General features: G+C 59.0%; 90 protein-coding genes, 1 tRNA gene and 2 pseudogenes. 43 read left to right on the top strand and 50 right to left on the bottom strand.

Annotated features, from left to right (window positions below; translation table 11 throughout):
- Window positions 1–1200, bottom strand: a 1200-nt coding sequence (locus tag QP922_RS09535; protein ID WP_284809162.1) for a hypothetical protein, incomplete at its 3' end; no start/stop codon positions are given.
- A 91-nt stretch (window positions 1201–1291) separates the two neighbouring features.
- On the opposite strand from QP922_RS09535, the gene QP922_RS09530 reads away from it, so the two are divergent.
- Entirely contained in the window at window positions 1292–3157 is a 1866-nt protein-coding gene (locus QP922_RS09530; protein WP_284809161.1) for an ABC-F family ATP-binding cassette domain-containing protein, read from the top strand.
- A gap of 23 nt (window positions 3158–3180) precedes the next feature.
- On the opposite strand, the gene QP922_RS09525 is transcribed toward QP922_RS09530, so the two are convergent.
- Window positions 3181–4095, bottom strand: coding sequence for an AEC family transporter (locus tag QP922_RS09525; protein WP_284809160.1), 915 nt, complete (start codon window positions 4093–4095; stop codon window positions 3181–3183).
- Window positions 4096–4234: 139 nt separating this feature from the next.
- Here QP922_RS09525 and QP922_RS09520 point away from each other — a divergent pair, with 139 nt between their 5' ends.
- Together QP922_RS09520 and QP922_RS09515 are read left to right on the top strand one after the other, a co-directional pair.
- The gene (locus QP922_RS09520; protein ID WP_284809158.1) at window positions 4235–4792 is read left to right on the top strand and encodes a hypothetical protein; all 558 of its coding nucleotides are present in this window, start codon (window positions 4235–4237) and stop codon (window positions 4790–4792) included.
- A gap of 105 nt (window positions 4793–4897) precedes the next feature.
- Window positions 4898–5221, top strand: coding sequence for a putative quinol monooxygenase (locus QP922_RS09515; RefSeq protein WP_284809155.1), 324 nt, complete (start codon window positions 4898–4900; stop codon window positions 5219–5221).
- A 115-nt stretch (window positions 5222–5336) separates the two neighbouring features.
- On the opposite strand, the gene QP922_RS09510 is transcribed toward QP922_RS09515, so the two are convergent.
- A complete protein-coding gene (locus QP922_RS09510) occupies window positions 5337–7610 on the bottom strand; it encodes an acyltransferase family protein (RefSeq protein WP_502869602.1) in 2274 nt (757 codons plus the stop codon).
- On the opposite strand from QP922_RS09510, the gene QP922_RS09505 reads away from it, so the two are divergent.
- Window positions 7591–7890, top strand: a complete 300-nt coding sequence (locus tag QP922_RS09505; RefSeq protein WP_284809152.1) for a hypothetical protein — start codon at window positions 7591–7593, stop codon at window positions 7888–7890. The genes QP922_RS09510 and QP922_RS09505 overlap by 20 nt on opposite strands.
- Before the next feature lie 77 nt (window positions 7891–7967).
- Here the strand turns inward: QP922_RS09505 and QP922_RS09500 are convergent, their stop codons facing one another.
- Window positions 7968–8756 carry an HAD family hydrolase gene (locus tag QP922_RS09500; protein WP_284809150.1) on the bottom strand — a complete coding sequence of 263 codons (789 nt, stop codon included), beginning with the start codon at window positions 8754–8756 and terminating at the stop codon, window positions 7968–7970.
- 93 nt (window positions 8757–8849) lie between these two features.
- On the opposite strand from QP922_RS09500, the gene QP922_RS09495 reads away from it, so the two are divergent.
- On the top strand, window positions 8850–9884 hold the full coding sequence (locus QP922_RS09495; protein ID WP_284809149.1) for an enoyl-CoA hydratase/isomerase family protein: 1035 nt from the start codon (window positions 8850–8852) through the stop codon (window positions 9882–9884).
- A 9-nt stretch (window positions 9885–9893) separates the two neighbouring features.
- Here QP922_RS09495 and QP922_RS09490 read toward each other — a convergent pair whose 3' ends face one another.
- The 3 genes from QP922_RS09490 to QP922_RS09480 are packed head-to-tail and all read right to left on the bottom strand — an operon-like array spanning window position 9894 to window position 13434.
- Complete coding sequence (locus QP922_RS09490; protein WP_284809147.1) at window positions 9894–11033, bottom strand: DUF6882 domain-containing protein; 1140 nt, start codon at window positions 11031–11033, stop codon at window positions 9894–9896.
- A 23-nt stretch (window positions 11034–11056) separates the two neighbouring features.
- Complete coding sequence (locus QP922_RS09485; RefSeq protein ID WP_284809146.1) at window positions 11057–12199, bottom strand: glycosyltransferase family 4 protein; 1143 nt, start codon at window positions 12197–12199, stop codon at window positions 11057–11059.
- An 11-nt stretch (window positions 12200–12210) separates the two neighbouring features.
- On the bottom strand, window positions 12211–13434 hold the full coding sequence (locus QP922_RS09480) for an NAD-dependent epimerase/dehydratase family protein (RefSeq protein WP_284809145.1): 1224 nt from the start codon (window positions 13432–13434) through the stop codon (window positions 12211–12213).
- 200 nt (window positions 13435–13634) lie between these two features.
- On the opposite strand from QP922_RS09480, the gene QP922_RS09475 reads away from it, so the two are divergent.
- Window positions 13635–14291, top strand: a complete 657-nt coding sequence (locus QP922_RS09475) for a sulfite exporter TauE/SafE family protein (RefSeq protein ID WP_284809144.1) — start codon at window positions 13635–13637, stop codon at window positions 14289–14291.
- Window positions 14292–14439: 148 nt separating this feature from the next.
- On the opposite strand, the gene QP922_RS09470 is transcribed toward QP922_RS09475, so the two are convergent.
- Window positions 14440–14985: a gamma carbonic anhydrase family protein gene (locus tag QP922_RS09470; protein WP_070671630.1), complete on the bottom strand. Its 546-nt coding sequence runs from the start codon at window positions 14983–14985 to the stop codon at window positions 14440–14442.
- Window positions 14986–14989: 4 nt separating this feature from the next.
- On the bottom strand, window positions 14990–15385 hold the full coding sequence (locus tag QP922_RS09465; RefSeq protein WP_070671631.1) for a hypothetical protein: 396 nt from the start codon (window positions 15383–15385) through the stop codon (window positions 14990–14992).
- Window positions 15386–15420: 35 nt separating this feature from the next.
- Here QP922_RS09465 and QP922_RS09460 point away from each other — a divergent pair, with 35 nt between their 5' ends.
- Window positions 15421–16290, top strand: a complete 870-nt coding sequence (locus QP922_RS09460; RefSeq protein WP_284809143.1) for a patatin-like phospholipase family protein — start codon at window positions 15421–15423, stop codon at window positions 16288–16290.
- A gap of 179 nt (window positions 16291–16469) precedes the next feature.
- Window positions 16470–18035, top strand: coding sequence for an aspartate-alanine antiporter-like transporter (locus QP922_RS09455; RefSeq protein WP_284809142.1), 1566 nt, complete (start codon window positions 16470–16472; stop codon window positions 18033–18035).
- A 32-nt stretch (window positions 18036–18067) separates the two neighbouring features.
- On the opposite strand, the gene QP922_RS09450 is transcribed toward QP922_RS09455, so the two are convergent.
- From QP922_RS09450 to pth (QP922_RS09440), 3 genes are read right to left on the bottom strand one after another with little or no spacing between them, the layout of a single operon-like run.
- Window positions 18068–19711: a peptide chain release factor 3 gene (locus QP922_RS09450; RefSeq protein WP_284809140.1), complete on the bottom strand. Its 1644-nt coding sequence runs from the start codon at window positions 19709–19711 to the stop codon at window positions 18068–18070.
- Between the two features lie 24 nt (window positions 19712–19735).
- Window positions 19736–20581 (bottom strand): SDR family NAD(P)-dependent oxidoreductase, encoded by an 846-nt coding sequence (locus QP922_RS09445; RefSeq protein WP_284809137.1) that lies wholly within the window; start codon window positions 20579–20581, stop codon window positions 19736–19738.
- Window positions 20582–20620: 39 nt separating this feature from the next.
- On the bottom strand, window positions 20621–21286 hold the full coding sequence (pth, locus tag QP922_RS09440; protein ID WP_284809136.1) for an aminoacyl-tRNA hydrolase: 666 nt from the start codon (window positions 21284–21286) through the stop codon (window positions 20621–20623).
- A 37-nt stretch (window positions 21287–21323) separates the two neighbouring features.
- Here pth (QP922_RS09440) and QP922_RS09435 point away from each other — a divergent pair, with 37 nt between their 5' ends.
- Window positions 21324–22307, top strand: coding sequence for a nitronate monooxygenase (locus tag QP922_RS09435; protein WP_284809135.1), 984 nt, complete (start codon window positions 21324–21326; stop codon window positions 22305–22307).
- Between the two features lie 65 nt (window positions 22308–22372).
- On the top strand, window positions 22373–23827 hold the full coding sequence (locus QP922_RS09430; protein WP_070671645.1) for a glyceraldehyde-3-phosphate dehydrogenase: 1455 nt from the start codon (window positions 22373–22375) through the stop codon (window positions 23825–23827).
- Window positions 23828–24007: 180 nt separating this feature from the next.
- On the opposite strand, the gene QP922_RS09425 is transcribed toward QP922_RS09430, so the two are convergent.
- The 12 genes from QP922_RS09425 to QP922_RS09370 form a co-directional block, all read right to left on the bottom strand.
- Window positions 24008–25522 (bottom strand): ABC-2 family transporter permease, encoded by a 1515-nt coding sequence (locus tag QP922_RS09425; RefSeq protein ID WP_284809133.1) that lies wholly within the window; start codon window positions 25520–25522, stop codon window positions 24008–24010.
- The gene (locus tag QP922_RS09420) at window positions 25515–26258 is read right to left on the bottom strand and encodes an ATP-binding cassette domain-containing protein (RefSeq protein WP_284809132.1); all 744 of its coding nucleotides are present in this window, start codon (window positions 26256–26258) and stop codon (window positions 25515–25517) included. The genes QP922_RS09425 and QP922_RS09420 overlap by 8 nt, the downstream gene beginning before the upstream one ends.
- Before the next feature lie 86 nt (window positions 26259–26344).
- Window positions 26345–27016 (bottom strand): response regulator, encoded by a 672-nt coding sequence (locus QP922_RS09415; protein WP_284809131.1) that lies wholly within the window; start codon window positions 27014–27016, stop codon window positions 26345–26347.
- On the bottom strand, window positions 26997–28202 hold the full coding sequence (locus QP922_RS09410) for a sensor histidine kinase (RefSeq protein WP_284809130.1): 1206 nt from the start codon (window positions 28200–28202) through the stop codon (window positions 26997–26999). The genes QP922_RS09415 and QP922_RS09410 overlap by 20 nt, the downstream gene beginning before the upstream one ends.
- Before the next feature lie 30 nt (window positions 28203–28232).
- Window positions 28233–29129 (bottom strand): polyphosphate kinase 2, encoded by an 897-nt coding sequence (ppk2, locus tag QP922_RS09405; RefSeq protein ID WP_284809129.1) that lies wholly within the window; start codon window positions 29127–29129, stop codon window positions 28233–28235.
- Window positions 29130–29177: 48 nt separating this feature from the next.
- Window positions 29178–29609 (bottom strand): PepSY domain-containing protein, encoded by a 432-nt coding sequence (locus QP922_RS09400; protein ID WP_284809128.1) that lies wholly within the window; start codon window positions 29607–29609, stop codon window positions 29178–29180.
- An 83-nt stretch (window positions 29610–29692) separates the two neighbouring features.
- Entirely contained in the window at window positions 29693–30568 is an 876-nt protein-coding gene (locus QP922_RS09395; protein WP_284809127.1) for a fumarylacetoacetate hydrolase family protein, read from the bottom strand.
- A 5-nt stretch (window positions 30569–30573) separates the two neighbouring features.
- The gene (pth, locus tag QP922_RS09390) at window positions 30574–31113 is read right to left on the bottom strand and encodes an aminoacyl-tRNA hydrolase (protein ID WP_502869601.1); all 540 of its coding nucleotides are present in this window, start codon (window positions 31111–31113) and stop codon (window positions 30574–30576) included.
- 106 nt (window positions 31114–31219) lie between these two features.
- Window positions 31220–31879: a 50S ribosomal protein L25/general stress protein Ctc gene (locus QP922_RS09385; protein WP_284809124.1), complete on the bottom strand. Its 660-nt coding sequence runs from the start codon at window positions 31877–31879 to the stop codon at window positions 31220–31222.
- Between the two features lie 209 nt (window positions 31880–32088).
- Window positions 32089–33063, bottom strand: coding sequence for a ribose-phosphate diphosphokinase (locus QP922_RS09380; RefSeq protein ID WP_070671664.1), 975 nt, complete (start codon window positions 33061–33063; stop codon window positions 32089–32091).
- Between the two features lie 24 nt (window positions 33064–33087).
- Complete coding sequence (glmU, locus tag QP922_RS09375) at window positions 33088–34551, bottom strand: bifunctional UDP-N-acetylglucosamine diphosphorylase/glucosamine-1-phosphate N-acetyltransferase GlmU (RefSeq protein WP_284809122.1); 1464 nt, start codon at window positions 34549–34551, stop codon at window positions 33088–33090.
- A 65-nt stretch (window positions 34552–34616) separates the two neighbouring features.
- Window positions 34617–35849: an MFS transporter gene (locus QP922_RS09370; protein WP_284809121.1), complete on the bottom strand. Its 1233-nt coding sequence runs from the start codon at window positions 35847–35849 to the stop codon at window positions 34617–34619.
- Window positions 35850–35919: 70 nt separating this feature from the next.
- On the opposite strand from QP922_RS09370, the gene QP922_RS09365 reads away from it, so the two are divergent.
- A complete protein-coding gene (locus QP922_RS09365; protein ID WP_284809120.1) occupies window positions 35920–37548 on the top strand; it encodes a multicopper oxidase family protein in 1629 nt (542 codons plus the stop codon).
- 74 nt (window positions 37549–37622) lie between these two features.
- Here the strand turns inward: QP922_RS09365 and QP922_RS09360 are convergent, their stop codons facing one another.
- Window positions 37623–38261: a DUF4352 domain-containing protein gene (locus QP922_RS09360; protein WP_284809119.1), complete on the bottom strand. Its 639-nt coding sequence runs from the start codon at window positions 38259–38261 to the stop codon at window positions 37623–37625.
- Between the two features lie 496 nt (window positions 38262–38757).
- Between QP922_RS09360 and QP922_RS09355 the strand changes: the two genes are divergently transcribed.
- The 4 genes from QP922_RS09355 to QP922_RS09340 all read left to right on the top strand — a co-directional run bounded on the left by QP922_RS09355 (window position 38758) and on the right by QP922_RS09340 (window position 44412).
- Window positions 38758–39507, top strand: coding sequence for a trimeric intracellular cation channel family protein (locus tag QP922_RS09355; RefSeq protein WP_246817068.1), 750 nt, complete (start codon window positions 38758–38760; stop codon window positions 39505–39507).
- Window positions 39508–39670: 163 nt separating this feature from the next.
- Entirely contained in the window at window positions 39671–40279 is a 609-nt protein-coding gene (locus tag QP922_RS09350; protein ID WP_070671674.1) for a TetR/AcrR family transcriptional regulator, read from the top strand.
- A gap of 12 nt (window positions 40280–40291) precedes the next feature.
- Entirely contained in the window at window positions 40292–43930 is a 3639-nt protein-coding gene (gene mfd / locus QP922_RS09345) for a transcription-repair coupling factor (protein WP_284809164.1), read from the top strand.
- Window positions 43930–44412 (top strand): hypothetical protein, encoded by a 483-nt coding sequence (locus QP922_RS09340; protein ID WP_284809116.1) that lies wholly within the window; start codon window positions 43930–43932, stop codon window positions 44410–44412. Before mfd ends, QP922_RS09340 begins: the two co-directional genes overlap by 1 nt.
- Here the strand turns inward: QP922_RS09340 and QP922_RS09335 are convergent.
- Entirely contained in the window at window positions 44409–45896 is a 1488-nt protein-coding gene (locus QP922_RS09335; RefSeq protein WP_284809115.1) for an amino acid permease, read from the bottom strand. The genes QP922_RS09340 and QP922_RS09335 overlap by 4 nt on opposite strands.
- An 81-nt stretch (window positions 45897–45977) precedes the next feature.
- Between QP922_RS09335 and QP922_RS09330 the strand changes: the two genes are divergently transcribed.
- Window positions 45978–46592, top strand: coding sequence for a MazG nucleotide pyrophosphohydrolase domain-containing protein (locus QP922_RS09330; RefSeq protein ID WP_284809114.1), 615 nt, complete (start codon window positions 45978–45980; stop codon window positions 46590–46592).
- Window positions 46593–46600: 8 nt separating this feature from the next.
- Here QP922_RS09330 and QP922_RS09325 read toward each other — a convergent pair whose 3' ends face one another.
- On the bottom strand, window positions 46601–47023 hold the full coding sequence (locus QP922_RS09325) for a hypothetical protein (RefSeq protein ID WP_070671682.1): 423 nt from the start codon (window positions 47021–47023) through the stop codon (window positions 46601–46603).
- 167 nt (window positions 47024–47190) lie between these two features.
- On the opposite strand from QP922_RS09325, the gene QP922_RS09320 reads away from it, so the two are divergent.
- From QP922_RS09320 to QP922_RS09280, 10 genes are all read left to right on the top strand, one after another.
- The gene (locus tag QP922_RS09320) at window positions 47191–47982 is read left to right on the top strand and encodes a lysozyme family protein (protein WP_284809112.1); all 792 of its coding nucleotides are present in this window, start codon (window positions 47191–47193) and stop codon (window positions 47980–47982) included.
- A gap of 131 nt (window positions 47983–48113) precedes the next feature.
- The gene (gene eno / locus QP922_RS09315; RefSeq protein ID WP_070671685.1) at window positions 48114–49391 is read left to right on the top strand and encodes a phosphopyruvate hydratase; all 1278 of its coding nucleotides are present in this window, start codon (window positions 48114–48116) and stop codon (window positions 49389–49391) included.
- A gap of 156 nt (window positions 49392–49547) precedes the next feature.
- Entirely contained in the window at window positions 49548–50054 is a 507-nt protein-coding gene (locus QP922_RS09310) for a septum formation initiator family protein (RefSeq protein ID WP_070671706.1), read from the top strand.
- Window positions 50055–50088: 34 nt separating this feature from the next.
- Complete coding sequence (locus QP922_RS09305) at window positions 50089–50637, top strand: DUF501 domain-containing protein (RefSeq protein WP_070671708.1); 549 nt, start codon at window positions 50089–50091, stop codon at window positions 50635–50637.
- Window positions 50638–50653: 16 nt separating this feature from the next.
- The gene (locus tag QP922_RS09300) at window positions 50654–51607 is read left to right on the top strand and encodes a Ppx/GppA phosphatase family protein (protein WP_284809108.1); all 954 of its coding nucleotides are present in this window, start codon (window positions 50654–50656) and stop codon (window positions 51605–51607) included.
- A 53-nt stretch (window positions 51608–51660) separates the two neighbouring features.
- A tRNA-Leu gene (locus tag QP922_RS09295) sits at window positions 51661–51737 on the top strand.
- Between the two features lie 331 nt (window positions 51738–52068).
- Entirely contained in the window at window positions 52069–52902 is an 834-nt protein-coding gene (locus QP922_RS09290) for a Bax inhibitor-1/YccA family protein (RefSeq protein ID WP_284809107.1), read from the top strand.
- A gap of 270 nt (window positions 52903–53172) precedes the next feature.
- Window positions 53173–54453 (top strand): HNH endonuclease signature motif containing protein, encoded by a 1281-nt coding sequence (locus tag QP922_RS09285; protein WP_284809105.1) that lies wholly within the window; start codon window positions 53173–53175, stop codon window positions 54451–54453.
- A gap of 834 nt (window positions 54454–55287) precedes the next feature.
- A complete protein-coding gene (locus QP922_RS12935; protein WP_350309354.1) occupies window positions 55288–55962 on the top strand; it encodes a DUF3558 family protein in 675 nt (224 codons plus the stop codon).
- 344 nt (window positions 55963–56306) lie between these two features.
- Window positions 56307–57794 carry a hypothetical protein gene (locus QP922_RS09280; protein WP_284809103.1) on the top strand — a complete coding sequence of 496 codons (1488 nt, stop codon included), beginning with the start codon at window positions 56307–56309 and terminating at the stop codon, window positions 57792–57794.
- Between the two features lie 63 nt (window positions 57795–57857).
- Here QP922_RS09280 and QP922_RS09275 read toward each other — a convergent pair whose 3' ends face one another.
- From QP922_RS09275 to QP922_RS09265, 3 genes are all read right to left on the bottom strand, one after another.
- Window positions 57858–58091, bottom strand: a complete 234-nt coding sequence (locus QP922_RS09275) for a hypothetical protein (RefSeq protein ID WP_284809102.1) — start codon at window positions 58089–58091, stop codon at window positions 57858–57860.
- Between the two features lie 47 nt (window positions 58092–58138).
- Window positions 58139–58660 carry a transcription elongation factor GreA gene (gene greA / locus QP922_RS09270; RefSeq protein ID WP_039674666.1) on the bottom strand — a complete coding sequence of 174 codons (522 nt, stop codon included), beginning with the start codon at window positions 58658–58660 and terminating at the stop codon, window positions 58139–58141.
- A gap of 103 nt (window positions 58661–58763) precedes the next feature.
- The gene (locus QP922_RS09265) at window positions 58764–59255 is read right to left on the bottom strand and encodes a DUF4307 domain-containing protein (RefSeq protein WP_284809100.1); all 492 of its coding nucleotides are present in this window, start codon (window positions 59253–59255) and stop codon (window positions 58764–58766) included.
- An 80-nt stretch (window positions 59256–59335) separates the two neighbouring features.
- On the opposite strand from QP922_RS09265, the gene mca reads away from it, so the two are divergent.
- The 3 genes from mca to QP922_RS09250 are packed head-to-tail and all read left to right on the top strand — an operon-like array spanning window position 59336 to window position 61323.
- A complete protein-coding gene (gene mca / locus QP922_RS09260; RefSeq protein ID WP_502869599.1) occupies window positions 59336–60238 on the top strand; it encodes a mycothiol conjugate amidase Mca in 903 nt (300 codons plus the stop codon).
- 4 nt (window positions 60239–60242) lie between these two features.
- Window positions 60243–60536, top strand: coding sequence for a hypothetical protein (locus tag QP922_RS09255; protein ID WP_039674700.1), 294 nt, complete (start codon window positions 60243–60245; stop codon window positions 60534–60536).
- A gap of 16 nt (window positions 60537–60552) precedes the next feature.
- On the top strand, window positions 60553–61323 hold the full coding sequence (locus QP922_RS09250; RefSeq protein ID WP_284809098.1) for an isoprenyl transferase: 771 nt from the start codon (window positions 60553–60555) through the stop codon (window positions 61321–61323).
- Window positions 61324–61332: 9 nt separating this feature from the next.
- On the opposite strand, the gene coaA is transcribed toward QP922_RS09250, so the two are convergent.
- On the bottom strand, window positions 61333–62259 hold the full coding sequence (coaA, locus tag QP922_RS09245) for a type I pantothenate kinase (RefSeq protein WP_284809096.1): 927 nt from the start codon (window positions 62257–62259) through the stop codon (window positions 61333–61335).
- A 146-nt stretch (window positions 62260–62405) separates the two neighbouring features.
- Between coaA and glyA the strand changes: the two genes are divergently transcribed.
- Window positions 62406–63707 carry a serine hydroxymethyltransferase gene (glyA, locus tag QP922_RS09240; protein ID WP_284809094.1) on the top strand — a complete coding sequence of 434 codons (1302 nt, stop codon included), beginning with the start codon at window positions 62406–62408 and terminating at the stop codon, window positions 63705–63707.
- An 11-nt stretch (window positions 63708–63718) separates the two neighbouring features.
- Here glyA and QP922_RS09235 read toward each other — a convergent pair whose 3' ends face one another.
- Window positions 63719–64036, bottom strand: a complete 318-nt coding sequence (locus QP922_RS09235; RefSeq protein ID WP_284809163.1) for a DUF5997 family protein — start codon at window positions 64034–64036, stop codon at window positions 63719–63721.
- A gap of 83 nt (window positions 64037–64119) precedes the next feature.
- Between QP922_RS09235 and QP922_RS09230 the strand changes: the two genes are divergently transcribed.
- From QP922_RS09230 to QP922_RS09210, 5 genes are all read left to right on the top strand, one after another.
- Window positions 64120–64809, top strand: a complete 690-nt coding sequence (locus QP922_RS09230; RefSeq protein WP_284809093.1) for a LysR family transcriptional regulator substrate-binding protein — start codon at window positions 64120–64122, stop codon at window positions 64807–64809.
- Between the two features lie 107 nt (window positions 64810–64916).
- The gene (locus QP922_RS09225; RefSeq protein WP_284809092.1) at window positions 64917–65588 is read left to right on the top strand and encodes an LGFP repeat-containing protein; all 672 of its coding nucleotides are present in this window, start codon (window positions 64917–64919) and stop codon (window positions 65586–65588) included.
- Between the two features lie 266 nt (window positions 65589–65854).
- Window positions 65855–67213 carry an RNA 5'-3' helicase PhoH2 gene (gene phoH2 / locus QP922_RS09220; protein WP_070671947.1) on the top strand — a complete coding sequence of 453 codons (1359 nt, stop codon included), beginning with the start codon at window positions 65855–65857 and terminating at the stop codon, window positions 67211–67213.
- Window positions 67214–67286: 73 nt separating this feature from the next.
- Window positions 67287–67862, top strand: a complete 576-nt coding sequence (locus QP922_RS09215) for a GNAT family N-acetyltransferase (protein ID WP_070671945.1) — start codon at window positions 67287–67289, stop codon at window positions 67860–67862.
- Between the two features lie 52 nt (window positions 67863–67914).
- Entirely contained in the window at window positions 67915–69042 is a 1128-nt protein-coding gene (locus tag QP922_RS09210) for a CAP domain-containing protein (protein ID WP_284809089.1), read from the top strand.
- A gap of 13 nt (window positions 69043–69055) precedes the next feature.
- Here QP922_RS09210 and QP922_RS09205 read toward each other — a convergent pair whose 3' ends face one another.
- The 4 genes from QP922_RS09205 to glpX form a co-directional block, all read right to left on the bottom strand.
- Window positions 69056–70630, bottom strand: coding sequence for an MDR family MFS transporter (locus QP922_RS09205; RefSeq protein ID WP_284809088.1), 1575 nt, complete (start codon window positions 70628–70630; stop codon window positions 69056–69058).
- The gene (locus tag QP922_RS09200) at window positions 70624–71235 is read right to left on the bottom strand and encodes a TetR family transcriptional regulator (protein ID WP_284809087.1); all 612 of its coding nucleotides are present in this window, start codon (window positions 71233–71235) and stop codon (window positions 70624–70626) included. The genes QP922_RS09205 and QP922_RS09200 overlap by 7 nt, the downstream gene beginning before the upstream one ends.
- 179 nt (window positions 71236–71414) lie before the next feature.
- On the bottom strand, window positions 71415–72815 hold the full coding sequence (locus QP922_RS09195) for a class II fumarate hydratase (RefSeq protein ID WP_284809086.1): 1401 nt from the start codon (window positions 72813–72815) through the stop codon (window positions 71415–71417).
- 100 nt (window positions 72816–72915) lie between these two features.
- On the bottom strand, window positions 72916–73935 hold the full coding sequence (gene glpX, locus QP922_RS09190) for a class II fructose-bisphosphatase (protein ID WP_284809084.1): 1020 nt from the start codon (window positions 73933–73935) through the stop codon (window positions 72916–72918).
- A 135-nt stretch (window positions 73936–74070) separates the two neighbouring features.
- Here glpX and QP922_RS09185 point away from each other — a divergent pair, with 135 nt between their 5' ends.
- A complete protein-coding gene (locus QP922_RS09185; RefSeq protein WP_284809083.1) occupies window positions 74071–74730 on the top strand; it encodes a DUF4245 domain-containing protein in 660 nt (219 codons plus the stop codon).
- Here QP922_RS09185 and QP922_RS09180 read toward each other — a convergent pair.
- From QP922_RS09180 to xseA, 3 genes are all read right to left on the bottom strand, one after another.
- Window positions 74717–75070: a hypothetical protein gene (locus tag QP922_RS09180; RefSeq protein ID WP_284809082.1), complete on the bottom strand. Its 354-nt coding sequence runs from the start codon at window positions 75068–75070 to the stop codon at window positions 74717–74719. The two genes, QP922_RS09185 and QP922_RS09180, sit on opposite strands and share 14 nt — an antisense overlap.
- Window positions 75071–75349: an exodeoxyribonuclease VII small subunit gene (locus QP922_RS09175; protein ID WP_284809080.1), complete on the bottom strand. Its 279-nt coding sequence runs from the start codon at window positions 75347–75349 to the stop codon at window positions 75071–75073.
- A gap of 64 nt (window positions 75350–75413) precedes the next feature.
- Window positions 75414–76655 carry an exodeoxyribonuclease VII large subunit gene (gene xseA / locus QP922_RS09170; RefSeq protein ID WP_284809079.1) on the bottom strand — a complete coding sequence of 414 codons (1242 nt, stop codon included), beginning with the start codon at window positions 76653–76655 and terminating at the stop codon, window positions 75414–75416.
- Window positions 76656–76783: 128 nt separating this feature from the next.
- Between xseA and QP922_RS09165 the strand changes: the two genes are divergently transcribed.
- Window positions 76784–77743, top strand: coding sequence for a 4-hydroxy-3-methylbut-2-enyl diphosphate reductase (locus tag QP922_RS09165; RefSeq protein WP_284809077.1), 960 nt, complete (start codon window positions 76784–76786; stop codon window positions 77741–77743).
- A 9-nt stretch (window positions 77744–77752) separates the two neighbouring features.
- Here the strand turns inward: QP922_RS09165 and QP922_RS09160 are convergent, their stop codons facing one another.
- From QP922_RS09160 to QP922_RS09150, 3 genes are read right to left on the bottom strand one after another with little or no spacing between them, the layout of a single operon-like run.
- Window positions 77753–78475: a DUF6542 domain-containing protein gene (locus tag QP922_RS09160; RefSeq protein WP_284809076.1), complete on the bottom strand. Its 723-nt coding sequence runs from the start codon at window positions 78473–78475 to the stop codon at window positions 77753–77755.
- A 35-nt stretch (window positions 78476–78510) separates the two neighbouring features.
- On the bottom strand, window positions 78511–79611 hold the full coding sequence (locus QP922_RS09155; RefSeq protein ID WP_284809075.1) for a DNA recombination protein RmuC: 1101 nt from the start codon (window positions 79609–79611) through the stop codon (window positions 78511–78513).
- Window positions 79612–79617: 6 nt separating this feature from the next.
- Window positions 79618–81099, bottom strand: a complete 1482-nt coding sequence (locus tag QP922_RS09150) for an AI-2E family transporter (RefSeq protein ID WP_284809072.1) — start codon at window positions 81097–81099, stop codon at window positions 79618–79620.
- 47 nt (window positions 81100–81146) lie between these two features.
- Between QP922_RS09150 and ychF the strand changes: the two genes are divergently transcribed.
- Entirely contained in the window at window positions 81147–82232 is a 1086-nt protein-coding gene (gene ychF / locus QP922_RS09145) for a redox-regulated ATPase YchF (RefSeq protein ID WP_284809070.1), read from the top strand.
- A gap of 86 nt (window positions 82233–82318) precedes the next feature.
- Here the strand turns inward: ychF and QP922_RS09140 are convergent, their stop codons facing one another.
- Genes QP922_RS09140 through QP922_RS09115 form a run of 6 tightly spaced genes read right to left on the bottom strand, consistent with a single transcriptional unit; the run spans window position 82319 to window position 87293 of the window.
- The gene (locus QP922_RS09140) at window positions 82319–83161 is read right to left on the bottom strand and encodes a MurR/RpiR family transcriptional regulator (RefSeq protein ID WP_070671919.1); all 843 of its coding nucleotides are present in this window, start codon (window positions 83159–83161) and stop codon (window positions 82319–82321) included.
- An 18-nt stretch (window positions 83162–83179) separates the two neighbouring features.
- Window positions 83180–83998, bottom strand: coding sequence for a phosphonate ABC transporter, permease protein PhnE (gene phnE, locus QP922_RS09135; RefSeq protein ID WP_284809067.1), 819 nt, complete (start codon window positions 83996–83998; stop codon window positions 83180–83182).
- On the bottom strand, window positions 83995–84789 hold the full coding sequence (phnE, locus tag QP922_RS09130; protein WP_284809066.1) for a phosphonate ABC transporter, permease protein PhnE: 795 nt from the start codon (window positions 84787–84789) through the stop codon (window positions 83995–83997). The genes phnE (QP922_RS09135) and phnE (QP922_RS09130) overlap by 4 nt, the downstream gene beginning before the upstream one ends.
- On the bottom strand, window positions 84786–85577 hold the full coding sequence (phnC, locus tag QP922_RS09125; protein WP_284809064.1) for a phosphonate ABC transporter ATP-binding protein: 792 nt from the start codon (window positions 85575–85577) through the stop codon (window positions 84786–84788). Before phnC ends, phnE (QP922_RS09130) begins: the two co-directional genes overlap by 4 nt.
- 45 nt (window positions 85578–85622) lie before the next feature.
- A complete protein-coding gene (locus tag QP922_RS09120; RefSeq protein WP_284809062.1) occupies window positions 85623–86615 on the bottom strand; it encodes a phosphate/phosphite/phosphonate ABC transporter substrate-binding protein in 993 nt (330 codons plus the stop codon).
- A gap of 21 nt (window positions 86616–86636) precedes the next feature.
- Window positions 86637–87293 (bottom strand): HAD family hydrolase, encoded by a 657-nt coding sequence (locus QP922_RS09115; protein ID WP_284809060.1) that lies wholly within the window; start codon window positions 87291–87293, stop codon window positions 86637–86639.
- A gap of 129 nt (window positions 87294–87422) precedes the next feature.
- On the opposite strand from QP922_RS09115, the gene QP922_RS09110 reads away from it, so the two are divergent.
- Window positions 87423–88331, top strand: coding sequence for a cation diffusion facilitator family transporter (locus tag QP922_RS09110; RefSeq protein WP_284809058.1), 909 nt, complete (start codon window positions 87423–87425; stop codon window positions 88329–88331).
- 9 nt (window positions 88332–88340) lie between these two features.
- On the opposite strand, the gene QP922_RS09105 is transcribed toward QP922_RS09110, so the two are convergent.
- Window positions 88341–89297, bottom strand: coding sequence for a DNA glycosylase AlkZ-like family protein (locus tag QP922_RS09105; RefSeq protein WP_284809056.1), 957 nt, complete (start codon window positions 89295–89297; stop codon window positions 88341–88343).
- Between the two features lie 10 nt (window positions 89298–89307).
- Window positions 89308–90855 carry a succinic semialdehyde dehydrogenase gene (locus QP922_RS09100; protein ID WP_284809054.1) on the bottom strand — a complete coding sequence of 516 codons (1548 nt, stop codon included), beginning with the start codon at window positions 90853–90855 and terminating at the stop codon, window positions 89308–89310.
- 90 nt (window positions 90856–90945) lie between these two features.
- Between QP922_RS09100 and QP922_RS09095 the strand changes: the two genes are divergently transcribed.
- The 4 genes and pseudogenes from QP922_RS09095 to QP922_RS09080 form a co-directional block, all read left to right on the top strand.
- A complete protein-coding gene (locus tag QP922_RS09095) occupies window positions 90946–92118 on the top strand; it encodes an alanine racemase (RefSeq protein ID WP_284809053.1) in 1173 nt (390 codons plus the stop codon).
- Window positions 92079–93401: pseudogene (locus QP922_RS09090) on the top strand (D-arabinono-1,4-lactone oxidase). The gene QP922_RS09095 and the pseudogene QP922_RS09090 overlap by 40 nt, the downstream one beginning before the upstream one ends.
- A 100-nt stretch (window positions 93402–93501) precedes the next feature.
- Complete coding sequence (locus QP922_RS09085) at window positions 93502–94692, top strand: MFS transporter (RefSeq protein ID WP_284809052.1); 1191 nt, start codon at window positions 93502–93504, stop codon at window positions 94690–94692.
- A gap of 213 nt (window positions 94693–94905) precedes the next feature.
- Window positions 94906–95365: pseudogene (locus QP922_RS09080) on the top strand (HNH endonuclease); the annotation flags it as partial.

Raw genomic sequence — 95365 nt, 5'->3', positions numbered from 1 at the left:
AGCGGCGTCCGTGATGTAGGCATAGCCATTGGCCGCCTTCAAGATAGGTCCTGGCAGCTGCCATTCCTCATTTTCCTTCCACGGAGCAATAGCATCGATCTTCTTTGTGATCTCACCGGAGTCAGGGTCGATGATATTGAGCTTGCCGTCGGTGGTGAGAACAAGGGCCTCCCCAAGCGGGCCGCGGGCTAAGGAGCGGAACCAATAGGATTCCCCGAGCTCGACTTTCTGGGCGGAGTAATCCTCAGTATTAATGAGCGTGACTGAGGTTGGGCGCTCGAATTCGGCGTCCTTTTCCGTCTTGTTGTCTGCCAAGATCACGGTGGATTCTTCGGAACCGGCGGCGTTGCCGGAGCGCTGGTAGCCGTCCTTGCCGGCATAGGAAGAGACATCTACTTTGTGGAAGTCCGTGCCGTCGAAGACAACCGGTCCGTTTTCACATCCGAAGAAGAGCGTGCCGTTCCCAGCGGCTGCTTCGCCGTGTACGCCGGGACATTCGGTAGTTTCCGCCAGGACTTTGCCGGACTTGTCCAGGTGCTGAATGGTGTGGCGTTCCTTTTCAGTGCCCTTGGTGATGACCACTGAGCCGTCCTTGAGCGGTACGGCCACGCCGTGATGAGCTGCACCAGTCTCAACGGTGTTGACCGGCTCGGCGTCCGCATTGCCTATCTCCTCCGTCGCGTAGATTTTCGCCACGCCGTCACCATCGGAGAAGAGCGCGGTAAAGCCGTCATGATGCACCACGTGACCTGCATGAGGGGCGTCCACGGAAACGTCGCCAAGCTTCGGCTCCGCCGTGTAATAGTGCTTGTGGTCGCCGTGTGGTTTGGTGATGCGCCCAGTATCGAAGGTGAGGAAGCTATCGCCCTTGGTCACCATGACATGGCGGTTATCGCCGGCATCGTTGAGGCGCAGGAAGGCCTTCATGTCTTCGCTGCCAATCACCTCGCCGCTCTCGCCATCGATAGTGGTGAGACCATCTTTGTGGGAAAGCACAATGCGTGTGGGCAGCTGCGCTACCTCGGTCTCGCCCTCAGCGGACTCGAATCCATCGTGGCTGTGGGCTGAGTCTGCAGAATCAGCAGCCGAGGGTTCAGTACTGCTTGGGGGAGTGCTGTCGTTATCAGGGGCGGAGCAAGACGTAATGGCGATGGCCGCTGTGGAAAGTGCAGCGCACAAGGCAAGCGTGTGGTTCTTCATACAGAACGACAGTATTGCAAGTGAAAATCACATTCAATAAGTTTTGTGGTGCGGGGGTAACCGCGGTCAGGCACTAAGATAGATCCTCGTTATGGCGAACCTCATCAACCTTGAAAACGTAACCAAATCTTTTGGTCTCAAGACCCTTCTCAACGGGGTCTCCCTTGGTGTCCAAACCGGCGACCGGATTGGCATCGTCGGTGTTAACGGTGGCGGCAAGACCACGCTACTGGAGGTCCTCACCGGCATCGAGCTGCCGGACTCGGGCCGCGTATCTCACAATTCGGATTTGCGTATGGCCGTGGTGACGCAGCGTTTTGAGGTCGACGAGTCTCTCACCATCTCCCAAGTCATTATCGAACCGCTGGGTTTGGAGACTTTCGAGTGGGCCTCCAACGCCAAAGTGCGCGATGTCTTGGGTGGTCTGGGCATTGTTGACCTCGGACTCGACACGAAGGTGGGCTCACTATCTGGTGGTGAGCGCCGCCGCGTCAACCTGGCCGCAGCGCTCGTGCAGGATCTCGACGCCGTGGTGCTCGATGAGCCCACCAACCACTTGGATGTGGAAGGTGTGCAGTGGCTGGCCAACCATCTGTTGTCCCGCAAACTGGCGGTTATCGTCGTGACGCACGACCGTTGGTTCCTCGACACCGTGGCGACCACGACCTGGGAAGTTCACGACGGTGTTGTTGATGCTTATGATGGCGGCTACAACGACTGGACCTTTGCCCGCGCTGAGCGTGCCCGTCAGGCCGATGCTATCGAGCAGCGCCGCCAGAACTTGGCCCGCAAGGAACTGGCGTGGTTGCGCCGCGGTGCACCGGCGCGCACGTCTAAGCCGCGCTACCGTATCGAGGCTGCCGAGGCGATTATTGCGGACGTCCCAGCACCGCGCGACAAGGTTGAGCTCATGGCCTTCTCCAAGCAGCGCCAGGGTCGCGTCGTTATTGAGCTCGAGGATGCACAGATCGCCACGCCGGATGGCCGCACGCTGGTGGATCACCTCACGTGGAGGCTGGCTCCAGGCGAGCGCATCGGCCTCGTCGGCGTCAACGGTTCTGGAAAGACCACGCTCCTGCGCGCCCTTGCCGGCGAGGTGGAACTGGCAGCCGGCAAACGCATTGAGGGAAAGACCGTGCGCCTGGGGTGGCTGCGCCAGGAACTTGATGATTTGGATCCGGAGCGCAGGCTTCTCGACGCCGTCGAGGACGTCGCAACCTATGTCCAGTTGGGCAAGAAGGAGCTGTCTGCCTCCCAGTTGGCCGAGCGTCTAGGCTTTTCGGCCAAGCGCCAGCGCACTCCGGTAGGCGATCTCTCTGGTGGTGAGCGCCGCCGACTGCAACTGACTCGTGTACTCATGGCAGAACCAAACGTGCTGCTTCTCGACGAGCCCACAAACGACCTCGATATCGACACCCTCCAGGAACTGGAGTCGCTTCTGGATTCCTGGCCGGGCACTATGGTGGTCATTTCGCACGACCGCTACCTCATTGAGCGCATTGCGGATAATACTTATGCCTTGTTTGGGGATGGCAAGCTCACCAACCTGCCGGGCGGAATCGAGGAGTACCTGCGCCGCCGCCAGCAGATGGAGGCGGCTGCTTCCCGTGGTGTTATTGACCTCGGCGAGAAGACTACTTCGACGGGCTCTGGCGAAGATAGCATCACGGGTGATGCGACCACGGCGGAAAACGCCGCACCGACGAAGCGCTTGAGCTCCCAAGAAGAGCGCGAGCTGACTAAGAAGATGAACGCGCTGGAGCGCAAAATAGCCAAGCTCGATGAGAAGACTTCACAGCTCAACGAGAAGATGGCCGTTGCGGCCGAGAAGATGGCCTCCGGCGACGGTGACTCCGCAGAGCTCTCCCGACTGGATTCTGAGCTTAAGGTTGTCGCCGCCGAGCGTGAAGAACTGGAAATGGAATGGCTCGAGCTAGGGGAGCAGCTCGAGGGATAGAGAAAGAAGCGGAAAAGCGGGCCTTAGCCGAAAAACGCGGCGATGCCCAGCATGGCAGGCAGAGAGAGGAACGTGGTGAGGAACACCGTATCGCGCGCTACGGTTTCTCCCACCTGGTAGGTGGCCGCGTAGTTGTAGACATTCTGCGCGGTGGGAAGCGCTGCCAAAATCAACGCCGCGTAGAGCTCATTACCGCTGAGCCCAAACGCTAAACCTGCGACGAGAGCGATGGCTGGCATACCAATGAGCTTGAGCGCCGTTGCCACAATGGTGGGCAGACGGTCGTTGTCCAGCAGCGAATCACCCTTGAGGGAGGCACCGAAGCTCATGAGAATCATGGGGATAGAGGCGCCACCCAGGATTTCCAACGGTGCCATGATGACGTCGGGCACGGTCCACCCGAAAGCCGAGACAGTGAATCCCAAGACCGCAGCGATGACTACGGGTGCGGTAACACCTGACATCACCGAACTCATGACTGAGCGCAGATTCGTTCCTTGTGCATTAAGCCCAGCGATAATAAAAGGTGAAAGCACCGCCATCTGCAGCACCAAGGCAGGCACGACGAAAGTGGCATCACCGATGACGTAGGTGGCGATGGGCAGACCAATGTTGACGGAATTGTAGTAGCTCGAGGCCGCCGCACCCGCCATGGTTTCCGCGCCGCTGCGGCGGAAGAAGAACATACTCAGCAGGCCGTATACACCCATTGTTGCCACCGACGCCACAGCGATAACTACCACAACGGGGGAGGCAAATGCTGAGGTATCGGACTGCGCCACGCTGGAGAAAATCAGTGCGGGTGTTGCCGCCCAGAAGGCGACCCGGTTGAACTGTAAACGGGCTTCACCTTTGCCGATGACACCTTTGTGTGCCAGTACGAAGCCCACAGCGATAACCACGAAGATAATCGCAAAGCCCGTAAGGACATCCAGCACTAGTGATCAACCTTTCGCACGCGTTTCAAGAAGCGTCGTAGAAAACAACGCCTTGGAGCATAACAATGCCATATCGAATTTCCTGTGAGTCTGCGAGGTTAGTTCACAGACGAAGCGATTGTATGGCACGGTAGAGGGCATGAATGCATTCCGTCGTGTTTCCCGCCTGTCCACCACCGCTGTACTGACCGCGGCGCTGGCTGTTTCCGGCGCATCCGCTGCGCAGGCGCAGGATATTAATCAGCTGTCCTCTCAGGCTACTGAGCAGATTAACTCCCTCCAGATCGAGCTGCCTGCCCAGGCTTATGACTTGGCTGAGCAGTACAACGTGAAGCTGCCACCATTCGTGAAGACGCCGACCCCGGCCGTAGCAAACGAGCTCGTCGGCGCTACCCACTCCCACCTGCTGAAGCAGGGCCACCATGCCGATGACAACGCGAAGAAGATCGCCCAGGAATGGGCTGACCAAGCAGCTGCTGGCAAGGTCACCTTCCACGACAACGCTGGTGACGGCCTCACCCACTTGGAGGAAGGCAGCGGCAACATTTACAAGCTCACCGAGTCTGAGGCTAAGGACCGCGTGAAGTGGCTCAACCGCGATGTCCCGGTTACCAAGGCCGATGGCACCGGCTTCGGCGTTGCCCAAGCCTTTGACGGAAAGTACGTCTACGTGGCGGAGTACTTCTTTAACAAGTAATCCACCACCAGCCTCATTAACGGGCCCTGCTTCACTATGGCGTGAATGAACTGCCATAGGCAGGGCCTTCTGCACGTTTTCATGGAGACGGTTACAGTGGGGCCCATGATTCTGATCAACGTACAGTTCCACGTCAAGCCCGAGTACGCCGAGACCTTCCTCGACGAGATCGACTGGTACACCAAGGCCTGCCAGGCTGAGCCCGGCTGCATTGACTTCAAGTGGTTCCGCGATCCGGAAGACAAGCAGCGCTTCTTCCTGCTCGAGTCCTACAAGGACGGCACCGACGTCGACCACGTCAACACCGAGCACTTCAAGCGTTCCTGCGAGGAGCTCCCGAAGTACCTGGTGGAGACCCCGGACATCATCAATACTCACATCAGTGGAAAAACTAAGTGGGACAAGATGGCTGAGTTCTCCGTCGACTAGGACGACGTCTCAGTCTCACTGAGGCCTAGCGCCGAAAAGCGCCGCTCGAAAGCGGCGCTTTTCGGCATTTCAAGGGGAGGAACAGGTAGGCAGGCTTAACTCCGTTGGGGTCGGATCAAGCTTCGCATGTTGTCGCGAGAGACTTGTCGCCATTGGCATACTGCTCAAGGGCCTGTTCAAAATCTTCGGCGTAAAGGTTCGCGCCTTCGGCCAACGGATGCACGCCGTCGTCGTACATCAGCGCGGGGTTCTCCTGGGCGGTGCCGCACCAATCCGCTAGGTACACGTTTTCGCGCTGCGATGCTGCCTGCACGATCTCCGCGCGTGCCTGGCCCATCCAATCACGGTCGCCATAGGGCACAGCGAAGACCACGGTGCGCTCAGGTCCCACAAGGTCGAGCAACTCATCCAGGCGTCCAGCATCTGCAGAGCCATTGGTTCCCAGCCCCAAGAAGATCGTTGAGCGCAGTTGCCCAGAATCCTTCAGGGCACGCAGCGAATCAATGGCTTCAGAGTATTGGCGGGAGACCGCAGCATCAATAAGGATGCCTGGAAAACGCTCCGTGAGGGCATCGGATGAAGCAAGCATGACGGAATCACCCAACGCAGTAATCTCTGCCCCGGGGGGCAAGGAGCGCTTTTCCTTCGGCTGTTCAGTAGGCTTTGCCGGCGCTGACGCTGCCGCCTGCTCATTGGCCTGCGCCATGCGCTCGAGTTCGCGCTCGAGCTCCGTCTTGTCCTCAGAAGTCGCCACACCATAGGCCACACCAATGGCAGAAAGCACGACGAGTGCTGGCACAACCGGCCACATGGCTTTGCCGAATCCGACCTTCATCTCATGCAGGGAGGGACGGGAAGCCCAGTAATCGTGCCATGTCTTGATGTAGCCCCCGCGGCGGAAGGGGTTCTCCACAAACTGGTACGTCACCTCTGCTAGAACGAAGGACAGTGGCAGAGCAAGAATGCCCAGTGCCCATGCTGGAGCGTCGGACACGGCTATAAGGATCATGATGATGGGCCAGTGCCACAAGTACAGCGAGAAGGAACGTTGTCCTAGCCACCGCATGACACGTGTACGGAACAGCCACGTCAAGGGACCGGTTTCGCGCACAACGGACCAGATCATCGCTGCACCCAGCACGCTGGTGAGGACGAGGCCGCCGCGATAGGTGAACTCACGGTCCGCGCCCATCCACACCAGCTGTGCAAGGTAGGCGAGCAAAGCAAGGACACCAACGGAACCGGCAAGGACGCCTTTGCTTGTCGACGCCCACGAGTCCGCCCCCGCCTCCTTCGACGTCGAGGTGAGCATGAAGGACAAGAGCGCGCCGATAAGTAGACCGAAAGCGTGGGTATCAGTCCCGTAATACACGCGGGTGGGATCCGCGCCCGGTGCGAAGAGAAAAGCCATGGCGAGGGCAGACGCCGTCGCAAGCACAAGTGCCACTGCGATGGGCAAACGCTTAGGCTTGCGGCGCGAAACAGCAAAGACTGCTGCCATGAGTAGCGGCCAGATGAGGTAGAACTGCTCCTCCACAGCGAGTGACCAATAATGAGCAAAGACCTGCACTTCATTGGGTGCGAAGTAGGTTTGACTAGTGGCGATCTGGGTCCAGTTATTGACGAAGAACAAGGTGCCCAGGAATTGCTCGCGGATGCCTACAGCTAGGTCGCCCCCAATGGCCGCAACAATTGCAGTGCACAGACATAGCACGACGAGTGCAGCAGGAAGTATTCGCCGAAAGCGCCTGATCCAAAAGTCTCTGAGGTTGATACGCCCAGTGATGTTGAACTCGCGAATCAGTAGGGACGTGATGAGGAATCCAGAGAGGACGAAGAACATGTCCACACCCAGGTAACCGCCTGGCAGTAGATCACCGAAAAAGTGGTAGATAACCACGGCGACAACTGCGAGGCCACGCAGGCCATCAAGTCCCGGAACTTGGCGTAAACGGGCACGGCGCTGCTGTTTAACGGTAGCGGATTCCTTTGGCACCGCCAGCACGTCAGTGCTACCTTCGGCAGCGTCCACACGGGCAGTAGCGCGGCGCTGCTCGCGAGTAGGTTTGGTGGGCTTGAGTTGCCTTTCGGTAGGCGTCCCGACGGGCTGCGAGCGTCGCGCTAGAGCACGTGAAATCTCCGCGTCGGGAGCTTCCTCAGCCGGTTTCGGTTCGGGGAGTTTTGTCGCTTCCTTCGCAGCTGATGCAGGCGTTGCTGTGTCTTTGTCTTTCGCTGCAGCGGGCTGAGCTTGAGCAGTGGGGTTGGCTTTGGCTGGGCGCTGGGGAGTGACAGAACGCTGTGGTGTGACCGCCCGTGGGATGGGGCGTCGTCGGCGCGGTTTACTGTCTTCAGCCTCCTCGCGGGCCTTAGTGAGCTGTGCCTTTCGCACGGCGGAGGCCTTCGGGAGGGATGCTGCGTTCAGTTCGAGCGAGGAATTCTCGCCGCGCTGTGGGCGCCTGCGTTTCGGCGCCGGTGCAGGCTCTGACGTGTGCTTTGCCTTCGGCGTCGGCTTTGCCTTTGGCACAGACACTGGTGTCGGCGCGGCTGGCGCAGGGGAGGCAGGGGAAGGAGCTGTGGGCTGTGAGGGACTTGAGGAAGACTTCTCGCGCTTCGTCGAGCCTGACAAGATCGACCGCAGAAAATTCTTCACGACAACACTCCGCTCGTAGGGGGTCAGAGGGCTAGGGAACCCGAGTAATCCTACTCCGAGGGAATGCGTGAGCCAGGCAGGTTTCCTGGGAGCGTGTTAGGAGCTCAGTAGCTTGCGCAACACCACGCTGACTCCGTTGTCTGTGTTGGCAGGTGCGATGATGTCTGCGACTTCCTTGAGCTGAGGATGAGCATTCTCCATGGCCACAGCTGTGCCCGCTGCCTGCAGCATCTCCAGGTCGTTGAGGTAGTCACCGAAGGCCGCGGTGGCGGTAATGGGCACCTCTGATAACTCTGCGAGCTTGGTCAACGCGGCACCTTTATCCACCCCGCGAGCCATGACATCGAGCCATACCTTGCCGGAGACTGCGACGTTATCGTCCGGGACGGCCTGACGAATCGGCTCGTAGACATGGGCTTCCGAGCCTGACTCGCAAAAGATAGCGATCTTGATGATGTCGGAATCAGGGACGGAGGAAAGCTCCGGCACCCACGTGACAGCTTTGTAGTACTTAGTCAACTCAACTCGTGCTGCGTCAGATACATCTTCGGCCACAAAAGCAGTCTCTGGCGTGCATAGCACCGTGGTGTGCGGTTCGGTGATGGAATCAGCCGCAGTGCGGGCAGCGCGTACAGTTTCCTCCGCAATGGGGAAGGTGGCGATGATTTCACCGCCGCGCATAACCACCGAGCCATTTTCCGCGATGAAGGTGTCGATGTGAGGGAACATGTCCTTGAGCGTGGCCAGCTGACGGCCTGACGCCGGTACCAGCTCGCAGTGGCGCTCAGCCGCTAGTTTCTGGAGCTCCGGGAAATCAGCGGGAAGCTGGCCGTGGGCATCAAGGAGCGTGCCATCCATGTCGAGGGCAACAAGCTGTGGGAGCACGAAAAGTTACACCGTTTCTATGGTCTCGTCTGAGGTTTCGGCGGTCTTGAAAATTGGTGGCCGAAAAACCTGTGATATGGAACACTGGTGCGTATGACTACGACTGATCCAGTACTCGTTTCCGTCCGCAACCATACCGGAGTCCTCGAGCTCAATCGCCCTAAGGCACTGAACTCGCTGAATCCGGACATGATTGACATCATTCGCCGCTCCCTCGAAGAATGGGCAGAGGACGACAACATCGAACAGGTTCTCATTCACTCTGCCAGTGAGAAAGCATTTTGTGCTGGCGGTGACGTCCGCCATGCTCGCGAAGGAATAGCGGAGGGCAAGCTCGAAGATGTCGATGCCTTCTTTGCCTCCGAGTACCTCACCAACGGTGATATCGCTGAGTTCCCGAAGCCCTATATTGCCGTAATTGATGGTGTCGTTATGGGCGGTGGCCTTGGTATTTCCCTCCATGGCTCGCACCGCGTTGTGACAGAACGTGCCTTTGCTTCGATGCCGGAGATGAACATCGGCTACGTCACGGATGTGGGAGTGGCCTACGCCGCACAGCGCATGGTCGGCACCCGTGGCGTAGCATCGCCTGGATTGGCTAAGTTCTGGGGCATTTCGGGCTACCGCATGTATGCCGCAGATATGCTGTGGACCGGCGTGGCGACCCACGTGGTCAAGGACGCCGCTGAGCTGATTGAGGCTGCCATCGATCGCGGTATTGACGCCGCCCTTGCGGATCTCGCCTTGCCGGCGCCGCAGGAGCCGGCGCCGCTGGAGCAGGTAGCCAAAGACTTGGAAGAGACCTTTGCACTCCCGACATGGGAAGAGATTTCCGCCGAGCTGGAGACGCGCCCGCAGATCGCTGGGGAAGTGAAGCGCCTCATGGCGGGTGCCTGCCCCGCAGCGATTATCGCGGCCAATGAGCTCTTTGAGGCTGAGGCCAAGGTCGATGATATCCGCGAGGCGCTCCTCCTGGAGCTCAAGCTCGGCATGCACATGTACCGTCGCCCGGATTTCTCCGAGGGAGTGCGCGCAGTCCTCGTGGATAAGACCCAGGACGCGAAGTTCGACCCCGCCACGACCCAGGAGGTTGATCCGGAGGAGTTCCGCGCGGTCCTCAACGCTTAAGGAAGAAAACTAGAAACCGCGCTGGCGCTGGTACGCGGCGCGGGCGCGCTGCTCGTCAACGCCCGGGGGAACCGCCACGTTGAGCGTGGCCTGCGTGGCGGCCGGGAATGGCGCAGGAAGGCGGAAGGCGGGGGCGTCGGAAAGCGCGAGGCCCAGTCGGCCGTCCGGAAGGTGTACCGGCAACAGGGTCCATAGGCCCAGGATGGGCATAGCTAGTTGCGGCAATCGTGCCTGACGGGCATCCGCAATAGGGACACATGCCCGAAGGAGCTCCGGCACGGCGCGGTCATAAGCGAAGCGCCGCAGGTTGCCTGCTGCCTGCGCAGACATGGAGGAGGCGAGCTCGTCCGCCCATGCCCACGTAAAAGTACCCGCAGCTTCATCCAGGGTGGCAATCAGGTGTGCTGGAACAGTCAATGAACCGTGTGCTGTGCTCACCAGCGTGCGGGAGGTCCCGGGATCGAGCTCGGCCCTCAGGTTGGGGAAGCGGGCATCGAGGAAAAAGTTGTGCTCGGTGGCAAGGAAGTGAGCATCCGCAAGAATATCCCGTGCCCGCAGTCCCGCCTGGCCATTGAGCTGGCGAAGGGCAACGATGCGGGAGCCCTCAAACTGGGCAAGTGCTTCCGGGTTATTGCCGGGCACATTCATATAGGAAGCGAGCTCAGTGGTGGCGATACGCTCGTCCACGCCGCCTTCGATATCCCCGCTCTTTTCCAGACCAGCGAACACGGCGCTGATGGGGTTCGGGTCAATCTCCGTGAAGTCCACCGCTACGAGTGCCTCAGCATCGCCCTGTGGAACGCGGACGACGGGGCGATCACCAACAAGACGGCGCGCCAGGCCCTTGAGCAGAGCCGTATCCGGCTGGGGGCCGTGGAACTCAGGCAGATCTGCCTGCTGCGCCAAACCTGTGGTCCAGTGGAACTGGCCATCCTGGATGGACGCCAAGCGCAGACCGTCAAAGTCATGAACGCCGCTGCTGGTGGTGAAACGCACCGTAGCGCGCTGGTCATGCTCAGGCTGGTCGGACTCGACGGGGACGAAGTTGACCTCCACGTCCGTGATGGGGCCGAGGCGACGGGCAAAGGCGGCGTCGATGCCGGCCTGAATAAACGCGCCGGCGGAGTACAGGTTTCTCACTGAATCCATGCGTGCTCCTTGACTAGTTCGGTTTAGTCCCTGCGGTAGGGGTGTTCAATGGCTTCCTCATAGGCCGTAAGAAGGGCTTGGGTGGATTCTACCCAGGAATATTTCTCCGCTTCGCGTCGGGCGGCTATGCCCATCTCGGATCGCCGGGAAGGATCACGGAGTAGATTCACTGCGGCGTCGGCCCACGCAGCGTCGTCGGCATCAGGGGCAATGAGATGACCTGTGACTCCTTCTTCAATGACGAAGGGGATTCCGCCGGCGCGGGTTCCGATGACAGGAACCCCCGAAGCGAAAGACTCCAGCGCCACAAGTCCCAGGGTTTCCGTGGCAGAAGGGAACAGGAAGACATCACCGACGGCAAAGGCGGCGGCAAGCTCGTCACCAGAGAGATAACCGGTAAAGACGGTGTAGGAGGGATCGAAGCCTTCCTTGAGCTCGTCCAGGAAGGGGCCGTCACCGACAATGGCGAGGCGGGCGGCGCCAAGCTCAGCGCGTACCAATTGCATGACGTGGTCGAGGCGCTCCAAGTCCTTTTCTTTGGAGACTCGGCCGATGTAGGTAAGCAGTGGCGCATCGGGGTTGCCTCCGGTGAGGCGCTCGCGCATCGACTCGGTGGCGCGGGAGGGCTGATAGGTGTCCGTGTCCACGGCCTTGGGCCACAGCTTGACGTTGCGAATGCCCATCTCACCAGCCTTGTCCACCATGGGACCGGACGTGCACAGGTTGACTGCTGCCTGGTTGTGTAGGTACTTCAGCGCGGCCTCTGTCAGCGGGCGAGTCCAGCCAATGCCCAAAGCATCGACGTACTCGGGCACATTGGTGTGGAAGCTGGCCACAAGCGGAACAGCGTCACGCTGCGCGGCAAAGACGCCGAGTGCTGCGGTCCAAATCGGGTTGACCGCATGGATGACATCGGGGTCAAAATTCCGAATCTCTTTAAAGAACTTCCACGAGGGCAAGCCGAATTTGATTTCCGGGTAGACCCAGAGCGAAAGGCTTGGAATGCGGGTGACCTCGAAACCTGCATACGTGGCTGGCGCCTTGCCCGTGGCGAAGATGCGGACCTCGTGGCCCATCGCCGCTAGCTGATCTAGCGTGCGGGTAATGCGGGTGACCACGCCGTCGATTTTGGGCAGGAAAACCTCAGTAACAATCGCGATGCGCATGGAAGAGACGCTTATGCCTGTGCGGTGTCGGCAGCGTTGTTTGCCACGGAGTCGGGAACACCCGCGTGCTGCTGCTTAGTCCACAGGGATTGCGCTGGAATTTTGTCGCGGTCCACGCGCTCGGCGTACTTGCGGGCCACCTCTTCAACCTCATGGAGCAGGCCTTCTGACAAGGTGGTCGGCTCTAGGCCGAGCTCGAGGAAGGTGTCATTGGTGACGTGAAGTTCATTTTCCGCGGATTCCTTGCGCGGGTTCGGCACGTAGGCCACCTCGGCACCGGAGATCTTCGCCAGCAGTTCGGCCAAGTCGCGCACGCGGTGCGTTTCGGTCATCTGGTTGATGATCTTGACGCGCTCGCCACGAGCGGGCGGATTATTCAGTGCCAGATCAATACAGCGCACCATGTCGCGGATATGGATAAAGGCGCGGGTCTGGCCACCAGTTCCGTGCACGGTCAGCGGGTAACCAATTCCTGCCTGGATGAGGAAGCGGTTAAGAACTGTGCCGTAGTCACCGTCGTAGTCAAAGCGGTTGATGAGGCGCTCATCCTTCTGGGTCTGCTCGGTGTGCGTGCCCCAGATGATGCCCTGGTGGAGGTCGGTAATACGCAGCTCATCATTCTTGGCATAGTAGGCAAAGAGGTGTTGGTCCAGTACCTTCGTCATGTGGTAGACCGAGCCGGGGTTGGAGGGGTAGAGGATTTGCTGCTTGACGACGCCCCCCTCGCCCGCATCCACCTGCACGTCCAAGTAGCCCTCTGGAATCTTCATGCCAGCGGTGCCGTAGCCGTATACGCCCATGGTGCCTAGGTGCGCGACGTGGATATCCTGTTCAGATTCCACGATGGCGGCGAGCAGGTTATGGGTAGCGTTGATGTTGTTATCCACCGTGTAGCGCTTGTTGCGCGAATTTTTCATGGAGTAAGGAGCAGCGCGCTGCTCGGCGAAGTGGACAACAGCATCTGGGCGCTCGGTCTGAAGAAACTCCAGCAGGCCGTCGTAGTCCTGAGCCACGTCGAGGTTGCGGAAGCCAATGGTCTTGCCAGAGACCTCAGTCCACGCAGCTAAGCGCTCTTCGATGGAGACGATAGGGGTGAGCGATTCTGCGCCGAGTTCCTTATCGATAGCGCGGCGAGAGAGGTTGTCCACGATGATGACCTCGTGGCCCTGGTCGGAGAGATAGAGAGAGGCTGGCCAGCCGCAGAAACCATCGCCGCCGAGAATCGCTACCTTCATGTTTTCTCTCCACATCATGATCGGGGGTATTACCTATGGTGCCGCCGTCGACGGAAAGTTCCGGCGCGGCGGCACACACTTTTATCTACCTTACCGTTGACAGTGCTTACACGAAGGGCGTGCTGGGTAAACAGTGAGTGAATGTTTCCTAAGGCAGCACGATGAAGTTGCATTGAGAAGACGCTAGTAAACTAGCCCGCATGCTTGAAGCCGTGCTCAATGCCTTCGCCGATTCCGTCAATGCTCTGCTCATCGGCATCCTCGTGGCCATTGGCATCATGCTTCCGCGTGGCAGCTACCGAAAGATTGCAGCACTAGTCATCGTGGGCGATTGGTGTGGCGTGCTCACCGCTGCCGCCGTGGTCATGTTTATTTTCGTGGGCATTCAGGACAAAGTGGCCGCCGCTTTGGAGTCACCGGCGATTGGCTGGGGCCTTATCGTCATTGGTGTGGGCCTCGGTGTCCTGGCGTGGCGCTCGAAAGGCGAGCCCAATGACATGGTGCACAAGCTTCTCGGTCCACTGCGCACGCCCTCGCCGAAGACCGTTGCGGTGGGCTACTTCATGGGAGTCATCCAGTCGCTGACCTCCGTGCCCTTCTTCTATGGTCTGATGCACCTGGCGGCTGGGGACTTTAGCAACACCGTCAAATACGGCGGTCTCTTCTTCTACGCCAGCTTCGCGCTCTCCCTTCCTACCGTGTGCGGGCTTTTCATTGCGCTCGTGCGTGCTAAACCTCATTCCTGGGCTGGCCGGGCTTTCGCGTGGGCACGTCAGAACTCCGCCGCCGTTGCGTTGTGGAGCGGCTATGGCGTGGCGGCCTTCCTCGTCATTATGGGTATCGTCGCGCTGCTCTAGCACTTTAGCCTTGAGAACGTTCGATTAGGGGGTTAGCTCGCGGCCTTAGCTTGCGGAGTGGAACTGCCCTAGTTGCCAAAGATTTGGTCAGATCCCGCGGCAGGCTCAAGAGTTTTGGCAACAACGGCAGTTGGAAACAGTCTTGGCGCTAGTCGTAGAGGACTTCGTCGAGGGGGAGGGCTTCGCCAAGCAGCGCCTGATTCTTAGCAATGTCGACGTAGCGCCCGGCGTGCGGGATGAAGGCGTCGGATTCCTCCGAGCTCAACTCACGGCGCACCTTGGCGGGTACCCCAGCAGCTAGGGTGCCGGCGGGAATATTCTGGCCCTCCAGCACCACCGCGCCGGCGGCGATGAGAGAGCCTGGGCCCACGGTGGAACCGGACAACAGTGATGCCTTCATACCCACTAGCGTGCCGGCACCTACCTGCGTTCCGTGCAGCATAGCCATGTGTCCAACCGTGACGTCGTCGTTCAATATGCACGGGTTTGTTGACTCCACGTGGATAACGCAATTGTCCTGGATATTAACGCGCGCACCGAGGCGGATAGTGCCCACATCACCGCGAAGCACACAGCCATAGAACACGGAGGAATCCGGGCCGATGGTCACATCACCGATGATGGTGGCATTCGGCGCAATCCAGGCGCTGCGGTGAATACGCGGGGTCTTGCCTTGGAAGGGGAGGATAAGCATGGTTTTAGACTCCTTCAATCGCTATGGCCAGGGCCGTTGAGATTTCATAATCTCCAGGCTCCGGGCTGAGGTTCTTAAGAAGAGCGAGTTCTTCAGGCGAGAGCGGGATAACCCAGCCCTTCTTCGGATCGTGCACTGCGCGTTCCTGTGCAGTCGTGGGGGACAGGTACACCGTGGTGTGTGCGCCAGTCCGGAGGCCGCGTAGCTGTGCAGCTTCACCAGAACGGGCCACTTCCGCCAGAACCTTAGCGCCGGAAGGGGACGTCTCCACGATGATGAGTCCGTCTGCCGTGTGCACGGCAAGGCGATCCAGCTCGACCTCAACGGCATGCGGATCGGGGGAGGCTAAACGCGCGCCGGGGGAGCCGACAAGATTCTTCAGTGCAGAAAAGAGACCCATGGCGCGATCCTAGCCTGCGGGTACCATCGGGCACTGTGATTGACGCGAAAGATACAGCACTCGTCATTGAAGGCGGCGGCATGCGCAATTCCTATACCGCGGCATGCATCGTCAAACTACTTCAGGAGGAGGTGGAATTTGGCTGGGTCGGTGGTGTTTCCGCAGGCTCGTCACACACCGTTAATTTCCTCTCGCGCGACGTGATTCGCTCCGAAGAATCTTTCGTCGACTTTGCCAAGAACCCCAGCTTTGGTGGCTTGGGTTCTCTACTGCGCGGCAATGGCTATTTCAACGCTGAATACATCTATGAGAAATCAGCCGACAAAGATATGCCCTTCGATTGGGAAGCCTTTGAAGCTAATCCAGCACAGATGTGTATCTCGGCTGCCCGGGCCGACACAGGGGAAAGTGTCTACTGGGGGCGTGAGGATATTGCGAGCCTGGATGACCTCATGGTGCGCGTGCGAGCGTCCTCGACGCTGCCACTCATCATGCCCATGCGTGTCATTGACGGCGCACCTTATGTGGATGGAGCCATGGGCGAATCCGGCGGAATCCTCATTGAACAAGCAGAAAAAGCTGGGTTTGAGAAGTTCCTTTTTCTCGGCTCCAAGCCACGCGGCTATGTACGCCCCAAAGTCAGCCGCCCCACGGCGCTGCGCCGCGTCTTCCGCAAGTACCCAGCCGTGGCTGAAGCCATGATTGCCCGCCCACCGAAGTACAACCACTCCAAAGACCGTCTCCTTGAATTGGAAAAGGAGGGGCGCGCCCAGCTTTTCTTCCCTGAGGACATGCAGGTGACGTCTACTGAACACGACGTGGCCAAGCTGCGCGCCAATTTTGAGGCGGGCCGCGCACAGACCTATGCGGAGTGGCCGGCATGGAGGGAATTTCTTACCGCTTAGCCGACTGGTAGCACCTGCCGGCGTTGATCACTGGGAGCCCACGAGTGTGAGACGTGCCTCTGTTGTAGTCGTAGCAACATTATGGATAAGGCTGTGCGCTGCATGGATGCGATTAAGGATGACTGCGGAAAACGCCTTTCACATGGCGTTTTCTGTGCAGTTTCCTAGAATGACAGACCGTGTTGGCACTTTTTGATGGAAATATTTGGCTGAGCATCTTCTTCATTGCACTGCTCGGCACACTGTTTGGCATGATTCCCTTCGGCCCGCTGCGCTTTGGCGCGGCGGGTACCTTGTTCGTCGGTTTGGCCTTCGGCGCCTTCATTGAGCTCGATGGCACAATCCTCAGTAGCTTGCAGGAGATGGGCCTTGGTCTCTTCATTTACATGCAGGGCTTGTCTGCCGGTGAGCGATTCTTCAAGGGATTTTCTGAACAGCTCAAGCACATGATTACTGCGGCCATCGCGGTGATTGCGGCCGCTGCCGTGGCGCTGCTCGCAGGCGGTTGGCTTGGATTGTCACCTTTGGCCTCTGTTGGTGTGTTCTCGGGTGCGACGACCTCGACTGCGTCACTGGCCGTTGCCCAGCAGCAGACAGGTGAAGAGCTGCCGGCCGTGGGTTATTCCCTGGGATATCCGGTCGGCGTTGCCGTCGCCATTCTGCTTGTGGCGGTACTGCTGAAACAGTCTTGGCCTGGGTCAAAGGACAAGGACACTTCTGCCGAGGAAATCTTCCGTTCCCGCACTATTCGCGTGACGAAGGACATCACCTACGACGAGCTCCTCGAGCGCTTTGAGGACCATTTCGTCATCGCCACGATTCGCCGCGGCAATACGAGGACTGTGGCCGGTGACCATCCGGAAATCCGCAAGGGCGATATCCTTCGCGTCCTCGTGACGAAGGCGAAGAAACATGAGCTTACGGCCGCCCTGGGTAAGCGTCAGCCGCAGGTTCCCTTCATCGATAAGCGTCTTGTCATTGAGAACGTCGTGGTGTCGAACTCAGACATTGCTGGACGCACCATCGAGGAACTTGACCTATTTAAACGCTATGGTGGCCGCATTATCCGCATTCACCGCGGTGATGAGGAGTTCCTCGCCAGCTTTGATACGCACCTCGATTCCGGCGACCGTGTCGACATCATTGTTGACCAGGACCATCTGGGCGATATCCGTAACTATTTTGGAAACTCGGTTCAGGGCTATTCGGAGCTGAACTGGATCGCCGTGGGCGGTGGCCTGTTCTTGGGCTATCTCTTGGCACTCGTCGTTGTTCCGATGCCGGGCGGTGCGTCCTTTGAACTGGGCTTTGCACTCGGCCCACTCATTACCGGTCTCATTCTTGGTGCACTGCACCGCACCCGTCGCGTGCCGTGGAAGGTTCCGGCCTCCATCAACACTGCCTTCCAGCAGTGGGGCCTCGTTATCTTCCTGGCCTCTGTGGGCCTTGCCTCCAGTGATGCTTTCCTCTCCACCGCCTTCTCGTGGATGGGTGTGAAGTGCATGCTGCTGGCCGCCATCATCACCCTGGTTGCCATCGCGAGTTTCGCCGTGGCGAACCGGTTCCTTGGCCAGTCGGAGACCCGCACCGCCGGTGGTATCTCGGGCATGTTCGGCCAGCCAGCCGTGGTCAACTACGCCACGGGAATGAGCTCTGACTCCCGCATCATGACCGGCTACGCAGCCACCATCGTGGTGGCGCAGATAGTCAAGATTGCGGTCATCCCCATCATGCTGACCGTGTAAAAGCGGCCGCTAGCCGCCAGGGCCCTGGCTGCCTAGTCCGCCACGAGCGTTTCGATGGTGAGCTCTGGGTGCTCCTTCTCAATGAAGGCCAGCTTCCACTTATCGCCAAAGAGGGCGATGAGCTCGCCGTCGGTGCGGGTGAAGATTTCTACGCCGCGCTGGCGGCCCAGCTCTGGTGCGGACTCAGCGTCGGTGCGGCGCGCCACGGAGTAGGGGATGGGCTCGGTGACGGTCTCCACGTTGTACTCGACCTCCATGCGGGCCTGCATGACTTCGAACTGCATGGGGCCCACGGCAGCCATGACGGGGGCGGCATCACCGCGGGTATCGTTGCGCAAGATTTGGACAACGCCCTCGGCCGCAAGCTGGTCCAGTCCCTTGCGGAAGGCTTTGTAATCACCCAAAGACTTTGCACGCAGAATCTGGAATGATTCAGGGGCGAACTGCGGCATGGGCTTGAATTGGACCTTCTTGCCCGTATAAATGGTGTCACCCGGTGCCAAGGAACCGGCGTTGACCAAGCCCACGATGTCACCCGGGAAGGCGGAGTCCACGGTATCGCGGGTACGGCCAAAGACCGTCAAGGCGTATTTCGTAGAGAAGCTGCGCCCAGACTGTGCATGGTTGACCTGCATGCCGCGCTCAAACTCACCGGAGACGACGCGCATGAAAGCCAGGTTATCGCGGTGCTTGCGGTCCATACCTGCCTGCACCTTGAAGATGACGCCGGAGAATTCATCAGTGACCTCACGGACCTCATCGATGGCAGCTGCACCACCGGAGCCGGCAGCTTCAATAGCCTGAGGATCCGACTCGCGCGAGCGCGGAGCCGGGGCAATGGCGCACAGCGTATCGAGGATTTGGTGCACGCCGAAGTTCAGCATGGCGGAGGCGAAAATGAGCGGGGAAGTCACGCACTGCTCAAAGAGCTCTTGGTCGTGCAGGGCGCCGTCGGCAGCCAGCAATTCGGCTTCCTCAACGGCCGTTTCCCAGGCGTCTTCTTCCTTCTCCGCGGCAGCGTCAGGAGCGTAATGTTCTTCCGGAGCAATGGTGGAGCCACCTGCGGTGCGCAGGAAGTGGATGTACTCGTCGGCCTCACCATCATCATTAATGTGGGCTAGACCGCGGAAGTCACCGGCAATGCCGACCGGCCAGTACAGCGGGGTGGGCTGCAGCTGGATTTCGTTGACGATTTCGTCGACAAGCTCCAGCGGTTCGCGGCCGACGCGGTCCCACTTGTTGATCACCGTAACAATCGGCAGGCCACGGGCCTTACACACGCGGAAAAGCTTGAGGGTCTGCGGCTCGAGGCCCTTGGCGGCGTCGATAAGCATCACAGCAGCATCCACTGCCGTGAGCACGCGGTACGTATCCTCTGAGAAGTCCGCGTGGCCCGGGGTATCGACGAGGTTGATCATGTAGGGCTCGCCTTCATGGCCCTCCGGGGCGTACTCAAACTGCAGGGCCGAAGATGCGACGGAAATACCGCGGTCCTTCTCCATCTCCATCCAGTCAGACACCGTGGACTTGCGGTTGCCTTTGCCGTGCACCGCGCCGGCCTCATTAATGACGTGGGCATGCAGCGCCAGCGCCTCCGTCAGCGTGGACTTACCAGCATCCGGGTGGGCGATGACGGCGAATGTGCGGCGGCGGGAAGCTTCGGAGGCAATACTCATGCGGGTTAGTTTAGCCGCTGGGTGCTACCACTCCACATCGAGCTGGCGGCCTAAATCATCAAAGATGCGCCGCGCCACCGAGAGCTTCTTTGCAATCGGGCGCCGCAGTCCTGGCTTGCGCTTGTTGTTGTAGTACTCACCGGACTCGAAATGGATGCCCGGGGTGCCGGTGAGGAAGAAAGCGAGGTTCTCGCCACCCTGATCCGCAGTGCCAAAGCGCTTGCCCAGGACGCTGGAATATAGCGCGTTTGTTGTGCTCGTCGAGGTCTTCGCAAAATTCGTCTTGAGCACGCCTGGGTGGAAAGCCACGGCGGTCAGACCATGGGAGTCGAAGTAGCGGGTAAGCAAAATATCGCCGAGCTTGGCATTGCCATAGGCGCGCTCCGCGGTGAACTTCTCAAAAGTGTTCGGGTCACCAGGATCAAAGGAAGACATGAGCATGTTTGCTACAGAGGAAGTCTGCACCACCGTCGCATCGCTATCCCGCAAGATATCGCGTAACAAAGACGTCAGCAGGAACGGGGCCACCACGTTGACCTGCCAGGTGCGCTCAAAGCCATCAGCAGTGGCAAAGGGGCCATCAAAAATTCCGCCGGCGTTGTTGCCCAAGGCATGGATGTGTTCGTACTGGCGTAGTTCTTCCGCCAGGCGACGCACCTGACCCAAAGATTCGAAGTCCGCCACGTGGTAGTGAGCATCGATTTCTTTAGCTACTGCCTGAGTCTTCTGCGGGTTGCGGCCAACGAGTACGAGCGTGTCTTGTGGGCGGCGCTTGTGCAGAATGCGGGCGGTGGAGGCCCCCACTCCGTCTGAGGCACCGGTAATGACGATGGTCCGTGGATCCTGGTTCGATGACAAGGCGTGGCTCATACTCCGCTAGTGTAGGGCGATCCACGCGGGCGCGCGGGTTTACTTCCCGCGCGAATGGATCTCGTTCTGTGCCTTGGGCATTCCTTCGGCCACGATGAGGCGCGCGGCTTCCGCAGCGGTGGCGATAGAGCTATCGAAGGCCGGGGAGGCGTCGACAGGCGCGAGTACCCAATCCGGAATCGAGCCACCTTTAGGCGGGCGGCCAATGCCTACGCGCACACGCAGATAATCACGGGTTCCTAGGCGCTCAGTCAGCGACTTCAAACCGTTGTGTCCATTCTCATTGCCGCCCTTCTTGATACGCACGCTGCCGGCGGGCAAATCGAGCTCATCGTGGATGACAATAATGCGCTCTGCCGGCACTCCGAGGTGTGCAGCCAGGGGTGCAATCGGGTCCCCGGAAAGATTCATGTACGTGTGCGAGCGCACGGCCAGAACCTGCGTGCCGTCCACGTCAACGGGCGCGGCGCTGAGCTTGTGTCCCGTGACCGGCTCAAGGACATCGCCTCCCTCAGCAAGGAGATCATCAACGGCCATGTAGCCCACATTGTGACGCGTTGCCGCATACTTTGCACCGGGATTGCCCAAGCCCACGATGAGCCATTCAGCGCTGAGCGCAGCGGGGTCCAGCCCAACAGCCGGTTGCGGTGACGGGGCATCGCTGCTGCCGAAAAGTCGGGCAAAGAAGTCACGGATGGAGGACACAACTACTCCCTTCTGGGAAGTTCTATATTCTGGGGCCATGAGTAAGCTTCTTGAGACTATCACTTGCCCGGTTCTACCTGCCCCGATGGCCGGTGGGCCCACCACGCCGGCTCTGGTCCGCGCGGCCGCAGCCGCCGGTTCTTTCAGTGCATTAGGGCTGGGCAGTGCGTCCGTTGAAGCTGCGCAGGAGGCTATTGATGCCTGCGCTGGCACGTGCTTTGGTGTCAACCTCTTTACCCCACAGCGTGAGCTCACCGCCACCGAACGGGCTGCGGCGGAATCTCTCGCGGCGGAAGAGAACGCTGTGCTTGGCGACGTCCCCCTGACCTTCGGCTGGCACGAGAAACTCACCGCCGCGCTGGACGGTGGGGCAGCGGTGCTGTGGTCCATGTTCGGTGTTTTTAGCGACGAGGAAGTTCAGCGCATCCACGCAGTCGGCGCGGAAGCGTGGACCACGGTGACCACTCCGGAGGAAGCACTTGTTGCCGCCAGCCGGGGCGTCGATGTGCTGTGCGTGCAGGGCCCGGAAGCAGGTGGGCACCGTGGTGTGTGGGACCCGGCTGCTCAACCAGATCAGCGCCCGCTGGCGGAACTTGTCGGTGCCATCCACCACGTCACCGACCTTCCGCTTATTGCTGCCGGAGGAGTGCGCACCGCTGAGGATGTTGCTGAAGCCCTTTCTTGGCCCGGCGTGGTTGCAGTCAGCTGTGGCTCGGCTTTCCTGCTGAGCGAGGAAGCAGGTACGAGCGAGCACAACCGCGCATTGCTTCGGCGCGGTGGGCCTACCGTATCCACGAGAGCCTTCTCCGGGCGCTATGCCCGGGGACTCGAAACGGAGTACACCCGGACCCACCCCGACCTGCCCTTGGTGTATCCGTATCTCAACGAGCTGTTGAAACCGCGTCGCGCCCGCCATGACGCGGAGGTTGGGTACTGTCTCGTCGGCACCGACGTGGAGAAATTGAGCGGGGGTAGTGTGGCACAGATCCTCACGCAACTATGCCCAAACGGACATCTTTAACAGTTAATATTTACGGTTGGACAGAGAAATACACCCCTCTTTGAGAAGTAAAGGATACATAGCACGTGACTGCAAACGCGCACATTGGGCACGAGGACTGGAACGAACGTCTGGAGCTGGCCCAGGAGATGATCCCGCTCATCCACCAGCTGCACCGCAACAACAACGTCGTGACCTCCATTTACGGCCGCATGCTTATCGGCATGACCGATATTGACATCATCAAGGCTCACCGTTACGCCCGCCGCATTGCTGAGCGTGAACTCTCCACCGCTGAGACTCTGCCCATCCTCAAGGAACTGTGCACGATGAACCTGGGCACCGCCTCCATTGACCTGGGCCGTCTGGTCATGGGCTTTGAGGAGTCTGGCTCCGATAATCTGCGTAACTACCTCGAGGAGACTCTGGTAGACCTCGTCGGTGCTGGTGTGGACAAGGAATCCACTGACGTTGTGCTCTACGGCTTTGGTCGCATTGGCCGCCTGCTGGCCCGCATCCTCATCGCTCGCGAAGCTGCCTACGGCGGCGTGCGCCTGCGTGCCATCGTGGTGCGCAAGAAGGGTGACATGGACATCTTCAAGCGCGCCTCTCTCTTGCGTCGCGATTCTGTCCACGGTGCCTTCAACGGCACTATCGCCGTGGATGAGGAGAATGAGGTCATCTGGGCCAACGGCACCAAGATTCAGATGATCTACGCCAACAACCCGGCGGAGATCGATTACACCCAGTACGGCATCGACAACGCTATCGTCGTCGACAACACCGGCGTCTGGCGCGACCGTGACGGTCTGTCCCAGCACCTGCAGTCCAAGGGTGTGGCCCGCGTGCTGCTGACTGCCCCGGGCAAGGGTGACCTCAAGAACATCGTGTACGGCATCAACCAGGGTGACATCGAGGAGTCTGACCAGATTCTCTCCGCCGCATCCTGCACCACCAACGGCATTACCCCGGTTCTCAAGGTCATCAACGATCGCTACGGTGTCGTTCACGGCCACGTGGAAACCGCGCACTCCTTTACCAATGACCAGAACCTCATCGACAACTTCCACAAGGGTGATCGCCGCGGCCGCGCAGCCGGCCTGAACATGGTCCTCACCGAGACTGGTGCGGCCAAGGCAGTGTCCAAGGCTCTGCCGGAGTTCGAGGGCAAGCTCACCGGCAACGCCATCCGCGTGCCTACCCCGGACGTGTCCATGGCTGTGCTCAACCTGGAGCTGGAGAAGGAAGTAGACCGCGACGAGGTCAACGACTTCCTGCGCAACGTTTCTCTGCACTCTGACTTGCGCCAGCAGATTTCCTACATTGCTTCCCCTGAGGTTGTGTCCTCCGACTTCGTCGGCTCTACCCACGCTGGTGTCGTGGATGGTCTGGCGACCATCGCCTCCGGCAAGCACCTCGTGCTCTACGTCTGGTACGACAACGAGTTCGGCTACTCCAACCAGGTCATCCGCATCGTAGAGGACATCGCCGGCGCTCGCCCGGTGGTGTACCCGAAGCGCGTTGACGTTTCTGAGCTCTAAACGCTAGAAATACGAACACCGCCCACGCCATGCAGCGCGGGCGGTGTTTCGCTGTTTTAGGGTCCTGCTCGGTCTGCGACCTAGCTTTGCCAGGATGCTTCAAACGCGCAACTGCCCGATCTGCCAAAAGTACGGGCCAAGATCGAAAAATCTAGACTGCTTTTGTCAGATTCGTCAGTTTTAGCGGGGAGACAGCGCACGCGTGTGGAGCAGACGCCGTGCGAGCAACGCGGCAACCACACAGAGCACCGCGGTCAGCGCCATGGCGATGGCGTAGCGCAGAGGCGAGTGCGCAACTAAGGGCCAAGCAGGGAAGGCAAGGAGCCAGAGGCTGGTTTCTGCCAAGATATCGCCGCCCAAGGTGACGGAGACGATCGTGCCTACGATGGTGAGGGCGATAGCGCTCACGGTGCCGAAGCGAATAACCAAAACGAGTGACACAGCCGCGATGACAAAGCCCACCCCAACTGCAAGGGGGAATGCCGAAAGCTGGGCAGCGACATTGCCACCTGCGAGCGCACTGGCCAGGTAAGCGGCAGCGCATACCGCCAGGATGACACACAGGAACCAGAGGAGAATCCCGGATGTGCCGAACCGTGTTTCCATATGGACCAACGGCCATGAATCAGCTACACGGGGCCAAACGAGGACCGGCAAGATACCTGCGCCGACCGGAAGCAGAAAGAAGTGAAAGAAACCTTCGACGTAGTTAGCGGGATGCAGAGCTACAAAACCGAGCGTGGAAACGCTGAGCAACAGGCAAGATAACACCGCTGGGCTAAAAGCCGCGTGGTGCAGCCCCAACAATGTGGACCACGGCGAGGACTGCGCTGCGGCACGGGAATGTTCCGTTGGTTTCCATGATTGGGCTTCTTCCACGGTGGCATTAGTCCGCGTCGCCGTAGACCGTGCGACGGTGAAACGCAGCGGGAACACTGGCCGGTATCGACGCGGCGTGAAGACCGCAGCTAATGACCCAAGCAGGGCAAGGATGACACACAAAACGAGAGCTGGAAACGGACTGCTGGTCAGTAGTGGGTCGTGTGGCTCAAGAGGCACCGAGTTCTGATGAATACGCAGTGCGGGCAAAAGAAGCCGTTGCGGCCATGCTGGTGGAAAGGCCCACCACCTGCCTGTTTCGACAGTGCTCGGAAGGACGCTGACTATTTGCCACAGGACCGCTGCCACGAGTGCTAATGCGAAGCCCAGTCGACGGGCACAGGCTGCGGAAAGCCCAGCAATGCCAAGCGCGCCAAGGAAGGAGTAGAGCCCAGCTACGAGGATAAGTTCATGATTCTCCCGCCCCTGGGCAGCGACAACGAACCAAGAAACACCAAAGTTCAGAATATGGAAGACCGCAAGGCTGACAATGACAACGATAAAGCGGGCAGCATTCTCGAGACGCGGGTTGAGGTTTCTCCATTGCGTTCCGCCGCTGCGAGTGATGGTCTCGCGGCGTTCTGGAATGGCAGCGAACAGCCCAGTAAGAGGGGAATACATGCCGGTAACAAACAAGGATTGCCAAGCCAAGACGCCCGTGGCATCAGTGCGTGCTGAGGCCATTAAGGAGAAAATGATTGTCATGATGACCAGCGGTAGCGCCAGCAAAGGCAACCACTGTAGGGCACTTCCGCGGCTGCGTAGTAGTTCTGCCGAAAGGTAACTCGGGCGAGGTGCTGTGGTGTGCTTAGGCACGTGATTCCCCTTCCAGAGAGGTAGGTGCTTGGGAGGCATGGCCCGGTGAGGTAAGCCGGAAGAATTCCTCTTCCAACTGGCCACGGGGTGCTAGCTCGTGCAGGGAACCGGAATATCGAATCCTGCCCTCGGCCAAGACCGTGATGTCATGTGCAAGATGCAAAACTTCACCAAGCTGGTGGGAGCTTACGATAACGGTGTGCCCAGCCGCGGCCAGTTGCTGTAGTAGCTCCCGCAACTCCATGATGCCTTGGGGATCGAGGCCATTCTGAGGCTCATCAAGGACAAGAACCTCTGGATCGCCGAGGAGAGCTTGCGCTAACGCTAGGCGGGCCTTCATACCAGTGGAAAAGGATTTCGCCTTCTTGGAGCCAACGCCGCTGAGCCCAGCGATGGAGAGAACCCGGTCAATCTCAGAGTCGGGAAGCCCCAGAAGTCGAGCGTGAACGCGAAGATTCGCCGCGGCAGACAGATGACCATAAAAGGCTGGCCCGTTCACTGAGGCACCAATGCGGCGAAGCACATTGCGGTTCCAAGGTTGGCCCGCCACGCTGATGGAGCCCGAGTCAGGAGGCAGGAGGCCTAAGAGGATGGAGAAGATTGTCGATTTTCCTGCCCCGTTGCGCCCGAGGAGCGCATGCACGCGGCCAGGGGAGATGTGGAAGGAAACATCATCGAGGACTCGTTGCCGACCGAAAGATTTCGAGATGTGCTCAAAAGAGATATCGCAATTCATAGAATGCAGTATCGCCGGGGCGCATCATAAAGGAATCCGCCTGCATGATGGTCTTCAGAGAGCAGACCTCCTACCGTGGTAGGAGCTTAGGCAACCCCAGCACGCTGCGCTAAGAGAACGAGGGCCACTCGGTCACGTGCGGCGAGTTTAGACATGAGCGCGGAGACGTGAGTTTTCACCGTGGTTTCTGCGATGACCATGTCGGCGGCTATCTCCGCATTTGTAGCACCACGCGCGATGAGTGAAAGCACTTCCATCTCGCGGCGCGTTACGAGGCTGAGTCCTTGGCGTTCCTGGGCGCTGAGGGTATCGCGTGTCAGCGCTGAGCGATAAGCCTCTAGCACTGGGCCGGTTACCTCGGCGGCCAGTACCGATTCTCCTTGCGCCACGTTGCGTACGGCGGTCACAAGAACCTCTGGGTCGGCATCCTTCAGCAGGAAACCGTGGGCGCCAGCGGAGATGGATCGCGCCACGAGCTCTTCATCATTGAATGTGGTGAGCATGATGATGCGGCACTCGGGCTTTCGCTCGAGTATGGCCTGAGCCGCTGCAATGCCGTCCATACCGGGCATGCGAATGTCGAGGATCGCCACAACAATGTGGTGGCTCAGCGCTGCTGTCACGGCGTCCGCCCCCGTGGCAGCGGTTGCCGCGACCTCGATGTCTTCTTGCGCAGTGAGGATGGTAGACAGTGCTGAGAGCAGCATTGCTTGATCATCGGCCAATAAGACGCGGATTCTAGAGCTGCTGGGTCGCATCCTTGGTCTCCTTCATCGGTATCTGTGCGTGCAAGGAAAAGGAATGAGCAGCGCCGGAATAGTCGAGGCGACCGCCGAGCGAACGGGCTCGTTCCGCCACTCCGACTAAGCCCACGCCGCTGCCCGCGACGTTGCTTGGTGTGGGATGAGGATTGGTGGAGGTGAGGGTGAGCGTGGCGGCGTCATCAAGTACAAGCTCAACGAAGACGCGCGTGCCGACGCCCTGATGGCGCAGAGCATTCGTCAATCCTTCCGTGATAATGCGTACCAAAGCCATCTGCACCAACGATGGAACGGCGTATTCAGGCGGGAGGTTGGCGTCCACCTTTAGCCCTGCAGCGCGGAAGCCTTCGAGGATCCCTTCGATGTGCTCAAGCTGTTGAGCAGGCTCAAGAGCCGTGGAACCGGGTGAGCGCAAGGCAGCGACGATTCCGCGAACCTCGCCCAGGGCGGTATCCGCATTATCGCGGATAGAAAGAAGTGCTTCTTCAGCCGCGCCGGAGTCCGCAGTCGCTGCAACGATGCCTGCATTAGCCTGAACCTTAATCAATGTGAGGGAATGGGCGAGGACATCGTGTAACTCCCGCGCAATGAGGAGGCGTTCTTCTTCTTGTGCCTGGTGGAAGCGCTCGCGGGCCAGTACTTCTCGTTGGCGATCACGGTCGAAATAGCGGGCAGCAATGAAATATGTGCTTCCTAGTACCGTCCAGTGAGCCACAACCATGGCAAGGAAGGGTGTGTCAACCTCATAGCGCAGAAGATAGGACTCAGCATCGATCCGCCACATGAAGGGGGAGATGAAGGTACCGAGCGCAGTGATGAGGAGGACCGCCCGAGGAAGTAGCCTGTGGTTTATGTACCGTGAGGTGGTGTACACGGCCATCGGGGCGGTTAATGCCCAAGGCGTCAAGCCGCTATTAGTAGGAAGCTGGCTCATCCATATGACAGCCCAGGCCAGGAGAAGAACTAAGAAGCCTGTTGCGCTCACGATTGGCCTCGAGCGCCACACTAAGAAAAGCGGTATGAACAGCAGCGACAAGAGAGCCTGGAGAATTTCCACCGTTCCGGCAGAGGAAAACGCCAAGGCACAATAAAAGGCCGCTACGAGCCCCGCGACTCCTGCGAGCAGCGCGTCACCCAAACGCACCGAGGACAGGAAGGCGCGCGCGGTGCGGGAAAAGCTCATAGACGGCCATGGTAGTACATACAGAAAGTACTACTTCTTCTTTTTGTCCTTCTTGGACTTCTTTTTCTTGCCCTGCTTCTTGCCGTCGCCGTTGACCTTGGCACGCTCCAAGTCAGCCGCGACATCCGGAACGTAGGCAAAGTCGTTGCGCGGCGGACGGACGTATTCAGCTTCGAGCTCGGGGCGGTTCGGGATCTCAGGTACGTCCTGCTCCACGTGCTGGTAGGGAACCGTCTTGAGGATGTGGTTGATGACGTTGATACGTGAGCGCTTTTTGTCCTCAGACTCCACGGTGTACCACGGTGCGGATGGGGTATCCGTGTGGACGAACATCTCATCTTTGGCCCGGGAGTAGTCCTCCCACCGAGTGATAGACTGCAAGTCCATGGGGGAGAGCTTCCAGCGGCGCAGCGGGTCATTGCGGCGAGACTTGAAACGAGCGATCTGCTCTTCATCGGACACCGAGAACCAGTACTTCAGCAGGATGATGCCATCCTCGATGAGCATGTGCTCAAGCTGCGGGGCCTGGTGGAGGAAGCGGACGTACTCCTGCTGGGTGCAAAAACCCATGACGCGTTCCACACCGGCACGGTTGTACCAGGAACGGTCAAAGATGACGATCTCACCGGCGGTGGGCAGCTTTTCAATGTAGCGCTGGAAGTACCACTGGCCGGCTTCGCGGTCGGTAGGCTTGGGCAGCGCTTCGATGCGGCAGGTACGCGGGTTGAGGTACTGCGTAATCCGCTTGATAGCGGAGCCCTTACCGGCGGCGTCGCGGCCTTCCATGATGATGACCACGCGGGCGCCGGTCTCAACCACCCATTGCTGCATTTCGACGAGCTCAGCCTGGAGGCGCTTTAGCTCGTCCTCATAAGCTTGTTTGTCGAGCTTCGGGGGTTTGGAGGGAGACTTCTTTGTTGAACTCATACCCCCAAATATACCCTTTAGCTGGGAAAATGCCTAAACGCGGGGAGTTTAGTCGACCTCATGCTCGAGCACCGCGCCAGTGGCAGCGTCGACATCGTACTCATACTCCTGGCCGTTGGATGTGAACTCAATTTCCCAGTGCGGGCCCTTGCCATCGTCACCGTCATCGAGTTCAACTTCCTTGTCCGTGACGGTGCTGGCGTCCACACCGGCATGGGCATAAGCGGCGGCCAAGGCATCGTCACTGGTGAGTGAGTCAGCGGCTTCTGCCTGCTGGTCATCACGGTCGTCGTCGTGGTCATCACGGTCATCGTCGTCCTGCTCGACCACCGTCGTTGCCGGCGTTTCAGTGACGGTCTCCATCGGGGGAGGAGTCGTTGCGGGGGCTGGGTCTGCCTCCTTGTCTGAAGAACAGGCGGCCAGTGCTGCAGACGTAGATAAAGCAATGCTGGCGGCGATGACACGGGAGAGAAGAGTCATAAAAGGCTCATCCTTTAAGGTTGGGGAAATGTGGTTCTCTACAGTATCGATGCCTCGAGTCGCGCGCAGAATTAATAAAAGGTCTAGCCCGAAGTGCAGGTGCATCCTTCACCGCAGCCGTTGGCGGGCGGTTCACCAAAACGCGTGGTGTTTTCAATCGAGCCGAGCCCCTCGATGCTGATACGGGTGACGGAACCGTCGCCAAGCATCGCGTCCGCACCGCGCGCAAACCCCACGCCTTCCGGAGTGCCGGTGGCAATGACATCACCGGGGTTGAGCGGGTACAAGGATGAACAGAAGGCGATGAGCTCGGCTACGGAGAAGATGAGGTCATCGGTGTTGTCGTCTTGGCGTACCTCGCCGTCAACTGTCGTGGTGAGCCGCGCGCCACGCCCCGGTGCCCATTCATCGGCAGTGGTGAGCCACGGCCCGAATCCGGCGGTGCGATAGAAGGACTTGCCGGCGTGAAATTGCGAGGTCGCGCGCTGATAGTCGCGCAACGTGTAGTCGTTCATGATGGCATAGCCCGCCACGTGGTTCAGAGCCTCCGCTACCGACACGCGGTGTGCGCGAGTCCCTATCACCACGGCGAGTTCGCCTTCGTAATCCAGCTTCTTCGTAGCAAAGTCGGGCACATACACGTCGTCGTAGGGGCCAGTGAGGGCTTCCGGAAACTTGATGAACAACGTGGGCTGGGTAGGAAGCTCGCGGCCCATTTCCCGCGCATGCTTGGCGTAATTCACGCCCACACAGATTATCTTTCCCGGGTTCGGAATGACGGGAGCAAGGTCGGCGGCGTCAAAAACGACGGGTTCTCCTGATAGCTGTGCCGCCTTGCGCCAGTCCGGGCTAGCGAGCAGCTTGCCGACGTCCTCATAGTCCAACTCCGTGCCCACATTCGGGCCGTCGATGCGGATGGCACAGGTGCCAAAACTGGTGCGGAGAGTAGCGAGCTTCATAGCCGCTAGTCTAACGCGCGGAGAATCTCATCCACCGCGTCGGCGCACATGATGGGAACCTCCTGAGCCTCCTGCTTGCTCCACGGCTTGAGCACGAAGGCGGCAGGATCCATGCGTCCAGGCGGGCGCCCAATACCCACGGAGAGACGCTGGTAGTCCTTCGTGCCCAACGATTTCGTCGTCGAACGCAGACCATTGTGGCCGTGGTCGCCGCCGCCGAGGCGCAACGTGATCTGGCCAAAGTCCAGCTCAAGTTCATCGTGGACCACAATGATGTGCGCGGGGGAGATGTTGAAGTATTGTGCGAGGGCCTTGATGGGCCCACCGGAGAGATTCATGAAGCTGCGTGGCTTCGCGACGATTACCTTGGTGTCCCCACGCCGTGCTTCGGCGATATCTGTGTTCGTCTTCTTGTGAACGGAAAAGGAAGCGAAGAGCTCGTGGGCTAGTTCATCAGCCACGTCAAAGCCGATGTTGTGGCGGGTACCGGCGTACTTTGGGCCGGGGTTGCCCAGCCCCACGACGAGGAAAGAAGAATGAGTCACGCTGACCATTCTAAACAGCGGGTGGGAGAAAACGGCGAACCGCGCCCGCCACCCAAAAAGCAGGGCAAGCAGGCGCGGTGCGTTAAGCGGAAGGAGCGAAGAGGAATTACTCCTCGTCGCCCTTCTCCTCGGAAGCCTCAGCGTCTTCTGCGGAGTCGGCGCCAGCCTCAGCGCCGCCGTCTTCAGCAGCCTCAGCGGCAGCCTCGAGGTCCTCATCAACCTCCGGCTCGGAGATGGAGACGATGACGGTGTCTTCCTCGGCCGCGAGGGTGGTGCCCTCCGGCAGGGTGATTTCGCCAGCGGTAACCACGGTGCCATCCTCGAGACCCTCGATGGACACGACGATCTCTTCCGGAATGTTGAGTACGTCGGACTCGACGAGGAGGACGTCTGCATCCTGGATGAACATGAGGCCCGGTGCCGGCTCGCCCTCGATGGTGAGCGGAACCTCAACCTCAACCTTCTCGCCACGCTTAATGGAGAGCAGGTCGATGTGGTCGATGTCGAAGGTCAGGACGTTCTGGTCGATGTGCTTGACCATGACCAGGTGCTGCTCGCCCTCGAGCTCCAGCTCGAACACGGCGTTGACGCCGTGGTTACGGACCAGTGCGGTCATTTCCAGGCGGTCAACGGCGAAGTGCAGAACGTCGACGGCGTGGCCGTAGACAACACCCGGGATCTTGCCTGCAGCGCGCAGACGGCGAGCAAAGCCCTTGCCAAACTCAGAGCGGACTTCACCTTTGAGTACGGGGCGCTCAGAAGCCATAAGTAAATCTCCTTAAAGTATCGTTGTGCGGCAAGGGCTCATGTAGGACCGTGTAGATACGACAAAAGCCTGCCGATGGACGTCTTGGACGAGTCATCGCAGGCTTAATTCTAGATTCACTGCTTAACTTGTGCTATCGCGTCGATAACGGATTTCTCCCTCGCCGAGACGCACAAGATTTTAACAGCAGCGCTGTCGCCAAACCAAATTTAGTGGGTTTCGAAGAGCGTGGTCACAGAACCGTTCTCGAAGATCTCATGAATGGTGCGCGCCAGCAGCGGGGCGATGGACAGCACAGTGAGGTTGTCCCAGCCCTCGGTGGACTGCGGCAGGGTATCAGTGGTGATGACTTCCTCAGCGCCGCACTGCGAGAGACGCTCGCGGGCCGGATCGGAGAAGACACCGTGGGTGCAGGCAATGATGACGGACTTAGCGCCAGCCTCCTTGAGGACGCGAACCGCGCCGGCGATGGTGCCGCCGGTGTCAATCATGTCGTCGAGAAGCACGCAGTCCTTGCCCTCCACGTCACCCACGACGCGGTTGGAGACGGTCTTGTTGGCCTCAGTGGTGGAACGGGTCTTGTGGACAAAGGACAACGGGGCATCACCCAGCTCGTGTGCCCACTTCTCTGCCACCTTGACGCGGCCGGCATCGGGGGAAACCACCGCGAGGTTATCCAGCGAGTAGTTCTTCTTGATGTGGTCCGTCAAGATCGGCATGGCGTGCATGTGATCAACTGGGCCGTCGAAGAAACCCTGAATCTGGTCAGTGTGCAGGTCCACGGACACGATGCGGTCAGCACCAGCAGCAGCGAGCAAGTCAGCAACGAGGCGTGCGGAAATGGGCTCGCGGCCAAGGTGCTTCTTGTCCTGGCGGGCATAAGGGTAGAACGGCAGGATAGCGGTGATGCGCTTGGCGGAACCGCGCTTGAGCGCATCAATCATGATGAGCTGCTCCACAAGCCACTTGTTGAGCGGCTGGGAGTGGGACTGCATCACGAAACAGTCGGCACCACGTACGGACTCCTCGAAGCGGATGAAGATTTCGCCGTTGGCGAAGTCGCGGGCGGTGGTCGGAACCAGTTCAGTCTTGAGCTCCTTGGCCACAGCTTCTGCCAACGCCGGGTGTGCACGCCCGGTGAAGAGCTTCATGTTCTTGCTGCTGCCGGTAACCTTGCCAGTCATCAGAAAATATCCCTTTACGTGTTGTTAGTTAGTGGTCTGGTCATCAGCCGGAGCGTCCTGAGCCTGTGCCGCGGCCTCAGCTGCTGGCGTGCCCGGGCGCTTCTTCTGAACCCAGCCCTCGATGTTGCGCTGCTTGCCGCCGGAGACGGCGAGTGCTCCTGGGGGAACGTCGTCCTTAATCACTGTACCCGCCCCAGAGTAGGCTCCGTCACCCACGGTGACCGGAGCGATAAACATGGTGTCGGAGCCCGTCCGTACGTGGCTGCCAATGGTGGTGTGGTGCTTATTGACGCCGTCATAGTTCACGAAGACAGAGGAGGCGCCGATGTTGGAGTAGTCACCGACGGTGGCATCACCGATGTAGGTCAGGTGCGGGACCTTGGTGCCACGGCCGATCTGTGCCTTCTTGGCCTCTACGAAGCCGCCCAGCTTGCCCTCCTGGCCCACGATGACACCGGGGCGGATGTAGGTGAAGGGACCGACCGTGGCGTCCGTGCCAATAACGGAGTCAAAGCCGTGCGTGCGCACGACGCTTGCGCCGGCACCAACCTGCATGTTCGTCAGGGTGGTATCGGGGCCCACTTCGGCGCCATCGGCGATGGTGGTCGCGCCCCACAGCTGGGTGTTGGGGTGGATGGTGACATCCTGGCCAATGGTGACGTTTACCCCAATCCAGGTGGTTTCCGGGTCAACGATGGTGGCGCCGCCACGCATGGCCTTTTCCACCATGCGGCGGTTGAGCAGGCGGCCAGCTGCAGCCAGCTGCACACGGTCGTTGACACCAGAAAGCTCATCGGGATCAGCGGCCACGTGAGCACCAACGCGGTGGCCGGACTCGCGGGCAATCTCCAGCACGTCGGTGATGTAGAGCTCGCCCTGGGCGTTGTCGGAGTTGAGCTTGGTGAGGGCGTCGCGAAGCACGGCGCCATCAAACGCGAACACTCCAGAGTTCACCTCGCGCACCGCGCGCTGCTCCTCGGAGGCATCCTTCTGTTCCACGATGGCGGTCACGGAGTCATCCTCAGCGCGCAGGACACGGCCGTATCCGGTCGGATCCTCCAGGGTCATGGACAGTACAGTCACGGCATTGCCTTGGCTGGTGTGGCTCTCATGCAGCTCGCGAAGAGTTTCCGGGCACAGGAGCGGAACATCACCGTTGGTGACGATAACGGTGCCGGTGAAATCCGGCAGGGCACTCAGACCACACTGCACAGCATGGCCGGTACCATTTTGTTCTTCCTGGACGGCCTGGGATACCTCACAGTCAAGCTCCTCCGCAATGGACTCGACGGCGGGGGAGACCTGGTCTCGCTGGTGGCCTACGACGACCACAAGGTGCTCCGGGTGTACCCCGGCTGCAGCATGGAGTGCATGGCCGAGCAGTGACCGCCCGCCAATCTCATGCAAAGTCTTCTGGGTTGAGGATTTCATGCGGGTGCCCGCGCCAGCCGCTAGAACGATGGCGGCGCAGTCGGTTGTTTCAGCCACGAGTGTGTGCGTCTCCTGTGTTTGGGGTGTCAGGACTTACTGCGATTCATCATAACGCGCCCGTGCTACTTTCCGTCAGAAACCTCCGGAAGTGCGCGCGCTCGCCACGCACCGAGCAGACCAACGATAGCGAGGAAGAGGATAGCCGCGGACGGTCCGGCCACCGCAATGACGGCTGAGATGCCACCGACGATGAGGAGGATGACGCCCATCATGGTGTTCGCAGCGCCGACGTAGCGGGTGCGCTTGTCCTCGCCAGCCATGTCCACAACATACGTCTTGCGGGCCACACGAATGCCGGCGTGTGCCAGGTTCACCAGGAAGAATCCGATGGGCAGAGCCCAGGCGCTTATCGACGCCGGCGCCCACGCCGCGCAGGCCACAATCGCCAGCAAGATGACCGCAGCACATCCCGCAGCCCAAGACATGACTAGGCGGGAAGACTTATCCGACAGAACACCAGATACGCGTCCACCCACCAGGCTGGCCAAACCGGAGGCGAGGACGAAGCCACCGAGTCCGCTCAGTGCTTGGGAGCCGACGCTTTGGGAGATCACAACAATAAAGGACGTCGACAGCGCTGAAACCAAGAGCAGCGCACGGACGTTGACGAAGCTGCGGAAGCGGGCGTCCTGGGTATAAAGCTGCCACGTGTCTTTCCACCAGCTGGTGTTCATGCCCTGCTGGCCGGTGTTGTCCGGCACGGGTTCATCAATGGTGCGAAACACCACTGCAGCGAGGAACCACGTGGCCGCTCCGATAGCCAAGAGAACCGCAAGCCCCCAGCGCGGTAGCTCGCCAAGGAAGGCCAGGATGCCACCTGTAACGAGCGTGACCGCACCACCTAACTGTGTTGCGCGGCCGGTGACCAGACCGCGGCTTCCCTTCGAGATTGTGCGTCCTTGCACGTCTTTGCCGGTGAGAGAACACAGTGCGCGCAGAAGCGCGAGCACAGCCAGGGCGAGGCAGACGACGAGGCCGAGAAGGGGGCCGTCGAGAAGCACTGCGGCTGCCGCAATGATCGCCGCGCACACGCCCTGGCCCACCGAGCCCAGCAGCCATAGGCGCTTGCGCGCTGGATGCGAGGTGACCCACGGAGTAAGCGCTGCCTGCGGAAGCATCGAGCCGGACTCCCGCAACGGCACGAGGAGGCCGGTAAAGAAACCGGGTACACCAGCAGCGCTAAAGAGCCAGGGCAGGACCGTCTTGCCAGACAAGAGCTGATCGCCCACGCCCTGGAGGCCGTTAGACCACACAAACTTCCGGGCATTGGCGGATTCTTTCGCGGAGAGAGACATGACTGTGATCTTAAGCCCGGCTAGGCCAATGCAAGGGCTAAGGTGTGTCTGACCACCTATCCTGGGATGCATGTCAGTCACCGCGTCTCGCTCTGTGTCTCGCAGAGTTTTCGTTCAGGGCACCGTACTCACCGTTGCCGGGGCCTCCGTGGCTGGGCTCAGTGCCTGCTCGACATCCCCTGACCAACCCGAGCCCCTCGGCTACGACGGTGAGCCTCGCGCCCTTCCCATCCCACCTGTGGAAGAGGGCACGATGGACGGTGACACCCGAGTCTTTAAGCTCACGGCCCAGGACGGCCACTCGGAGGTCCTCCCCGGCAAAGACCGCACACGGACGTGGGGCTTCAACGGGCCCTTCCTGGGGCCGACGCTGCGTGCCCGCCGTGGGGATACAATCCGTGCCGAAATCACCAATGACCTCATTGAAATGACCACGGTGCACTGGCATGGCATGCAGCTTCCGGCCTTCTCCGATGGCGGCCCGCATTCGCCGATTCAGGTCGGTGAAACCTGGAAGCCCGAGTGGGACATCATCCAGCCTGCCGCCACAGTGTGGTACCACCCGCACCCACACATGGCCACGGCGACGCATGCCTACCGCGGCTTGGCAGGGATGTTCATCATCGACGATGACGTCTCCGACAGCCTCGACCTGCCGCACGACTATGGCGTGGACGATATCCCCGTGGTCATCATGGACGCTAAGTTCACAGAGGATGATCAGTTCGATGAGAAAAGCGACAACACCCTGGGTCTTTTGGGCACCACGCCGGTGGTCAACGGCATCACCAATGCCCGCTTTGAGGCCACGACGCGCCGGGTACGTCTGCGCCTGCTCAACGGTGCCTCCATGCGCTTTTACACACTTGAGGTAGGGGAGAAGCCCTTCCACGTGATTGCGACGGACGCCGGGCTTCTCGACGCCCCCGTGGAAGTCGACTCCCTCCTCCTCGGTCCCGGCGAGCGTGCCGAGGTCATCGTGGACCTGGAGCCCGGCAAGGATATTAAGCTGCGCTCGGTTCCCCGCAAGGACAACTTCGGTGTGCCTACTGACGATAGCGCCGCTGACTTCGGCTTCCGGGATTCCTTTGATTTACTCACCATTGTTGGCCCCGAAGAGTCCGCTCCGGAACCCGCGGCGCTGCCGGCAACGCTCGATCCCGCAGCGGGGGAGACCCCGTCCACTGTTGGCCTTACTGAGCGCGAGTTCATCCTCAACACCTTCATGATCAATGGTGAACAGATGGACATGGCTCGCGTTGATACCGTCATCGACGAGGACGCACTGGAGCTGTGGACCGTCACCAACGAGAACTCCGACTGGCCGCACAACTTCCACATCCACAACGCCCGCTTCAAGGTCGTGGACTGGGACGGCGATGAGAAGATGAACGTCTTTAACTCCGGATGGAAGGACATTGTCAACCTCCCGCCGAAGGCTACCGCTCGACTGCTGGTGGAGTTTGGCCACTTCCCGGACAAGACCATTCCGTACATGTACCACTGCCACATGCTGCTGCATGAGGACCAAGGCATGATGGGGCAGTACGTCATTGTGGACAAAGGCGAGAAACCCGACGTGCGCGTGAAACCGGGCGCCCTCGTCTTTGACAAGGACGCTTCCGGCCATGCTGGGCACGCCAGCCAAGTCGTGGACTCTTCGCGTAGTCCGTATGCGTCGCCGGAAGCGACGGCCTAGGCACGAGGCAAATCAGGGTTTCAGCAGCTTGAGGATGTGCTTGTTAGCTGAGGCCGGTTTCGTCGCCATGTGTGCTAGTTGCGCACGTCGATGGAAACAATCCTGTTTCCAATTGTGTGGTCACTGCAGTCATCGTATGCGAAAGCTACGGGGGTGAAATCGCCAGGAACCTCAAATACCCAGGTGTATGGCGTGGAGAACCCTGGGCCGATGGAGTTACCCTGCACATCCCGATTGGCTTGAACCCGCCAGTGGTCATCGAGAGGGGTGTACATCCGTCCTTCTTGGTCAGCAATCCAGGCGAATAAGCTGAAGTCTGCGGTAAACGGAGTTTTCCCTTCATTAGAGACTGTTCCGGAAACGATGACGAATTGCGCGCCCTCGTTCCTAGGGCCTTCAATGAGCGTATCCGGTGCGCCGGGGACGAAGTCTTCGCGTCTAAGTTCCACTGAGGGAGCGAGGGTTACGGAATCGATGATGACCTTCTCGTTTCCGCTCACGGCCGGTTCGCCAAGCTTGGGGAGATCGTCGAGGGTTTGGCCCTCGGTGCTGCCATCTTGTGTGTTTGGGCTTTCGGCATTGCTCACCTCGCCTGATTGTGAGGATTCTGGTTCTGAAGGAGTTGCGGAAAGTTGCTCCGGTTCAGAGCCGATGAAGGCGAAGGTGGCACCTGCACCCACCGCTCCGCCGACTAAAGCGGCAACGGCAACCATCCACCACGCTGCTTTTGGAGGCTTGGGCCGATCTGACGTCTTAGAATCAACTGGCTGTGCTGCGTTAGAGAACGGGTTCGAACCTGGTGTTTGTTGAGGCTGTTGCTGCGCATCGTTAGGGAGCATGATTGACCTTAAGAGAGAAGAGTGAACGAATTCGTAACAGTGTAAACCCACAGCACTGTGTTTCCACTATCAGAGCATCAGTGTGTATCACAGCAATGGTTGGGCCCGGCTTCTACAAAAGTGCAGATCTACTGGTCGTCGCAAAGCAGTGCATTAGCGGTTGAAGCCGACCTCTTGCGCGATTGCATTTCCAGGGCGTCCAAGGGTTCTATCCCTGTGTGCTACCCTCCCTAGTGAGAGCGTCAACGTAGGTTGGCGCATTATCCCCCGCGGCCCCAAGCTTAGCGCTTGGGGTCGTTGCTTTCCTCAGATTTGCGACTCCCAATAGAGGCCTCGGAGCCTTATCCGTGCGCTAGGGTCAGTAAATGTGATTCAGGACATCGACCCGCTCATTCAATCCCTGTACCAAGTCTTTGACCTCATCGGAGTTGTACTCAACGGCATCATTGGCGGCACGATTGCGCGCCGCAGGGAATTCGACATCATTGGCTTTGTTTTCCTCGCGCTCTTTTCGGCGCTGGCGGGCGGCATGATCCGTGACATGCTGATTTCTAGTGGCCCAGCAGCAGCGATCTCCGACCCGCTGTATCTCACGCTCGCGTGCGTAGGCGCTCTCAGTGCGTTCTTGATTGACTTGAAGGGCAAGGCATGGGAGATCTTTCTTGAGCACGCGGATGCTGTCATTTTGGGCGTGTGGTGCACCACTGGCTGTGTGAAGGCACTGGCATATGGAATGCCGTTTATCGCCTGCGTTTTCTTAGGTGTCCTGACCGCAGTAGGCGGTGGCATGGTGCGCGATGTGGCCTCCGGAATGATTCCTTCAGTCTTTGGCGGAAGCCCGCTCTATGCGGTGCCGGCAGTGCTTACCGGAATCGTGATGGCGTCCTTCGCGCACTTCGACAAGTTCGCCCTCGGCATGATTATTTCGCCCATTGTTGGATGCGGCTTGGCCATCCTGGCCTACTGGCGTGGATGGGTACTTCCGCGAGCCGGGATAGCTCCTCTCAACTACACCGCCGCACAGGTGGCGTCGATTGCGAAGAAGGCGGAGCTGAAGGGCTTTCGCCGTGGAAGTAAAAAACACAAAAAGCTTCCCCACCAGGACTCGAACCTAGAATGACGGTACCAAAAACCGTAGTGTTGCCGATTACACCATGGGGAAACAGCGCACACGTTATGAGCGCTGGAGGACATGTTACCTGACGGGGGTCGAGAGTCCTAAACACGTGCCAGCTTTAGCCGGGAGTGCGGGTCATGTCCGGCGGGGGAGATAGAGTAGGGGCATGGTTCGACAAAGGATGACCGGCCGTGAGCGCCGTGAACAGTTGATTTCCATTGGCCGGGCGGCCTTCGCGGAGCTTGGCTTCGATGGCGCCAGCGTAGAGGAGATCGCCGCGCGCGCAGGTGTGTCCAAGCCGGTGGTGTACGAGCACTTCGGTGGCAAGGAGGGCCTCTACGCAGTGGTCATTGACCGTGAACTGGTGGCCTTGGAAAAGGTGGTCACTGAGTCCTTGCAGGAGGGCTCTTGGCGCGAGCGTATTGAGCGCGGCGTGGTGGCGCTGTTGACCTATGTGGAAGAGGAGACTGATGGCTTCCTCATCCTGGTGCGTGATTCCAAGCCGGGCGATGAGCGTAGTTTCTCCACGCTGCTCAATACCGCGGTGAACCAGATTGCCCACATTTTGGGAGAGGCCTTTGAACACCGTGGGCTCGACCCTGAGCTTGCTGTGCTCTACGGCCAGGCGTTGGTGGGCATGGTGGCTACCACGGCCCAATGGTGGCTGGATGAGCGCGAGCCTTCCCGCGAGACGGTTGCCGCGCACATCGTGAACTTGTGCTGGAATGGCCTGGCCGGAATGGAAGCTGCACCGAAGTTGAAGGGAGATGAGTAGGTGGCAACTCCGATGTTGGGAGGGCTGCTCAAGGTAGCTGCCTCCGATCCCAAACTGAAAGGCCTTGCCTCCCAGGTAGGTACGCAATCACTGCATATAACGGGCATCGACCAGGCCCGCCCCTGGGCTATTGGCACCCTGGCGCACCATGCGCCGGTTCTCGTTGTGGCAGCGTCGGGCCGCGAGGCCGAGGATCTCAGTGCGGAGCTCACCGCGTTGTTGGGAGATAAGGTTGCGTATTTCCCCGCATGGGAAACGCTGCCTCATGAGCGGCTCTCGCCGGCCCCGGATATCGTCGGCAAGCGCGCCCAAGTTCTCGACCTAGTTGGTGCGGGCAAGGCCCAGATCGTGGTGACCTCAGCGCGCGGATACTGCCAGCCCATCCTCAGCAAAGTGGAGGGCCGTGCGCCGATTTTCCTCAAGGAAGAGGAGGAACACGAGTTTTCTCATATCGTCTCTGAATTGGAGTTTCGCGCGTATAAACACGTCGATATGGTGGCGAAGCGCGGAGAGTACGCGACGCGCGGCGGCATCCTCGATATTTTTCCCACGACGTCCGATTACCCGGTGCGTGTGGAGTTTTGGGGCGATGAGATTACGGATATTCGCCAATTCTCCGTAGCGGACCAGCGAGCTATTCAGGAGATTGAGGTCGGGGAGGTCGCCATCTACCCTGCGCGCGAGCTTCCCATCACCAACGAGGTGGCCGCACGGGCTCGTGACCTAGCACAGAAGTTTGGCGGCAATGCGGCACTGGCTGAGCTGCTTACAAAGGTCGGTGAACACATCCCGGCCGAAGGTATGGAGGCGCTGCTCGCCGTGCTTGCCGATGCCCCCTTTGTCACCCTCCCCGAACTCCTCCCCACCGGAACGCACGTGCTCCTCGTGGCACCGGAGAAGATCCGCACCCGTATCGCAGACTTGGAATCCACTGACGCCGAGTTCTTGGCTGCTGGCTGGGAAGCCGCCGCCATGGGCGCAGATGGCCCGCTTGCGGCGGAAGGGCTCGATACGGAAGCCTCTAGTTACCGCTCCTATGAATCTTTGGAAGCGACGTGCGCGCAGATTGAGGCTCCCCTGTGGACTTTTGCGCCCCCAGGTATGTTTGCCGCTGCGGAATCGGAGACCCTGCCGCTCGACTACGAGCCTGGCCCCACACCGCGTGGCGATATTGAGCAGATTGACGCCATGATGGCGCAGCTGCTGGCTCACACCACCGCGGGTGGGCGGGCAGCTTTCATCGCTCCTGCCCAGGGCGCTATCAAGCGCATGGTGGAGCGTTTCGCGGAGAAGGGGATTCCCACCAAGGTGGCTACGCCTGGATGGGAGCCAAGCCCCGGTGAAGTCACGCTCTATCAAGCGCTGAGCCATGCTGGTCTGGTCTTCCCCAAGGTACGCAAGCTTAAGGACGCTGAAGCGCTTCCGCTTGTTGTGGTGACAGAAACGGACCTGACGGGTAACCGCGTGGGCGATATTGCGGGCGCTAAACGTCGCCCAGCAAAGCGCCGCAACCGCGTCGATCCGCTGGCACTTAAGCAGGGCGACTATGTGGTGCATGAAACACATGGCATCGGCAAATTCCTCAAGATGGCCGAGCGCACCATCCAGACCGGTGACGAGACCTCGCGCCGCGAGTACATCGTCCTCGAATACGCCGCGTCCAAGCGCGGTCAGCCCGCCGACCAGCTCTGGGTTCCCATGGATTCGCTGGACCTGCTGAGCAAGTACACCGGTGGTGAGGCACCAACGCTGTCCAAGATGGGTGGCTCGGATTGGAAGAACACGAAGAAGAAGGCGCGCGCTGCCGTACGCGAGATCGCTGGCGAGCTGGTAGAACTCTACGCCAAGCGCCAAGCCGCACCCGGTCATCAATTTGGGCCCGATACGCCGTGGCAGGCGGAGATGGAGGATAACTTCCCCTTCGTCGAAACCGAAGACCAGATGCTGGCTATCGATGCCGTCAAGGAAGACATGGAATCCTCCGTGCCGATGGATCGCGTCGTCGTCGGTGACGTGGGCTATGGCAAGACTGAGGTGGCGGTGCGCGCTGCCTTCAAGGCGGTCCAAGACGGCAAGCAGGTTGCAGTCCTCGTGCCCACCACGCTGCTGGCCCAGCAGCACGCCGATACATTCCGTGAGCGCATGCAAGGATTCCCCGTAGACATCGAGGTGCTCTCGCGCTTTACCTCCACCAAGGAGTCCAAGGAGATCCTGGCCGGCTTGGCGGATGGTTCTGTGGACATTGTCATCGGTACCCACCGCCTGCTGCAGACAGGCGTGCAGTGGAAGAACCTGGGCCTCATCGTGGTGGATGAGGAGCAGCGCTTCGGCGTGGAGCACAAGGAACACATCAAGGCGCTCAAGGCGAGTGTGGACGTACTCACCATGTCTGCAACTCCGATTCCCCGCACCTTGGAAATGTCCATGGCGGGCATCCGCGAGATGTCCACCATCTTGACTCCGCCGGAGGACCGTCATCCAGTCTTGACCTATGTGGGTGCCTACGAAGATAAGCAGGTCGCTGCTGCAATCCGCCGCGAGTTACTGCGTGACGGTCAGGTCTTCTTCATCCATAACAAGGTTGCCGACATTGAGAAGAAGGCCCGTGAACTGCGTGATCTCGTGCCAGAAGCCCGCATCGTGGTGGCCCACGGGCAGATGAACGAAGAGGTTCTCGAGCAGACCGTCCAGGGCTTCTGGGACCGCGAGTTCGACGTGCTGGTCTGTACCACCATCGTGGAAACAGGCCTGGACATCGCCAATGCGAATACCCTCATCGTGGAAAACGCCCACCACATGGGCCTATCCCAGCTGCACCAGCTGCGTGGGCGCGTGGGCCGCTCTCGCGAGCGAGGCTACGCCTACTTCCTCTACCCGAAGGGCGCTACGCTCACTGAAACCTCCTACGACCGCCTAGCCACCATTGCCCAGAACAACGACCTGGGCGCAGGTATGGCCGTGGCCATGAAGGACCTGGAGATGCGAGGGGCCGGCAACGTGCTCGGCGCTGAGCAATCCGGCCACATCGCTGGCGTGGGCTTTGATCTCTACGTCCGCCTTGTGGGCGAGGCTGTGGAGACCTTCAAGGCGCTTGCTAGGGGAGAAGCCCCGATCGTCACGGACGAAGGACCGAAGGAAATCCGTATCGACTTGCCTGTCGACGCCCACATTCCAGAGTCCTACATCAACTCCGAACGCCTGCGCCTTGAGGTCTACCGCAAGTTGGCGGCCTCCAAAGACAATGCGGACCTCCAGAACACCGTGGAGGAGATGGAGGACCGCTACGGTCCCGTCCCGGAGCCGGTGCAACGCCTTCTGGCTGTGGCTCGCTTGCGCCACCAGGCGCGCCGGGCTGGTGTCGCCGACATTACGGTGCAGGGAACCCGCATCAAGGTCCACCCGGTGGAGCTCGCGGATTCCAAGCAAGTGCGCCTCAAGCGCCTCTTCCCAGGCTCCAACTACCGTGCGGCCGCCAAGGCTATCCAGCTCAACTTCCCCAAGGCTGGACGCAACGTCACAGACCCCAAGCTGCGTGACGTTGAACTTCTCCAGTGGATGGCAGATTTCCTAGCATCGATGTTTGAACTCGAGCGAGTCGACGTCAGCGGTGCCAAGACGAAGAAGAGCGTCATTAGCGTAGGAGAAAAGTAATGGATGCCACCAACAGCCCTAGTGTGAAGCCGCGCTCTAACTCACGAATAGCTCTGTTGGTGGTGTGGATTGTCGCGGCGCTGGTGAGCATTCCTGCGGTGTTGGCGCTGAAGTTTGTGAGCGGGAATGCAGGCTGGTACGCCGTCATGCTCATGTTGGGTGGGGTGGTGCCCCTAGGAGTATGGATGCTCCTGGGTTTTATCCCGCTGTTTATTCTCAGGGACTATGACAGCAACCTGGTGTGGGCATGGGCGGGGCTGGCTATGGTCTTCATCGGATTTATCATCGGCGGCGCCAATCTTCCGGACTTTGGCGATACTGGCCCTGCCGGTGTCCCCGCATGGTGGTTCGGCAACGAGGACGCAGCCACGATTACCGGCATGCTGTTCCTCGGCATCAGTGCTGTTGGCCACGTGCTGTGGCTAGTGAGCTGCATTGTTTATGCGGTGAAATCTCACCGCCAACAGCCCCCGGTGCTTTAGAGAACGAGCTTGCCGGTGCTCAATCCCCATACAGCAGCAATGGCGCCAATAATCACGATCGCCACCACACACCACTCGAAGGTATTGAACACGCGCTCCTTCTTATACAGGCGAGTAGCCACGTACGGGATCATGCTCGGAACTACGGCAAGCGCGCCGAGGAGTACGTAGACCGGATCAGCGGCGTAAATGAGCCATACGGAATAGATGAAGGCGGCGAGGCCGATGAAGAAGTGGCGTCGATTGTCGCGGCGTCCTACCTCCGGGCCGGAAAGATCAAACTTCACACCTGCATGCGGGTGGGTAAGCCCCTTGCCGCGCACGGTAAGGAGAAGCAAGTACAGCGAGGAGAAAATGTAGGGCAGCAGGTACATGATGGTGGCCAACTGCACCATGGCGTTATAGGAGGTCTCGTTGAGGAAGAACACGATGACGAAGAGCTGAATCGCTAGGGTAGAAATGAGCTGCGCTACCCACGGTGCGCCCGCGACGTTGACGGTGCCGATCTTGCGAGGGATAAGGCCATCGACAGCCATGAGGACAATCGGCTCCGCGCACAGCATCTGCCAGGACACATACGCACCCAACACAGATAGGCACAGGCCCAGGGAGATGAGCGCCCCGCCCCATGGTCCTACCGCGGCGGTGAGGACGGATGCCATGGAGTTATCCGGCAGTGCCGCCAGCTCTTCCTGAGTAAGCACGCCGAAACTCAAGGTGGAGACGGACACCAGAAGTGCCAGAACGCTGACAAAGCCAATGACTGTCGCGCGGCCGACATCCTTACGGGTACGGGCTTGCTTGGAGTACACCGAAGCGCCCTCCACCCCGATAAAGACCCACACGGTAAAGAGCATGATGCCCTGGACCTGCTCAAAAAGGGATTTATCGGAACGCTCGCCCCAGAAATCCAGGGTGAACTTGTCCCAGCTAAAGCCGAGGAAAGCGATGAGCACGATGAAAGCCAGGATAGGCACGATCTTGGCCACGGAGGTCACCATGTTCATGATGGCTGCTTGTTTAATGCCGCGGGCCAGCACGGCGAAGATGCCCCACGACAACAGCGACACCGCAATGGCGGAGACCCACTGGTGGTCCGCATCAAAGGAGGGCACGTAGTGGCCAATGGTATTGAAGAACAAGGTGGCGTAGCCCACCTGCGCCATGACGGAGCCTAGCCAGTAGCCCCAGCCGGACGTAAAGCCAATGAAGTCGCCCAAGCCGGCGCGGACATAGGAGTACACGCCAGAGTCGAGGTGTGGCTTGCGGTGGGCAAGAATCTGAAAAACGAAAGCAACAGAAAGCATGCCGACGCCCGCAATGAGCCAACCCAGCAGCATGGCGCCGGGGCCAGCCACGGAGGCGATGTTTTGCGGCAGAGAGAAGATGCCGGCGCCCACCGTGGAACCGATGATGAGCGCAACGAGCGTCCACAGCGTCACGGAGTGCGTGCGCGGCGATTCGGTGAGTGATGAAGAGGTCATTGGTCAAAAGTACCCCTTATGGCGGACTTGTGCGTAACTGTTGTAATCGCTGGCTAGGGCAGAGCCCTATACTCGGTGCTTATGACTGTGCTGTTGCTCGATCCGCGCTGGCCCACGATGATCCCCATGGAAGCCTATGGAAAGCTGTTCGGACCTGCGGTTTTTACCGATGAAGTGCCGGTAAAAGTGCGCTGGAACTTCGACGAGCTACTGTGCGGTGAGGATCCTAAAGGTCAAGGTGTGCTGGTAAGCACGAATGCGTCCGACCCTCAGGTGCAGGCGCTTCTCGACGCCTCCCATGACCTCATCCTTGCCCCTTCTCTCGACGACCCCCTGTGGCAGGCGCGGGAGGTCATGTCGAAGGCTCGCAGTATCGGTGAGTGGGAACGCGATCAAACGCACGCGACGTTGTTGCCCTACCTTGCCGAAGAGTCTGCGGAGTTTGCTGACGCGGTGAAGAATGGCGCGTCTGACGCTGAGCTTCTTAAAGAGTTAGGAGACGTTTTTCTCCAAGTTCTTTTTCACGCAGAGATTGCCGCTCGACGAGGTGCTTTCACTTTGGATGATGTCGCAGGGTCCTTTGTGACAAAAATGCGCTCCCGCGCGCCCTACCTTTTTGACGGCACAGAGGACGTCGTCGGGGTAGAGGAGCAGGAGCGCTTGTGGGCTGAGGGGAAAGCCCGTGAGAACCGTTAGGTGAGCTTTTAGCTCTGCTTCAGAACGGAGGACAGCAGCGGGGCGTAGTCCGCAATCTTGGAGGACAGGCCGGTACCGCCGGTGGCGATGGTGTCTTCCTTGACGATCTTGCACTCGAGGGCGCGGTCAGCGGTCTGGCCGGCGTACTTCACAGCGACGAGCGCCAGCGGGCCGAGGTCCTCAGAACCACCGAGGGCAGTGAGGTTCTTGGACAGCTGGTTGCGGGTGGTGTTTTCGGTGAGCAGGTCGCCCTCGGTGGTCTGATCGATGAGGTTCAGGGTGTTGCGCAGGGTGTCGCAGTCAGCGGTCTGGATGCCCTGGGACAGAAAACCACCGAGCTCCTCGAAGGAAGCAGCGGATGCGGTGGCAGGAACAGCAGCACCGAGGGTGACAACAGTGGCAGCGGTGGCGGCAATACGGCGGATGGACATGGATCTCCTTGAATTATGAGTAGAGAACAGCACTTTTCCCGGCTCGGCGAGCCGTTCAATGGCGTAGTGTAGCGCACAATGTTACGCATGGGAACACTATGACATAATTTTTACCATTCTGTGTCGGTCCGGGCTGACCCTAAAGGTGGGCTGTAGTATCCCTGCCTATGACCAAGGGGCTGAGGAGAATCGGGGGCTGCGGCCTCGGTATTGTCTTGGCCATTATCCTCATTATTTCCCTCGTGGGCTGGAGTTTGTCCTTTTTGGGCAAACCTTCGCCGTTCCGTCAGCTCGAGCCTGTTCCCCAAGACCTACCGCCAGTTGGTGGGGCAGAGGTGCCCGCGATTGATGTCGAGGCCCCTGGGCGTACCTCCGATAAATTGACGTGGTGGTCGGATCAGTTAAAGGACTCCACGAGCATTCCCGAACAGGCCTTGCGCGCCTATGGCAACGCTGAACTAATTGCGAAGACGGCCTGGCCCAACTGCAACCTGCGCTGGAATACTCTTGCCGGCATTGGATGGGTAGAAACCCGCCACGGTACGTATAACGGAAAAATGTTCCACCGATCTTCTTTGAATGAGAATGGCTACCCTGACCCACCCATCGTGGGTATTCCTCTAGACGGGTCGAATAACACAACGCTGGTGCCAGACAGTGATGGCGGAGCGATTGATGGTGACGCTGAGTTTGATCGCGCAGTAGGTCCCATGCAGTTCATTGCTTCCTCGTGGGATCATTTGGGGCGCGATGCAAACGGCGATGGTGTGGCGGACCCCAATCAGATTGATGACGCTGCACTCGGTGCCGCCGCCCTGTTGTGCTTTGGCGATCGGGACCTGTCTACGCCGGAAGGGTGGCGCTCGGCGATTCTCAACTACAACCAATCCGAGGATTATTTGCGTAAAGTGGCGGGTGCTGCCAATTCTTACGCGATCGAGCAGCCGGCAACCTCCTAGATCTTTGTCACGTTGTCCGGTTATGCCCGACAAGTTCCGAACTTTTCTGGAACAATGGGCAGCAGGTGATTTGGGAGCCCTCCCGAAGCACAAAACCACACTCAATTTGGTTCTATAGGAGTGAAAGCAGCATGGCTGACATCATCCACGTAATGGCACGCGAAATTCTTGATTCCCGCGGTAACCCGACTGTTGAGGCTGAGGTTTTCCTCGATGACGGTGCGCGCGGCGTCGCCGGCGTTCCGTCTGGCGCTTCCACCGGTGTTCACGAGGCACACGAGCTGCGTGACGGCGGCGAGCGCTACTTGGGCAAGGGTGTGCTCAAGGCAGTTGAAAACGTCAACGAAGAAATCACCGACGAGATCGCTGGCTTCGAGGCTGATGATCAGCGTCTCATCGACGAAGCGCTCATCAAGCTTGACGGTACGGAGAACAAGTCCCGCCTCGGCGCTAACGCCATCCTCGGCGTTTCCATCGCTGTAGCCAAGGCTGCCGCTGAGTCCGCCGGCCTGCCGCTCTACCGCTACATTGGTGGACCGAACGCTCACGTCCTGCCTGTTCCGATGATGAACATTGTCAACGGTGGTGCACACGCTGACTCCGGCGTTGACGTTCAGGAGTTCATGATTGCCCCGATCGGTGCAGAGACCTTCAGCGAGGCCCTGCGCATGGGTGCTGAGGTGTACCACGCACTGAAGTCCGTTATCAAGTCCAAGGGCCTGTCCACCGGCTTGGGTGACGAAGGCGGTTTCGCTCCGGAGGCTGAGTCCACCAAGGCTGCACTCGACCTCATCATTGAGGCCATCAAGAAGGCTGGCTTTGAGCCGGGCAAGGACGTTGCCCTTGCACTGGACGTGGCTTCCTCCGAGTTTTACAAGGATGGCAAGTACCACTTCGAAGGCGGCGAGCACACCGCTGAGGAGATGGCAAAGGTTTACGAGGACCTCATTGCCAACTACCCGATCGTCTCCATTGAGGACCCGCTGCAGGAGGATGACTGGGAGGGCTACACCAAGCTCACCGAGACCATCGGTGACAAGGTCCAGATCGTTGGTGATGACTTCTTCGTCACCAACCCGGCACGTCTCCAGGAGGGCATCGACAAGAAGGCTGCTAACGCCCTGCTCGTGAAGGTTAACCAGATCGGTACCCTCACCGAGACCTTTGATGCCGTTGAGCTTGCTCACCGCAATGGCTACCGCACCATGATGTCCCACCGTTCCGGCGAGACCGAGGACACCACCATTGCTGACCTTGCAGTTGCCCTGAACTGTGGCCAGATCAAGACTGGTGCTCCGGCTCGTTCCGAGCGCGTTGCTAAGTACAACCAGCTTCTGCGCATCGAGCAGGAACTGGGCAGTGCCGCCGTCTACGCTGGCCGCTCTGCATTCCCGCGCTTCCAGGGTTAATCATCTCCCCGAAGCTTCATTGTGCCCCGTGATTGTGGGCCACGTTTAAAGGCGTCACAGGAAACTGTGGCGCCTTTGGCGTGACACCTGTTATTTTTGTGACTTCCACGCGCGCCGTCCCGAACCCTGACGGTTGGGGGCTAGACTAACTCTCCGATGGCACGCACTACCCCTACTCGCACGAAGCGCCGGAACACCGTTCCGGTCCACACGCGTGCCCGCGACGCCCACAAAACCACGAAGCGCCCGAAGAAGCCACAGGGCCTCGATATTCTCGGGGTAGGCGTCATCATTGCGGTGGTGCTCGTCGTCTTGCTCACCATCGCCGTGCCATTGCGCAACTATTATCACGGCCAGTCCGAAATCGCCCGCCTGGAAAGCTCCATCGCTGCCAAGCAAGAGCGCAAGGACAAGCTCCTCGCGGAAATCGATAAGTACCGTTCAGATGAGTACATCAAACAAGAGGCCCGTCGCCGCTTCGGCGTTATGGACGAAGGCGAAACCGCCTTCCGAATCATGGATCCTCGCATGGATTCTGGTGACACCGTGACCTCAGAGCACCGCGAGGACATCGATGAGCGCGAGTGGTACACCGTGCTGTGGGACTCCGTATCTGAAGAGGCGGAGACGGACCCAGCAGTAGCTGATCGACCCGCTGAATAGGACTCATCCCAGTGGCCATGTCACAATGGTTGCCATGACCGTGACCGATGCTGATCTTGACGTTGTCCGCGAACAACTTGGCCGCACCCCGCGCGGCGTCGTAGACATTGCCTACCGCACCCCCGACGGAGCGCCCGCAGTGATTAAAACTGCGCCAAAGCTTCCCGACGGCACCCCGTTCCCCACTCTCTACTACCTCACCGACCCACGCCTGACCGCCGAAGCTTCGCGCCTTGAAGTTGCACACGTTATGAAGTGGATGGAGCAGCGCCTCGCAGAAGATGAGGTCCTACAAAAGGACTACCGTGCGGCACACGAGCACTACCTAGCCACCCGTAACGAGATGGAGGATCTCGGCACACAGTTCTCCGGTGGTGGTATGCCAGAGCGTGTCAAGTGCCTCCACGTGCTTATTGCGTATGCCTTGGCTGAAGGCCCGGACCGCGTACGCTTCGGTACGGAAGCCGTCGCAATGGCAGCCGAACACGGTAAACTTCGTGGCAGCGCCATCCCAGAAGAGTGGCCTACCGTGGGGGACCTGGGCATTGACATGGCCCAGTTTGATTTTTCTAACGCCGGTTAACAGAAAGGCTTGACCTATGACTCGCGTCGCTGCTGTCGACTGCGGAACCAATTCCATCCGTCTGCTCATCAGTGAGATTCAAGACGATGGAAAAATTCGGGACATTTCCCGCACGATGGAAATTGTTCGCCTTGGTCAAGGCGTCGACGCTACCGGCGAGTTCGCTCCGGAGGCCCTTGCGCGTACCCGCGCCGCCTTGGAGGAGTACGTCAAGCAGATGAAGTTCGAAAAGGTTGAGCGCGTGCGCATGGTGGCTACCTCAGCCACGCGTGACGCCAAGAACCACCGCGATTTTTTCGACATGACGGCGGAGCTTCTCGGTCAGATTCAGCCAGGCGCTCGCGCGGAAATTATCTCCGGTGAGGAGGAAGCCCTGTTGTCCTTTACCGGCGCTGTGGCGGACCTCAGCTCGGAGAAGGGTCCTTATTGCGTCATCGATTTGGGCGGCGGCTCTACCGAGTTTGTCGTCGGCACTATCGACGGTGAAATCCTCGGCTCTCACTCCGCCCAGATGGGCTGTGTGCGTCTCACCGAGCGCATGATGCGCAGCGATCCGCCTACAGAAGCAGAAATCGAAATTGCCACCGACTATGTTGCTGAGCGCATGGCTGACGTGGAGAAAATAGTGCCCATCGACAAGGCCGTCACCTTCGTCGGCTGCGCCGGAACGTTCACTACGCTGTCTGCTCTTGCGCAGGGCATGGAGCGCTATGATGCCGACTCCATCCACGGTTCCGAGCTGCGTTTCGACGCCCTGCGCGTACTGACTCGCCAAATGATAGGTCTGGCTTCGGATGTACGCGCCCTCAATCCGGTCATTCACCCAGGCCGCGCTGATGTCATCGGAGGTGGATGTGTCGCTGTGGAAGGCATCATGACCATGATTGAGCGCAACAGCAGCGCCCGTTCCTTCTTTATCAGTGAGAAGGATATTCTCGACGGAATTATTGCTGGCCTCGCTACAGCCTGACCCAATATCTAGTGTGCGAGGACCCGTGCCCTAAAATAAATGGGCACGGTTAGGCCCCCATAGCCCAATCGGCAGAGGCAGTCGACTTAAAATCGATTCAGTGTGGGTTCGAGTCCCACTGGGGGCACCACTGGGGGCACCACTGGGGGCACCATGACCAGCGGAAACGCTGGTGAGAGTGGGCAATCTGGCGCAAAAGTGTCCAAAAGTGTCCATTTAATAGTGCTGAGCTATACGTCGCTATCAGTGCAGGCGACCAGGTATGTGGCCGATGTGCGGTAGGGGAGGCGTCGACAAGCGCAGTGCTTCGCGACGCCTCTCTTTAAGAATATTTTGCAAAGTTTGGGATTTTTGGGAACTTCCTAGCAATCGAGTGCGTTGGAACTAGTGAGAACATGAACACGGCGGCCCTTATGGGGCCGTCTTTATTGAGAAATACTGTGAAAGGAATCGGGATTCACGTGCGTTCTAGCAACCCCGTCATGAGTTCCCTCTCATCCAGCCAAAACCAGAACCAGACTCAGAGCAATCCGTTTGGCCAGAGCGATAGCCCGTTTAACGAGGCCACCCGTAGCGCCGACCGCCCGTTGACCGTTGATGACGTGGTGACCAAGACCGGTATCACCCTCGCTGTCATCATCGCGCTGGCTGTTCTTAACTTCTGCATTGGCGCGCTGATCAGCCCCGTTGTGACGATGGGCCTGACTTTGCTTGGTGCCATTGGTGGGTTTATCACAGTGTTGGTTTCGACGTTTGGCAAGAAGTTCGGTTCTGCCGCCGTGACTCTTATCTACGCCGCATTTGAAGGTCTTTTCGTTGGCGGCTTTTCGTACATCGTTGCCGGTGGTTCTCTTGACAAAACGGGTGGTGCGGCACTCGCCGACCTAGGTGAGATCGGCGTTGGCATTGGCCAGGCCATTATGGGTACGGTCGGCGTCTTCATCGGCATGCTCATGGTCTACAAGACCGGTGCAGTGAAGGTAACCCCGAAGTTCAACAAGATTATGTTCGGCCTCATTACTGGTGTTGCCGTCTTGGCATTGGTTAATTTCCTGGGCGCTATCTTCTTCGACTTCAACCCGCTGCGTGACGGTGGCGCGATTGCCATTATCTTCTCTTTGGTTTGCATCGTCCTGGCGTCTCTGTCCTTCATGACGGACTTTGACCAGGCTGACCGCCTTATCCGCCAGGGGGCTCCGGCCCAGTACGCCTGGGGTATCGCCCTTGGCCTGGCCGTGACCCTGGTCTGGCTCTACACCGAGATTCTGCGTCTGCTGAGCTACTTCAGGGACTAGTTCTCACCGTCGCCTTATTTAGCCGGCGGCCGACACCTTAACTGGTGTTGGCCGCCGGTTTACTTTGTGGTGTTTGTCACAGTGTGGTGTGGGGTGTTTGATAATCCGCCGTCTATATGTGGTGTTGGCAAGAGTATGTTCGAATGGGTGTGTTGTTTTGGTCTAGTTGTGATGGTGTGTTGTGGGGTCTGGTGTGGTGTTGGGCTGGTTGGGTAGTGTGGTGGCTAGAAAGGGTGTTCGTATTGTCTAGTATTTAAGGGGGTGTCACTTATGGTGGCAACCACAACTTCTTCTTCTGTTCCGTTGCCGTATTTTTCTCATTCGAATCCTGATGATCCGGTATGTGTTGCGGGGATGTTTCTGCGGCGTGCGGAGTATGAGTTCTGGTTACATAATCTTCCGGCTTTGGAGGCTGATTCTGATAGTGAGGTGATGAAGCTTTCGGTCAGGACTGCTAAGACTGCTAGGCAGGTGGCGAAGAATGTGATGGGGGTTCTTCGGCTTGAGGAGTTACCGAAGGTTAAGCAGTTGCAAGATTCTAAAGCCTTGTTGGATATGGCGTCGCTGGTAGCGATTGATGAGGTGATGTCCAAGCTAGGCAGCCCCACGAGGAAGGTCGTGGCAGAAATTGATGAGAATCTTTCCCAGTGGTTTGTACCGAAGCGGCCTAATCAGGTGTTTCCGACAGCGAGCCAGATTCGGCGCCGGGTGCGTGACATCGCCAAAGTACTGGATGATTCAGTAGCGTTTCGCGATACGCGTAAGAAGAATCGGTATTCCATATTGACTAAAGGCCAGCGGGCTTTTCTTGAGTTAGAGGTTGATTCCACTGTGGGTGTGGTCATCCACGAGATTATTAAAGAAACCGCCAGAAAGCATGAGGTCTCCATGGCGGATGCCATGGTGCTGTTGCTGTCGGGCAGCCTGGAGCCGGAGGTAGGAAAAGTGGTGGTGCATACTTATAAGGCGTCTGATGTGGAGGGGGTACCGGTGTTTGTTCAGGGCCATGGGTGGCGTGGTGGGGATATTCCAGCGGCCACGGTGGTTGAGCGGGATTTAAGCCGGGTGCCTAAAGCTTCTGATTCTTATCGTCCGTCTGATTTTGTGCGTAAGTATGTTGAGGGCCGTGATGGGACGTGTCGGGCTGGGGGTTGTGATGTGCCGGCGTGGATGTGTCAGTTGGATCATCGGATTAATTATGCCGAGGGTGGGCCAACGCATCCGGATAATCTGGTGTGTTTGTGCCAGCGTCATCACAATATGAAGACCGAGGGCAGGGCCTTTTATATTCTGGACCCGGTTACCGGTGATGTGGTGTGGCTATTGGCTGATGGCAGTTGGGTGACAACGCAAGCTACAGGCCCGCTTGCACCGTCGATGCGCAGGTGGGCGCGCACTGTTGCCGAGGATGTTATGGCACACCGAGCCAAAATGCATGAAGACGCCAAAGCATTGAAGGTCGAGTTAGATAGCGGTGAAATCGTCGAAGTCTTTGATATGACCGACCCGGCAGACCGCGACAACACCCGCGGTGGCGATATTCCCTTCTAGAAGGTTGGGCCGGCGATGCGGCTGGCTTGCTCGTCGAACTAAACGACGACGATGAAGCGGGTGGGAACCCGGCGAAAAAGTGAGACTTGGAAATCGGTGATTTTTCCTATCATCGTCAGAAACGACGAACCCATGCTTCGCCAAAACGATTTGAGACAAGCGAGCTGATCGTCGTTTAATACGACGTCGGGGTTGGTCTTGTGGTTAGGGTTTCGCGCTACCCCCAATGAAGGATTCTCCGGGTGACATTCGCCTGCCGTCCAAGTGGTAGTGGCCGTGGCCCTCTTTTTCGTCGAAAATGACGACGATTGGGGTCGCGTCCCGCAATGGTGCAGTATCCGATTTTCTTTGATGATTCATGGTCGATTTAGCTGATGCGTGAGGATTTGAGCTTCTGCCTTTTAGTGAACAGTTTCGATAATGTTCCGTACATAAGCATACTTTTACCTCGTGGCTGACAGTGCTTGGCGTTGCTTGCGGAAAACATCGATTTAAGAAAAATACTCGCTCAATGCATCGACCGAAAAAGCCCAGCTCATCTACTTTCACTATTGTAATTCGGGGGTACCCGTTTAGATTTTTGCAAATTAGATCCATCTAATTCTTCCGGCCGGATGGTTGTCTGTGTCACAGTGTCTAGCCAGCACCTATTGGTTAAATTTCTAATAGTATTTATTGATAATTCTCGTCGATTGAGCAAATTCTTAAGTAGTTCATAGATTCTGCCGAGACAGACCGTGGTTTTTCGTGCATTCTTGTTTCCGAAGCCGCTCACGGAGTCCGCTCCGGAAGGTGGCTTCGAAAAGTCAGAGAGATTGGTTGAGAAGGGAAACCATGAAGCGAATCGGGGGCCTTGTGCTGGTGGCGGCTTGTATGGGGGTGCTATCGAGCTGTGCATCACTGCAGGGTCTGGGTGTTCGTTCTCATGGCGTTGGTACCGGGGGTTCTCACGATTTCTCTGATGTTAAGGATGGCGGTGACTCAGCGGTCTCGGGGGTCGCTGATGTCACCGCCACGGGGGAGAGGGGGAATGAGACTGCAAGTGGGGTGGGGCAATCGGGTGGTGGGGTGTTGCCACCACTTGGGGACTTTGATCGGAGTGCGTCCGGTTTTAAAGTGTTTGACCCATGTACGGAGATTCCCAGTGAGGTATTTGCAGAATTAGGGGTTGAGATGACTTCGGCGCCTTTACGTGAAAGCGGGTATAGATCTTGTCAGTTCTCGGCGTCATCGAATAATGGGGGCTCTCGGGCCTTTTTGGTTCTTGAATCCGAAGATTACAGTCTTGAACAAATCCAAGAATTATATCCTTATAAATACTCGGGACTTGAGGGGATACCGGGGGAAATTTACACCGTTGAGGACACGTTTATTCGGGGAGTTACATGCAGTTCTTATGTCCAAACAGTTCGAGGGCTAATTTCTGTCTCCTGGACTGAGTCTACTGCTGCAGTTTCGATGCGCGATAAGTGTCAATCGTCGGCTGATTTCTTATCGAGATTGATTTAAAAGGGAGTACGAAAATGTTTATAGATCAGGAAAATGTAGATCAGAGATCTAGCGATATCACAAGGTTGGGCCGTAGAGCTGAAAAGGCGTCAATGGGAATCCATAGCCCACTTGACGGTGGATTTTCTACAGTTACAGGCCTAAGTGAAGTCGGTGCGATCCACCAGCGTGTGTTGGCGACGGATCCGGGTTCGGCTCGAAACTCGCTTGACGGATTTAGGAGTCAGGTCGCATGGCTAGGGGACACACTGCAAACCGAGCTAGCTGGCTTCGAGTCGCAGGATGAACTGAATAGCCGTGGGCTCGACGTCGCGGATGCTGGAGGCGGCGGTGGAGCGGAAGCAATGCCTATCGTGGATCAGCCGGACCCGGGGTACAGCCCGTTTGGGTTCACGATGCCGGTTGTGGATCCGGGTCCTTCGATTATGGGGCTGGCCTCTGATTTGTTCACCACAAAGTTTTGGGATGTTTCGGAAGCGCAAGCGCGCTGGAGGTCGTTGAGCACGGAAGTTGGGGACATCGTTGAGGGGCTGCATGCCTCGGCAGCATCGTTGGAATCGGAGAATGACTCTGAGCCAACGACGAGAGCGGCAGCAAAGATCCGCGAGGTTGCCCAAGCTGGTACGCACTTCATTGCGAATTCCGCGGTGATGCAGCAGAAGCTCTTCGGCTTGCAGGCCCGCATCATGAGTACCCAGGCAGAGGCAGTTGCGCTTGCCTTCGAGGTGATGGCTATCCCGGAGCCTGCTACGCGCGCAGCGGCGGAAGAGGCAGCGTTGCTTTATATGCAGGGGCTGCTGCAAGAAGGCGTTGTCATGGCGATGCCGTACCAACACGCACTGATGGATGCAGCCCCGCCGTCTGGTGGTGGAGATGTAAGCACGGAATTCGGAGCAGTGGCTGGGGATGGAACGCAGTACAACACCGACGGTGTTACCTGGCCCAAGCAGATAGCAGAGGCTATTGAGAACGGCGAGGTTGGTCCAGGTTCTTTTGACGCTGCGAATGGGCAGATGAAGGGGCTGTCGGAACTGGGAATGGACGCGGCAGAGGCTGCACAGTTCCAGTCAGATTTGCGCAACCGAGGGCGCAGTATCTTGAGCGAGCTGGGGTTTGGTGAGGCGCTTGAGCCTATCGACGCCTCCCAAATGAACACCTCAGCAGCCACCGCTGGTGTTAGTTCCGTGAATCCATTGGGCGGCGTTTCATCGGGAGTCGGACAAACCCTGTCGGCGGCCGGCTTGGGAAGCGGCACCGCTGTGGGAGCATCCGGTATGGGAGCCATGGGGCTGCCGGGAGGCCGTGGCGGTACGGCAGGTTCGCTGGCAGGCGGAATGCCGAGCGGCATGAACGGCGGTATGAACAGTGGTTTGGGCAGAGGGCTTGGTCGTATTCCTGAGAATCCAGCGACATCGGCAGCAGGTCTCGGGGGATTGGGAGCATCTGGCACCGCGCCACAAACCGGAACACATCCCGTTATCGGCGGACTGCCGGGAGCAGCGGCGACTGGTGGGGCGAAGGATGGGAGGCCGTCGGCAAGCGCAGGCGGAGCTGGTGGATCCGTCACTGGCCCTATTGGGGGTGCGGTTGGAGGCGCTGGAAACAGTGGCGCCGGCGTAGTGGCCAAGTCCGGGGCACACGTGGCGAAGGGCGCTGCTGGTATCCGCATGATGCCCATGATGGGCGGTGCGGCCCGTGGAGGAGAGAATGAGAAGCGGATCAAATCCGTGACCACGCAGGTTGAACGGGATCCGAACAAACGTGACCTGCTGGGAGAATCACCGGCCGTGCTTCCGGGCGTGATTGGGGAGTGGGCCCGAGACGCGGACTAAGATTCGACGACTAAAACGCGAAAAGCGGCACCACAACAATCGTGGTGCCGCTTCGTCGTTGATCTAGTTGGCCACGACCTCGGAGGCGGTTGCCGGGGCAACTTCGGTGGCAACCTCAGTCACGGTTTCGGTAGCGGCTTCCTCGGAAGCACCGGCGCCCGGAGCCTCGCCCTCGAAGGTGGCAGCCGTCTCGACTTTTTCATCGGAATCCTGCTGGCTCGGCGGGTGGCAAGCGGCGAGAGTAAGACCAGCGGTGACGGCCAGACCGGCAGCGGCGAAACGAGTGAACTTCTTCATGGGTTAGAACTCTTTCTCAGAAAAACGGTGATGTAGAGCAGTATAAGTTAGGACTGGCGCGGCGTGGCAGCCTTTGCGGAATCATACGGTGCTGCAGAGACCACGGTGACCGACAACGTCTTGCCATTCGGAGCGGTGTACTCGCGGGTCTCGCCCTCGGCGGCGCCCAGCAGAGCAGCACCCAGCGGGGACTGCTCGGAGTAGGTTTCAAGATCCTTGTTATCGGAAGCGGCAGCGCGGGTACCGATAAGGAAGGTTTCGCGGTCCTCCTCGTCGCCGTTGTAATAAACGTGAACAACGGAACCGATGTGAGCAACGCCCTCCTGAACAGCGGTGCGCTCGGTGGTGGAGTTAGCCAAAACCTCAGAAATCTGCTTGATGCGGGCCTCTTCCTGGTCCTGCATCTCACGCGCGGCATCGTAACCGGCGTTCTCCTTGAGGTCACCCTCCTCGCGGCGCTCGTTAATTTCGGCAGCGACGACCGGGCGGTGGTCAATGAGGGCCTGCAGTTCGGCCTCGAGCTTAGCCTTGGTTTCCGGGGTGATGTACTGCTTCTGCTGCTCAGCCATGGTGCAACCTTCCGTTTACGGATAATTTCTCAAAAGAATGGGCGTAAAAGCGCAGGTGGCGCGGCCCATTCAGAACGCTCAACATACTAGCATAGCTGGGCTTTTAGCTATCTGTTGCCTCACCCTTGAAATCGACAGAATCCATGATGTCGACGTTCAAATAAGAGGGGATGTTGCCGGAGCAGCCATAGGCGCCGCCGGCTACTGCGCGGTGGTTCGTGGGAACGTCGATAGCCACGCGTTGGGCTTCATCGCCGCCGGCGGGGACGGCGATCTCGCGGCGACCTACCTCGGCCTTGGAGTAATCGAAGGCCTGAACAATGCAGTACGCGGGTTCTTCCACGCGGTTGCGGGTAATGTCGACCCAGATTCGAGCAGTGTCATCAGAAAGAATCTCGTGCGAGACATAGGAAATGTTCGCATTGACCTTTTGCTGAGTACGGAAATATTGCACGCCGAAGAAAACCATGGCGATGAAAACAGCTACAAAGACAAGGACGATGGCGCGGTTCGTCCATGAACCCTTGCTCTTAGTGGAAGAGCCATAACGGGACTGGGAACGGGAGACAGGACGAGCGGAACCAGCGGAAGACATGAATCTGATTCTAGCCAACCTTCGACCAGAACAAACTATCCACTAGACTGGGCCATTGTTTAAGACGACGGTAAAGGGAGATGTATCACCTAGTGACTAACAAGCGCCTGTTAGCTATCCACGCGCACCCAGACGATGAATCCTCGAAAGGTGCTGCCACCACCGCCAAGTACGCCGCCGAAGGCGCAGAGGTCCTCGTAGTGACCTGTACGGGTGGTGAGCGAGGGGACATCATTAACCCAGCCATGGATCGCCCCGGGGTTCTGGAAAACATGGGCAGCATCCGCCGCGAGGAGATGGCCGAGGCTGCAGCAGCATTGGGTGTCCAACACAGGTGGCTAGGCCATATTGACTCCGGTTTGCCGGGTAATCCGCTAGCGCCCAATATTAAGGACCTGCTCCCTGAAGGTTGCTTCGCCCTCATGGAAGACGATGATGTAGCGCAAGAGCTGGTGAAGATTATTCGCGAGTTCAAACCGCAGGTCATTATCACCTATGACGAAAATGGCGGCTACCCCCACCCAGACCACCTCATGGTGTACCGCTCCTCCATGATTGCGTGGGACAAGGCCGGCGATGAGTCGTATCACCCTGAGCTTGGTCAGGCCTGGGAGCCTCAGAAGCTGTATTACAGTCACGGGTTCGTGTACCAGCGCATGAAGATCTTCCACGACTTGCTGTTGGAAGAAGGCAAGGTGAGCCCCTACGAGCCCATGTTGGCACGCTGGGACACCACGTTTGGTGACATCATGGCGCGTGTGACCACCCAGGTGGAGTGCGCGGACTACTTCCAAAACCGTGAGGATGCTCTTCGCGCGCATGCCACTCAGATTGATCCCGCAGGAGCATTTTTGGCGACGCCCGTTCGGGTCCAACAACAGCATTGGCCTACGGAAGAATTTGAGTTGGCTAAGACGCGTGTATCCACGGAGCTGCCCGAGAATGATTTATTTGCAGGAATCCCGGAAGTAGGGGAGTCTTAGAAGCATGAACGCTTTGTACTTCGCGGCACACGACGTCGCCCTTCTAGCCCAAGGGGCGCAGAGCGGGCCAGTGGGACCGGAGTTTGGTAAGGCCTCTCCCATTGGCCTGTTGATCCTTGCGCTGATGGGCGTCGCTGTGCTGTTTGCCGGTTGGAACTTCCACCGCCGGTACTCCCGTTTCCGCCGCCGCACGATGTTTGCGGAGGACCACGGTATTGATCCTTTCGACGATGAGGCTGTCGATGCTGCTATGAAGGAAGCGGGCATCCTCGATACCAGTAAGAAGTCCATCTTCTAACGCGGAAGGCGAGACCGTGAGATTACTCAGCCAAGTGCTTTACCCCCTGTATGAAGCACGCCTGACGCGTGAGATTAAGGGCAAGCCGCAGCCGCGCCACGTGGCCATCATGGCGGACGGCAACCGCCGGTGGGCGCGGGAGGCCGGGTTCACGGATATTAGCCACGGCCACCGCCAAGGCGCGCGAAAAATCAGCGAAATGATCTCGTGGTGCGATGGAACCGACATTGAAGTCGTGACCATCTACTTGCTGTCCACGGAGAACCTGAAGCGTAGCCAGAAGGAAGTGCAGCTGCTTTTCGACATCATCTCTGATGTGGTGACACATCTGTCACAAGGTGATCTGGATTGCCAGATTCGCTTGGTGGGGCATCTGGATTTGCTCCCCGACAAGGTCACCGAGAAGATGCGCTGTGCGGCTGAGGCCACCGAAGACCACAAAGGTGTCATCGTCAATATTGCGGTAGGTTACGGTGGACGTCAGGAGATTGTCGACGCTGTCCAGAGCCTCATCCGCAGCGAAGCCCAGAAGGGCTTGAGCGCTGAGGAGATTGCGGACAATGTGACCGCAGAGGCCATCACCAGCAACCTGTATACCAAGGGCCTTCCGGACCCAGACCTGGTTATTCGCACGTCGGGCGAGCAGCGCCTATCGGGCTTCTTGTTGTGGCAGGCTGCCTATTCTGAGATCTGGTTTACGGACACCTACTGGCCGGCTTTCCGCCGCGTGGATTTTCTGCGTGCACTGCGCGACTACTCGCAGCGCTCGCGCCGTTTTGGACGCTAGCTGCCGAAACTAGAGTTTGCGCATCCGCACGCGGTCCACCAAATGGTGAGAACCCTTGCGCAGCACTAGAGAGGCGCGCACTCGTGTTGGCAGGATGTTTTCAATGAGATTGGGCAGGTTGATGGACTGCCAGATCTCTCGGGCTTGCTCATACGCTTCCTCATCGGTCATATCGGCGTAGGACGCGAAGTGCGCACCCGGCTCGCGGAAAGCCGTGTGGCGAAGCTTGAGGAACCGTTCGATATACCAGCGCTCAATATCGTCCACGCGGGCGTCCACGTAGACGGAAAAGTCGAAGAGATCAGAAACCATGAGCGTGGGTCCGGTCTGAAGAACGTTGAGGCCCTCCAAGATGAGGATGTCGGGCTGGTGCACTTCTTGGTACTCACCCGGAACGATGTCATAGGACACGTGTGAGTACAACGGCGCCTTCACCAGTGGCTTTCCGGACTTCACATCGGTGACAAAGCGCATCAGTGCGCGGCGGTCATAGGACTCCGGGTAGCCTTTGCGCTGCATGAGGCCGTGCTCTTTGAGGTAAGCGGTGGGGTAGAGGAAGCCATCGGTGGTGACAAGGTCCACCTTGGGGTGGGAATCCCAGCGCTGCAGTAGCACTTGGAGCAGACGTGCCGTTGTGGATTTTCCGACGGCCACCGAACCGGCTACCGCAATGACGAAAGGCACGTGGGTAGGAGGATTGCCCAAAAAGGCTTCGGTGGAGGCAGTGAGTTCTTGGCGGGCTTTGACCTGCATGTGGATAAGACGCGACAACGGCAGGTACACCTCGGCGACCTCCGTGAGGTCGATGCGGTCACCAATGCCGCGGAGTTTCTCAACTTCTGTTTCCGTCAGCACCTGCGGCATGGATTTACGCAGGGCGCGCCAGGTATCACGGTCAAAGTCGAGGTACGGGCTCCCGTCGGTCATTCGCGCCATGCCGACCATTGTTCCATTGGCCCAACCAGTGCGTGCAATCGGTAGGAAAGAAAAATCCCCCGCGCGGGGGAGGTGGGCGTTAGGATGTAGAACTAGCTTCGGCGACTTTCCACAGGACCATCTTTGAGAAGGGACTCTACGTTTCTATGACCACTTCGAATTCTGCTGACGTGCGCTACCAAGAGATGCGCGAGCTCGACCCAGAGGTCTTCGACGCCATCAATGGTGAGATTGCTCGCCAGCGCGACACCCTGGAGATGATCGCTTCCGAGAACTTTGTTCCGCGTGCGGTCCTGCAGGCCCAAGGCTCTGTCCTTACCAATAAGTACGCAGAGGGCTACCCGGGACGTCGTTACTATGGTGGCTGTGAGCACGTGGACATCGTTGAGGATCTGGCTCGCGACCGCGCCAAGTCCCTCTTCGGCGCCGAGTTTGCCAACGTTCAGCCACACTCCGGCGCTCAGGCTAACGCCGCAGTTCTGGGTTCCCTGATTAACCCGGGTGACAAGATCATGGGCCTGTCCCTCGCTCATGGCGGCCACCTTACCCACGGTATGAAGCTCAACTTCTCCGGCAAGCTGTACGAGGTCGCTGCCTATGAGGTGGACTCGGAGACCATGCGCTTGGATATGGACAAGGTCCGTGAGCAGGCCTTGGCTGAGAAGCCACAGGTCATCATCGCTGGTTGGTCTGCTTACCCCCGCACCATTGATTTTGAGGCTTTCCGTTCCATCGCTGATGAGGTCGGCGCCTACCTGTGGACGGATATGGCCCACTTCGCTGGCCTCGTGGCGGCCGGCCTGCACCCCTCCCCGGTTCCGCACTCTGACATTGTGTCCTCCACCGTGCACAAGACCCTCGGCGGTCCGCGCTCCGGCCTCATCTTGGCCAAGCAGGATTTTGCCAAGAAGATCAACTCCAACGTCTTCCCGGGTCAGCAGGGCGGTCCGCTCATGCACGTGATTGCAGCGAAGGCCATTGCACTCAAGATTGCAGCTACTGAGGAGTTCAAGGAGCGTCAGGAGCGCACCCTCGAAGGTGCTCGAATTCTTGCTGAGCGTCTTACCGCCGAGGACTGCTCCAAGGCTGGTGTCGACGTGCTTACCGGTGGCACCGACGTGCACTTGGTACTCGCGGACCTGCGTGACTCTGAGCTTGATGGCCAGCAGGCAGAGGACCTCCTCCACGAGGTAGGCATCACCGTCAACCGCAACGCTGTGCCGAATGACCCGCGCCCGCCGATGGTTACCTCCGGCCTGCGCATCGGTACCCCGGCCCTGGCAACCCGTGGCCTGGATACTGCAGCTTTCACTGAGGTTGCCGATGTAATCGGTACGGCACTGGCTAGCGGTAAGAACGCGGACGTCGCTTCGCTGCGCGCCCGCGTTGAAAAGGTCGCCGCGGACTTCCCGCTGTATAACGGCCTTGAGGAATGGAAGCTGGTTTAAGCCTCGCTAGTCTATTCCGAGCGCTCCTCAGCGTGTGCCTTACGAGCGGCTTCTAGCCACTCGGGCATGGCGCTGAGGAGTTCTTTGATTTCAGCGGTGGTGAGCGGGCGGTCCATATCGTTCTTCTTCAGCGCGGTCACGGAGATGCCTAGCTTCTGAGCCACGACTGCTCGGGGATGGGGGCCCTCGCGGCGTAGCGCGGAGAGCCACTCTGGCGGGTTCTCTTGAAGCTCACGCAGCTCTGCGTGGGTCACGGCATTAGCCTGAAAGTCTTCCGGGGTGGCGGGCAGGTAAATGCCCAGCTTCTTGGCGGCAGTCTGTGCGCGCATGGCGGTGCCGGAAGGCTCGGTCGCATTGGTATGTGGGGTATCAGTCACGCTCACCACGGTAGCAGCACCGTAGGATGAGATGCATGCTCCGCCTCGTCTTTTCCACTGGTACCGAACCTGGCAAATGGTTCCGCCGCTACCGTGATATGCATTCTGCAGAGTCCCTTGTCACGCTCGACTCTGATGATGCGATGTCCACACTCCTGGCCGGTGAAGCAGACGTGGCGCTGACGCGCCTGCCCGATCCGCGCATCGATGACAGTTTCCATATTGTTCGCCTTTACGAGGAAGCGCCGGGCATCGCGGTGCCCAAGGATTCCGTCTATGCCGAGGTAGGGGAGGACCTTTCCCCTGAGGACGTCGCTGAGGAGATTGTGAATTACCGGATTGGGACCGACGCGCTTGTCGACGTCCCCTCGGTCCGCACCGCACTCCAAGTCGTCGCCGCCAACGTGGGAATCGTGGTGGCGCCACGTCCGCTACTTAAAGTTTTGAGTAAGAAGCAAGTAGTAGCTCTCGGCTTTACTGATCCTTCCGTTCCGCTGACGGAGATCGCCCTCGTATGGCGCAAGGATGACGACAGTGATGAGATTCAAGACTTCGTGGGTGTGGCTAAGGGAAGGACGAGGAATACCTCACGCAACAACGTTGAAAAGCGCAGTGCACGGGACAAAGCAAAGGCCAAGCAAGCACGCAGGCAGTCCCAAGGAGCCTCGAAAACAAAACCGTTACCGAAAAGATATAGGGGGTCTCAGCAGCGGAAACGGCGTTGATCCTTCAATTTTGTTGTCAAATCACACGATAAGTGGTGGCTAAAAAATTTTTACGAACCTACGGTGGAGTCCGTTCTCAACAAAAGTTTATGAGAAAGGAATAAACAATGAAGAAGATGACCCGTCGTTTCGCTGCTGGTATCGCTGCCGCCACCCTGTCCTTGGGCGTTGTAGCCTGCTCCGACGCTGAGGATGCTGCTAAGGAGGCTGGCGACGCTGCCCAGTCCGCAGCTTCCGACGCCACCGATGCTGCCGGCTCCGCTGCCAACGACGCTAAGGATTCCGTAAAGGGCTCCAAGGATAAGGACGCCGACGCTGACGCTTCTGACTCCGCTGATGCTTCTGACTCTGCAGATTCTTCCGACTCCGCTGATGCTTCTGACTCTGCTGATTCTTCCGAGTCTTCTGACTCGGAGGGCGGCAAGGAGTCCATCGAGACCGCTAACGGTGAGGTTGAGGTTCCGTCCGACTTTGCCAAGGCTATTAAGGAGAAGGCAGCTGAGTGGGGCGACCCGCAGTCCGTCGAGACTTCCGGTGACGGCAGCATCGCTACCTTCGCCAAGGACAAGCTGCTTGCCTTCAGTGAGGATGCTGGCTCCCAGCCGGTCATCGGCAAGATCGCTGAGACCTGGACTAAAGAGGGCGGCCTGGACAGCGAGATCGGCCTGCCAACCGCACCGGAGAAGGCTGAGGGCAACGGTTGGATTCAGGAGTTCACCAACGGCACCATTTCTTGGATGAAGGGTGACTCCGGCAAGTACGAGGCCACCATCAACTAAGAACTTCGTGGCTAAGAACTAGTCTTAGTATCTTTCCCCGGCGTTCATGCCACCCCCACGTTGACTCGTGGGAATGGTGTGACGCCGGGGATTGTCGTTTTAATACTGTTCATCTTGCACCCATGTAATTTCAACCTTCGGCCTCTAGTTTGGGCAGTGTTCGGAGGTTTCCATAGGACCTCCGGATAGTTCACAACACACCCGCTTCACCACGCCGTCCCAGGTCGATGAGTTGGGTCGGCACCACAAGGGAGAACCCTGACGCTATGACCAATCCTTCCGTCCTCACTGAGCAGTCGAATGAGGCCACCGTGGCCACTAAGACGTACGTCATTGATACCTCTGTCCTCCTCTCCGATCCCTGGGCGCTGCGTAAGTTCGCCGAGCACGATGTGGTTCTGCCCATCGTCGTCATTTCAGAGTTGGAAGGAAAACGTCATCACCCGGAGCTTGGCTGGTTCGCCCGCCAAGCTCTTCGCTTTTTGGAGGACCTTCGCGCCACGTACGATGCACTGGACCAGCCGGTTCCAGTAAGCGCGGAAGGCGGCACGCTGCGCGTGGAGCTTAACCACCAAGACCAGTCCCTGCTCCCAGCCGCATTCCGTGGCCCAGAAGGGGATCACCGTATCCTCGCCTGCGCGCTCAATCTGCAGCACGAGGGCAAGGATACTGTCCTCGTCACCAAGGACGTGCCGCTGCGTGTGAAGGCCGGTGCCGTGGGCCTGCAAGCAGATGAATACCATGCCCAAGACGTCGTGCTGACCGGCTACACCGGCATGGCTACGGTCCACACCACAGCAGACGTCATCGATGAGTTGTACAGCGAGGGCGAGGTGCTTATCGACGGATCAGTGACCACCGCCGGAACTCGCGTCGAGGACCTGCCGGTGCATTGCGGCGTCACGCTGCAAGCAGGTGCACAGTCCGCGCTCGGCCGAATGACCGCTGAAGGTGCCGTGCGTCTCGTGCGTGGCGATGCCAATGTATTCGGCCTGCAGGGCCGTTCCGCCGAGCAGCGAGTCGCACTGGACCTGCTGCTTGACCCTTCGGTAGGCATCATGTCCATCGGTGGTCGCGCTGGTACCGGTAAGTCGGCGTTGGCGCTGTGTGCAGGTCTTGAGGCAGTACTGGAGCGCGGCGAGCACCGTCGCATCGTGGTCTTCCGCCCGATGTATGCGGTGGGCGGCCAGTCGCTGGGTTACCTTCCGGGCTCAGAGAGCGAGAAGATGAACCCGTGGGCGCAGGCGGTGTACGACACCCTTGAAGGCCTCGTATCCGAAAACGTTATGGATGAGGTTCAGGACCGCGGGCTTCTTGAAGTGCTTCCGCTGACCCACATCCGTGGTCGCAGCCTTCACGATTCTTTCGTCATCGTCGATGAGGCCCAGTCCCTTGAACGCAACGTTCTTCTCACGGTGCTTTCCCGACTCGGCCGTGGCTCGCGCGTTGTGCTGACGCATGACGTCGCCCAGCGCGATAACCTGCGCGTGGGCCGCCATGATGGTGTTCAGGCAGTTATCGAGAAACTGAAGGGGCACGAACTGTTTGCGCACGTCACCCTGCAGCGTTCGGAGCGTTCCGCCATTGCGGAGCTCGTCACCGATCTGCTCGAGGGTGAGAATTAGCGCGTTCGCAGGTGGCGATCACCGCTGCGTGTAGCTTGGCAGAAATGTAGTAAGCCCAGTAATAATGGTGCCCATGAGCGAAAACGCGAAAGACAAAAAGAAGGATTTCCGCATCCGTCCGTTCACTGCAGCGGACTACCCACAGATGCGTGAGATCTACGAGCAGGGCCTCAACACGGGTCACGCCACCTATGAGACCCGCTCGTTGACCTTCGAGGAGTTTAAGAACGTCAAAATTATGGCTTCTGTCTTCGTTGCCGTTGAGGCGGAGGATGACTCGAAGGTGCTCGGCTGGGTCTGCGCCGCGCAAGCGTCTACCCGCACCGTGTTCCACGGTGTAGTGGAAGACTCCATCTACTTGAGCAAGGAAGCCCAAGGCCGAGGCATTGGCGGCGCCTTGTTGGACCAACTCATCGAGGTGTGCCGCGACCTCCACAAGTGGGCTATCCACTCGTGGATTTTCCCTGAGAACGAGGGCTCTGCAGGGCTTCACAAGTCTCGCGGCTTCGTGAAGGTGGGAACCTACTCCCACATGGCAAAGATGACCTATGGTGACCTCGCCGGCCAGTGGCGCGACACCGATGTCTACGAGTTGCTCCTGCCGAAGCCGGAGGAAAAGAAAGCAGAAATCGCGGACAAGCGGAAATAGGTGCCACTAGGCTAGAGAATGTATTTGTTCCTCTAGCCTTTGTGGGTGAACCATGTCTCTACGCACGTCCGTGCTCTCCCTTACCACCGCCGCAGTCGTGGCAACCGGTGCTTTTGCTGCACCTGTCGCAACGGCTGCGGATTTTCCATCTGCAGGCTCGGTTCCTGTAGCTGAGCTCGACGTTAACCATCCTGATGGTGCTCTTGCCTACGTCTTCGCTGAGCCAGTCATGCAGTCTGAAATTGATGTGGTGACCCGTCAGGTTCGAGAGCTTCGCGCCAAAGCGTGGGACGCAAATCTGCCCATTCGTACTTCCCATGATGAGGAGTACCGCACTTTCGCTACACGTGACGCTGCCCAGCTTAAGGGTTTTAGTACGCGCGAAGACTATGTGAACGGTATCAGCTGGAATCGCGGAATTGAGCACGCAGCATTGCAGCGCGCTGCGGAAGAGAACTTTGACTTCAACCATGATCGACTGATGGGTGTCGAGTCGTGGACGGTGCGTGAAGCGAAGTGGAATGGGGAAAACTTAGTTACTGCCGATATGTCCGGGGCTGTTGGTAGCTGGGCAGAGGAGTGGGACAACGTGTTAAGTGGCAGTGGTGAAACCGGCCATCTGCTTAACATCCTTGATCCTGAAAACAAATACTTCGCCCAGGCTCAGGTCGGAAGAATCGTGGCTGGACTATATGTGAAGGAACCTGTGCTTGAGGAACCAGAGCGCCTAGACTCCGTCCGCCATGCGTTCCCCATCGCCGTGCCCGAAAGTGCAGTGCGAAATGCGGAATTGGTTTCTTCGGGAGGTACGAGTGTCGGCAGTACCGGAAGCGTGGGGCTGAGTACTGAGGGATTCTGGGGAGCCAAGCTGGGGGTACCGGTGGCGTCGCCAAGCTCAAGCGATCCTGAGGTCCTTGAAGTCAACGAGGACGGTACCTACGAGGCCAAGTCCGAGGGCACTGCAACAGTCACGTTCACTACCTATGAGCTGGTCAATGGGCAGCCACAGGTATCGGATAACCACGTGACCAAGACTGTAAAGGTGACGAAGAAATCCGTTGGTGGAGACTTGAGTTCGGGCGGGATGAACGCCGGGACAATCGTGGCGATTATCTCCGGCGTGCTGGCGCTCATTGGAGTGGCTGCACAGGTGGCGCGCCAATTGGGAATCCTGCGTTAGACCCCTCGGGTGATTAGGAGATGGTCTCCTTGAGGTGCTCCTCTCGTACCGGCAGGATGAGCAGGAGAGCGATGATGGCCATCGGAACCATGAGCAGAATGACCGGGGTCAGGCCGTCGTTGTAAGCGTTGAGGATGACTTCCTTGATGGGATCCGGCATCTGCGCCACGAGGGCCGGGGTCAGGTTGGAGGAACCGCCCTCGGCGCTAGCAAACTTCTCCGCGAAGGGCTTGCCGGCCTCACCCATGGACTTGATGGCGGCAGGCATGTTGGCGGCCATCTCATCCTTCATATTGTGGATGAAGAGGGAACCCACCAGCGAAGCACCGATGGCGGAACCGATCTGGCGGAAGAAGTTGTTTGCCGCGGTAGCGGTTCCGACGAGAGCAACGGGGAAAGAGTTCTGGACGATGAGGACCAGAACCTGCATGACAAAGCCGAGGCCGATGCCGAAGACAAGGAACTCCGCGCCGAGCTGGGTTAGAGAGGTGTCTGCAGTCAGCTTGGACATCCAGAACAACGTACCGGCGGTGATGGCTAGGCCGATGATGGGGTAGCGCTTGTAGTGGCCGGTACGGGCGATAATGAAGCCAACGGCTGTAGAGGTGCCGATCAAGCCGACCATCATCGGGATCATCATGAGACCCGCCTTCGTTGGGGTCAGGGTGTGGACCATCTGAAGGTAGGTCGGCATGTAGCCCAGCACACCGAACATAGCCAAGCCCAGAACCATGCCGGCAGCGGTGGTGAGAACCATGTTGCGGTTCTTAAACAGCTGCACCGGGATGAGCGGCTCCTTGGCCTTGGACTCCACAAAGATGGTGATGATGGCGCCGATGACCACGGTAATACCAAGACCGATGATGATCGGATCGGACCACTCGTACTGAGTTCCGCCCCACGTCGTCATGAGGATGAGGGATGCGGTGGTGATCGCAATGAAGATTGCGCCGAGGAGATCAAACCTGCGCAGGTCGGTATCGCCAACGCGCAAATGGAGAACCAAGGTACAGACCGTGATGGCGAGCAAACCCAGCGGGATGTTCATCCACATACCCCAGCGCCAGCCCGGGCCGTCTGTAAACCAACCGCCCAGGACTGGGCCAAGGACGGAGGACAGGCCGAAGACGCCACCCATGATGCCCATGAACTTGCCGCGCTCACGGGAAGTGGTGACCTCCGCAATGATGGATTGGGAGGAGATCATCATGAAACCAGCACCGAAACCCTGTACCGCACGTCCAATAATGAGCAGATTCATGGTGTCGGCGAAGCCGCCAAGCGCGGAACCGATAACAAAGATAGCAATGCCACCAATGTAGAGCCACTTGCGGCCCATCATGTCGCCGAGCTTGCCGGAAATCGGCATGGCAATCGTCATCATGACCAAGAAAGCGGAGATGACCCAGCTCATGTGGTCGACGCCGCCGAGCTCACCCACGATGGTGGGAAGGGCAGTGGCGAAAATCATCTGGCCCAGGGAGCTCATCAGCATGGTGAGCACGAGGGCAGAGAAAACGAGGGCAAGGTTGTGCTCGGGCTTGTTATTGTCGGCCGGAGAGGCCGGCTGAGCCGCGGTATCTACCATGTCAGTCCTTTCGAAAAATCGTAAATGAGTGTGAGCGCAGATTCAAAGCGTTGCTCAAAGGGGATGTCGCAGCTGAAATCCGGCGATGCTGTGGCTAACCAGAAGGCTTCCCTAATTGCGGAGGAAATGAGAATGGCCTCCGTCTCAGCAGCGATAGAGGGCATGAGTTGCAAGTCAGGATCTTTACGTAGACGCTCTGTGATAAGTCCTAGGATTTCGTTGGACTTGGCGCGCTTTCGGCTTAGCGACGCCGCCGCGGCGTCAGCATCACCGGAAATCCGGCGGCGACGTTCCGTAATCACGTTATCGACGTGTTGGCCAACGAGGTGGTCCTTGACAAGGTCAACTACCAGCCTGAAGACGCTGTCAGTGGGAGTGTTGAGGAATGTGCTCTTCTGTTCTTTCGTGAATTCGTGGCTCGGGGCACCGAGCACGGCGGAATCCTTGGAATCGAAATAGTTGAAAAAGGTGCGCCGAGAAATCCCCGATGCGTCACAGATCTCCTCAACGGTAACGTCGGCGAATCCACGCTCGTCCACCAAGCGGGTGGCGGCGTCTTCGATTCGCAGGCGCGTCTTGAGACGCTTCTGCTCGCGTAATGACATTTCTTCTTGCACAGAGTGCAACAGTACACCGAGTGCAAGTTTGCACCAAGTGTAATCACGGTGATGTTTGAGAAAATGCAATGAATCTATGGCATAGGACACCAAGGTGGCGTGCGGTTGGCAAAACGACGAAGCCGCCCTCCCAAAGGAGGGCGGCGCCGTGAACGGTGCGGGACCTTTTAGAAGTCGTCGCGGTCGCGGTTGGTCATGGTAAGAACGTTGAGGCGCTCATCGAGCTCTTCCTCAGTGAGGTTCTCGCCATCCACGAAGCCGAGGTCGATGACTGCCTCGCGGACAGTGATCTTCTCGTGCAGTGCGTGCTTAGCGGCCTTGGCGGCGTTTTCGTAGCCAATCTTGGAGTTCAGCGGGGTCACGATGGAAGTGGAGGACTCCGCGAACTTCTTCATGCGCTCCTCGTTGGCCTCAATGCCGTCGATGCACTTCTCAGCGAAGACACGAGAGACGTTCGCCAGCAGGCGGGAAGACTCGAGGACGTTGCGGGCCATCATCGGGATGTAGACGTTGAGCTCGAACTGGCCGTTGGAGCCACCGAAAGCAACAGCTGCGTCATTACCGATTACCTGGCTGACCACCATGGTGGCAGCCTCACACAGAACCGGGTTGACCTTGCCCGGCATGATGGAGGAGCCCGGCTGCAGATCCTTGAGGTGGATCTCTGCCAAACCAGTCAGCGGGCCGGAGCCCATCAAACGGATATCGTTGGCAATCTTGTTGAGGGAGATAGCCACGGTGCGCATTGCACCGGAGAACTCAACGAGGGCATCGCGCGCAGCCTGTGCCTCGAAGTGGTTCTTGGCTTCAGACAGCTCCTTCACGCCGGTGAGCTTCACGAGCTCCTCGGTGACCTTGGCGCCGAAGTCAGCGGAGGTATTCAATCCGGTACCGGTTGCGGTGCCGCCGATGGCCAGCTCGCCCAAACGCGGAAGGGTAGCTTCGATGCGCTCGATGCCGAGTTCAATCTGGCGTGCGTATCCGCCGAACTCCTGGCCCAAGGTGACCGGGGTAGCGTCCATGAGGTGGGTACGGCCGGACTTCACCACATCGGCGAACTGCTTGGCCTTCGCCACGAGGGACTCGTGGAGGACCTTAAGACCCGGAATGAGGTCATTGACAGCAGCTTCGGTAGCAGCCACGTGGGTAGCAGTGGGGAAGGTGTCATTGGAGGACTGGCCCATGTTCACGTGGTCATTCGGGTGAATCTCCACGCCATTGTTGTGAGCAATGGAGGCGATGACCTCGTTGGTGTTCATGTTGGAGGAGGTGCCGGAACCGGTCTGGAAGACATCGATGGGGAAAGCGTCATCGTGCTTGCCTTCAGCAATCTCGGTCGCAGCAGCGATGATGGCATCGGCCTTCTCCGCATCCAGCTTGCCGGAGTCCTTGTTCACCTGAGCGCATGCGGCCTTGAGAAGGCCAAGCGCGCGAATCTGAGCAGACTCCAGGCCGCGGCCGGAGATTGGGAAGTTCTCCACTGCGCGCTGGGTCTGGGCGCGCCACAGAGCGTCAACCGGAACCTTGACCTCGCCCATGGTGTCGTGCTCAATGCGGTATTCAGTCATGAAGTCACCTTTTCTTGTGAAGTGAAATGAGTTGGGGGATTAAGTGTGTGCCGTGGCACGGCATTGACCGCTACCGTAGCACTCTTATGAGGCGTGTGGACTAGCCTTCCTCATCGTGCGGATTGGTGTAGTCCACAACGGAGTATTCCTGCAGCTTGGCCAGCTTATGGATGGAGTCCACGTAGCGGATGGTTCCGGACTTGGAGCGCATAACGAGGGAGCGGGTAGTCGCACCATTCTTGCGGTAGGACACGCCACGCAGCATGTCACCATTGGTGACGCCGGTGGCGGCGAAGTAGCAGTTCTCGGAGGAGACCAAGTCGTTGGTGGTGAGCACGCGGTCGAGGTCATGGCCAGCCTGGCGAGCCTTTTCTGCTTCCTCTTCATCCTTCGGCCACAGCTTGCCCTGGATTTCGCCACCCATGCACTTCATGGCGCAGGCGGTGATGATGCCCTCCGGGGTTCCGCCAATGCCCATCATGAGGTCAATAGAGTTACTGTCCTGGCAGGTAGCGATAGCACCAGCTACGTCACCATCCATGATGAGACGGACCTTCGCACCGGCCTCACGGATCTCCTTGATGAGCTGCTCGTGGCGCGGGCGATCGAGCACCACAACAGTCAGGTCGGAGGCCTTAATGCCCTTGGCCTTGGCCACGGACTTCACGTTCCAGGCAACGGACTCGTTGATGTCAATGGAACCGACGGCATCCGGGCCCACGGCAATCTTCTGCATGTAGAAAACAGCGGACGGGTCATACATGGTGCCGCGCTCAGCAGCGGCGATGACAGAAATAGCGTTCGGGCGGCCCTCTGCCATGAGGCGGGTGCCGTCCACGGGGTCCACGGCGATATCCATTTCAGCGCCCTGGCCGGTGCCGACCTGTTCGCCATTAAAGAGCATCGGGGCTTCGTCCTTTTCACCCTCACCAATGACAACGACACCGTTCATTTCAACGGAGTTGATGAGCTTGCGCATGGCATCCACCGCAGCGCCGTCGCCTTCATTCTTCTGTCCGCGGCCAACCCAGCGACCCGAAGCCAAAGCAGCAGCCTCGGTGACGCGCACCAGCTCCATGGCTAGGTTGCGGTCGGGGATATAAGACGTGTTATCGGACATGTGTGATTGGTCCCTTTCTTTTCAGGTGGCTCAGCCCGGGGTGGGGGAATTACCCGGCATACATTTTCTATTCTTCCACTTTTATGGTGAATCCAAGCCCGAATGCCTCCCCCAGATGTGGGATTGGGGGTGATAGTGACTGAAACTGCAGGTGGATGGCCGGTGTCGCGTTCGTGGGAGGCGGCGTGCGATACTAAGCGGGTGGCTGCTGAAGAGAAACCAAAAATTTTCGAGGGCGCGCGTGACATCACCCTGAGCGTCGGCGTCATTCTCATCATGATGTTCGCCGCGGTGGGCGCAACGGGCCTGTGTTCGATTAACCCGGAAAAGTCGGCGCCGGTGCAGGACGTCGACGCCGCGACCTTCCTAGAAATGGAAGCACGCGGAAGCGGTGCCGCTATCCGTGAACCGGCGTTGCCGGAGGGATGGCAGCCTAATGCAGCGCGCCGCAAGCAGATGGGCGCTGAGACTGGCTCCGTGGTGAGCTGGCTGACCCCGAGTGAGGGGTACGTTGAGTCGGCGCAGACACAGCTGGCGCTTGGCGACGTCCCCTCGGCCTACGACTCCCACTACCGCGGACACTCCGAGCACCGAGAGGTAGCTGGCCAAGACGTCGAAATCCTGAGCAGCGATGATAAAGATGTTCGCCCTCTATGGATCACTGATTTGGGCGATGCCCGCCTCGTCCTGACGGGCTCTGCCTCGGACGCTGATTACGAGACGGCGTTGACTGCCTTTGCGGAGGCGGAGCCGCTTAAGATTGCCGAAGACGGCAGCGTCATCAGCGGAAACTAACGCGCTGAAGCGTACCGTTCCAGTCCACGTCGACATTATCGCCGACAGTCTGGTTGAGAGATTCCTCGTCGAGACCACTCAGGCGCGTCTTGCCTAAGTACACATCGACCTTTTCGTGCTGTGACTTGCCGGGGAAAAGAGTAATCTCAGCGAGCTTGTCCTGAACAAAGCGCAGAACAATCGAGCCCGAAAAGTAGCTGATTTCCTCACCATGATCCGTATGCGGGGCGCCGAAAAACTCCTCGGCGAGGCGGCGGGGGTCACCAAAAGCCAAGGAACCTGCTCCACCGGACTTAGAGACGAAATCGACACGATCACTCGGGTATCCGTAGATTTTCATCTAGGCCTCCTCTGCTTCCACATTTGCTACGTCTTGTTCGTTGTTCTTGCGCAAAGCTTCCTCCACGCGCTTGGAGGCGCCATCGAGGTGTGCCTCGCAGGCTTTGGCTAGAGCTTCACCGCGCTCCCAATATTTCAGGGACTCATCGAGGCCCATCTGTCCCAGCTCTAGAATCTTCACGGTTTCAATAAGCTCATCACGAGCCTGCTCGTAGCTCAGTTCCTCAACTGGCGGGAATGCGTCCTGGCCGGGCTGCCCGGTGCCAATGGTGTCAGTCATGGTTGTTCCTATCTGTTTCTTCTTGCGTTGTGTGCTTATGTCGTTTGTGCTTCGTGTAGGGAGCTTAGTCTGCTGGTTGAGAAGCCATCGCCGCTGCGGTGATGGAGCCATCGCCGACGCGGATGCGCAGCTGTGACCCCGGAGGTGATTGCTCATAACTTGTGACCACCTCGGGCCCACTCCCGTCGCGCGGGACGACCTGCACGATGGCATAGCCGCGCTCTAGGGTGGCCGAGGGACCCAAAGCAGAGACTCGAGCGCGCAGCGAAGCGACCTGGTTGCTTTCCCGATCTAAGTGATGCGTAACGACGCGGCGGATGAGCGACACATGGCGCTCCAGCTCCTCGCGGCGGGCATTAATCGGCACCATAGGGTCCGCCAGAACCGGACGCGAGCGGATGTTTTCCAGCCCTCGGCGCTCACGTTCAACCCACCCGCGGAGTGCGGCCGCCATGCGGGAGCGGGCTTCATCAATGAGCGCGTATTCTTCGGCTGCGGAAGGGACAACGCGCTTAGCGGCATCAGTCGGGGTAGCAGCGCGGAGATCGGCGACATCATCAAGCACGGGGTGGTCTGGCTCGTGACCGATAGCTGACACCACGGGAGTGCGGGCCTCCGCGACCGCACGCTGGAGGGCTTCCTCGGAAAAGGGAAGCAGGTCTTCGACCGAGCCACCGCCGCGGGCGATGATAATGACATCGACCTCCGGGTTGGCGTCGAGAGTCCGCAGTGCATCCACGACCTGCGTCACGGCCGTAGCGCCTTGCACCGCAGTATTGATGACTTCAAACTGTACCGCCGGCCAGCGGTCCTGCGCCACGGAGAGAACATCGCGCTCGGCATGAGAACCACGCCCGGTAATAAGGCCGATCTTTTTCGGCAAATAGGGCAGCGGCAGCTTGCGGGAAGGATCGCACAAACCCTCCTGGCGCAAGCGTTGGCGCAGCATCTCCACGCGAGCCAGGAGGTCACCGATGCCCACGTGGCGAATCTCGGTGACCCATAGTGAGAAGCTGCCGCGACCGGCATAAAAGACCGGTTTGCCGTAGACCACAACGCGGTCACCATCCTTGAGCGGTGACGGGGAGTTGCGGATAAGCGAGGTATTGCACGTGAGCTGTACGGATTTCTCCTGCTCTACATCGCGCAGCGTGATGTAGGACAGCTTCCACGTCGGTTTCATGTTGAGCTGGGTAATCTGCCCTTCGACCCAGAGAAAACCGAGACGCTCAATCCAGCCTTTGACCTGGTCATTGACCTTGCCAACGGGCCACGGTGCCTCCGCGGAATTAGCCGGTTGGTTCACGCGTAGTCCTTCCTTTGTGCTGTGTTCTGCGTACAGTCTAGGAGGTGCCTCGGACATTCACTGCCAGCGGGCAGGGATGCTCGGGAGGTAACTACAGTATGCGGCGGTTTTTCGATACTCTTGGTGCCATGACTGAAACTGCCAAGAAGGTGCTCCTGGCGGCTCCACGCGGCTACTGTGCCGGCGTTGACCGTGCAGTTGAGACTGTAGAAAAGGCGCTGGAGAAGTACGGCGCACCCATCTACGTGCGCAAGCAGATCGTGCACAACCGCTTTGTCGTGGAATCGCTAGCCAAGCGTGGCGTCATCTTCGTCGAGGAAGCCTCCGAGGCTCCCGAAGGTGCACACTTGGTCTTCTCTGCCCACGGCATTGCCCCGAGCGTGCGTAAGGAAGCACAAGAGCGCAAGCAGCTGACGCTTGACGCCACGTGCCCGCTGGTGACCAAGGTCCACAAAGAAGCGCAGCGTTTCGAGCGCGATGGCTACCACATTCTCCTCGTGGGCCACGAAGGCCATGAAGAGGTGGAAGGTACCGCCGGTGAGGCGCCGGATGTGACGCACTTGGTGGATGGCATCGAGGGCGTCGATAAGCTGCCAGATTTCCTACAGAACGAGAAGTTGATCTGGCTTTCCCAGACCACTTTGTCGGTGGACGAGACCATCGAGATTGTCAATAAGCTGCGCGAGCGTTTCCCGCACTTGGAGAACCCGCCGTCAGACGATATTTGCTACGCCACCCAGAACCGCCAGGAGTCGGTTAAGGCGATTGCCCCGAAGTGCGACCTCATGATTGTCGTGGGTTCCCAGAACTCCTCGAATTCCAAGCGCCTCGTGGAGGTAGCGCTGGAGGCAGGATCGACAACGTCCTACCTCGTGGATTTTGCCTCCGAGATTGAGGAGGCCTGGCTGGAGGGCGTTAACACCGTGGGCGTGACCTGTGGCGCTTCCGTACCTGAGCTTCTCGTACGTGAGGTCCTCGAGTTCCTTGATGAACGTGGCTACAGCGATGTGGAGCAGGTAACGACCTCGACGGAGACCATTACCTTCTCCCTGCCGCGCGATCTGCGCCCGGCACGTACTGGGCGCTAATTCTCTGCGTTAGTCCTCGTAGAGGTTGTCGTCGAGATTCTGCTGAGGGCGCCGCTGTGTGCGGCGCGCGTTCTCTGCAGATTCGGCCGCAGCGCGAAGGAAATCCTCGCGCTCATCCATGTCGGGGGAAGCTTGACGGCGCTTTTCGCGTTCCTCTGCCTGCAGGCGCCGGCGTTCGTCGCGGTCACGCTCACGCACGCGGGTGTTTTCACGTGCCACAAGTTCAGCCACGGAGAGACGTTCGGAGCGATTGCGCTGATCTGCGGCAATGTCTGCGCGACGTTTCTGTTGGGCCTCGGCCTCGCGGCTCTTGGCGTGGTTGTCGCTGCGCCATGCGCGCAACACTGCGAGAAGCGCACACGCAAGCACCGTTACGATGAGGACAGGGAAGTGCTGGACAAGGGGGAACGCAGAGGTCAGTAGCGCCGTCTTGGAAAAAGGCGACGCACCTTCCGGCAGCGCGGCGGTGGAGTTGATGAAGCCAGCGCCGACTGTGCCGAGAGCATAGAACAACGGCACGCTTATGACCGTCATGTAGAGGCCGCGGGTCTCCACGAGCCAGGTGACGGCGAGCGAACCAAGGCCAAAAATCAGCGCGAAGGGCAATCCAACGCGGCCCAGCACGCCAGAGACTGCCATGGCCACGAGCACCACGACGAGCGCTACAAGAAGAGCTCGAACGGTGGGCATCCCGCGGCGGGGTGGGCGGCGACGATTTTTGGCAACTGACACGCCGAAAGAGTTTACCGGGATCGGAGCCGGAAACGTTAGTCATTGTGGGCGCGCCGCGGCCATGACTCGACGCTTCGCGGTTCGCGGGGCAGGCGGTCCACCCGGGCGGGGATGTCCATCTCCTTGAGCCGGCGCGCGGTGACACCGACGCGGGAATCTAGGCTGGCCAGGCTAGCGTTATAGGCTTCGACGGCACGCTCCAGACCGCGCCCCACCTTGTCATAGTGTTCGTTGAGCGTATTGAGCCGTGTATAGAGCTCACGCCCCAATCGTTGGACTTCACGGGCTTTGTCGGAGATCTCCTCGTGCTGCCAGCTCACCGCCACGGTCCTTAAGAGTGCAAAAAGCGTGCTGGGAGTAGCGATGACGATGTTGTGCTCGAAGGCGAACTCGAGCAGTTCGGCATCAACAGCCAACGCCGCATCCACAAATGTGTCCGCGGGAACGAACAGGACGACGAACTGCGGGGTAGGAGAGAAGGCGTCAATGTAGTCTTTGCCGGACAGTGCCTGCACATGAGTGCGCATGAGGTGGGCATGGCGACGCAGAAATCCCGCGCGGTCCTCGGGATCGTCGCTATCCATAGCATCGAGGTAGGCGCTAAGGGGAACTTTGGCATCGACAACGATGTTGCGGCCACCGGCCAAGTGTATGACCAAGTCCGGGCGCACAGCTGTGCCGTTGATATAGGCGGTGACCTGGGAATCAAAATCCACGTGCTTGCGCATACCGCCGAGCTCGACGACTCGTTCCAGCTGAACCTCGCCCCAGCGCCCGCGCACATTAGGTGAGCGCAGAGCGCCAACGAGTTTGTCGGTGCGGTCAGACAAACGCGTAGAGGTACGAGTAACTGCTTGGACCTGGCTGCTGAGCGCCGCAAGCGAGGTAGCGCGGTCTTCTTCGATCTCTTGGAGCTGAAGCCCTAGTCGGTCCATGGCCTTCTCTAATGGTGCGAGCTCTGCTTGGCGGCGTTGCGATTCCTGCAGTGCGCGATGCTCTTCTGATGGTTGCGCGGACTGTGCGGAGTAGGCGCGGGCCAGCCAGCCCAGAACAGCACCGATGATGAGGCCAAGGAAAAGGAGCAGCACGGGAAGAGTGGACGTCATGCCTGTCATCATGGCATGCGTCCCGGACATCGAGTGCTAGTTTTTATCCTTCGACTGCAACATCTGTTCGAGTGCTCCAATAGCGCGTTTGATGCCAGCACGGGCGCCGCTGTCTCTATCGCTCAAGTCTGCATCGACATCAACCTTGCGGTCCAGTGCGCTAGTTCCGTCGGTTGAGACGTCATCCGCAGCTCCCTCGGGCGCAACGTGGTCAGGGATGGACAGCCATTTTTCCCGCTTGCGGTCACCTTGCTCTTGGGTATAGCGCCCGATAAGGAACCCTGCCACGGTGGAGAACTGCAGGTCCTCCGCAGTGCGCTCGCCGGATTGCAGCATCATCATGTCTTGGAAGTAGCGATAGACCACCGCGATGGTGGCCGCTGCCGGTACGGCGAGGAAGCCACCAACGAGTCCGAAGAGAGCAGAGCCCACTGTGACCGAAATGAGCACGATAACCGGGTGCAGGTTCATGGCCTTCGACTGCAACCAAGGGGAAAGCACATTGCCCTCGAGCTGCTGGACCAACAGGACAAGGCCGAGCACGAGAAGTGCTTTGGTGAATCCCAAGGACACCAGCGCGATGGTCACGGAGAGCGCACCCGCCACGATTGCGCCGACAAACGGGATAAACCCAGCGATAAACGTAATGATCGCCAAGGCCATAGCCAAAGGAACGCCGATGAGTGCGAGGCCGAGACCGATGAAGACAGCATCAACTGCGGAGACGACCGCCTGCGCACGCACGAAACCGCCCAGCGTCGTCCACACGCGGGTCAGCAGTTCTGTGAGGTGCCAGCCGGTACGGCGGCCGGTAGCGTCGCGCAACCAGGGCAGGAAGTTGTGGCCGTCCTTGAGGAAGAAGAAGGTAAGCACCACGATGATGAACAACGTCACCACGATGGACGTTGCCGTACCGATTCCGGTGAACACGGAACCCGCGATGGAACCTGCCTGGCGCTGTAGCCACAAGGCAACTTCATCGATATAAACACCGATTTCATCCGGGTCAAGGTTAAGCGGCGGACCTTGGGCCCACAGCTGCAGGCGTTGAATGCCTTCGACCGTCTGCAGGTACAGCGTCTGGGATTGCCGCGCGAAGTCAGGCGCGATGAACACAAAAAGTGATCCAACGGCGGTAAAGGACACCAAAATTGTGATCGCTGCTGCCAGCGCCGAGGGCAAACCTTTTCGGCGCATGGCGCTCGCTATGGGAGCCAGCACGGTGCAAATGATCAGCGCGATGAGCACGGGGAGGATGCCGCGCCAGAAATTACCCAGCATCCGGAAGGAGGCATAGAGGAAGAGTCCGATGATGAACAGACGCAGCGCCCACAGAGAGGTGGACTTGATAACCTCACCAACCACCACGGAGCGGTCCACCTGATTGCCGGGTGGGTGTGGGGAGACGTCGTCAAGCGTGGCGGCGTCGACAGAATCGTCGAAGCGCCCGCCGAGCGCTGCCTCCGCAGCGGCGAGCTCGGGGGAGGAGTGCTGAGGGGTTGACTGATCGGAACTCACCCCACCATCTTGCCTTAAAAGATCCGGGGTGCGTTAGGATTGGCCCCGTGAGTCTTACACTAGGAATCGTCGGCCTGCCCAACGTGGGCAAGTCCACGTTGTTTAATGCCCTGACCCGTTCCGACATTCTGGCTGCGAACTACCCGTTCGCCACCATCGAGCCGAATGTTGGCCTCGTTGAGCTTCCTGATTCCCGCCTGAACCGCCTTGCGGAGATCTTTAGCTCCGAGCGTATCCTCCCTGCCACCGTGTCCTTCGTGGATATCGCCGGCATCGTCGAAGGCGCGTCCAAGGGCGAAGGTATGGGTAATGCCTTCCTGGCCAACATCCGTGAAGCAGATGCCATCTGCCAGGTTGTGCGTGCCTTCGCTGATGACAACGTCATCCACGTCGACGGTGAGGTTAACCCGGCGCATGACATCTCCGTGATCAACACCGAGCTCATCCTTGCAGACCTCCAGACTATTGAGAAGGCCTTGCCGCGTCTGGAGAAGGAAGCCAAGAAGAATAAGGAACTGACGGAGACTGTCGAGGAAACCAAGAAGGCGCAGGCCATCCTGGAGGATGACCGTACCCTCTTCGCCGCCTCCAAGAGCAATGAGATTGACCTGGCTCTGCTGCGCGACTTGCACCTTATGACCGCGAAGCCTTTCCTGTACGTCTTCAATTCTGATGAAGAAGTATTGACTGATGATGCCAAGAAGGAAGAACTCCGCCAGCTTGTCGCTCCGGCGGAGTGCGTCTTCCTCGACGCTCAGACTGAGACCGAGCTTCTTGAGCTCGACGAGGCCGAGGCGATGGAGCTGCTGGAGTCTGTAGGCCAAGAGGAGCCTGGTTTGGCGACGTTAGCCAAGGCCGGTTTCGCTACCCTCGGCCTGCAGACCTACCTGACCGCCGGCCCGAAGGAAGCCCGCGCATGGACTATCAAGCAGGGCTCTGCCGCACCTCAGGCAGCCGGTGTTATCCACACCGACTTTGAGAAGAAGTTCATCAAGGCCGAAATTGTGTCCTTCGATGACCTTGATGCCGCCGGTTCCATGGCCGAAGCCCGCAATGCCGGCAAGGTCCGCCAAGAAGGCAAGGAATACATCATGCAGGATGGCGACGTCTGCGACTTCAAGATCGGCGGCTAGCATGCCGCGCTATCGGTGCGCCCTAATACTTCTGTAGCTTCGGTGGGGCGCAGCGATGGTCAGTTCATCCCGAATCACAACCTGTGCTAGCTCTCCATTGCGGACTGCAGAACGGAGAGCACTGTACGCCGCGCATCAGAATCGTCGAGGTGTGAATCCACCAGCGTGACGAGTGCTTCAAGGACGAGCAGGAAGGCCACGCGAGAGGCGTCGGCAAGCTCGGCTCGGAATGTCCCATCGGGGGAGGGGATAACCAGCGTGAAGGCAGCCAGCTCCGCTAGCGGTGATGACGTAAACGAGGTCAGCGCAATGATGGTCGCTCCCGCCTCGTGAGCTGCAGTAGCGGCGTTGAGCGTGAGTGTGGTGGCCCCAGAGCCAGAGACAACGAGACACACGCACTCGGAATCGAGCTGTGTTGCTGCGATGTGCTGGCCCATGGCTTCGCCCACAAACTCAGCTGGACGTCCAATGCTGGTGAGTCGCAGTGCCGTGGTGTGCGCCAGAGGCGCGGAAAGACCGTTGCCTACGACAAGGACGCGCTTCGCGCCTGACAATGCGGCAACCGTGGACGAAAGCTCTTGTTCATCGAGGAGCGCAGTAAGCCCGTGGAGATAATTGCTGAAGGCGGCAATCTCGGCGGACATACGGCCGACATGAGTGGAATCGGAGTCGGGAAGCGGCTGAGGGCGCTGTGCAATTTCCTGAGTGAGAGCCACACGTAGTTGCTGGTAGCCGTCGTAGCCGAGTGCCTTCGCCGTGCGGATAACCGAGGTGCGGGAGGTACCGACCTTAGCTGCCAGCTGATCAGCGGTGGCGTGGAGGACATAGTCCATGTCCTTCAGGATGGCCTGGGCAACGCGCTGCTCGATGGGCTGCAAGCTGGGCATGCGTGTGGTGATGTGCGCGGAGGGCGGGGCAGTGTTAGTCATAGGGGGTAGAAATAAGGCTTAAGTAAACTTAGCAGCCACGATTCGGCGGCGGATGGCACCGGAGATGGCGTCGATAGACATGGTGATGATGACGACGACGATGAGCAGGACGCCCACGACGTCCCACTGGCGGTATTGTGTATAGCCGGTCAACATATCGCCGATTCCGCCCACACCGATGAGGCCGAGAACGGCGGACGTACGCACGTTGATCTCAAAGCGATAGAGTGCTAGGGATGCCAGTTCAGGTTGGACGATAGGCCATGTTCCCCAGCGGACCATTTCTGCAAGAGTACCGCCAGAGGCTTTGACGGCCTCAGCCGGACCGGTCGGCGCGGTTTCAATCGATTCATAAGTCCACTTTGCATGCGTACCGATGCCTCCGATAGCCAAGGCGAGAGCGCCCGTAAAGGGCGTGAGGCCAGTGACCGTCAGGATGATGATGGCGATGATAATTTCTGGTACCGCGCGGATGATGGCGAAGACCGCGCGCAGCGGAAGGCATACCCAACCGGGGGAGACAGTATTCGCAGCGAGTACGCCGAGGATAGTGGACAGCACGACGCCGAGGAGGGCACCAATCCATGCCATGGCCACGGAGCGCCACGTCTGGAGGAGCGCTTCACCAAGCTTGGACCAGTCCGGGTTCGAAAACATGAGTACGAGGTAGTGCCAGATATTGGCGGGGAGCTCTTTGAGCGCGGAGAGGTTGACGTCGATATAACCGAATGACAACGCCAGGATGACAAGAATTACGGCCCAGGCGGCCCCAACGCCCCATCTAGGCGAGCGGGAAGGCAGTGCGGATGGCAACTGTGTTGGAATCGCAGTACTCATCGCAGCCTCTTTCGTAGGTTGACTGACACGATTTCAAGGGCGATGACCACGACGAGTAGCTCTAGCACGATGGCGGAAAGTGCATCGTAGCGGTAGAAGCCGCGGACCTCATCGATGAGCAAACCGATGCCGCCAGCGCCCACGAGGCCCAACACTGCAGAGATACGGACGTTGAGTTCGAGAGAGTAAATGACCTGGCTGGCAAAGGCGGGCCAGGTTTGTGGGAGAGCAGTCACGCGATTGATCTGATTCTGCGTACCACCAGCGGCGCGGCCGGCTTCCATGTAAGAGTCATCAGCGGAGTCGATCGCTTCAGAGACGAGCTTGACCACGATGCCGACGTCGAAAAGCACCAGCGTAATAATGCCGGGGAGGGCGCCCACACCGAGCATGGCGACGAGAATGGTGGCGTACACGAGATCGGGCACCGCGCGGATAACGTTGACGATACCGCGCACGAGTGTACGCCACGGCGTCGACGGATTGGTCGGGCGCGCGGCCCACAACGACAGCGGAAGGGCAATCACCGCGGAGATGGCTGCACCCACCACGGCCATGGCTAGGGTCTCAAGCAGAGGCTCCCACGTGCGCGGAAGGATGGACCAATCCGGGGTAAACATCTGGGCCAGTCGGTCTGCGCCATTGCGCCAGTTGCGCGCGATCTGACCTAGGTCTATCTCAATGCCGCCCCAAGCAGGAATGCACGTGGCGATGGTGAGCGCGAAGAACGCGGTCAGGCCGCCGATTAGTCCGGGCCAATTGCGTGTGCGCGGGGGAAGAACAGCGGTCATTGGGCGCTCCCCAGCTGATCCTCCTCGAGGATGCGGCGGCCATAAATTGCTTCGAAGTCTTGGACGGTGGAGCCTTGGGCAGCTCCGTCAAAGACGATTTTTCCATGCCGGATACCGATGATGCGGGTGGCATAGTCTTGCGCCAAATCGACAAGGTGCAAGTTCACAAGAGTGGTGAGGTCGCGCTCGGCGTTGATGCGGCGCAAGTCCTTCATGACGGAGTGCGCGGTGGGTGGGTCGAGGGAGGCTACCGGTTCATCGGCTAGCATGATGGCCGGTTTTTGAGTCAATGCGCGGGCAATGGCCACGCGTTGTTTTTGACCACCGGACAAGGCGCCGGCTTTGTTCCATGCCTTGTCTAGGATGCCAACGGAATCGAGGGCCATGGCGATGATCTCCTTGTCCTCTTTGGTGGAGATACCGAGCAATGTGCGCCAACCAGGGTTGTGGGAGAAACGGCCAACGAGGACATTGGAAAACACACTCGCGCGATCTGCCAGGTTGAATTCTTGGAAAATCATTCCGATGCGCCCGCGAAGCGTACGCAGCTGGGAACCCTTCGCTGCGGAAATTTCGTGTGGGCCGACAAAGATTTTTCCGGAGGTCGGCTGCACGAGCCCGTTGACGCAGCGGATGAACGTGGATTTTCCGGAACCAGACAGGCCGACGATGGCGACGAATTCACCGGGGGCAATGTCCACGGAGACGTCGTCAAGCGCCAGCGTTCCGTTTGGGTAGCGCACTGAGACATTCTCGAAACGAATGCCCCAGGCCTTCTCCTCCGTCATGGCGAACCTTTCTGAGTGGGAGATGGAAAGTCGAGGACGGCAAACCTACTGTGCGAAGCGTTCGTTGACCTTGCGCGCCATGTCGATGGACTCCTTCTTGGCCGGAACCCAGTCGGTGATATCGAAAATGGCGGACATGGTGTCTGGGTCTACTTCAGAGAAACCATCCATGAGGTCGGTGATTTCCTTGCGGCGTTCCTCCGGAACATCATCAGAAATCACGACTCCGCCGTTTGGGTACATGTCTGTGTATCCGAAGACGACGAGTTTCTCAGCCAAATCAGGGGCCTCGGAAGAGTCGATAGTGGAGCGGGCGTCCCAGAAGCTGAAGCCCACTTCAGCGTCACCGTTGTAGACGGCCATGATGGAAGCATCGTTGGAGGTCACCGGGACCTTCTTGAGGCTGTCAACATCGATACCCTGAGATTCCATGGCCATGACCGGCAGCTGGTAGCCGGCCGGGGAGGTAGCGCCGAGCATGGCGACAGTGGTCTCTCCATCAATCTTCTTGAGTGCTTCAAGGCCCTTCGGGCCTTGGCCTTTGTTTTCTTCCGGAGTAGCGGTGCCGTTGCAGTAGAGGTAGTCAGTGTCGTTGGCTGCATACGTTGAGGCAACCGGCTTGTCCTTGCAGTACTTGTCCGGGTTGTTAGTGACGAACTGGCCGGCGTAGGAATCCGCGCCGAAGCGTTCGTCCTGCAGTACGGCGTGAGCACCGTACATGTCTTCGGCAGAGGCCAGCTGGGCGGCGGAGGCGATGGCGATGTCTGCTTGGCCGGAGCCAATGGCTTCGACGGCGGCTTGGTAATCCTTAGTGACAACGCCTTCGACCTCGACGCCGAGCTCCTTAGACAGGTAGTCGGTCAACGGCTTTGCGGTGGTGACGAGGTCATTGACTTTCTCATTCGGAATTAGTGCCAGGGTGAGCTTTTCGTCGGATCCTTTGGCGGAATCTGAATTGTTCTCAGAGTCGGACGAGCAGGCGGTCAGGGAAAGAGAGAGAGTCAAAGCGGTGGCGGCGAGGGCAGTGAAACGGCGCATGGTGAGAATCTTTCTGTGTGGTTACAAGCTGGCAGTGAGCTCGGGAAGGATGTCGGTGACGCGCTGTACGCGCCAAGTTGGGTTAGCTCCTGGGGAGTCGGCGAATGGCGAGTCAACGAGCACGGTGCGCCCGCCCATAGCAGCCACGGGTGCGAGGTCAAACTCCCAGATATCGCCGAAGGAAACAATGGTGGTCGGATTTGTCTCGGCAAGAGCGGTGGAGAGGAGGCGGGTCAGGCCCTGCGGCTTACCTACCCTGGTGAAAATGGAATCAAACGACTCCTTGAGATCAAGAGTGCGGAGAGCTGCGTCGAGACCAATCTCCGGAGAGTTAGTGGCCAGGATCGCGCGGCCGGGGTAAGACGCGAGAAACTCGGAGAGCCCTTCTGGAGCCCTAATGCCGGTGTCAGCGAGGTTCTCCCGAGACGCCATGTAGGCCTCCTGGCAGGTCTCTTCCGGCACGTTTAGTTCGGCAGCGAGGGTGCGCACCAGGTGGTAGCCGTCGCGCGCTTTACCGACGTCACCGGACCGTAGCCGAGCTTCTGCGTCGTCAACGATGGATGGATGGCCAGACTTCTCAGCGATGCGGCGGGCATAGGTCAGTACGGGGCCGTGGCCGAGGCTGATGGTGCCGTCGAAATCAAAGAGAAGAACCGGTGGGGTTATGTCTATGGACATGAAGTACAAACTAACGCCCCTTTATGTACTTTTCGACCACAGGTGGTAAACACTTGGTGAACAGTGCGTGCACACTGGCCTTTGGTAATCTCAAGGGCTGTAGAAAATCTCTCTTTGAAAGCTGACGCCATGTCTCTTCCATCCGAGCAACTGCTGCTCGAGCGCTTCATGAAGCTCTCTATCGCTACTGCAGTGGCCACGATCGCGCTCAAGGTCATCGCTGCCGCGGTGACGGGATCGGTGGGCTTTCTTTCCGACGCCCTCGAATCCGGAGTTAACCTCGTCGCCGCCGTTGTGGGGTTTGTGGCCATCAAAATTGCGGCAAAGCCAGCCGATGCGAACCATCAATTCGGTCACGGTAAGGCCGAGTATGTGTCTGCGCTGGTCGAGGGTGTGATGATTTTCGTCGCGGCGGCGATGATTATCTACACGGCCATTCGACGAGTTCTGGATCCGCAGCCGCTGGAGCAGCCTGGGCTTGGCCTCCTGCTGTCGCTCGTGGCTTCCTTGCTGAACCTGGGCGTGGGCCTTCTGCTTGTGCGCGCGGGAAAGCAGCATCGTTCGGCCACCTTGCAGGCGGACGGAAAGCACCTGCTTACCGACGTCTGGACATCCGTCGGCGTCCTCCTCGGCATCGGCGCGGTCAGCCGCACGGACTGGTTGTGGCTCGACCCAGTCATCGCGTTTGCAGTGGGCCTCAATATTTTGTGGACGGGCTACAAGCTGCTCAAAGAATCGTTGAGCTCCCTGTTGTCGGAGTCTTTGCCCAAGGAAGAACACGCGCAGCTTGATACCCTCCTCAACGAACTAGAGGAGCGCCATGATGTGGAATTTACCTCGCGCCGTACCGTTGCTTCCGGCCGCAACCGCTTGGTGTATCTCACGATGGATGTCCCCGGCCAGTGGACAGTACTGCACTCGCACACCATCGCCGACAGAATCGAGGATGCCATCGACGATCTATTCCCCGGTGCTGAGGTCTTTATTCACGCCGAGCCCGCTGGAACGGTTCACCGCCGGATTCTGCGCATGCCGTAACGCTTGCAGCTAGCGCAGGCTGGCCACGCCGCGCCCGCCTTCCATGACCCACGGCCAACTCAGACCGTTCTTGGTGAGGACATTGACGCGGATCTCATCGGGGACAATCCAGTCCTTGTTGGCATAGCCCAGCAAGTATTCGTCGAACGCAGGCAGCTCGAGTCGTAGTTCTAGGGCAGTACGGATGTCCTCCGCAGTAACATCTTCCTGCCAAGTGGCCATCCAGAAGTCTTGACCATCGTGGCGAGTGAGTCGGGCATCTGCCGACTTCAAGGCTGTGGTGGCTTGAGTCTTGCTGAGCTTTGACCACGCTTGGAGGTCTTCTGCCGAGACCGGACCATGACCTGAGATATACCGTTGGCCAAGTTCGTGAAGGGGCTGCGCAGGCTCGTGCTGGGCAACGGGAAGTGCATCGACGTGGAGAAAAGTTTCCTGGTTGCCGTGCTTGGGGCCTTGGACGAGGTCACCTGCCCCGCCGAAGGCACGCAGTAAGTGGGAGCCGCGACCTTCTGTGGGATCCACGCCTGTCTCGGCGAAAAGCTCATAGACCTGCGCGCGGGTTAATGGTGTGGTCGCTGCGTTGTGGAGGGCCTCAGAGCACGCCTCAAACATCTCTTCGCTGAGCCCTAGGCTGGGGCGCCGAGACTTCTGACTGGACGCGATGCGCGGATACAGCAGGCGAGACATCCAGCGGACGTCGGCAGCCGGCATGAAGTGCAACGTGCCGCGCTGCGGCCAGCAGCGCACCACGCGGTAGCTTTTTATCTCTTCCAGAACCTTGTCATCGTCACATCCGGCGCGCAGGGAAAGCGCACGAACACCAGCGTCGTAGGTCTGTCCCTGCAGGGCGAGGAGCTGTTCGGCGACGTCAAGTGCCGAAACGGCCTGTGGGCGGGCTGCCGATGGCGCTAGCCCTTGGGCAATGAGCCGGCGTGCTAGGAGTTCGTCACGAGTAAGTTCGTACATGCCGTCTACCTTAAAGCCGGAATGCCTTCATCAGCTGCATGCCCGTGGAAACCAAGGCACGGAAGCGTTCCGGCGAGATGTACTCCGACGGTGCCAAGGGATGCAGTCGCTGTTCAGCCACGGTGCGCTCGTTGGCCCATAGGCGCATGCCGGTGATGCCATGACGGTGGTTAAGTCCTGACTCCTTGACGCCGCCGCCAGGGGCCGCGATGGAGCCGTAGGCGGCAGCAAAGCCCTCGTTGATGTTGACCATGCCGGCCTCCAGCTGGGAAGCGACCTTCCACGCGCGACGGGAATTGCCGGACCAGACAGAGGCGGAGAGACCGTAGGTGGTGTCGTTGGCGCGCTGGATGGCTTCGGCATCGGAGCTCACCGGGTATACCGCCAGAACTGGGCCGAAGGTTTCCGCGGCATAGAGGTCCATTTCTGGGGTGACGTCCGTGAGTACGGTGGGTTCGTAGAAGAAAGGCCCAAGGTCTGGGCGGTGCTTGCTGCCCGTGACCACGGTGGCGCTTTTGTCAACGGCGTCCTGTACATGGGCTTGCACCGCGTCGAGCTGGCGCTGCGAAGTCAGCGAGCCGATGGTTGCGGCATCGGAGAAGGAAGCCCCTAAAACCTGCTGTTCTAAAGCGTTCGTGAGTTCCGTTAGGAACTCGTCGAAGATGCTCTCGTGCACGTAGGCTCGTTCGGCGGACATGCACAGCTGCCCAGAGGAGGAGAATGCGGTGCGCACGGCGCCCTGGGCGGTGGATTTCAGGGGGGCGTCGTCAAGTACCAGCATCGGATTCTTTCCGCCCAGCTCTAGCATGGTGGGGATCAGGCGCCCTGCGGCCTGGGTGGCAATCGACTTGCCTGCCTTCGTCGAGCCAGTGAAGGAAAGACCATCGACGAGGGGAATGAGGGCATCGCCCACCTCCGCTCCGTTTCCAGGAACGAGTTGCCAGGCGGCCTCCGGAAGTCCAGCTTCAATGGCTAGACGCCTGAGCAGGATGGCCGTCAGCGTGGTTTGAGAATCCGGTTTGTGCACTACGGCATTGCCCGCAGAGAGCGCGGCCAGCACGTCGCCCACTCCGAGGGAGAGCGGATAGTTCCACGGCGAGATGAGTCCCACCACGCCTAGCGGGTAGTGCTGGGTGCGGGTTGTCGTGAGCACAGGCAGCGCGCCCGGGTGGCGGTCCGCGCCGAAGGCCTTGCGGATGTTGACCGCGTAGAAGCGCGCGCAGTTATAAAGGTCCATGAGCTCGTCGTAGGCGTGGGCGCGGGATTTGCCATTTTCTGCCTGAATGAGGTCGAGGATGAGCTCCTCGTTCTCGTGGACGAGGTCGTGCAGGCGCAGCAGGATGGCAGCCCGATTGCCTTGGCCCACGCCAGCACGGGCATACTCGACGGCCCGTTCCACGTCGTGCGCGGTAGCGGTAGGGAAGCTGAAAAGCTCCTCGCCAGTAAAAGGAACGTGAGCGTGGTGCTCTTCGCCGGTGCCGCGGACATCGCGGGCTGGGTTAGTGTCGAGGAAATTCTGGACGCGCTGGGGGAGACGAGTCTGGGTGAAAGTTTTCATGGTGACCATTGTCCCAAAAATATTTCGGATCGCTACATGTTTTTCGAGATTTGGCTCACAAACCTAAATGTGAGTGGTTAGGATAACTTCATGGCAATCCTTTCCACTATCCCCAGTCGGGACGTTCGGTCAGCGATAGAACCGCTCGTGCGATCGGGCAAACGCTCGGCGCCTTGTGGAGTCATTGACCTCGAAGCGTTTGATTACAATGCCCAACAGATGCCGCGGCGTGCCGGGGGACTGCCCATTCGCGTCGCCTCCAAATCGGTGCGCAGCGTAGCGGCGTTGCGCCGAGCGCTTTCACACGACGGTTACCAAGGGATCCTTGCCTACTCGGTACCCGAAGCTCTTCACCTGGTCGCAGAAGGTTTTAGGGATATTGTCGTGGCCTACCCGAGCGTCAATCGGAGGGCGCTGGCAGAGCTTGCCGCCTCCGATATCGCGCGCGAGGCAGTCACGATCATGGTGGATAGCGTTGAGCTCCTGGAGCTACTTCCAGGCCCTGTGAAGGTGGCCATTGATATCGATTGCACGCTCCATCTTCCGGGTGCTGTAGTGGGCCCGCGTCGCTCGCCCATACGGGAACCGGAACAGGTCACGGAACTTGCGCGGAACATTATTCGCCGTGGCCACCGGCTCGTAGGCCTCATGGCTTATGAGGGACAGGTGGCGTCGGTCGCGGATGGCCTTCCCGGTCCGGTAGGTGCGGTGAAGCGTTGGTTGCGCACGCGTTCCATGGCAGACCTGGCGCCGCGTCGCCGCGCCTGCGTGGAAGCTGCACGCGCGGTTGCCGATATTGAATTCGTCAACGGTGGCGGCACCGGCAGCCTCCAGGAATCGGCAGCCGAGGGCACGCTTACTGAGCTCGCCGCAGGTTCGGGCTTTTATACCCCGGCTATTTTCGACGACTTCACTGGCATCACACACAAGGCAGCCGCCTTTTTCGTGTGCCAGGTTTCCCGTGTGCCTGCTCCTGGGTGGGCCACGGTCAACTCTGGTGGCTGGATTGCGTCGGGGCCGCCCGCCAAGGACCGCGTGCCGGTCCCCGTGTGGCCGCAGGGCCTTCATTACTCCAGCACCGAAGGCGCCGGGGAGGTACAGACGCCCCTTCGAGGCGTGGACATGAACGTCGAAGACCTGGTGTGGTTCCGCCATGCCAAGGCCGGAGAAATGACAGAAAACGTTGACCACCTTCTCGCAGTGGGGGAGAGCGGTATCGAAGAATGGGACACCTATCGAGGACAAGGATGGACACTGCGATGACCACAACCACTTTCACTAACTGGGCTGGTTCGGTCACGACGAAACCGGCGGAGTTCCTCCAGCCCACGCGCATTGATGAGATTCCAGGCATCATTACCCGTTCCCGCAGCGTACGAACTGTCGGTGCGGGACACTCTTTTTCTCCCGTGGCAGCAGGGGAGGAGACGATGCTTAATCTGGACCACTTGCGTGGCTTGGTGGGTGTCGATAAGCAGCGCAAACGCGTCCGATTCCTCGCTGGCACTCGGCTTCGTGATGTCCCAGCCCTTCTGCGTCCCTATGGGTTGGCGCTGGCCAATCAAGGTGATGTCGATCCGCAGTCTCTTGCGGGTGCCATTTCGACGTCGACCCACGGCACCGGCATCAATTACACGGGGTTTGCCGGCACGGTGACGGGCCTGACGCTTATCGACGCCGACGGTAACACCCGCACCTACTCCCTCGATGGGGACCCAGACCTTCTCCGTCTCATCGTGGTGAGTATCGGTGCACTCGGAGTGGTTGTCGAGGTGGAGATGCAGTGTGTCGATGCTTTTGACCTGCAAGCGGAGGAATCCGGTATCGACTTTGACGAGCTTATGGACAATTGGGAGGAATTGTCGCGCGGCGTCGACCACTTCGAGTCCTATTGGTTCCCGCATACAGACCGCGCCATGGTCAAGGCCAACACACGGTTGGTACCGGGTGATGAGCGCCGCCCGCGCCTCAAGCAGTTCGTCGATGACGAACTCATTGGTAATGGAGCTTTTGCTGCGGCCCTGGCGCTGGGTCGGTGAGTACCCGCAGCCATTCCGGCCCTTAACCGCTTTGCCACTGCGGTCATTTCCCACAATCGCTATCGCGCCCCTGCCCACGAGGTGTTTGTGAGCCCGCGACGCGTGCGTTTCCACGAGATGGAGTACGCCGTGCCGCTTGCCGACGGCCCCGCGACCGTCCGCGAGATTCGCCGCTTTATCGACGCTCAAGACTGGCGCATCGGATTCCCCATGGAGCTGCGCACCACTGCGGCTGACGACGTCGCGCTCTCGACGGCCAACGGCCGGGAATCGATGTACATTGCCTTCCACATTCCCCGAGTGCTTAATCCGCAGGACTATATGCCGAAGATTGAACCCATCCTCCGTGCCGCGGGCGGGCGACCGCACTGGGGCAAAATGAACACACTCGGCCGTGAGGACTTTGCTCAACTTTATACAAGATTTAACGAGTTCTGTGAGCTGCGTGAAGAAATGGATCCACAGTGGCGATTTGGCTCTCCCTACCTGCAGAAAGTATTTGGGTAGCGCTTTCTGAGTGATTCTTTCCGGGCGTTCTTAAGTTCGAAAGTATCTATGATCTTTGATAGCGTTATGGAGTCCAAATTCCATAGCGCTGCCTAAGAAGGTGTCTCAAACGTCCTCTGAATCCCAGTCCCTCATTACGCCGACATTCGTGTTTGCATGGTTGGTAAATTTCGCCCAATTTACGGTTTTCTATCTGCTCGTGACCATTATGGCGCTCTATGCCATTGAGCAGTTTCAGGCGTCTGATACGGCTGGCGGATTCGCGTCGAGTGCCTTCGTAGTTGGGGCAACTATTGCCAGGCTTTTCTCTGGCTATATCGTCGACGCGGTGGGGCGTAAGCGAACTCTTGTGGTCTCGCTCATCGTTGTCACAATAGCTATGGCCTTGTATTTTCCGGCGCAGTCTCTTCCACTTCTTTTCGTGGTCCGCATCTTGCACGGTTTGGGCTACGCGATTGCCTCTACAGCTGTCATGGCCGTAGCGCAATCAGTGATTCCAGACCATCGCCGCGCCGAAGGTACAGGCTACTTTGCGCTGGGCACTACGTTAGCTACCGCATTTGGGCCTGCAGCAGGTTTGGCGATCGCACACAACGCAGGTTATAACGCGGTGTTCACCGTGGCGTTGACGTTGACGGCCGTAGCCCTCGCTTTGGGGCTAGTGGTTAAAGCGCCTGTTCAGGAGCAACGTAGCGTTAGCTTTTCCCTGGGCAATATCGTGCACCCAAGAGTCGCGCCATTCGGTGTCTTTATCCTCTCTATTGGTGTGGCTTACACCGGCATTATTACCTTTCTTAACGGCTACTCTTCCGAAACCGGCCTTGAGCGAGGAGCAAGCTACTTCTTCCTAGCCTATGCCGTGGTCAGCCTCATTCTGCGCTTTGTCCTGGGTAAGCTCCAGGACCGCCGTGGCGACAACATCATTATCTACAGCTCTCTTGTGTTCTTTATCGCGGGTCTTGCCGTGCTTGCGTCCGCTGCTGCTGATTGGCAGGTCATTCTGGCGGGCGCTCTGGTGGGCCTTGGATATGGCTCCATTCTCCCCGCAGGCCAAGCTATCGCCGTGCGTTTGGTGCCGATGCACGAAATGGGCGCCGGTATCTCGACTTTCTTCCTGCTTCTGGATGTCGGTATTGGCTTTGGTCCCATTCTGCTGGGACAAGTTATCTCTGCGACGAGTTACTCCGCAATGTACTGGCTGTTGGCAGCGCTCATGCTTGTGGCGTCTGTGGTCTACTTTTTCGTGCATGGCCGAAAGGACGTCGCGCGTGGCGACGTCCGCTACGAGTAGAGCTGACTTTCTTACCCCCGTTGTTTTACATGTGTAGAACCTATACCCCCAGCTCGGCAAGAGTCGAACACATAACCTAAAGCACTGCTCGACACCCCCATGCTTCTTGATTTGTAAAGTTTATCCCCGCAGGCTATAGACCTGATGTGGCGCCACCACTAGGATTGGTTGTAGAACACTTCTTCTAACTAGATTATTTTCGGGGATACGCCAATGAGCACCACCACCATCCTGCCGGACGCCTTCTTTAGCATTACCAACCCTCATAACCCACACGCTGTTGCCCGCAGCATTGCCAGGAAAGCCACCTTTCAGGCCTGGCTTAGTGGCAAACCACAGCTTGAAGACGATATTGATACCACAGCGCTGAGCCTGGTTAACGCCTGGGCGCTGACCGAGGGACACATCAAAGCAGGACTTAGAGCCCTCCACCGGCTGGATACCCTGCCGAAGGTTAAGGCCTTGCAAGAAGAGCACTATGTGCTTGATATCGAATCCCTTATCGCTATTGACCAGCCCATGTCAGCTCTTGCCGGGCCTACCACTGCCACACTGGCGCTTATTGATGGCATGCTGGAAGACTACTTCACCCCCACCACACCCAACCAGGCTTTTCCCACTCGTAGTCAAATTCGCCGCAAAGTCCGCGACCTGTGCAAAGCGCTCGATGACA

The sequence above is a fragment of the Corynebacterium sp. MSK218 genome, from assembly GCF_030232655.1.
In the GTDB taxonomy this organism is placed as follows: domain Bacteria; phylum Actinomycetota; class Actinomycetes; order Mycobacteriales; family Mycobacteriaceae; genus Corynebacterium.
Note: the sequence above shows the minus strand (reverse complement) of the source record. Positions and strands in the feature narration are given on the sequence as shown.

What these genes read in the sequence shown, in the direction of transcription:
- QP922_RS09530 (WP_284809161.1), top strand. Translation starts at nt 1,292, where the DNA reads ATGGCGAACCTCATCAACCTTGAAAACGTAACCAAATCTTTTGGTCTC.
- QP922_RS09520 (WP_284809158.1), top strand. Translation starts at nt 4,235, where the DNA reads ATGAATGCATTCCGTCGTGTTTCCCGCCTGTCCACCACCGCTGTACTG.
- QP922_RS09515 (WP_284809155.1), top strand. Translation starts at nt 4,898, where the DNA reads ATGATTCTGATCAACGTACAGTTCCACGTCAAGCCCGAGTACGCCGAG.
- QP922_RS09495 (WP_284809149.1), top strand. Translation starts at nt 8,850, where the DNA reads ATGACTACGACTGATCCAGTACTCGTTTCCGTCCGCAACCATACCGGA.
- QP922_RS09490 (WP_284809147.1), bottom strand. Translation starts at nt 11,033, where the DNA reads ATGGATTCAGTGAGAAACCTGTACTCCGCCGGCGCGTTTATTCAGGCC.
- QP922_RS09485 (WP_284809146.1), bottom strand. Translation starts at nt 12,199, where the DNA reads ATGCGCATCGCGATTGTTACTGAGGTTTTCCTGCCCAAAATCGACGGC.
- QP922_RS09480 (WP_284809145.1), bottom strand. Translation starts at nt 13,434, where the DNA reads ATGAAGGTAGCGATTCTCGGCGGCGATGGTTTCTGCGGCTGGCCAGCC.
- QP922_RS09475 (WP_284809144.1), top strand. Translation starts at nt 13,635, where the DNA reads ATGCTTGAAGCCGTGCTCAATGCCTTCGCCGATTCCGTCAATGCTCTG.
- QP922_RS09470 (WP_070671630.1), bottom strand. Translation starts at nt 14,985, where the DNA reads ATGCTTATCCTCCCCTTCCAAGGCAAGACCCCGCGTATTCACCGCAGC.
- QP922_RS09465 (WP_070671631.1), bottom strand. Translation starts at nt 15,385, where the DNA reads ATGGGTCTCTTTTCTGCACTGAAGAATCTTGTCGGCTCCCCCGGCGCG.
- QP922_RS09450 (WP_284809140.1), bottom strand. Translation starts at nt 19,711, where the DNA reads ATGAGTATTGCCTCCGAAGCTTCCCGCCGCCGCACATTCGCCGTCATC.
- QP922_RS09445 (WP_284809137.1), bottom strand. Translation starts at nt 20,581, where the DNA reads ATGAGCCACGCCTTGTCATCGAACCAGGATCCACGGACCATCGTCATT.
- QP922_RS09435 (WP_284809135.1), top strand. Translation starts at nt 21,324, where the DNA reads ATGAGTAAGCTTCTTGAGACTATCACTTGCCCGGTTCTACCTGCCCCG.
- QP922_RS09420 (WP_284809132.1), bottom strand. Translation starts at nt 26,258, where the DNA reads ATGAATTGCGATATCTCTTTTGAGCACATCTCGAAATCTTTCGGTCGG.
- QP922_RS09415 (WP_284809131.1), bottom strand. Translation starts at nt 27,016, where the DNA reads ATGCGACCCAGCAGCTCTAGAATCCGCGTCTTATTGGCCGATGATCAA.
- QP922_RS09410 (WP_284809130.1), bottom strand. Translation starts at nt 28,202, where the DNA reads ATGAGCTTTTCCCGCACCGCGCGCGCCTTCCTGTCCTCGGTGCGTTTG.
- ppk2 (WP_284809129.1), bottom strand. Translation starts at nt 29,129, where the DNA reads ATGAGTTCAACAAAGAAGTCTCCCTCCAAACCCCCGAAGCTCGACAAA.
- QP922_RS09400 (WP_284809128.1), bottom strand. Translation starts at nt 29,609, where the DNA reads ATGACTCTTCTCTCCCGTGTCATCGCCGCCAGCATTGCTTTATCTACG.
- QP922_RS09395 (WP_284809127.1), bottom strand. Translation starts at nt 30,568, where the DNA reads ATGAAGCTCGCTACTCTCCGCACCAGTTTTGGCACCTGTGCCATCCGC.
- QP922_RS09385 (WP_284809124.1), bottom strand. Translation starts at nt 31,879, where the DNA reads ATGGCTTCTGAGCGCCCCGTACTCAAAGGTGAAGTCCGCTCTGAGTTT.
- QP922_RS09380 (WP_070671664.1), bottom strand. Translation starts at nt 33,063, where the DNA reads ATGACTGGCAAGGTTACCGGCAGCAGCAAGAACATGAAGCTCTTCACC.
- QP922_RS09370 (WP_284809121.1), bottom strand. Translation starts at nt 35,849, where the DNA reads ATGTCTCTCTCCGCGAAAGAATCCGCCAATGCCCGGAAGTTTGTGTGG.
- QP922_RS09365 (WP_284809120.1), top strand. Translation starts at nt 35,920, where the DNA reads ATGTCAGTCACCGCGTCTCGCTCTGTGTCTCGCAGAGTTTTCGTTCAG.
- QP922_RS09360 (WP_284809119.1), bottom strand. Translation starts at nt 38,261, where the DNA reads ATGGTTGCCGTTGCCGCTTTAGTCGGCGGAGCGGTGGGTGCAGGTGCC.
- QP922_RS09350 (WP_070671674.1), top strand. Translation starts at nt 39,671, where the DNA reads ATGGTTCGACAAAGGATGACCGGCCGTGAGCGCCGTGAACAGTTGATT.
- mfd (WP_284809164.1), top strand. Translation starts at nt 40,292, where the DNA reads ATGTTGGGAGGGCTGCTCAAGGTAGCTGCCTCCGATCCCAAACTGAAA.
- QP922_RS09340 (WP_284809116.1), top strand. Translation starts at nt 43,930, where the DNA reads ATGGATGCCACCAACAGCCCTAGTGTGAAGCCGCGCTCTAACTCACGA.
- QP922_RS09335 (WP_284809115.1), bottom strand. Translation starts at nt 45,896, where the DNA reads ATGACCTCTTCATCACTCACCGAATCGCCGCGCACGCACTCCGTGACG.
- QP922_RS09330 (WP_284809114.1), top strand. Translation starts at nt 45,978, where the DNA reads ATGACTGTGCTGTTGCTCGATCCGCGCTGGCCCACGATGATCCCCATG.
- QP922_RS09325 (WP_070671682.1), bottom strand. Translation starts at nt 47,023, where the DNA reads ATGTCCATCCGCCGTATTGCCGCCACCGCTGCCACTGTTGTCACCCTC.
- QP922_RS09320 (WP_284809112.1), top strand. Translation starts at nt 47,191, where the DNA reads ATGACCAAGGGGCTGAGGAGAATCGGGGGCTGCGGCCTCGGTATTGTC.
- eno (WP_070671685.1), top strand. Translation starts at nt 48,114, where the DNA reads ATGGCTGACATCATCCACGTAATGGCACGCGAAATTCTTGATTCCCGC.
- QP922_RS09310 (WP_070671706.1), top strand. Translation starts at nt 49,548, where the DNA reads ATGGCACGCACTACCCCTACTCGCACGAAGCGCCGGAACACCGTTCCG.
- QP922_RS09305 (WP_070671708.1), top strand. Translation starts at nt 50,089, where the DNA reads ATGACCGTGACCGATGCTGATCTTGACGTTGTCCGCGAACAACTTGGC.
- QP922_RS09300 (WP_284809108.1), top strand. Translation starts at nt 50,654, where the DNA reads ATGACTCGCGTCGCTGCTGTCGACTGCGGAACCAATTCCATCCGTCTG.
- QP922_RS09285 (WP_284809105.1), top strand. Translation starts at nt 53,173, where the DNA reads ATGGTGGCAACCACAACTTCTTCTTCTGTTCCGTTGCCGTATTTTTCT.
- QP922_RS12935 (WP_350309354.1), top strand. Translation starts at nt 55,288, where the DNA reads ATGAAGCGAATCGGGGGCCTTGTGCTGGTGGCGGCTTGTATGGGGGTG.
- QP922_RS09280 (WP_284809103.1), top strand. Translation starts at nt 56,307, where the DNA reads ATGCCTATCGTGGATCAGCCGGACCCGGGGTACAGCCCGTTTGGGTTC.
- QP922_RS09275 (WP_284809102.1), bottom strand. Translation starts at nt 58,091, where the DNA reads ATGAAGAAGTTCACTCGTTTCGCCGCTGCCGGTCTGGCCGTCACCGCT.
- greA (WP_039674666.1), bottom strand. Translation starts at nt 58,660, where the DNA reads ATGGCTGAGCAGCAGAAGCAGTACATCACCCCGGAAACCAAGGCTAAG.
- QP922_RS09265 (WP_284809100.1), bottom strand. Translation starts at nt 59,255, where the DNA reads ATGTCTTCCGCTGGTTCCGCTCGTCCTGTCTCCCGTTCCCAGTCCCGT.
- mca (WP_502869599.1), top strand. Translation starts at nt 59,336, where the DNA reads ATGTATCACCTAGTGACTAACAAGCGCCTGTTAGCTATCCACGCGCAC.
- QP922_RS09255 (WP_039674700.1), top strand. Translation starts at nt 60,243, where the DNA reads ATGAACGCTTTGTACTTCGCGGCACACGACGTCGCCCTTCTAGCCCAA.
- coaA (WP_284809096.1), bottom strand. Translation starts at nt 62,259, where the DNA reads ATGGCGCGAATGACCGACGGGAGCCCGTACCTCGACTTTGACCGTGAT.
- glyA (WP_284809094.1), top strand. Translation starts at nt 62,406, where the DNA reads ATGACCACTTCGAATTCTGCTGACGTGCGCTACCAAGAGATGCGCGAG.
- QP922_RS09235 (WP_284809163.1), bottom strand. Translation starts at nt 64,036, where the DNA reads ATGCGCGCACAGACTGCCGCCAAGAAGCTGGGCATTTACCTGCCCGCC.
- QP922_RS09230 (WP_284809093.1), top strand. Translation starts at nt 64,120, where the DNA reads ATGCTCCGCCTCGTCTTTTCCACTGGTACCGAACCTGGCAAATGGTTC.
- QP922_RS09225 (WP_284809092.1), top strand. Translation starts at nt 64,917, where the DNA reads ATGAAGAAGATGACCCGTCGTTTCGCTGCTGGTATCGCTGCCGCCACC.
- phoH2 (WP_070671947.1), top strand. Translation starts at nt 65,855, where the DNA reads ATGACCAATCCTTCCGTCCTCACTGAGCAGTCGAATGAGGCCACCGTG.
- QP922_RS09215 (WP_070671945.1), top strand. Translation starts at nt 67,287, where the DNA reads ATGAGCGAAAACGCGAAAGACAAAAAGAAGGATTTCCGCATCCGTCCG.
- QP922_RS09210 (WP_284809089.1), top strand. Translation starts at nt 67,915, where the DNA reads ATGTCTCTACGCACGTCCGTGCTCTCCCTTACCACCGCCGCAGTCGTG.
- QP922_RS09205 (WP_284809088.1), bottom strand. Translation starts at nt 70,630, where the DNA reads ATGGTAGATACCGCGGCTCAGCCGGCCTCTCCGGCCGACAATAACAAG.
- QP922_RS09200 (WP_284809087.1), bottom strand. Translation starts at nt 71,235, where the DNA reads ATGTCATTACGCGAGCAGAAGCGTCTCAAGACGCGCCTGCGAATCGAA.
- QP922_RS09195 (WP_284809086.1), bottom strand. Translation starts at nt 72,815, where the DNA reads ATGACTGAATACCGCATTGAGCACGACACCATGGGCGAGGTCAAGGTT.
- glpX (WP_284809084.1), bottom strand. Translation starts at nt 73,935, where the DNA reads ATGTCCGATAACACGTCTTATATCCCCGACCGCAACCTAGCCATGGAG.
- QP922_RS09180 (WP_284809082.1), bottom strand. Translation starts at nt 75,070, where the DNA reads ATGAAAATCTACGGATACCCGAGTGATCGTGTCGATTTCGTCTCTAAG.
- QP922_RS09175 (WP_284809080.1), bottom strand. Translation starts at nt 75,349, where the DNA reads ATGACTGACACCATTGGCACCGGGCAGCCCGGCCAGGACGCATTCCCG.
- QP922_RS09165 (WP_284809077.1), top strand. Translation starts at nt 76,784, where the DNA reads ATGACTGAAACTGCCAAGAAGGTGCTCCTGGCGGCTCCACGCGGCTAC.
- QP922_RS09155 (WP_284809075.1), bottom strand. Translation starts at nt 79,611, where the DNA reads ATGTCCGGGACGCATGCCATGATGACAGGCATGACGTCCACTCTTCCC.
- QP922_RS09140 (WP_070671919.1), bottom strand. Translation starts at nt 83,161, where the DNA reads ATGACTAACACTGCCCCGCCCTCCGCGCACATCACCACACGCATGCCC.
- phnE (WP_284809067.1), bottom strand. Translation starts at nt 83,998, where the DNA reads ATGAGTACTGCGATTCCAACACAGTTGCCATCCGCACTGCCTTCCCGC.
- phnE (WP_284809066.1), bottom strand. Translation starts at nt 84,789, where the DNA reads ATGACCGCTGTTCTTCCCCCGCGCACACGCAATTGGCCCGGACTAATC.
- phnC (WP_284809064.1), bottom strand. Translation starts at nt 85,577, where the DNA reads ATGACGGAGGAGAAGGCCTGGGGCATTCGTTTCGAGAATGTCTCAGTG.
- QP922_RS09120 (WP_284809062.1), bottom strand. Translation starts at nt 86,615, where the DNA reads ATGCGCCGTTTCACTGCCCTCGCCGCCACCGCTTTGACTCTCTCTCTT.
- QP922_RS09115 (WP_284809060.1), bottom strand. Translation starts at nt 87,293, where the DNA reads ATGTCCATAGACATAACCCCACCGGTTCTTCTCTTTGATTTCGACGGC.
- QP922_RS09110 (WP_284809058.1), top strand. Translation starts at nt 87,423, where the DNA reads ATGTCTCTTCCATCCGAGCAACTGCTGCTCGAGCGCTTCATGAAGCTC.
- QP922_RS09105 (WP_284809056.1), bottom strand. Translation starts at nt 89,297, where the DNA reads ATGTACGAACTTACTCGTGACGAACTCCTAGCACGCCGGCTCATTGCC.
- QP922_RS09100 (WP_284809054.1), bottom strand. Translation starts at nt 90,855, where the DNA reads ATGAAAACTTTCACCCAGACTCGTCTCCCCCAGCGCGTCCAGAATTTC.
- QP922_RS09095 (WP_284809053.1), top strand. Translation starts at nt 90,946, where the DNA reads ATGGCAATCCTTTCCACTATCCCCAGTCGGGACGTTCGGTCAGCGATA.